The sequence below is a fragment of the Bacillus sp. FJAT-27231 genome (assembly GCF_001183975.1).
Classification (GTDB): domain Bacteria; phylum Bacillota; class Bacilli; order Bacillales; family Domibacillaceae; genus Pseudobacillus; species Pseudobacillus wudalianchiensis.
On record NZ_LFZU01000001.1, the window covers coordinates 1,473,042 to 1,562,121 of the forward strand.

The following is an 89,080-nucleotide window of genomic DNA, read 5'->3' on the forward strand; positions in this document are numbered from 1 at the left end:
AGTAACGGAGGCGCCCAAAGGTTCCCTCAGAATGGTTGGAAATCATTCGCAGAGTGTAAAGGCACAAGGGAGCTTGACTGCGAGACCTACAAGTCGAGCAGGGACGAAAGTCGGGCTTAGTGATCCGGTGGTTCCGCATGGAAGGGCCATCGCTCAACGGATAAAAGCTACCCCGGGGATAACAGGCTTATCTCCCCCAAGAGTCCACATCGACGGGGAGGTTTGGCACCTCGATGTCGGCTCATCGCATCCTGGGGCTGTAGTCGGTCCCAAGGGTTGGGCTGTTCGCCCATTAAAGCGGTACGCGAGCTGGGTTCAGAACGTCGTGAGACAGTTCGGTCCCTATCCGTCGCGGGCGCAGGAAATTTGAGAGGAGCTGTCCTTAGTACGAGAGGACCGGGATGGACGCACCGCTGGTGTACCAGTTGTCTTGCCAAAGGCATCGCTGGGTAGCTATGTGCGGACGGGATAAGTGCTGAAAGCATCTAAGCATGAAGCCCCCCTCAAGATGAGATTTCCCATAGCGCAAGCTAGTAAGATCCCTGAAAGATGATCAGGTAGATAGGTTCGGGGTGGAAGCGTGGCGACACGTGGAGCTGACGAATACTAATCGATCGAGGACTTAACCACGAAAAGCGGAAGGGGCTTGATCAGCACGATAGCAGATTGTAGCTCTCGACAAGGAGTCGTTTTGTAGACTCCGACAGAGAGAGCGAAATCAGCGTACGTGCTAGCCCCTGCAGCTAGATCATAACGAAAAGCGATTAGCACGGTATTGCCGGTTACGAAAACATATTATCCAGTTTTGAAAGAACAAACTCTTTCAGTTTTATACAGTCTGGTGGCGATAGCGAAGAGGTCACACCCGTTCCCATCCCGAACACGGAAGTTAAGCTCTTCAGCGCCGATGGTAGTGAGGGGCTTCCCCTTGTGAGAACGCTGCCAGGCAAGTCCCCTTATCGGGGTTTTTATTTTGCTTACTTTACATAGCCGGCCCCTTGGTCAAGCGGTTAAGACACCGCCCTTTCACGGCGGTAACACGGGTTCGAATCCCGTAGGGGTCACCATTTTATTTTGGAGGATTAGCTCAGCTGGGAGAGCACCTGCCTTACAAGCAGGGGGTCGGCGGTTCGATCCCGTCATCCTCCATTTTTATTTTTTATATAGTAAGCCGGTGTAGCTCAATTGGTAGAGCAACTGACTTGTAATCAGTAGGTTGGGGGTTCAAGTCCTCTTGCCGGCACCACTAAAGAGCCATTAGCTCAGTCGGTAGAGCATCTGACTTTTAATCAGAGGGTCGAAGGTTCGAGTCCTTCATGGCTCACCATTTATATGCGGGTGTGGCGGAATTGGCAGACGCACCAGACTTAGGATCTGGCGCCGCAAGGCGTGGGGGTTCGACTCCCTTCACCCGCATCATTTTTCACATTTATAAAATTAGGCGCCCGTAGCTCAATTGGATAGAGCGTTTGACTACGGATCAAAAGGTTAGGGGTTCGACTCCTCTCGGGCGCGCCATCTAACTGTTTAAACGGGAAGTAGCTCAGCTTGGTAGAGCACTTGGTTTGGGACCAAGGGGTCGCAGGTTCGAATCCTGTCTTCCCGACCATTTATTGCTCTTATAATCATTACATGGGGCCTTAGCTCAGCTGGGAGAGCGCCTGCTTTGCACGCAGGAGGTCAGCGGTTCGATCCCGCTAGGCTCCATTTATAAGCAATAATGGCGGTGTAGCTCAGCTGGCTAGAGCGTGCGGTTCATACCCGCAAGGTCGGGGGTTCGATCCCCTCCGCCGCTATATTGGAGGAATACCCAAGTCTGGCTGAAGGGATCGGTCTTGAAAACCGACAGGCGGGTTAAACCGCGCGGGGGTTCGAATCCCTCTTCCTCCGCCATATTGATTTTTTATATGTATATCGTCGCGGGGTGGAGCAGTCTGGTAGCTCGTCGGGCTCATAACCCGAAGGTCGCAGGTTCAAATCCTGTCCCCGCAATCATGGTCCGGTAGTTCAGTTGGTTAGAATGCCTGCCTGTCACGCAGGAGGTCGCGGGTTCGAGTCCCGTCCGGACCGCCATATTTCTTCCAGTGGGAATCTCCGCTGTTAGCATATAGATCGTTGTGTGGCTCAGTAGCTCAGTCGGTAGAGCAATGGACTGAAAATCCATGTGTCGGCGGTTCGATTCCGTCCTGAGCCACCATTTTTTTATTGTTTTATAGGGGCATAGTTTAACGGTAGAACAGAGGTCTCCAAAACCTCCAGTGTGGGTTCGATTCCTACTGCCCCTGCCAATTTAAATTAAATACTATTATGGCGGTCGTGGCGAAGTGGTTAACGCATCGGATTGTGGCTCCGACACTCGGGGGTTCGATTCCCCTCGATCGCCCCATAAATTATATTACTAATGGGCTATAGCCAAGCGGTAAGGCAACGGACTTTGACTCCGTCACTCGTTGGTTCGAATCCAGCTAGCCCAGCCAATTTCTTTTTTTACTGGCAAATCGGCCAGGTGGTAAGGCAGAAGTCTGTAAAACCTTTATCACTAGTTCAAATCCGGTTGCTCCCTCTATAGATATATGCGGGTGTAGTTTAATGGTAAAACCTCAGCCTTCCAAGCTGATGTCGTGAGTTCGATTCTCATCACCCGCTCCATTTAGTTTATAAATGGGCCTGTAGCTCAGCTGGTTAGAGCGCACGCCTGATAAGCGTGAGGTCGATGGTTCGAGTCCATTCAGGCCCACTTTATTCCGCAGTAGCTCAGTGGTAGAGCAATCGGCTGTTAACCGATCGGTCGCAAGTTCGAATCTTGCCTGCGGAGTTTTTATTTTTTCTAGGGAAGCACTCAAGAGGCTGAAGAGGCGCCCCTGCTAAGGCGCGTAAATGATAAAAAGGCATCTGGTTAGATGCCTTTTTTGCGTATATTAAGGAATGCTCTTGATTTACATAAAATACTATATAGGAATTCACGTAGCTTAATTAATAGTTATTACTCTCACTCTATAAGTTTTTTTACTTACTTCCGCAAGACTCTACATCTTCCTCATACATGCCATTGCCAGATTGCATACATTCTTGACTCTTCCATCTTTTTTTATTTCAATTCCAGTATAATGAATTTTATTTTTGTGAGAATGGTCTGGGGCGTTTTCAAATCTGTCTTTTTTCATTCTTATTAATCCATTCTTTTTTAATTCTTAGTTTACCAATGCGAATAACATTTTATAGAGTGAAGTAACCATATTAAGAAATTTGAATATAACATGTAATATAGTGAGGCAAAATATTAAGAAACTTAAGCACAATGGAGGAAGTGGCATTACGTTTCTGTAAAAACAAGGGGGGTACAATGAGAAAGTTAATTATCTTTGCGTTTATTGGGTTATTTGCACAGCTAATAGATGGAGCATTGGGAATGGCATATGGGGTGACGTCATCGTCATTGCTGCTTGCATTTGGGATTGCTCCGGCAGTTGCATCAGCCTCTGTCCATTTAGCAGAAGTGGTAACAACAGCTGCATCTGGAGCTTCTCACATCAGGTTTGGGAACGTAGATAAGCAAACCGTCAAAAGACTTATCATTCCAGGTTCTATTGGGGCCTTTTTGGGAGCTGCCTTCTTAAGTAATATACCTGGAGACCTTGCGAAGCCTTACATTTCTATCTTTTTATTAGCTCTTGGTGTATATGTTCTAGTTAGATTCTTATTTATGTTTAAAATTGGGGAAGAAAAAGACAATATTGACCTCTCAAGAAGAAAATCTATTCCTTTAGGTTTACTTGCAGGGTTTGCTGATGCAACTGGGGGAGGAGGCTGGGGACCAATTGCCACTCCTGTATTGTTATCACAAAAAGGAGTGAGTGCACGCAAAGTTGTCGGAACGGTTGATACAAGTGAATTTGCTATTGCTGTTTCTGCAACTGTTGGGTTTTTAATCTCACTGGGCTGGGAGGAAGTCAGTTGGCTATGGGTAGGAGCTCTAATGCTAGGAGGATTAATTGCCGCGCCCATTGCAGCCTGGTTAGTACGGAAAGTTCATGCTCGATTAATGGGTGTCTTAGTAGGCGGATTTATCATTTTAGTGAATGTCAGAACTATCGTAACTACATGGATTGATCAAACCGCCATTTACTCATTTATCTATATTGGAATCGCTGTTTTATGGTTAGGGGCGATTATCTTTACCGTAGCTAAGATAAGAAATACAAATACAAAAGCAACCGAGTCTTTCAAACAGATTGATCAGTAATACTATTTAAAAGTTCTATGGCCGTCTTCAATCAGATATTAAAGTCGACTAAACCACTCAACGATTAAGGTTTTGTGACGAAATGTTGACTAAAAAACTCAACATTAGATAAATCTTTTTTTGATTAAATGTTGACTAAAGGAGTCAACATTTAAAGGGGGACTATAAATTGAAGGTTTCGAGTAAAGGAGAATACGCGTTGCGAGCATTACTAGTTCTTGGAGAAAATCATGGAAAAGTAATATCCATCCAAGAGATCTCAGAAAGAACTTTGGTTACGGTTAATTATTTGGAGCAAATCCTATTGAAATTAAAAAAACTGGGTTATTTAGAAAGTAAAAGAGGAACAAATGGAGGATATATTCTAAAAAGGAATACAAGTGAAATAAATATCGGTGAAGTAATACGAGTGTTAGAGGGACCGCTTTCCCCTATGGGATGCGCATCCATTACCAAATATAAAGCTTGCCAATTAGAACCAACTTGTCAACTTAAGCCACTCTGGTCCCTTGTAAGAGATACGATTGCCTATGTGCTTGATCAAACGACTCTCGAAGATTTATTGGAAAATCGACTAACTTTTATAAAAGGGGATGATCTGCTTGGATTCAAAAGAACGAATTGATCAGCAGATACTTGAAAAAATAAAGTCATTATTAGAGAGCTTAGACTATGGAACAGTTCAAATAACGATTCATGATTCACAGGTAACACAAATTGATAAATTAGAAAAATACCGTTTACCATTACAAAAGAGCTCACGAAATACCAGGTAGAAAAAATGAAAATATGCCGATCGGACCACCGAAGGCTCCTGTTAGTTAACTGTTCATAAAAGAACAATAAACTAAAGGGGGCTTTTTATTTTGCAAAAAAGAAGAACAGAGGAGTGGAAAAAGTATGGGACATCCAACGGTTTATCCAACAGAAGCAACTGTTTTTAATCCAGAAAAGGCAAGCAGCGGCTATACGATCTATCAGGTCGCCGGCTTAGGGGCATTATTAATAGATATGAGTTGTGGTTAAATAGTAAAGGGTTAAAGACTCTTTCTACTATTTTTCGTATATATCCCAGATGTTGCGATATACACTCTGAACATGTGGAGTACTGTTCACTACTCGTTAGGAAAGATAAATAAAGGATGTAACAGTGAGTAAGAGCCTTTCTAACTGGAAAGGCTCTTTAATAATACTGCGAAGATGATGAAAGGAGAAAAACATCAATACATTGTTTTTTTGAAACTACTCCCCAAGCGATTGATACTCGGCTGCAAGACCTTTTTGAACGCCTGGTCGTTTCGCAATGCGATGAGCCCATTCCAAGAGATGAGTATATTCATCCATGTTTAAAAATTCATAAGAGCCTTCATACAATTTTCCTAAAGCTAAACGCCCGTACCAAGACCATATCGTAATATCTGCAATAGTATAGGTATCACCAGCGATATAAGAACCCTGAGCTAATATTTTATCCAGTAAGTCTAATTGACGTTTCGTTTCCATAGTAAAACGATCAATTGGATATTTCATAGGCTCTGGCGCATAAGCAAAAAAGTGACCAAACCCTCCACCAACATAAGGACCTGACCCAATTTGCCAGAATAGCCAATTAAGGGTTTTTGTCCGTCCATGAATATCTGTCGGGATCAGTTTATTAAATTTCTCAGCCAAGTAAAGCAGAATCGACCCTGATTCAAAAATTTCCACACGTGGACTTTGACTTTGATCGACTAGGGCTGGGATCTTAGAATTAGGATTGATCTTGACAAAATCTGAACCAAATTGATCGCCGGCTCCAATATTGATTTTATACAAATTATAGTCTGCACCATCGACACCCAACTCTTTTAATTCTTCCAGCATAATCGTCACTTTAATACCGTTCGGCGTTCCCAGTGAATAGAGTTGGAACGGTGCCTCTCCGACTGGTAGTTTTTGTTCGAAACGTTCACCGGCTGTCGGACGATTACCGCCTCTATTCGAATTCTCTTCTTCCCACTGCCATACGTTTGGTAATTCATATTTTGTCATCTCAACACTCCTAACATCTATTATTAACTCCATCATACTACCGGTATAAAAGTATTCCTAATATTTAGCTTATCATCTATTTATAATATGGTTCATCGGTATTAATCCCAAACTAAACTTTTCTCTGAAAGGTAACTGGGTAAACTTCTTCAATAATTTGGCTCGATTGTTGAAGAATATAGCCTTGTTCTAGAAAGGAACTTCTTTCAATGGATCGTTTTCTTGGTTTATGCGACCTATTTTGTAGTTATATTAAATAAACATACTGATTCACATATGTATCATATAAATGTATCCAACTGAAACATATTTTTGACCTAGTAATTACAATATCTCGTAATGTACCGTATATATGTCATAAATAATTGATAAAAAATGAAATGTGGTTGCTAGAGTTTCATTATTCGGTGAGAGTTTGTCAGTAGAAATTAACTAATTAAAAAAACAGTGGGTGTGAAGTGGTATATAAGGAAATATTAGCGGCAGAAAAATGACAATAGGAAATACAACCATTGTGAAACCATCAATACTAAAATAGAACTATTCATCAATGAAAAATTCATTATCTAAAGGAGAAGTATAGGTGGAAATAATTGGTTTTGAAGAAAAATTATGATCTGCAGCGGATAAATTACGTAATAACATGGATGCTGCCGAGTATAAACATGTCGTATTAGGCTTAATCTTTTTAAAATATGTTTCCGATACGTTTCAAGAAAGGTGGAAAGAGTTAATGGAACTCAATCCTGACTTTGCGGAAGATCGTGATGCCTATACAGCAGAGGGTGTATTTTGGGTTCCTGAAAAGGCTCGTTGAGATCATATTGCCCAGCATGCAAAATTGCCAGAGATCGGACAAATTGTTGATACCGCTTTAGATACGATTGAAAAAGAAAACCATACATTAAAAGGGGTTCTCCCAAAGAACTATTCACGTCCTGAATTGGACAAGCGTATTTTAGGAGAGATTATTGACTTATTCTCCAATATTGATGTAGGTGGCAGTGTAGCGAGAGAGAAAGACGTATTAGGGCGTGTGTATGAGTATTTTCTCGATGAATTTGCGGAAAATGAAGGCAAAGGCGGAGGGGAGTTCTATACGCCAAAAAGCGTCGTAACCTTAATGGTGGAAATGGTTCAGCTAGGTTAGATTTTATCAGGCACAGAAAAGAAAAGAACCACTTAAAAGACTATCTTCTGATTTGGTTAAACGATTTTCAATTATAGCTGGTGGTGTAGGTATAACACCAATTCAGGTTGCTGATATTGCAATTTTGGTTCCTCTACAGTTATTAACGATTAGTATAATTGGGGCTTTATCAGGAAGAACTGCTACTAAAGAAACTGCATTTGAATACTTAATTGCAGCAGGGATAGATTTGGGTGTAGGATATGGTTCACGGCAGTTTTTCCGACAAATTGTTAAAATCATTCCTGTTGGAGGATTAGCAATTTCTGGCGCTATTGCATCAACCGGTACATGGACGATTGGAAAATCAGCAGAAGCATATTTTTTTAATAATGAATTTAAATCACCACATTTATTTAAAAAGGCTATGTTTGATAAAGAATAAGGATATCTTCCTCTAACGAAATATTTTTTTAATGAGTGTGATCTCACCAGCACCCTTATGTTGCCACATACACTCTGGACATATTGAAACAGTCACTCGCCTAACGAGAAATGACACGACATTAAAATAAAAGCCTAACCCTCGTTTCTCTATTTTGTAATTAGAGGGTCGAGGGTTAAGTCTTTTTACAATCATTTTTGTATTTAGAACGTTTTATTTCTTACGCTTTACTTCGATTCTATAGCCGTCAGGGTCAGTAACAAAGAAGTAAGAAGGTGTTCCACCTGAAAGTCCTCTCAATTCACCTGTTTTATAAGAAGAAGCTTTACAAATTTTATGCATTTCTTCTAAATCATTTACTGTTACGCCTAAATGACTGAAACCATCTCCTATAACATATGGATCTGCATCATAATTGTAAGTAAGTTCTATTTGTACTGAGGAACCTGGTGAATTCAGATAGATTAAATCAAATTTATCTTCAGGGAATTCTCTGCGACTGGCTACTTCAAAATCAAAAAGCCCAGTATAAAAATCTAAAGTAGCATCAATGTCTCTAACACGTAAACAAATTTCAACGAGCACTTGGTCCATTATATCATCCTCCGTAATTTTATTGATTCTATCTTATCATAGATACTATATAAGTACATTTGATTCGATTGAATAAAGTTAATTGTTATTTAAAATGGTTGTTACTGATTTAAAACAGTATCTTAATTCCGACATACATTATAAGTATCTATCGCATTGTTAGAAAATGATACGACGTTAGGAGCAGTTCATTCATGTAGAATGTGTTGCGCGGCTTGTTTTAAGATTGTAACTAAAATTTAATCCTTTTCACTATTAAAACAAACATTTTCCTTTCCGCTCCACAATTAAAATAAAGATTGTGCATAAAATGTTGATAGAACAGCTTTTCAGGGCTGTTCTATCAACATTTGTGAAAAAAGTGGGAAAAAACGTGTGTTTTTGAAGCAAAAAGAGCAAAAAGCGGGAGAAAAGGAAAGAGTATGTTTTAAATGTACAAAAGTTAAAAAATGAGGCAAGAAAGCTTAAACTTCTTGCCTCTATGCAATATTAGGAGTCACAAACCGATAATGAATTATTGGTGTGCCGTCTGCTTTTACTTCGATTCGATTTCTTCCGGGAAGGTGCTGTCACTTTTTCGATCCCTTGCTTTTTTTATAATTCTTGTCTTTTCAATTTTCGCTATTTATCATTCGGCAAAGAGCAATCCAGTAATTGTTCGGAACTCCTTTTCTACACTCCGACTTGAAACTCTTTAGAAGTCATCACGGGCGTTGCGCAATTCGATAAAGTCCTCCAATGTTTCCACTTGCAGAAAGAGGTTAATTTCTTCCTCCCTGCCGATCGTTGTCGGAAGTGTTGGCTGTCCTTTTGTACGCAATTCCCGGACTTCTTCCAATGCTTTGGAAACCTTTTTATTATTCGGCCGCATGTCGTATGCAAAACGTAAATTAATTTCGGTATACTCATGACCAGGATAAATATTTATATCATCATCTAAGCGCTTAAATTTCCGCAAGGTTTCATATTGAGCTTCGTAATCGCCGGTAAAAACCCGGCCGCATCCTGCTGAAAACAAGGCATCCCCGCAAAAGAGAGCATCTCCCATTAAAAAACTGATATGGCCATGCGTATGACCTCCCGTTTCGAATACTTGAAGAGTTTGGCCCAACAAGTTAAAGGAGTTCCCTTCCTCTACAACATGATTCGCCAAGGCCTCCGTTTCTTTCGGTCCGTAAACCTGACTTTCCGGATGTCTCGCTATAATCTCTTGTACCCCGCCGGTATGATCTTCATGCTTATGCGTTAAAAGAATGGCCACCAAACGAAGTTGCTTTTCTTCGAGGTAATCAAGGACACCTTTTGCTTCTCCCGGATCAACCACAACTGCCTCTATTTCTTCTTGAATGCACCATATGTAATTATCAGAAAAGGCTTTGATTGGATGTATAATCACCTTACGATTCCTCCTCTTTTTATATATCTGATTTGCGGCTTGGAGACTAGTTTTCCTCCTTCCGCGACAAGTTTTAGTTTACCTCACTATCATAACATGGAGATTATTAATATACATGGAGGAGATCAATCTTCTCTGTCTGTAATTCAATCCTTAATCCTGTCAACCGCTTTTAATGAACTATCGGTATTTTGGATTTTTTGTATTATTAAAAAATGCATAGAAAAATCTAAATTCATTAATGAAAAAGTGTTAACGAAGTTATTATTATTATGGTCATCCAACCATTCCTTCCGGCTTAACATCATACATACCTGTAATCAGAATCATGAAGGCTGTTGCAGGACAGATAATTAAAGTATCTATATAAACAGAGAAAGCTTGGACTAATCCTTGTTTGATTGGGTGAGGTACTTCTGCTGCGCCAGCTTCAAAAGTTTCACTGCCTAAACCTGCTCCGTTTGAATACACTCCTCTCTGTACGCCCCATGCAATGGCCGAACCCATCAATCCTCCAAAAGTCGAATTCAAGTTAAAAGCGCTAGTGAGAATAAGAGAAATAACATCGGGAATCTGAGAAAAATTTAAACTGAGAATGATAATACAAAGTGCAATGTAACCAATAGCCATGAATGGCACCATTATTTCAGCCGCTTTACACCACCCAAAATGATAAATGCTAGCAATAGACTGATCGTTGTCCCAGTCACTACAGCCGGTATTTCAAAAGTATTATTCATTGTTAACGCCACCGTATTAGCTTGAACACCTGGCCATAAAAAGCTCATAACAATAAGTGTTAAGACTGCCGATACCACGGCAAGCCACTTTAACTTTAATCCTTTTTCAATGTAATAAGGTGTGCCTCCCCGGTATTGCCCGTCTATTTTTCTTTTATAAACTTGAGTAAGAGTAATTTCAATAAATGAAGTAGCACTTCCTAAAATGGCCGCCACCCACATCCAAAAAACAGCACCCGGTCCTCCAAATGCTATCGCCGTAGCTGCACCTGCTATATTACCGGTGCCCACCCGGCTTCCTAAGGACATGGCTAAGGGTTGAAAGGAAGAAACGCCAGCTTTTGATCCTCCTCCACCAAATGTCAGCTTTATCATATCCTTAATAAATCTCGCCGGAACAAAACGTGTAAGAAGGGAGTAAAGTAACCCTAATCCTAAAAAAGCAAAAACCAATCCAGAATGCCAAACACACCCATTTAGCCATTCTACTAATTCTGCTATAGAACCCTGCCTTTTCTTCTAGGATGTATATACTTTGAGTTTTTGACACTCAGTCAAGTATGTTTCGAAAGAAAATACTTTTAATAGTGTCTTGTCGGCTCTGTCTATGTCTTGCTAACGAAACAGCGAGCGACGGTCATCTGCTAGCACCTGGCTATTTAAAAGATGTTTTACTCATATTTCAGAAGCTAATATTGGTATGATTGGCGGGGACTTATACCGAAGAGCTAAACAATGAGGCGAAACTTTCTTAAAATGGTTTCTTTTTCGTTGACGGAAAATAGGGGATCGCTTTAATAACAAAGCTAGATAATAAAAAAGGGGGTAAAAATTTTTACCCATTTGGTAAAAAAATATCCCTCTTTTTTTGTATACCCTTCTTGAAGAAAGGGAGGGTAAAGGTAATGTGAAGTTGGCACGGAATTTGCTTATAAGTAAAAAAGGTTCATAAATATGAAGAAATAATGGATGAAGAATTTTTTGAAAGCGATTTCTATAAGCAATTGATTTCTCTTTGTTTCATCTAGCTGTGTGAAAACCTTTTTCAAAAATTTAGCAAGCACTATTATCTATAAATCATTTTTTGAAGTTTCTTTAGTTTATTTGGAATGAAGGGGGTGTTTGTTTGACGACTCATGAGATTTATGAAATACAGGCCGAGCTGAAAACTTATTAAAAGTATAAATTACATGAATTAATTAGTTTGGGTTAAAGGCTTTAATGATTTCTATGAAAGAAAAACTTAAAAGAAAATGGGGGATAAAGTGATATGGAGAAAAAGGGTGGTATTTTTTATGGATGGTGGATATTGCTGTCGGGTTTCCTAATTATGACTTTCTTATATGCACCTATTGCAAACCTAGTCTCACTCTTCACGAAGCCTGTTACAGAAGAGCTTGGCTTTGGCAGAGCAGAATTTACGATGTACTACACCGTAATGGCAACAACCGCCATGATTATAGCGCCAATCGCTGGAAGATTAATGAAAAAGTTGGATGTAAGAGTATATATGACGATCTTTACCCTCCTAGGAGCAGGGGCTTACATAGGGTTTTCCTTTGCAACTGAACTCATTCACTTTCTGTTATTTGCAGTGCCAATGGGGATGGCTCTAGCAGGAGCTGGGTTGATACCTGTCTCCGTTCTGATCACCAACTGGTTTCATGCCAAACGCGGATTGAGCTTAGGGATTGCTTTATCCGGAACCGGCTTCGGGAGTATGATCCTCAGTCCTTTAGTTACTTGGATTATCACAGCCCATGGATGGAGAACGGCTTATCTTGTGATCGGGATTTTAATATTGGCGGTCATCGTTCCATTGATTATGTTTGTTATAAAATTAAGCCCGGCTGATAAAGGTCTAATGCCGTTAGGTGAAGAAGAAGCTTCAGATAAGACAACACAGAAAGAATTAGCAGGAGTCACCCAAAAGGAAGCATTCAAATCTGTTTCATTTTGGACACTTTGCGCAGGGATTCTCGTAGGGGGAATTGTTGTCAACAGTATGATTATTAATTTGGTCCCTTATTTAACGGATATCGGCACTCCAGCCCAGCAGGCTGCCCTGCTGCTATCACTAGCCTCCGCGATGGTTATCGTGGCGAAGCTGTTAGTCGGAAGATTATATGACAAGCTAGGGCTAATCAAAACATTAACTTTTATTGTGGCATCAGATATTATCTGCTTTCTGTTCTTAATGAAAGGAAACTTATTAATTCCGGGCATCCTTTTTACCGTATTTTCAGCACTGGGCTCAACAGCTGTTACGGTCACACCGGCCTATCTTACAGCCGCGCTTTTTGGCGAGAAAGAATACAGTTCGAAATACGGAACAGTCTCTTTATTTACTTCATTAGGAGCAGCCTTAGCTCCAATAGTAGCGGGGTTAATTTACAATATTAATCATTCCTATGGGCTGTTGATCAAGATGTTAATTGTGCTGGCGGTTGTGGAATTTGTATTATTTTTCATGGCTATCAGATCAAAGCCACAATTTAATACGAATTCAGACATCACAGAAAAAAATGCTATGTAGCTTTATTGTTCTAAAGAAGAAAAAATATTTTAAAATCATTCTATCTTGCTTTTCAGTCAGGAATTTCAGAAGAGAGAGGACGAATCAATATCATGACTAAGACTTTTACCAATATGGTTGATTTTTTTGAGGAAGCAAAGAAATACGAGGAACAAATCATTCAAGACCGCCGGTATTTACATCAGCATCCGGAGCTGGGATTCGACCTTCCAAACACGCAAAAGCATATTCGCCAGCGATTAGATGAAATGGGAATCGAAAATAAGCCGTGTGGCATCGTGCCGGAAGAAATTACGAAAAAATATGAGAAAGCCGGTTTTGGTGTTCAGGAACATTGTACAGGCGTAGTAGCGACCATCGGAAAAGGGGAGCCGTGTATTCTCCTTCGTGCCGATATGGATGCGCTGCCGCTTGAAGAAGAATATGAATCCGAATATAAATCAAAAAATCCTGGCAAGATGCATGCCTGCGGCCATGATTCACACGTTGCTATGCTGTTAGGCGCTGCCCAATTGTTAAAGGATCATGAAGATCAACTGCAGGGAACCGTTAAATTAATGTTTCAGCCAGGTGAAGAATGGGGCTATGGCTCGAAGTTAATGATCGACGATGGATTACTGCAAAACCCTAAAGTAGACGCAGCATTTGGCATTCACATTATGCCTGACCAAGAAGCGGGCATGCTGTCTGTCCACAAAGGAACACTGACTCAAGCGATGGATACGTATATTATTGAGATTCAAGGCAATGGCGGTCATAGCTCTCAGCCGCATAAAACGATTGATGCCAATATGATTATGAATCAGTTATATACAAGCTTAAACCTGCTTTATACTCGTGAAGTAGATCCGCGGGCAAACGTGACATTTTCTATCGGGGCCATGAGCGGTGGCACGGTGACGAATATTATCCCGGACAAAGCAGTTTTGCAGGGAAATATGCGCAGCTTTGACCAAGAAGCAAGAGATCATATGTGCAAGCGGATTCCGGAAATGATTGATCATATCGTGAAAGCATGGCGCGGAGAATATAATATTGTGGATTTCCATACACCCACGACCCATAACGATGCAGATTTTATTGACGAAATTACGCCCGCATTAGAAGCGGTGATGGGGAAAGAAAATATTAGCGATCTGGGGGCATTGGGCGGATCAGAAGATTTCTCCCATATTTCTCAAGCAGTTCCTTCAGCTTTTGTTGTTTTAGGCACTGGCAAAGAGGGAGAACCGCCTGTTCACAATCCTCGCATGCATCAACAGGAAGACATGTTCAAGTATGGTGCAGCCTTACATGCCAATGTGGCGATGGAATGGCTAAAAGCCCAACATAAATAACTGAATGTAACAGCCAAATAAGAGTTATTTGAGTAAAAAACAGTCGTTGTCACCGCTGCTGATTGGACAGCTTCCTTTTAAGCAATAGAGTTGAAAACAAAGCCACTAACTAAGACGCCTTTCTTTAAAGGAAGGCGTTTTTAGTATGGCAAAGGTTTTTCAGTTAGCCGAGTATTTGTGATTTTACAAAGCTTTCCACTGTTGATACATCTTTTTTAGCGATAAAAGAAAGTCGTTTCTCAAGTTCGAATGCATCTCCAATGGCAATGCCACGCTGTGCTTTTGGTTTAGTCAAAAGCACAGCGTGGCATTTAAAAACTTAATACGGAACCTCTATGGGAATTCAGCTATGTAACAAACTGGGGAGCTATCATGCAAGATATTGCATGATAGCTCCAGAATGTATCTAGTATTTGAAGTTTCTACTTAAATAGCCGTTAATATAGGATTTTCCGGAATCGTTGCATTTAATATTACAATGAAAGCTCTTTTTACACTGTTTGAAGATTATATTTTTTAACTTCCGCTGGAATTGGTGATATATACTCTTCACCATCTCGCTGCTCAATCAATTCCATCTTCGCTTTTTCAAGAATATCAGGGTTATGAAGGACTTCAATTGCTGTGGCTGCCATGACTTTACCAGCATGAAGCATACCCTTATGAGCAATAGAGGTTTTCCCAGTTGAAACCACCTGCCAAGTATGAAGCGGAGTACCTACTGGTTCACACGCTACTAAACATTGTACAGTAGGAACTATCCAGCTGACATCGCCGACATCGGTTGTACCTGCCATGACCCCATTGGATGGGATAAATGGATCGATGACATCCGCTAAATCTTTTCCTGCTAGTTCTTTATTGATCTGTATATCTGCTCGTTTGTCTGCTTCAGGCAGAGTAGCTCTAATCGCTTGCGCAAATTGTCGTTCCTTTTCGTCATATTGAGGAACACCTAGAGCAACAAAGTTATTATGCATTACTTTTTCCAATGTATTGTTTGGCAAAATATTAGAGGCAGCGGAAGCAAAGTCTATTTCTACTTGTGTTCTGGTCATGAGAGCTGCGCCTCTTGCAATATCGCAAACACGTTGATAGATTTCTTCTGTTTGTGATACACGAGGTGCACGAATAAAATATAGCACGTCTGCCTTTTCTTGAACGACATTTGGCGAGAATCCGCCTGAGTTGGTTATAGCGTAATGAATCCTCGCTTCAGGAATAATATGTTCACGTAAATAGTTAACGCCTACATTCATTAGTTCAACGGCATCGAGCGCACTTCTTCCAAGGTGTGGGCTGTCAGCAGCATGAGAACTTTTTCCACTAAATCTAAACGAAACTTCATAGCAGGCAAGAGACCCCATAGACCATACGGCATTTCGGGACCATGGATGCCAGCATACGGAGTAGTCTACATCATCAAATAATCCTTCTCTGACCATAAAGGTTTTTCCGCTGCCAATTTCTTCTCCAGGACATCCGTAGTAACGAACCGTTCCTTCTAGATTGTTTTCTTTTAAATAAGAACGGATGGCAATAGCGGCTGCTAAGGCACCTGTACCTAGTAAGTTATGTCCACAGCCATGGCCGTTGCCGCCTGCTTGGACTGGATTATAGATCGTTTCTCCGCCAACTTGGCTTAAACCAGACAAGGCATCAAATTCACCTAACACAGCAATAATTGGTTTTCCTGTCCCGAAGCTGCCGATAAAGGCCGTTTCGATATTTCCTACACCTTTTTCAACAGTAAACCCTTCTTCTTCTAAAGTTTTGCATAATAGCTCTGCGGATTGAAACTCTTCAAATCCTGTCTCCGCGTAATCCCAAATTTGGTCACTCACAGAGATCAATGTTTGTCTTTTTTCCTCAATAATTTTTGATAAAATATCACGATAATCCAATTTATTCACCCCTTCAGAAATATAAAGAGGGGACACCCCCTCAGCTTAAATCTGGCTTTCTATTAAAATGGACCATAATGAATCGCTTGAGCAATGACTAAGAAGACCAAAACAACCGCAACCTGGATAAGAACATATGGCAACACCCATTTCACCCATTGTGCATAAGGAATGCCCATCATCCCTAAAGCCGCAAGCAATAGGCCACCCGTCGGGATAATTAAATTGGAAACTCCGCCGCCCATGACGGTAGCAAACGCAGTGGTTTGCCTTGTTACACCGACTAGATCAGCCAACGGTGCCATAATAGGCATAACCAAGGAGGCATGTCCGCTTCCGGAAGGAACAAGGAAATGGATGAAGAAATTGACAACTGCTATCCCAATGGCTGTAATGCTAGGGGGCAGGCCGTCTAGCAAACCGGAAGCAATATATAAAATGGTATCTAATAAGCCGCCAGCTGTGAGAACTACAAGAATGGTATTGGCGACGCCGATAATCATGGCGCCCGGTATCATTTCAGAACATCCTTTTAGAAAGGCATCTGTCATTTCATTTCCTGAAAGCTTCCCGATGAGGCCCATAATAATGGCACCTAATAAGAAAACGCCTACAATTTCACTGATATACCATCCAAGATTAATAACCCCATAAATAAGAGCAACAAAGCAGCCTAAAAAGACAAAAAGTGAAATCGCATGTTTTTTACTCAGCTTGTAATTGTGATCAAATTGAAGGCTTTCACTTGGAGTAAACCTTCCATATACGGCAAGTTCGGGGTTTTTTTCAATTTTATTAACGTGCCGCATGATATAGACAACCGATAAAATATAAAACACAACGTAAATTGCAATCCGTAAGCCAATTCCAGAGTACATAGGAAGCTCAGCAACTGTTTGAGCAACACCAATCGTAAAAGGGTTCGTAATTCCTGCAGTAAATCCAGCACCCAACATCCCCAAAAAAACAATCGCAAGGCCTGTTAACGCATCAAAACCTAATGCAATCGTCATCGGCACAATGATGGCAATATAAACCAGTGAATCTTCAGCTGATCCAATAAGAGTTCCAAGCAATGAAAAAATCAGAACCATAACCGGAATAATTAGTTTTTTCTTCGCGCCAAATTTTTGGACAGTAAATTTGATTAACGCATCAATAGCTCCTGTAGCTTGCATAATCCCAAGAGCACCGCCAAATAGTAAAACAAATAAGATAATCGGTCCGGCGTTTACCATACCCTGATGAAAAGCATTAAACATGTCCAGCAATCCTACAGGCGTGTTTTCAACAAATTCAAATTTTGCAGGGTCAATCATGGTTCTGCCATTTTCCTCATAACGTTCGTATTTACCGGCAGGTACGACATATGTTAATAGAGTGAGAACGGCAATGATGAAAAACATCAGAACATAAGCACTTACTCCTCCTTTTTTCTTGTTTTTCATTCCAGTGCTTTCTACTTTCTTTAATTGTTTAGCAGTATTCAATTTAATCCTCCTTAATAATTTCTATTAAAAGCAAGTTCTTTTGAATGTAAATTGACTTCTTAAATATCCTAAATTCAATCATATTTTTGTTTGTAATTTAGCAAATATTTAAATTTGTCAACGCTTTCATTTTATCTTCATTCTTAGTCACTGATATTCCATAATGGAATAATGAGTATTACAATTTTAAATGCTCTGAGTTATAATTCTATTCAAATAATTTGATGAGTCTTTTATAAGCAAGTTTTAAATGATTATTTCACTAGATAGATAGCTTCAACGATAAATAAAAAGGAAAGGCTGTTTTTAATGGAAATTAGGCACCTTCAGACATTTCAAATCGTAGTAGAAGAGCAAAATCTAATACAAGCAGCGATGCGTCTTAATTACTCACAACCTACTGTGACAAAACACCTGCAGCATTTAGAGGAAGAGGTTGGATTGCCTCTTTTTGAAAAAGTAGACAATCGTAAAAAATTAACCAAAACGGGCGAAATTCTTTATGAGCATGCAAAAAATATTTTAAATGAACTGTATACGCTGCAAAAGAAAATTAAGGAAAATAAGGGAGAAAAACAAATTATTCGTGTTTGTGGATTAGACGATTATTGTGACCGGTTTTTCCTGCCACAAATCATACACTTTCAAAAAAAGAATAAAAATGTTTTATTAGAGGTTTATTCCGTCAATAGCAGTGATGATACACTGAAAAAGGTCATCCATAACGAAGCGGATTTTGGCATTATTAGTGGCAGGCCTTTGCCCTCTGATATTTCTTATCACTGTATTGATTATGATGACTTAGTGCTATTTGCTTCACGTGAAGTAGCTAATGATCCTTCTAAAAAAGAAGAATATCTAGCAAAATTTCCAGTTCTATTGGATCATAGAGCCCCCTTTATAAAATTTGAAGTATTAAAAAAGGGAGCCCAGTTTCCAAATGCTATCCACTGTGATAGTGATGAAGGGATTAAGAGTGCTGTTCTTAACCAGCCCTATCTCGGAATTATTGCGACAGGCAGAATTAAAAAAGAGATCGCATCAGAGACTGTCACTATTTTGGAAACATACTCATCAAACGTTCCGATTAAACTCATTGCGCTTACAAAAAACCTAAGTAATCCAGTTTTTCAAGATTTTTATTCTTTGGTAAGTAAGGCATCTGGTTCATGATACGATAATAGGATGGTAAAACTTGTAAATAGAAGCCTGATAACAGCAAAAATGTTTTATGATGTAAAACGATCGAAGGGAAAAGGTCCTTTTATTCGTACATGGCGAGTAACGTTATTTATTTTTTGAAATTCGAAAAGCTTTTATACAAAGAGGCTTAGTAAAGGTAAAGTAAAATGGGTCTGAATTTGCTCTCTGTATACAGAGGTCGCATAATTCAGGCCTATTTTTATTTTCGTAAAAAAGCAACCGCAGTTTTTTACCTCATCCGCCTAAATGTTAAAAATTTTACTTTTTAAAGCATCAAACTACCTTATTAATGACTCATTTTATAGGGGGCTATTTTTATAATGATGATGTAGAAAGAAAAGGCTGCCTTTCACAATAGTTGGCTCAAAAGGATATGACTACTTACCGCCAAGTGATGGGCTATATTACCACGTTAAAAAGCTATGCTCTGTAAAAAATAATTGTGAGAATTCATTAATGAAAGCTTAGGGAAGGTTAGGTAGTGTACCTTTTTAGAGCATAACATCAGGAGGGAAATCATGGAGACGGGTTATAAAGGTACAAATAAAATGATCATAGGCATTGTTTTTGGGGTTATTACGTTTTGGCTCTTTGCTCAAGCAATGGTCAATGTGGTTCCGGCTGTACAGTCAGATTTAGGCATTTCCCTAGGAACGTTAAATATAGCGATTAGTTTAACGGCTTTATTCTCAGGAATGTTTATTGTTGCGGCTGGAGGGTTAGCAGATAAAATAGGGCGTAAAAGGATTGCAAATATTGGTTTTATTTTAAGTATAGTTGGCTCACTTTTCCTCGTTTTAGCTCAAGGGTCTGCCTTGTTAATTATTGGGCGTGTTATTCAAGGACTGTCAGCAGCGTGCATTATGCCCTCAACTATTGCTTTAATGAAAGCTTATTTCGAAGGGAAGGATCGCCAGCGTGCTCTTAGTTTCTGGTCTATCGGTTCATGGGGTGGGTCAGGTATTGCATCTTTTGCCGGTGGTGCAATCGCAACATATATGGGGTGGAGATGGATTTTCATTTTTTCTATCATCTTTGCTCTTCTTGGTATGTTCTTACTGAAGGATACGCCAGAAAGTAAACAAGAATCTACAGGTGCTTTTAAATTTGATTACATCGGATTAGTCATTTTTATTATCACCATGCTAGCTTTGAATATTTTCATTACTTACGGGGCAGATTTAGGGTGGACAAGCCCGCTTACTATTGGCGTCATTATTATTGCTGTCATTGGGTTAATCGGTTTCATCAAAGTAGAAAAAAGTAAAGATATCGTGCTGATTGACTTCGCTGTCTTTAAAAATAAGCCTTATACTGGCGCGACTCTTTCTAACTTCTTGCTAAATGCAATAGCTGGTACTCTCGTTGTAGCAAATACGTATGTACAAGTTGGCCGTGGATTTAATCCATTCCAATCTGGGATGCTATCCCTTGGATATTTAGTGGCAGTACTAGCGATGATTCGAGTTGGTGAGAAGATTTTACAAAGGGTTGGTGCAAAACTGCCAATGGTTTGGGGTGCCGTTATTACAACTATTGGTGTAGCGGTTATGGGATTCACTTTTTTGCCTGGTCTAATTTACACTGTTGTGGTATTCATAGGATTTGCTTTGTTCGGTCTTGGCCTTGGAATTTATGCAACTCCATCAACAGATACTTCTGTATCGAATGCTCCTGCTGATAAAGTTGGTGAAGCAGCTGGAGTTTATAAAATGGCTAGTTCCCTTGGCAGTGCATTTGGTGTCGCGATTTCTGCCACTGTTTACGGTGCCATTGCAGCAAATGGAAGTCTTGAAACAGCAGCGACAGTAGGAATTGGCGTAAACGTTATATTTGGTGTGCTATCCATTCTTTCTATTATATTTATGGTTCCAAAAGATGCCGGCAAAACATCAGATGATCCATCGATAAGAAGACGCTTTCCGATTCCAACCGAAAGTCATTAACTGAAAGGCATAAAAGAAGCGATAAGAGTCGAAGTTTTACCAACTAATTTGGGCATAGAATGGATGATCATTTTCTATGCTTCATAAAAGAAGGAGAGAAAAATAATGAGAAGTGAATTAATGACGATGTTAGAATCACGTAAAGATGAAATAATAGAAATTCGTCGCTATTTACATGAAAATCCCGAGTTATCATTTGAAGAGGAAAAAACAGCTCAATTTATAACCGATTTTTATAAAGGAAAAGATGTTGAAATACAAACGAATGTTGGGAACGGTTATGGCATTATCGTAACCATCAAAGGTGGGAAACCGGGGAAAACAATCGGTCTTCGTGCTGATTTTGATGCCCTTCCTATTACGGAGGAAACGAACGTGCCATTTAAGTCGAAGAATGAAGGGGTTATGCATGCATGTGCTCATGATGGACATACCGCCTACATGTTAGTTTTAGCAGATTGTCTAATTCAATTAAAAGACTCGATTGCAGGAACAATCAAGGTCATTCACCAGCATGCAGAAGAGGTGCCGCCAGGTGGAGCAAAAAGCATTGTGGAGTCAGGCTTAATCGACGACTTAGATGCCATTTATGGCATTCATTTGTTACCTATGGGACCTGCAGGAACAGTAGGCTATCATGCTGGCTATTCATTCAACGGAAGAGCATATATGAAGCTGAAAATTCAAGGAAGAGGTGGACATGGTTCCTCCCCTCATCTAGCGAATGATGCCATTGTTGCTGGTTCTTTCTTTGTTACGGCTGCTCAAACGATTGTTAGCCGCCGATTAAGTCCTTTCGAGGTGGGCGTTATTTCAATCGGATCATTTGATGGTAAAGGTACATTTAACGTTATTAAAGACAGCGTAGAGCTTGAAGGGGATATCCGTTATATGACCATGGAAACAAAAGAAAAGATCGAGAAAGAGATAAAACGGATTGTAAGAGGAATTGAAGAAGAATTTGGTGTAACCTGTGAGCTTACGTATACCCCAGATTATCCGCCTTTATATAACAACCCTGAGCTTACCGCAAAGGTTGCAGAAAGTTTAAGAAGCATGAATGATAAAGATATTAAAGAAGTGAAGGAGTTCCCGGCATTACCGCCATCTGAAGACTTTGCTTATTATGCTGAAAAATTTCCCGCTTGCTTCTTTTATATTGCCTGTTCACCAAAAGGGGTAGAAAAACCTTATTTTAACCATCATCCTAAATTTGATATTGATGAAGATGCACTTCTTGTAGCTGCAAAGGCTGTTGGACAAGTGGTTTGCAGCTACTTTGAAGTAGAGTGAAGAAAACTTCAAAAAATCTTTTTCAGCAGTCCATTTGGTTGAGTGGAGAGGTTTTTAGCTATTAAGCGTAATCAGTTCAAAAAGCGTAAGAAGCCTCTGCTCAACGTCCCGCCTTTTTTGTAGTATTCATTTAAAAAATACAATGAAGGCGGCTCTCAAAGTTATACTGTTTTGGAAGAGAGGGGAGATGGTCTTGATATGGGAAATACTTAATATTATAGGTACTATAGCTTTTGCTGTAAGTGGTGCCATTATTGCGATGGAAGAAGACTATGATCTATTGGGTGTTTGCGTTTTAGGGTTCACCACAGCATTTGGTGGCGGTGCAGTCCGCAACTTATTAATTGGAATTCCCGCCGAAACGATTTGGACTCAAGGTCATTTATTTGAAATTGCTTTTTTTGCAATTCTCATTGTTTTTTTACTGCCGTCTATTGTAATCAAATATTGGAAATTTGAAATAATTTTTGATGCCGTTGGTTTGGCCGCTTTCGCCATTCAAGGTGCGAATTATGCAGTCTCAATTGAAGCGCCATTAATTGTCGCAATTGTTGCAGCTACCATGACAGGAACAGGTGGCGGAATGATCCGAGATGTGTTTGCAGGTCGAAAACCGATGATCTTTCGTTCTGAAATTTATGCCTTATGGGCAGCATTAGCAGGTCTTGTTATCGGTTTAGGTTGGGTACACGGACCATATGCCACATTCATCTTATTAATTGCAATCGTTTTCTTTAGAATTTTATCAGTCCATTTTAAATGGAATTTGCCGCACAACAATCGTATTTAATAATAATCCCAGAATGACCATGCACACCAGGAGTTCTCTTTACTTCCTTATTCTACAAACGGATGCGATTATGGGAGATCCTATCTTTTATGAAACTGAGATGGAAATCACCTAGATAAGAATCTATTATGAGCAAATATCTATTCAAAGCAGCCTAATTTAGCAGCAAGGCAGTTCTCATTACAAATCCCTGTTATTTATGACACGAAGGAAATCTGCTGTTTTCTCCATCTTTTCCGTCCTTTCGCCTCCTTGGTAAAAATATAGTAAAAGCAATTCATCACCATGTTAGGTGATGAATGCTTGGTTGAAACCTTTACACGAGCTCTAATGTGAGCAACTTTGGATTTTCGATTAATGATTTAAACCGGTTTGTAAAGGCAACAGCCGTTCCGCCGTCTGCCACCCGGTGATCAAATGCCAGCGTTACATTCATCATGGAACGGATTACAATCTCATCCTGTTCATTCACAACCGGCATTTTCTTCGTTTTATGAAAGGCCATTAATCCGGTTTCTGGGAAGTTGATAATAGGCGTTGCTCCGATACTGCCCATCGGACCTACATTGCTAATGGTGAAGGTGCTTCCAGTCATTTCTTTTACAGTTAATCTGTTTTCCTGCGCTTTTTTTGTTAATTCTTTCATCTCATCGTGAAGCGTTCGCAATGATTTTTTCTCCACATTTCGCAAAACGGGTACGATTAATCCTTCATCAGAATCAGTTGCCAGTCCCATGTGGACTTCTTTTTCGAGCTTAATCACTTCTTTTTCTTCATCAAGCTTTGCGTTGAAAACAGGGTAGTCTTTTAATGATAGGGCGAGAGCTTTTATAAAAAAAGCGACAGCAGATATATTTACATTTAATGCTTTTAATTCTTTGCGATAGTCGAGCAAGTTGGTCATATCAATTTCTTCAAAATGAGAGACGTGCGGGATGGTATAAAGGGATTTCGCCATTTTAATAGCAATTTGTTTACGGCGCCCTTTAAATGGAATCACATCTGCTTGTTCTGAATCTGATCTTTTTTCGATTGTTGTTTGAGAATCTATAACTAAGTCGGCTGCTGCGGAGGGACCAAGCCCAGTATTGCCTCCATTTTCAATAAAGCGATAGACATCCTCAACGGTAATCCTTCCTCCACGGCCTGTCCCTTTCACTAACTTTAGATCAACTTGATGTTGTCTGGCAATTTTTCTAGTATATGGAGCGGCTTTTACTCTATCGGCAATTCTATTGCGTTTAGGTTTTTCCATTAAGTGTATTTTATCATTTTGAATGATGGTTTCAGCAGCTGGGGCACTTTCTTTCACACTTTCATTATGACTCATTGGATTCGTATTTTCTTTTGCTTCCACTGTCATGACCGTTGTACCAACAGCAATGGTTTTTCCTGTATCAACCAGAATATCTTTCACAATGCCTGTAACTGGAGATGTCAATTCTGCTACCATTTTTTCTGTTTGAACTTCCACTAATGGCTGGTCAAGATCAACTGGATCGCCTTTCTTGACCAAATAAGTAAGAACGTCTCCTTCTGTCATTCCTTCACCGATATCATGTAACTTCACTTCTATCATGTTCTTCCTCCTAAAAATTGATGACATTGTGAATGGCTTTTTGCACTCGAGCCGGAGTCGGCAAATAATGTTTTTCTAAAGCCCAAAACGGAACATGAACGTCTGCTCCTGTTACACGTTCAATTGGGGCTTTCATGTATAAAAAGGATGTATCATTGATAATGGAGATAATATCGTTGCCTAATCCTCCTGTAGCATGTGCTTCGTGAACAATTACACATCTGCCTGTTTTTTGAACGGATTCTGCGATGATGTCTTTGTCAATCGGATACAGGGTGCGCAGGTCAATAACATCGCATGTCACACCATCCTTTTCCGCTTCTTCTGCTGCTTTCACGGCAACCGGCATCATGGCACCCCAGGCAATGATGGTTACATCTTCTCCTTCACGCACTTTTTTGCCTTTGCCGATTTCAATTGTGTATTTTTCTTCAGGAACCTCACCGCGGACAGAGCGGTAGGATCGTAGTGATTCTAGAAACAATACCGGATCCGGGTCTTCGACTGCTGAAATGAGCAAACCTTTTGCATCATAGGGAGTAGAAGGACAAACGACTTTAATTCCTGGCATATGAGTAAACAAGGCTTCGACACTGTCGGAATGAATTTCTGGTGCGTGAACACCCGCTCCATACGGCGCTCGAATGACTAAAGGCACTGTAAATACCCCTTTTGAGCGATAGCGCATGCGTGTCGCATGAGTCATAATTTGCTCGTAAGCCGGGTAGATAAAGCCTAAAAATTGAATTTCTGCAATGGGAAGGAGCCCATTCATAGCCATGCCAATAGAGGTACCTATAATCCCTGCTTCACTCAAAGGGGTATCAAACACACGTTTTTCACCGAATTCCTGTTGAAGGCCATCGGTTGCGCGGAAGACTCCTCCGTTTTTGCCCACGTCCTCTCCAAGAATAATGACCTCGTTCTTCTCCTTAAGCATCGTACGCATCCCGTCATTAATCGCTTGAATGAGTGTCAGTTCTTTTGTTTTTGTCGCAGTCAACATCTTATTCTTCACCTCGCAAGTGTTTCATATATTGTTCCTTTTGTTCTCGAATGGTCCATGTAGGTGTTTCAAAAATATAATCATAGATGTCATTCACATCTGGAGGGGGCATCGTTTCCATTGCCCTAACTGCTGCTTCAATTTCTTCTGTTGCTTCATCATGCACTTTTTGAATCCAAGCATCGTCCCAATAACGGTTTCTTTTCATAAAAGATTCCAGGCGGGTGATAGGATCATTCTCTCGTCGTGTTTCACTTTCTTTTTGATCACGGTACTTAGTAGGGTCATCAGCAGTTGTATGAGCGCCGTACCGCCAAGTTATGGCTTCAATGAGTGTTGGTCCTTCACCGTTGCGTGCTCGTTCAAGTGCTTTCTTTGTCTCAAAGTAAACGGCAAATATATCATTTCCATCCAAGCGAACACCTGGAATTTCATAAGCGATCGATTTTTGAGCAATTGTTTTTGAGTTCATTTGTTTTGAAATGGGAAGGGAAATCGCATAGCCGTTGTTTTGATTAAAGAAAACGACGGGTGCCTGATACACACTGGCAAAGTTTAATCCTTCATGAAAGTCGCCTTCAGATGTAGCGCCATCGCCAAAATAAGCGATCGCTGCCTGCTTGGAGCCTTTGAATTTTGCGGCCATCGCAGCCCCGGTTGCAAGGGGGAGCTGGGTAGCGATCGGAACGGACGGCGGCAATATTTTTTTTCCTTCAGGCGGAAGATTGCCTTCAACTCGGCCGTTCCATGAGGATAAGATGGAGTAGGACTTTCCAAAGGTAATGCTTGCTGCGTGATCACGGTAGGTTGGAAACATCCAATCATCTTCATCAAGCGCTAATGCACTGCCAACTTGAGCAGCTTCCTGACCTTCAAATGGGGGATAAGTCCCTAATCGGCCTTGACGCTGTAAGTTTTTTGCTTTGCGGTCTAATGTTCTCATGCAAACAAGCTGACGATAGAAAGTTCGGACTAAGTCTTCTGTGATCTCACTTTTATAAGCTTCATCTACAAGCTGTCCATCTTTGTTCACTACTTGCAGGACAGGAAATTGAATTTCCATGTCCTTGTTTGCTTTCTTTTCTGACACAAACATTTTCTCCACTCCTCTATAATTTCCTTGAAAAAATAGAATTTTCAAAAATAAGAGCATTTAATGTCTCACATCTTAATACATAAAAATTTATCGCGCAAATACTTACTTTAACGCGCTTTTTCTTTTAGGTATCAGCATTTCACTGCGTTAAAGTGGGGGTTTAACTGCTGATATTGCTGCGACTTTAGACATCTCCTACTTGTCTATTAAGCGGCGAACAAGTAGAACAGACAAGCTTTATAGATCATGCTTTCGGGTATTTCTCTAGTATGGTCCCATAGAATGAACGCGATGGTTTTGTGATAAAATTTAAGCCATGTACTTAGTGTTTGTTTTAACCTTTAGGAAGTTATTGTGATTTCAAAGAAATTTTTACGTGGATAAAACGGATAATGGACTTTTTGAAAAAATAAAGAGGAGCTTTATGAATGGAACCATCGTTATCGCTGATACCGGTTGGACAGCTGCTTTTTAAGCGGTAGATTTGAAAATAAAATAACTAGGACGCCACTCTTTGCAGGAAGGCATTTTTTTAGTAGACGTTAAATTTTCTAGCTAACGGATACTTGTTGTTTTTACAAACTTTTATTGATAAAAGATAAAAAGGAGAATGAAAGCCGATGAAACAATCAATCCATAAAAAAGTGTGCGTGATCACAGGCGGAACTGGCGGAATCGGGTATCATCTTTCATTAGGGTTTCATGAGGCGGGCTATCAAGTGATTGCGTTAGACAAGGAGCAGCATAAACCTTTGACAGAGGAAATCGAGTTTATTAAAACGGATGTCAGCATACCGGAAGAGGTTCAGAGCGCGTTTGAGCAAATCGCTGCCAAATGCGGAACGGTGCATGTACTTATTAATAATGCGGCCATTTCTTCATTCTCTAAACCTATCTCTGACATTTCCATTGAGGAATTTGATGCTGTGATCCGTGTTAATTTACGAGGCAGCTTTATTTGTGCGAAAAAGTTTATACAAGCAAACAGCGGCCAGGCCTATGGGCGAATTATTAATATTGCTTCCACAAGATGGAACCAAAATGAAGCCGACTGGGAAGCATATGGCTCGTCAAAAGGAGGGATCGTTTCCTTAACGAACACATTGGCGGTGTCTCTTAGTGACAGGCCGATCACTGTGAATGCGATAAGCCCCGGCTGGATACAAACTGAAGAGTATGAAAAATTAACGGATACAGATCATGCCCAGCATCCATCCGGCCGTGTCGGCATTCCGCGAGATATTGTTAACGCCTGCTTGTTTTTGGCAGACGAGCAGAATGATTTTATCAATGGTCACAATTTAGTGATCGATGGCGGTATGACAAAGAAAATGATTTATGAAGAGTAGTGTTGGATAAGAAGAGGATGGCAGCCATTATCTTAGGAAGGCATTTAACATAGAAGTGGTTAATGTGCTTTTCTAAGAATGGCTGTGCGTAAATAATAGGTGGCGATCAAATAATGATTAGTAATTTTTATAAATGAGCCAGGTACTGTGTGCTGGTTATGTGATTCAGTACAGACAGATGACTCATTATTTTCGCCGTTTGATTAAAGTTTAGAATAATATGATTATGTAAATTAAAAATGACACCTCGTTATCTTTACTAATCATTTGCTGAAACTTCAATTGAAGTAAAAGAGTCCCATACTATTGGACAGTTCTATTCGTCGATCGTGTCAGGCGAGTCCCTATATAAAGATATTTTCGGAAAAGCAGCGGATATGACCGGCGATTTTGTAACAGGAAAGATCATATTTGATGCATTAAGCAACATGGTTTGTCAGCGTACTATCACAGAACTTCCAAGATTGAATCATGAGTCAATGAACCAATATACAATGCATATTTAAATAACTATTAGATCACTCAGGCATGGATTTACTTAATCCATGCCTTTATTTTATTGGCCATCAAGCTATTGATTGTCTATTTTAACTTCTATTAGTAGTAATTGTCTTACACCTAATTGCTCTTATCAGAAGGAGAAGATAGGTTCTTTAAGACAGCTGGAAAGACGAGAAAAGTTTTCTTCTCTAATAAACTTTGCGCGAAAATACAAATTTTGGCGCATGTTTAAAGTGGACAGTTCTGTCATTAGATGATGATAGAAATAGATTTTATTCTGAGTTGTAGTATAAAGATTAAGTAACATAAGTGCTGTGTTTCCCCTTCGCAACTAATCATTTTTAGTGATTCTATTAGTAACTGTCATTAATTGTTGATTCAATTTTCAGAAAAGTGTTGACAATTTTGTATCTTTTCCATTAAAATCAAAATAATTCCACAAGAATAAAAAAGAATCAACAACAATAAACATAAGTATCAACAAAATTCTTTTACAACACTGATTTAACAAAAATATTAGTATGATCGAGGTTGAATCCATGTCACTATCATTTGAAGAAAGAAAGAAAACCATTTTAGAAATATTGGAAATTGATGAGAAAGTAAAAGTTCGCTCTGTCGAAAAAATCCTTAACGTCTCTGGCGAAACCATTAGAAGAGATCTGGACCGACTGGAAAAGGAAGGGCTGGTGAAAAAAGTATACGGCGGAGCAATTAAAGCCAAAAATTCAATCGAGCCGTCGTTTGATCAAAAAACTACAATAAATACAGCTGAGAAATTAGAGATCTGCCAAATGGCTGCAAGTTTAGTAGAAGATGGGGATGTCATTTTTATTGGTCATGGGACTACAGCTTATGAGCTCGTTCGTTTTTTAAATAACAAAAAAAATGTCACAGTTGTTACTTCTTCTTTACCGGTTCTGATGGTGGCAACAGAACAATTCAATGGAAATATCATTTTTATTGGCGGTGAGTATGAAGGTAATCAAAAGTTTACCAGCGGCCCACTGGCTCAAATGATCCTGGAACAGCTAAGGGCAGATAAAGCGTTTATTGCAGCTGGAGGAGTTTCTCTTAATGATGGAATATCAGATTATGATCTAGCTGGTGCAAGTAACTGCAAAAAAATGATAGAACGGGCAGAAGAGGTTATTATATTAGCTGATTCTTCCAAATTTGGCCGCACCACTTTTGCAAAAATTTGCTCACTTTCGGATGTTTCCACGATTATTACAGACGAGCACTGCCCTAAGCAATGGGGCGATAAGCTATTAAAGCATAATATAGAATTATTGATTGCTAATAATAAAGAGTATGTAACCAATACAAATAGTCAGAGGGAGGGCGAAAAATGAATCTATTTAAAGACAAACATACCGTCTTACAACAATCAATTGATTGGTGGAATCCCGGAAAAACTAAGCAATGGCAAGAAGACGGTGTAGATATTGTAATCGGTAAAAGAGAGGGCTATTATTTCTACGATATGGACGGAAAACAATTGATGAATGCTCACCTTAACGGAGGCACATATAATTTAGGGCATCGCAACCCTGAAATTATTGCTGCCCTAAAAGAGGCAACCGACTATTTTGATATTGGAAACCATCATTTTCCCTCCATGGCTCGCGCACAATTAGCAGAAGACTTAGCTGCCTGTACACCTGAGGGGTTGAAGTATACCATTTTTTCAAGTGGGGGCAGCGAAGCCATCGATGCAGCTTTAAAATGCGCTCGATATGCAACTAAAAGAAAAAAGCTCATTTCCATTAAAAATGGTTACCACGGTCACACCGGGCTGGCAGTTTCTCTCGGCAATGAAAGATACTCAAAACCATTCTTAAGCCAGGGAGACCCGAATGAATTTATTCATGTTCCATTTAATGATTTGGACGCGATGGAAAGAGAGCTGAGAAATGAAGATATTGCCTGTGTTATTATCGAAACTATTCCAGCAACTTACGGCTTCCCTCTTCCTGAACCGAATTACCTTTCATCAGTGAAGAAATTATGCGAAAAATATGGTTCTTTATATATTGCAGATGAGGTTCAAACTGGACTAATGAGAACCGGTAAGATGTGGGGAATTGAGCATTACGGAGTAAATCCGGATATTTTAGTTACCGCTAAAGGGCTGAGTGGAGGTATCTATCCTATTGGAGCGACCATTGTAAATGAACGTGCCGGAAGGTGGATGCACGAAGATGGTCTAGCTCATATCTCAACGTTTGGTGGAGCTGAATTGGGATGTGTAGTTGCAATGAAAGTATTGGAAATTTCGCAACGAAAAGAAGTTATTAAAAACGTGGAATATGTTGCGCGCTATTTGCGTACCGGCTTGGAATCTATTCAAAAACAATTCCCGGATTTCTTTGTCGGAATCCGTCAGTTAGGTGTTGTCATGGGATTGGAATTTAACCATCCGGAAGGTGCAAAATATGTGATGAGTTCTTTATATAAAAATGGTGTGTGGGCGATCTATTCCATGCTTGATACGAGAGTATTGCAATTTAAGCCTGGTCTGCTGTGTAACAAAGAATATTGCGATGAGCTCCTCTTGAGATGTGAAGTAGGCATTAAAGAAGCCATGCAAACAATAAAGCGTTTCTGAATACTGCAATAAAAGCGGGTGGGAGAGGTGAAAACAAATTTCTGCTTTTATCTGATAAAGTAAAGGAGACAATGATATGACTCAGACAAATCCTGAAAGTGTAGAATTTTCTGTACAAAAATTTAACTTTATTGCTCACGATGCCATTAGTAATTTTTCTTTTTTAAATAATGCACTAGTTTCTCTGCTGGATTATTCGGAAAACTATACGTACTTAATTACAGAAGAGAAAACAAATCAAAAACACATATTGCGTGTATGCCGGCCTAATTATCACACGAAAAGTCAAATTGAAAGCGAAATGGTGTGGTTAAAATCACTTCACGAACAATCTCCTATTGAAGTTTCACTGCCAATACCTAATGACCAGGGGGAATATGTCCAGAGTACGTGGGTAGACGGAAATGTTTACTATAGTACTCTATTTACTTTCCTAGAAGGGGAAGCTCCTGATGACAATGATGAAAGCGCTTTAATAAAACATTTTTTTACTATTGGTTACATTACCGCACAGTTCCATAACCAGAGTGTAAAGCAACATCAACTATACGATCAATTTGATCGAATCATTTGGGATTATGATACTATCCTGGGTGATACCCCTAAATGGGGGAAATGGCAGGATGGCCTAGGTCTTACTCCTGAACGAACCCATTTATTTGAAAGGGTATGTGCGACCATTAAAAAACGGCTAGATCGTTTTGGAAAACACAAAGAGAACTTTGGGTTAATTCATTCCGATCTCAGGCTGGCTAATTTAATCATTGAAGGTGAGCAGATCAAAGTGATTGATTTTGATGACTGCGGTTTTGGCTGGTATCTTTATGACTTAGCTACATCCTTAAGCTTCATTGAGCATAAACCATATGTACCTGCCTTAATTAATTCCTGGCTTGAAGGTTACAAAAAAATCAGGCCGCTGTCAGAAGAAGAAGAAAAAGAAATTCCAACATTTATTATGATGAGAAGGCTGCAGCTTATCTCCTGGGTTGGAAGCCGAGATAATGAAACTACACGAACACTAAGCAGCCAATTTACCATTGATACTGATCCTCTAGCGCATGAATATTTGTTAAAGCATGAGTAAAGTAGACTGAATATTCAATAAAATAAACAAGAGGAGGGAAAGTATGGCGAGTGAGAATTTGGAATTGAAAAAATCACTGACACCTCTGCATTTATGGGCGATTGGGGTAGGAATTGTTATTTCCGGCAACTATTTCGGATGGAATTTTGGATTAAGTGAATCAGGATATTTAGGCATGCTGATTGCAACGATCTTAATGGCTGTGATGTACACATGTATGTGTCTTGGTATCTCGGAACTATCCACAGCGCTGCCTTATGCCGGTGGTCCTTATTCATTCGCCAGACGCGCAATGGGCCCCTATATTGGATTTATAACCGGTATAGGCGTCGTATTACAGTATTTTATTGCTGCCCCAGTTATTGCAATCGGGATAGGCGCCTATATTAATTTCCTATTCCCTGCAGTCAGTACTATTGCAGCAGCTGCTTTTATGTACTTGTTTTTTATGGCTATACACATTATTGGGATTAAAGAATATGCCACACTCGAGATGATCTTTGTCTTTGTTGCACTTGGGTTGTTAATCCTTATGTATTTTGTAGGCTTGCCGCAGATCGAAGTAAAAAATTTATTCGGAAGTGGAAATGCCCCGTTAATTCCTGGAGGAATAAAAGGCGTTTGGTCAGCCATTCCATACGCTATGTGGTTATTTTTAGCCATTGAGATGCTGCCTATGTTGTCAGAAGAGTGTAATGATGTCAAAAAGGATATGCCAAAAGGGATCATTTCCGGAATGATTACTCTACTGATTTTATCAATGTTAACAACCACAGTAGCGATTGGCCTTGCTGGGGTTGACGTGATGACGGTAGCGGAAGATCCACTGCCGGCAGCAGTAGGGGCAGCTTTCGGTAATTCTTATTGGCTTTCGCAAGTTTTAGCGTCTGTGGGTCTTGTAGGCTTGATTGCCAGCTTTTCAGGAGTTATTTTAGCCTATTCAAGGCAAATCTTCGCCTTATCAAGAGCCGGTTACCTGCCAGGATTTTTATCCAAACTTCATAAATCAAGAAGAACCCCTTATTTAGCGATTATCCTGCCGGGAATCGTAGGGCTGTTGTTAGTAGTTATGTTTAATCCGAATGATTTAATTTTGATTTCTACATTTGGTGCGCTCGTCTCTTATATCACGATGAACCTATCGGCACTAATATTAAGAAAAAAGGAACCGAACCTTCATCGGCCTTTTAAGACACCATTATATCCAATTACACCAATTGTGTCGCTTATGCTAGCTGTGGTTTCTCTTTTCGCCAGTTTCTTTGCCAATCTAACGTTCTTCTTTGTCTGCATCGCTGTCTTTGCGTTGTCAAGTATCTACTATTATGCATGGGCCAGACACCGGATCAACAAAGATGCACCAGAAGAACAATTTGCACACCAGTCTGTATCGGACTCAGTCCCTAGTGCGCCTGCCTCAAGACATGCCGAGTAAAAGGTAAAGTAAAGAGCCTGACGAGAGGACGTTTTAAGCAATGAAAAAAGATCTTCCTGAGTGCGTAATTTTTGACAAGGATGGGACATTAATTGAATGCGCTTCCATATGGATTCCCTGGGCTGAGGATATTTATCAATATGTCACTGAAAAAATTTCCCAGCCTTTCTTTTCTTATTCAGACTTGTCTCAGTCTTTCGGTATTAGACCTGGAAATGCCCACCTTGATCCTAGAGGACCTTTAGCCATTGGAAGTGTCTTGGAAGGGGAAATTATTCTTTCTTCAAAATTATATGAAGCTGGCCTCTCATGGGACCAAGCTGTTTTATTGGCGGCAGAAGCATCCTCCTTCGCCAATGAGAAACAAAATGAATCATCCGCTCTACAGCCAATAAAGGGTGTGAAAGAGTTCATTACCCTGCTACACCAAAAAGAAATCCCCATGGGGGTTTTGACAGCGGATGATACTGTGAAGGCTGAAAAACATTTAAAAGCTGTAGGATTGGATTCTTATTTTGATTTCATTATTGGAAGTGATCAAGTGGAAAGAGGGAAACCTTTTCCGGATATGGCCTACTTGGTAAGTGAAAAATTTGGCTTTGCTTTGTCCAACAGCCTAATAATCGGTGACACTAATGCTGATATGTGTTTAGGCAAAAATGCTGGAATGAGAGCTTGTATTGGTTTTATTCCAGCTACAGAAGAAAAAAAAGATTATTTAGTGGATGCCGATTTTATAATGGAGCGTTTTGATTTTCGCTTAATTGAATCCTTCTTTAAATAAAGGAGTGAATATAATGGACCGCATTTTGATTGAAAAAATCACAGAAATGGTCTTGTCAAAAATTCAGAACGATACAACCTATTTGCCACTTTCGGATGCTGAATTGACAGATTGGAAAAGATTAGACTTAAACGGTCTCTCCTGTTTACCAACCTGTGAAACAAGCAACGAAGCTAGGCCTTTGACAGAAGAAGAGTTAAGGGATTGGGACACATTGAATGCATTTTTTCAAACTTCCCCTCATCCTCACGCATCGCGACCAGCTGAGAAAAAACAAATTCAATTTCATAAGTATGTCTAATTAGAGTCTTATTTACAGAGGAAAGGAGTGATAGTGGTGATCTTAGATGCAGACTTGCAGTCAATACAGGAAATGAGAATAGCAGTTCAAAAAGCAAAGAAGGCACAGCAACAATTTCTGAGCTATTCTCAGCAGCAAATTGATCATATTGTTCAGAGTGTAGCTGAGGCTGCTTTTTCAAAATCGGCTTATTTAGCGGGATTAGCAGTTGAAGAAACGAAAATGGGCATAAAAGAACATAAAAAAATTAAAAACGAGCTTGGATCAAAAGGAGTCTATGAGTCAATTAAGCATGTAAAAACAGTAGGTGTGATTAATGATGACATTAAGAATAAAGTCATTGAAATAGCTTATCCCTATGGAGTTATTGCAGCCATCACTCCTACTACCAATCCAACGTCTACCGCCATCTACAAAACGCTGATTGCCTTAAAAAGTCAGAACAGTATTGTATTCAGCCCTCATCCAACAGCGGCTGAGTGTACAGTAGAGGCACTGAAAATATGCCAAGAAGCGACGTTGCAGGCAGGGGCGCCGGAGGGGATAATTGGATGGGTTTCACGTCCATCCATGACGGCTACGACAGAATTAATGAAACACCGGGATATCAATCTCATTTTAGCAACAGGAGGAGGGGGACTTGTCCGGGCGGCTTATAGTTCCGGTAAGCCGGCTTATGGAGTCGGTCCAGGGAATGTGCCAGTTTATATAGATCAATCAGCCGATGTTAATAAAGCGGTAAAAATGATTGTAGATAGTAAAAGATTTGATAATAGTACTATCTGCGCCACAGAGCAGGCGATCGTCGTCCATTCAGCTATTAAATCTAGAGTGATGGAAGAGCTGAGCAAAAATAAAGTCTATCTCCTTAACCCTCAGGAAAAAAGCAAGGTTGCTGCAATAATCTCACCTGCACTCGGAAAAATCAACCCGGGGATCGTAGGCAAACCAGCTGTTTATATCGCCAAAATGGCAGGCATTTCAGTACCGAAAGAAACGGTTATTCTTTTAGCAGAAGAAGTAGAAATTGGAAAAGAGTTTCCCTTTTCTCTAGAAAAGTTGTCACCGGTTTTTGGGTTGTATACAGCAGGGGACGAGAGCGACGCTATCACTATTTGTGAAAAGCTTTTAAATATAGGGGGGAGAGGCCATAGTGTTTCAATTCACTCAAAAGACGACCAGCAGGTTAAGCGCTTTGCTGAGAAAATGCCGGTTTCACGTGTGTTGGTGAATACATTGGCTTCAATTGGAGCAGCTGGAGGAACAACGGGATTAACCCCTTCCTTTACCCTTGGCTGCGGGTCTTACGGCGGCAATATAACATCTGATAATATTACGGTCCACCACTTGATAAATATCAAAAGAGTCGCTTATGGAATAAAAGAGGTACCAATTCCTGTCCCAAAAGAGACTCAAGTAGTTATCGAGGATAACGTGCAGGATGATATATATAGTGTGGTAGATCAGATAATCAAGAAAAAAGGGATTCAGGCTGTTAACTCCACGGTTATCGCCAAGTTAGTAAGTGATGTTTTACAAAATTATCAAACTAAATCATTAGGAGGAAATTAAGATGGCTAAAGAAATTAACGGTGCATTAGGAATGATTGAAACACGAGGTCTGGTCCCTTCCATTGAAGCAGCAGATGCTATGGTGAAGGCAGCCAATGTCAATATTGTTGGAAAGGTGCATGTTGGGGGTGGAATTGTCACGGTATTGGTCACAGGAGATGTTGGGGCTGTAAAAGCAGCTACGGAGGCGGGCAGTGAAGCGGCTCAGCGTGTCGGGGAGCTTCTTTCTGTTCATGTGATTCCGAGACCGCATACGGAATTGATCAGCATTCTTCCAAAAGCGTAAAACCAGCAAACTAAACATTGAATTATAGGAGGGGTTTTATGGATATTAAACTCCCGCCAGAAATTATGAACGAGCTCTTGGTTGAATTGGAGAATATGAAGACCCACGATCACTTGGTGCCTATAGGGATCTCTGCTCGTCATTGTCACTTAACGGAAGAGGACTTTAAAATCTTATTTGGAAATAGTGAAGAATTAACAAAGAAAAAAGACCTTTTTCAGCCTGGACAATTTGCTGCCAATGAAACAATCCTAATCAGCGGTCCCAAAGGAAGCATTGAAAAAGTTCGCATTTTGGGCCCATTCCGTTCTAAAACTCAGGTAGAGATTAGTTTGACAGATGCGATAAGGATGGGGGTTCGTCCCCCTATCCGTCAGTCTGGAAATATTAAAGGATCTTCACCTGTTACTCTGGTAGGGCCTAGTGGAAGCATTTTTAAAGAAGAAGGTCTCATTATTGCGCAAGCGCATGTTCATATGTCGCCTAGTGATGCTGCTCTGTTCCGTGTAAAAGATGGGGAACTAGTGAGCGTGGAAGCCGGGCATGGAATTCGGAAAGCCTGCTTTTCTAATGTAATGGTTCGTATAAATGATAAATACCGTCTAGAAATGCATATTGATACCGATGAAGCGAATGCCTGTTCAATTGAAAATGGACATTTTGGTAAAATTGTAAAAAGAAAGGATGAAGGATCATGAATGATCTCTTCATCCAAAAGATTGTAGAAGAGGTGTTAAAACAGGTTCAGAAAGAATCGATTGTCCATTCAAAACCTTCTATTTTGGTTATTCATCCGGGAACAGAAATGTCAAAAGAACAAGTGAAGGAATTGCGAAAATACTGGGAAGTGACAGAGGTCTCTTTAACAACAGAAAAAAATATGAACCTTCCGCCGTCTGTTACCGAGGCGGTTTTTCTAGAGGCAAGCCAAACACTGATGGTCAAAGGCGCATTAGGCATTGCTGATACGGCTGAAAGTGAATGGTTATCAAACTTATTGCTACATGGAGTAAAGACTTATATAGTCCCTGATCAACAGTTATCTTTTCTTTTGCATGATAAGGTGCTGCTCAAGGCTAGAAATAGGGCTTATCAACAGATGTTTTTAACCTATCGTGAAACTCTCTCTTCGTTTGGGGTTTTTTTTAATTCTTTGGAGGAGCTAGTACAGGCTGGAGGGAGAAATGAAAAAAAATCCGGTCAAAGTGAAGATAATATCTTCCATGAAAAGCTAATTTCTCAAAAGGTGATAGAATCATGGAACGGCCGAGAAATAAAAGTACTACCAGGTAGCATTGTCACTCCTTTAGCAAAAGATCTAGCAAAACAAAAAGGAATTAAAATTTTCGCACTGGAGGAGTGACAAATGATTATTGGCAAGGTAGTGGGAAATATATGGGCCACTCGAAAAGAAGAAGGTCTGACTGGTTTTAAGCTATTAACCGTTCAGCCTCTGGATGTTGAAGGAAACACAATTAATGTCAACACTATAGTTGCAGTGGACCGAATCGGTGCCGGGATCGGTGATAAAGTCCTTGTCACAACAGGGGCACCCGCATCATTTATCGATCAAAAAAGGTTGCCTGTTGATGCTCTTATTGTTGGTATTATTGATCAAAATTGAAAGAAGTGATGAAAAATGAGTGAAGCTCTTGGAATGATTGAAACAAGAGGGCTTGCTATTTCTATTGAGGTTGCAGACAGGATGCTAAAGACTTCGAATGTCAGTATCGTAAACCAGGAAACGGTCGACTTAGCTCTTGTTACTATTATTGTTAAAGGGGATGTCAGTTCAGTCCAGTCTGCAGTTGAATTAGGGGAATCTTTGGCAAGAAGCGCCAACGCTTTTGTCTCTTCAAAGGTAATACCCCATCCAGATACGGGGACGTCTTTATTGATTAAAGAAAAAGCAGTAAAGGAATCAGTGGTCCATCGTCAGCAAACTAGCGCTGAAAAACCATTAACGGAAGAAAAGAAGAATACAGAAACCCGAATTAATTCAGTAAAAACAGATAAATAAAGATGGGAAGCACTTAATAAGAAATAGAGAGGAGGAGGCGAAAGAATGGCATTTAAGAGAAAGAAGATAGCAATTGTCGGCGCTGGTTTTACAGGAACAACGATTGCATTTATGTTAGTGCAAAAAGAGCTGGGCGATGTGATTTTAATCGATCAACCTTCTGAGGAAAAACCTGTAAAAGGAAAGTCTCTCGATATATATCAGTCTACTTCTATTCAAAAAGTAGACTCCAGGATTACCGGAACTAGTAATTATGCCAAAATGGCCGGCGCCGATCTTGTTATCGTTACGGCAGGGCTACCCAGGAAGCCAGGAATGGACCGGGATGACTTAATCGAGAAAAATGCAAAAGTAATTGAACAGATATCGAAAAATATCCGCAAGTATGCTCCGGATAGTTATGTATTAATATTAAGCAATCCAGTAGATGCCATGACATATTTATGCTTGAAGAAAACAGGCTTTCCTAAAAACAGAGTAATTGGCCAATCCGGTGTTTTAGACACTGCAAGATTTAATGCCTTTATAGCGGAAGAATTGAACATTTCTATAGAAGATATCTCTAGCTTTGTACTTGGAGGGCACGGAGATAAAATGCTTCCGCTAATCCGGTTTTCTTATGCAGGTGGGATACCACTAGACCGGATTCTGTCGCCTGAAAGATTATCTGTCATCATTGAACGAACCCGTAAAGGCGGAGGTGAAATTGTAGAATTGCTAGGAAAAGGGAGCGCTTATTATGCTCCTGCTGCGGCTGTTGTCCAGATGGCCGGGTCGATAATTAAGGATAAGAAAAAAATTCTTCCTACTGTAGCCTATTTAGAGGGAGAATACGGATATAACGACATTTGTTTAGGTGTCCCATGTGTGTTGGGGGGAAATGGTATTGAGTCGACTATTGAGCTTGCTTTGACAAAAGAGGAAAAAGAAGCGTTTAATCGATCAGCCGATTCAGTAAGAAGTACTATAAAATTCCTCCACAGCTCTCGTTCGGCTTGGAATTTCCAATGATTGGAGAGGTGGACTGTGATAAATAAGAAAGAAAAGACCGTTGTTGTTACTGGCGGTAGCAAGGGGATTGGAAAAGGCATATCAAGGAATTTCGCTTGCCAGGGGATGAAAGTCGCAATAGTAGGAAGAAGTAAAGAAAGTGCTGAAGAATGTGCCGCTGAAATTAGGAGAGAAGGGGGGATCGCGAAAGCTTTTGAAGCTGATGTATCAAATATTGAATCAGTGAACGCCATGGCCAAAAAGGTAAATGATGAATTTGGCGGAATAGATGTTTTGTGTTCCAATGCCGGTATTTTCCCCTCTGTGCCACTTGAAGAAATGACTGGCGATGACTGGGATCGAGTAATGAATATCAATGCAAGGGGAACTTTTTTCTCCGTACAGGGTTGCTTGCCTTATCTTAAAAAAGCAGAGGCTGGCCGGGTCATCCTTACTTCTTCTATAACAGGGCCTTTCACTGGCTACCCCGGTTGGTCGCATTATGCAGCAAGTAAAGCTGCACAGCTAGGGTTTATGCGAACAGCCGCTCTCGAGTTAGCTGCTTATAATATTACAATTAACGCCATTCTTCCAGGGAATATTTTAACTGAAGGCCTTAAGGAGCTTGGGGAGGATTATTTAAAAAAGATGGCGAAATCAGTACCTTTAAAAAGACTGGGAACAGTAGATGATATTGCCCATACCGCCTTTTTCCTTGCTTCTAAAGCCGCTGGCTTTATTACCGGGCAAACCATAGTTGTGGATGGTGGTCAAATTTTACCGGAAGACAGTAGTGCAATCAGTTAACTTAAAAAAGAAATTGGGAACAGGATTAACAAGAAATTAATGAACAAAACTACATCCATTGATAAGAATTCATTCAAATAATTATAAGAAGAACGCGTTAAGAAAGCTATGTTTATCTAGACGTGTTCTTTTTATAATTCTTGATTTTACAACTGTCTCTCCAAATAAACCTTTGCACTACATTCTTATTGGCGCATTTTAAGTAGAAACTGAATAGAAAAAAGAACCCGCTGCTTTAGGGTGAAACTTTTAAATGAAAGGCTCTGTTAAATCTTAAGGTTGATATTTGCATAATAATTAAGGGACCCCCTATTTATATAGGGGGTCCCTCATACTTATTCAACTCCGTTGATTAAGTATGTTTATTAATTGATTTATTTTTTACATTATCTAATTCCTTTAATACATATCCATTTTTTATTCGGATTTACATAAAACTCTACTGTGTTAAACCCCGTTTTTTTAAACAGTTGCTCCATATCTTCCTTTGTTTTATAGGCTTTCATATGATAATTAATTTTGTATACCTCGGCAATAATGAAAAAACAGCCTTCTTGTTTCAATACTCTAAAAACTTCTTTTACACTGTTTTCTAAATCTGACCAAAAGTAATGTGTTTGAAAAGCAGTGATAATATCAAAACTATTTTCTGGAAACGGAATGTCAGTCACACTTGCTTGTTCAATGTGTACTTTACCTGTTTCTACATCTACTTTATTAGCTCTTATAGAATCTTTTACTGCCTGTTCGGAATAATCTATGCCATATAGTTTCCCATATGTATTCATGTTTGACAGTAATTGCAGTGTTTTTCCTCCACCACAACCTACATCCAACATTACAGATTCTTCTCTTACTTTTATCTTCTCCAAAGCCCATTTGTTCATTTCAATATGAGCAGAGTTCATTATCCTTAACATAAATGAACCTAAAATTCCATTAGGATTCTTAGCTTGTTCTATCAACTTATTTAACAAGTTCAACTCCATACCTCCTTTCACTACATCCAATTCTATATATCGTTTACTTAATACGATTGAAAATGATATAAGTTCCGTTTTTTCCATTTCTTGTTCAACTATCCTGCCGTCAGTCAAGTAAGCACTATACATTGAATTTAGACAAGCGTAAGCTCTCATAAGTATCTCTCACTTCAATACAAATGATGTTAAAAAAATTTTTTAATATTGTGTCTTGTACTTTCATTGCTGCGATTATCTATAAACTGGAACCAAGTGAGGTAATTGTCGAGATATTTTGTAGCCACGCCTTTAAATCGGTCAATCCACTGTTTCATTCGTGAATGAAGACCATTGACACTCTGAATATGATACAAGCCCTTAATAACGTATTTTCCATCGTTTGATTTAATACGATAATGTTCTAATCCTTTTTCTTTAGCATACGTTTTATAAGCTCTCCAAGCATCTGTTACAAGTACGTTGTCGGTGATTAATTTAGAACCAATCATTTTATCTACTTTGTCTTTCACGATGCGACCCATACAAGCAATTTTGGAAACAGTTGCTTTTGTGCGGTCCCTTCCAACAAGAACACAAACTTGTTCGTGGCTTATACCTCTATATTTAGATTTTCCACCACGCTTTCGAGGTTTGCGTTCAGTAATACCACGTTTTCCCTTTTCAGAGTACAGGAAATAGGTTTCGTCAATTTCAACGATACCTTCAAAATGTTCAAAATCCATTTGTTTGAGAGCGTTTAGTAACTTGTGTCTCCAATAGAAAAGTGTAACCCAAGTAACCCCAATGATTTTAGCCGATTTTCGTAGGGAATAGGAATAGCCCTTAAACATACATTCAACAAATATAATCCATTCGTCTCCTTGTCGGGTGCGATATAAAACAGTATTAGTCGTATCAGTAAAGGTTTTTCGACAACTTTTGCATCGATAGTGTTGACGACCATTATATTTTCCGAACCGAACAACGTGTTCAGATGTACAATGAGGGCATCTAAATCCTTTTTTGAAACGATTTTCTCTCATTTCGTTGATTAGGCGGCCACTAACAGAGGAAGAAGGCTGAACATAGCGTTTTACCCATTGATATACTTGTTCTTTTTGTGTATGAGGTAATTTATCAATATATTTTAGTAGATTGCTAAACGCTTTGCTCACTATTCTCCCTACCGAACGTTTGTTCTTGTGATGATTATACTAAGGATTCGGAGAAGTATCAAATAACAACATCATACTTTAACGAAGACAAATGAAAAGATCACGTTAGTCGAGGATCAAATATTTTTAGCGATATTGAAGGAGAAGTTGAAAAATCAACCGACTAGCTGGTTCCTAAATACAAAAGAGCCGGCTTTTTAAAGTGGAGAAGTTTGGTGACCCGTAATACTTATGGGAAGAGAGTTATATGTTTAGCAGAAGCAGTGATCCATTTTTATTGATGAAACTTTTTCAATTGTAGAACGTATAAAAACTAAGTTCTTTCATCATGAATATAGTAATCAATGCATCATTATTCTAAAGTACAGGAGGTTTGGTTTGTGAAATTTTCCGGCAAGTTCCTGATTAAGTTAATGCTGTTGAGTTCTTATCTCGTAGGCGGTTCCGCTTTTTTTATTCTTATACTAAGCAAAGGAATTATAACATTAACGAGTCCTCTTTATTTATTAGGCATCTTTTTGTTTGTATACGGATGGGTTTGGTTGGCCCGTACCTACTTGAGTAAACAAAAAGATGGAAACAAACAACTCACTCAACATAAGATTATTCACTAGATGATCTTCTCGCGTTCATTGGTAATGACTAATAGGCGAATATTCAAACTCAGATAACCTTTAATCATCAAAAGGCGATAAATGAACTTCTTAATCAGCAGTGCACTCTATTAGAGGTTTATGTTTAGCTTCTTGAGAAACTTGCTACATCATAAGGTTGAGGAATTTATTAAAAAGTAAATATCACATTAAAGTAGCAAAAATACAAAACAGGCATGGATTAAGCAAATCCATGCTTTTAATTTGTCCATCACTTAGCCGCTGCCGTAGTCAAGTGGACTCACAGAAAGAAGGATATCGTTTATTATCTTCATCAAAGTAGCGCATAATTTATAAGGCAGCGATGAATTGTTAATATGTAGTCTAGTTAATGCAGTACCCTCATATTTCTTAATTAACTGTTAAGGCCCTATTTGTTGTTGATATGCTGACAAAGGAGACGAAAGGAGCATCTGTCTCCTTAATTAAAGGCCTATTCTTTAGGATGACTTGTGGCGGATTTGGCCATTCTATTGTTAACGAAACCTTTACAGAAAATTTTTTATTTTAGAAAGGAGGGAAGCAGATGGAGTCCCTCTGGCTAGAATATGCTTGGACATTGTTAATTTTAATTGGATTAGAAGGACTATTATCCGCTGACAATGCCCTTGTACTCGCTGTTATAGCCAAGCACCTACCAGAAAATCAGAAGAGAAAGGCTATAAATTACGGAATCATCATGGCTTTCGCTTTCCGATTTGCTGCTCTTTTTGCGATTTCTTTTATTGCAAACGTCTGGCAGGTACAGGCTATAGGAGCAGCCTATCTTCTGTACTTAGGCTTAAAGCATATCATTCAAGCCCGGTTCGGGAAACAACATGAGAACATCCATAAGGATGATCAAAAGGAAGCCTCGGGGAAAGGCTTCTGGCCCACAGTAGGAAAGATTGCTTTGGCCGATCTCGCTTTTGCCATTGATTCAATTCTAGCTGCAGTTGCTCTTGCCCTTGGCCTTCCAGATTCACCGCTTGGGGATTTCGGCGGCATGGACGGGGGACAGTTTATTGTTGTTCTTCTTGGAGGTATTGCTGGCCTTATCTTAATTAAGTATGCAGCAGCCTGGTTTGTAAAACTTCTTGGCAAACGTCCAGCCTTGGAAACAACAGCCTATGCCATTGTTGCCTGGGTCGGTGTGAAGCTTGCTGTCATTACACTTGCCCATAATGATATTGGTATCTTAGATCCTCATTTTCCTCATAGTCCCATTTGGACTCTCATCTTCTATGGAGTACTAATCGATATCGCTTTGGTCGGCTGGTTCGCACCAAGTAATAAAAGATAAACCTCAAAGTTATTTGGACAAGATATTTATCAGTCAGGATTTTCCGATAGTCATCTGGGTGATGAGTAAAGGTGAGCTGTTCATACAATAATCGTATATACAAATTGGAATGAAAATAAGCACGGCATGAATCTGTCTAATCTATGCCGTGCTTTCGTCTGTTTCCAAGCAGGCGAGCGGCTTGTTTAGCTTTTTCCTGTTCCGAATTAGAATAAAGTGTTGCTGTTGTAGTAGATGTATGTCCAAGCTGCCTCATGAGAAGGTGGATATCGTTTGTCTCTTCCATCAATTTTGTTGCATAGGGATGACGTAATGTAAGAGGAGCCAGCGCATATCCATTTTTTAAGGATGATAGTGGTAAGAGTGCTCCCTTTATTACTAGATACGCCTACAAGTGATTTTGAGGACGTCTTTAAAGCGATTCTACTTTTTTAATCTCGATAGCTAAACCAACTGTCATAAGGAGTTAAGATAAAACCTTTTCACCTTTTAGTTTCTTGTGGATCTGTTGCAAAATGATCTTGGAGGCAGCCTCTTATATGTTTCTCTATAATTTATCAAACATTTTACTTTAATTGTAAAAAAATAAATTAAATACCTGTAAAACTAGTCTATTTTCTTGTTTCTTCATAAGTTATAATAGATTTCATATTATTAAATTTATAGAGAAAAGAGGAAAGAATTTGAAGGGATTTCGGGTCTTATTAGCTTTATGTTTATCAGTCAGCTTATTTGCTGCGACGCCAGCGTTAGCAGCCGTCAAGCCGATTGAACGTTATGATATCGGGGATGTCGGTCCGGACCATCGGTTTTACGAATCTATTGAACGCTTTATTTATACAGATATTATTGATGGATACGTGGAAACGGAGACATATGAGGAAGATGGCGAGGTATATGAGGATTCATATGTATCAGTTCGTCCGGATGAGAAAGTAACACGGGCGCAGTTCACGAAAATCTTAGTGAATGCCTTGTCTCTGAAAGAGGGAGCAAAGGTCAAAGAATTCTCTGATGTAAAATCAGCTAAGTGGTACTATAACTACGTCCGTATTGCCAGCAGCCAAGGCATTGTAACAGGACGCTCTGACGGAAAATTTTATCCAGATGAAAATATCACACGTGATCAAATGGCAGTTATGATTTACCGGGCGTTTAAAGGAAGCGTAGCTTTTCCGAAATCCATCAAGACTTTCAAGGACGTACCGGCTAAAAGCTTTGCCTATGAAGCAGTTGTGAAACTGGCAGCCAATGGGATTATTCAAGGATATGGCGATACGTTTAAGCCGCAAAACCCTGCCACTCGCGGACAAGCGATTGCGATTCTTGATCGCGCTATGAATCAGGAAGCAGGTGCGCCGGAAGATAAGCAAGCTGTCACACAAGTAGTAGACCGCAACATTCAGGAAGAGATTCGGCTAATGAAGGAAGAAAACATGCCGGCACTGAAGGCACTGTACCATGAAACCACAACGGGCTATTACTTGTCTTATTCATTGGATAGCCTGACACTGGGCGGTGACATGGAGGAACTAGATGGCACGCTCTCGATGGAACCGATCGGCGTTCATTCCCTTAAAGCTGTGGCGGTTCATAAACGTCTAGCAGAAGTGCGTATCGATAATCTGAAATATAAAGTTTCTTTTACATCACCAGACCTGTCATTCTCTGTGAATGTAGACGCTTCTGGAGCAGCTTACTTGAAAAAAGGATCAGACGGTAAATGGAAGATTTATAACATTGTGCTGGATGAAGAGCCAGGAGAAGATTGGCAGTCAGAAATTTCGGCAGCCGCAAAAGAATCATAATTAGATAAAGGTCTGTTTAGTTAAGAGTATGCTCAATGAAAACCCTGTGTTAGGTGACACAGGGTTTTTTCTTATGAAATAAAGAGAGAGCTCCGTTTCTTTTATGGAATTAAGCCGCTCCTCGCCTAGAAGAAATGCACATTTGCTCTTAACAAATTCTCTTCCGAAAAGGCAATTGTCTAGAGGGAATAATATATCTTTTTTAGTTCTTTTATTTTTCCTTTGTGAAGTTTTAGCTTCCTATGCAGCAAAAAAATATACTTCTTTCAATCAAAATTATCACATCCATTAACTGATTTTATTTTAGGCGGCTAAAGAGTGTTTTCTTCTTGATCTGCCATTTTTATAATTAAAACCTGGGGAGCGAGGCACTAAAAAGAGGGATTTTCTCTCGTCTTTGAAAGGTAGCTAGTTAAGTAGGGAGACAGATGTTATGCTGGTTTTCGGATTTGAGGGCACTCTATACATAACAAAGCATAGTGCGTTTTTACTAATGGAAGAATACGACTATTGAAATATTTACCAAAAAGAAACGATGCTATAAAGTATACTATGGATTTCATCAATTGGGAAAGGAGTAAACAAATGAAAACAATTAGAACTATAGTATCCGTATTTGTAGCTTGTTTCGTTGTATTTTGCCTTTTTTCTACTTATAGCGCTGAGGCAGCTACTTACAAAGGATTCAATTTTAAACCTGGAGATATCGTCATTACAAAGAATACAAGTAGTAGAGGTGTTACTGGGCATGCAGGAATTGTAGCAAGTGATGGGAAAAATATCGTTCATTCTCATCCAAGTTACAATAAGGGCAAGCCACATAAAATGAGTATATCCACTTGGTTAACAAAGTACCCCAAAACCAAAGTAGTTAGATCAAATAGCAGCACAATAGCTAATAAAGCTGGAAAATACGCTTATAATAGTTACATAGTCGGAACGTATAAGAATCAGTCATATAAGGTAACATCTAATCCTAAAGATCGGACATATCTTTATTGTTCTGAATTAGTGTGGCAATCCTATTACTACGGAGCCAATTCAACCTTTTATACATTTACAGTAAAACCATACAAAAAAGTTATTCCTGACATTATTGAACCATATGGTTATTTAAACCCGAGCTTACAAAAATTAAACGGCTATAAAACTGTAAAAACTTTCAGCTGGTAATAAAATGAAACCCTCATTGGCAGGATCCGATACATAGGATGTGTTAGTGCAGGCGGTGCGGAATGAAGCTGTGTTATGAGAATGCTTCATCTCCCGGTCTATACAGGGATTTCGAGACGCTCCAATAAAAGTAGAAATTCATTATTGATAAAAATAAATTACCATCCCCTAACTAACGAGCAATGTTAGTAGATGATGTCTATCATGTATTCCTTTATATTGGGATTAGGCAGAAACTATCCGTCTATCCAATGTAAAGGATTTTTTTATGGACTTATGAAAACGTTCAATGTGGATTTAATTAATGAAGTTCTACTGAAAGTCTCTATAATACTTCATAAGTTAGTCTATCAAAAAAAAGGTAAAAGAACACTTTTATCGGATTGTTTTGTGTCTGTTAGGGCTAAAAGGTTTTTTATTTTTTTAAATCCTTTAGTCTGCTAATACACTAAAAATATCCTTTGACAGGCTCATTGGATTTGTATAAACTCTATTTATTACATTATTACTATAATACATTATCGTATTAAAGTTTTAGTAGGATAATAGACTACTAATGGATAGCAGTGACCTAACACAACAATATACTTTATTAAAGGTGGTTTTTGGCATGACACGATTATTTTCTAGATTACTGATGGTGGCAGCGGTATTTTTACTCCTTTCAGCTTGCTCAAATTCAGGATCAGAGACGGCTGGAAAAGAAAACAAAGACGAAAAAATGTTAGTAATAGGTGTGGACGATAAATTTGCCCCTATGGGATTCCGAGATGAACAAAATGAGATTGTTGGTTTTGATATTGACTACGCTAGAGCTGCAGCTGAGAAAATGGGAGAAAAGGTTAAATTTCAACCAATTGACTGGGCAACAAAGGAATCTGAACTAAGCAGTGGCCGGATTGATCTTATCTGGAACGGATATACCATTACAGACGAGCGTAAAAAGAAGGTCTTGTTCACGAAGCCTTATTTAAAAAATGCACAGGTTATTGTCACAAAAGCGGATTCAAAAATAACGAAAATAAATGATTTAGAAGGAAAAGTAGTTGGACTTCAATCGCTTTCCTCTGCTTCTGATGCATTAAATGCCAACCCAATTAAATCTAAAATTAAGTCGGTTACTGAGTTTTCCGATAATGTGATGGCGTTAACGGATTTAAGAAGCGGACGCTTAGATGCTGTAGTAATTGATGAGGTTGTTGCTGACTATTACATGTCGAAAGAAAAAGGTTCTTTTAAGGTACTTGAGGAGTCTCTTGCGCCTGAAGAATATGGAGTCGGTGTTAAAAAAGGAAATGAAGAATTACTAGAGAAGCTTCAAAAAGCGCTCGATGAGATGAATGAAGATGGAACAGCTGCTGAAATTTCTAAAAAATGGTTTGGCGAGAACAAAGTTTTAAAACAATAAGGAATAGTAAGCAAAACAGGATTTCCTTTGGGAACCCTGTTTTGTTTTTGGAGGCTTATTTATGTCTATTGATTACATTCTCTCAATTTTAGGGCCAATGCTAGAGGGGGCACAAATGACAGTCCTCTTGTTTTTGGTCGCCATTGTCATTTCGATTCCATTAGGATTCTTATTAATGCTTGCTGTAAGAAGCAGCATTAAACCACTATCCTGGATGGCTCATACTTATATTTATGTTATGCGTGGAACACCTTTGCTGCTGCAGCTTTTATTTATCTGCTTTGGGTTACCGATGCTTCCGGTAGTAGGTGAATACTTAGTATTTGATCGCTTTGTTGCTGCTTGCATAGGATTTATTTTGAATTATGCCGCTTATTTTGCTGAGATTTTCCGCGGCGGTGTTTTAGCGATTGATAAAGGCCAGTATGAGGCAGCGCAAGTGCTTTCTATGAATAAATGGCAAACAACGACACGTGTTATTCTGCCGCAAATGTTTAGAATTGCACTTCCTGCTGTTGCGAATGAATCGGTGACATTAGTAAAAGATACTGCTCTTCTTTATGCAGTCGCTGTACCAGAATTGTTACACTTTGCCCAAACTGCAGTGAACCGTGACTTTACCATTGTACCCTTCTTGGTCGCTGGGATTATTTATTTAATCATGACACTCTTATTAACGATGTTCTTTAAATGGCTCGAACAGCGGTTCAAATTTGAATAGAAGGAGTGGTGAAAGTGGCTATTATTGAAATAGAGAATCTTAAAAAATCATTTGGGAAACAAGAGGTACTTAAACAGATTACATTTGATGTGAATAAAAATGATGTAGTGGCAGTGATCGGCCCATCGGGTTCTGGGAAAAGTACGATGCTCCGAAGCTTAGTACATTTAGAAAAAATAGATGGCGGAAGTATCCGTGTTGATGGCGAAAACCTAGTACAGGATGGGATCTATTCGAAGCCACAGGAGATTAAGCGAATAACGTCTAAAATGGGGATGGTTTTTCAACACTTCAACCTTTTTCCGCATTTATCTGTTAAAGAAAATTTAGAGCTCGCTCCAAGATTAGTAAAAAAAGAGACATTCAAAGATATTCAAAAACGAAGCACTGAACTCCTAGAAAAAATCGGACTTTCTAATCGAGCAGCTGCTTATCCTGCAAACCTCTCTGGTGGACAAAAACAAAGAGTCGCCATTGCAAGAGCACTAATGATGAACCCTGATATTCTGTTATTTGATGAACCGACATCTGCCTTGGACCCAGAATTAACGGGGGAAGTATTACAAGTCATGAAGGACCTTGCAAAAGATCAAATGACGATGATTGTGGTCACACATGAGATGGGATTTGCTAAGGAGGTAGCAAACAAGGTAATCTTTATGGATGATGGAGAAATTGTCGAAACTGCCCATCCGGATAAGCTATTTGTGAGCCCGCAGTTTGAAAGAACGAAAACATTCCTAAACCGGAGCTTCAAGTAATTAAAAAAGACAGTCAGTTTCCTATACAAAATAGGGAGCTGACTGTCTTTTTTAATATTTGGTAGTACGTTCGAGTCAACGTTATTTTGGTGAAAAGCATTTCGGGAAGTATTGAGTAATGAAGCATACAAAACTTTATATTCTTTTTACATCTATCCTTTCAAAAATTAATATTCGATTGCTATTTTTAATAGGTAATCTATTCAAATTAATGAAAGAATAGGAGAGGTGTAGATTGAGAGGAAAATGGTTACCTGCTTTTGGTGCTCTCGTATTAGGACTCAGTGTTATCACTGGCGGAGTGATGGCTTCTGCGAAAGAAAAACATAAGGATATTTTAAATGTATCACATCGTGGTGCTTCAGGGTATGCTCCAGAGCACACTCTAGTATCCTATGACATGGGAGAAAAAATGCATGGGGACTATATTGAAATTGACTTACAAATGACCAAGGATGGACAATTAATCGCCATGCACGATGAGAAAGTGGATCGGACGACGGATGGGACAGGCTTTGTTAAAGATTACACATTAGCGGAAATCAAGCAATTAGACGCAGGAAGCTGGTTTAACGAAAAATATCCCCAATATGCTAATTCAGATTATGTGGGATTAGAAGTACCGACTCTTGAAGAAATCTTCCGTAAATTTGGGAAAAATAATCAATATTATATTGAAACAAAGTCACCAGACATTTACCCAGGCATGGAAAAAGAACTTTTACGCCTTATTGATAAATATCATATAGATAAAGAGACACTGCTTGTTCAATCTTTCAGCCCGCAAAGCTTGGAAATTATGCATAAACTCGATCCATCTGTTAAGCTAATTCAATTACTATCTTATAAAGCAAATGCAGAAATAACAGATGAAGAAGTGGCAGCCATTAAAGAGTATGCGATTGGAGTAGGTCCTAACCATACATATTTAAACAAAGAATATGTACAAAAGGTCGTTAACAATGGGCTTGAAATCCATCCATATACAGTAAATGATAAAGAAAGAATGAAGTTGTTAATTAACTGGGGCGTTACAGGAATGTTCACAAACTTCCCGAATTTGCTTCATGAAGTTAAAAAGGGAAAATAAGTTCTTTTTATTTAATTGAGAGGAGAGAAGTCATATTCTCTCCTTTATTGTTTGGTTTTCCTTTAAACTTTGTTAAGTATCTTGCTTAAACTAACGGACAGTTTAATGCAATAAAGGATGCAGTTTTATTAAAAAAGGATGGGCATTATGCCGATTAATTCTTTTGATCACTATCCAATGAGTTGAAATCCATCCATAGACAAAGCCAAAAACCTATTTATCAAGTACTCGCAGAGATACTAAAATAAGACATTTTAAATTTTATATAGTAAAGGAATAGTGGGCAGATCAAGGAAAAGGAGGGAGGTTAGTTTAACAAGAGTTGTTTAAAGTCAAAAAGTATAAGGGGATTTTTCCGGTTTCCCCTATACAAGTATTTTTGTAAATTAACTCTCTATTTGATTAACTTGTATCATAATTTTTGTGACATAATGCTCCTTGCGATTCATTACAACTGTATCGTAAATATACTCCTCAAAAACATAATCACCTAAGGTTAAATTTAAGCGATCCATCTCTGAGAAAAGTCGCTTATATGTCTTATGTATGGTGCTCTCATCCCCTCTATGATATCCACTGAGAAACTCACCCTTTACACTTTTAAAGTACGGATATCCTTCCTTGGGATTCGGCTGCTCGATATATAAATAGCTATAATTAGTGAATTCTCCCTTTAATACTTGCTCCCGTTTCGTTATCCCGCCTATCGGATAGCCTGTATCAAGTTGTAATACGTCCAATTCATTAACAAAATCTGAAACGACCTCTACAAATTCCTCATCAGTTATATTTTCAATATTTCTACTTAAATAAAGTGTTGCTTCTGGTAATTGTTCAAGAATAACTTGATGTAAATCAAGATGTAATGCTTCTTCCATTAATGCTATTTTTGTATCGACAATTTTTTCCTTCGTTTCGATCTCCTGGCGTTTTTTCATAATCTCTTCTTTTTTTTGATACATAATGGATAAAAACCTTTCAGGTGATTTATTTTGCATATATTGTTGAATATCGTTAAGCGACATACCAAGGTCCTTTAATAAATCGATAACAAAAAATAGCTCAATCTGGCGAATTGAATAATAACGGTAACCTTTTTCGTTTTTATGCTCCGGAGAGAAAAGCCCAATTTGATCGTAATAAAAGAGTGTTTGTTTGTTTACTTTGCAAAGCTTCGCGAATTCCCCTGTAGTTAAATATTTTACATTTTTTTTATTCATTTTTTACAGCTCCATTCTTGACTATATAGTTACTATATACACTAGGATAGGAATTGTAAAAAACAAAACAAGTTAGTTTGCGATCACGACAATTAGTTTGTTAAGGAGAAGGTAAAAGATGAAGACTTATCAAGTCACCTTAGGATTACTATTAATGAATCTATTTATAGCCTTTTTGGGAATTGGTCTTGTCATTCCAGTCTTGCCTACGCTGATGAATGAATTAGGCATTACGGGAACAACAGTTGGTTATTTAACCGCAACATTTGCCATTGCTCAATTGATTGTTTCACCATTCGCAGGGAAAGCGGTAGATAAATCGGGTAGAAAAATTATGATTGTGATAGGCCTATTTATTTTTGGCATCTCAGAATTTTTGTTTGGGATGGGCAGAGAAATCGAAATTCTATTTATTTCTCGTATTTTGGGCGGAATTAGTGCAGCATTCATTATGCCAGCTGTTACAGCTTTTATTGCTGATATTACAAATCTGGATAATCGCCCAAAGGCGCTAGGGTATATGTCAGCTGCCATTAGCACCGGATTTATTATTGGTCCAGGTATTGGTGGATTCTTAGCGGAATTTGGCACACGTATCCCTTTTTTCTCCGCAGGAGCTCTTGGTGTAATTGCGGCCATACTCTCCATTATTTTATTAGATGAACCGAATCGTAAAGAAGATAATAATGAACAAACCTTAAATAGTAGGACTGGCTTCAAACGTATTATTAACCCAAAATATTTCCTTGCGTTTATTTTAATTTTTATAGCCTCATTTGGTTTAGCAGCTTTTGAATCGTTTTTTAGTCTATTTGTAGACCATAAATTTCAGTTTACACCATCCGATATAGCGATCGTTATTACAGGCGGGGCGATTTTTGGAGCAGTTTCGCAAGTCATCCTGTTTGATAGGATTACACGAATTTGGGGCGAAATTAAACTGATTCGATATAGCTTAATATTATCGGCCCTGCTTGTCTTTTTAATGACTGTTGTTCATTCATATTTCTCTATCCTGCTTGTTACATTTACTGTTTTTGTTGGATTTGATTTATTTCGACCAGCCATTACTTCCTATCTTTCAAATATCGCTGGGAACGAACAAGGCTTCGTTGGTGGAATGAACTCTATGTTTACAAGCTTAGCAAACATTAGTGGACCCATTCTAGGGGGGATATTATTTGATATAAATATTAATTATCCTTACTACTTTGCGACTGTAATACTGTCTCTAGGAATAGTTATTACATTGTTTTGGAAGAAGCAGGCAAAAGACTCTTTAAAAGAAGTGAAGGCTAGCGTAGATAATTAATCGAAGCCGACAGCGATAACAACCCTAAACAGACTCGATTGCGATAATGAATAGTATCATGTTGATCCACAAGTAAAGTAAATTAATTTATCGACAAAAGTCGGGCACTATAGAATCAATCCCCGGCCTCTGCAGATCCCTAATTTTAACAGTTTGTTACGAGCTGTCCAGCAGGTTGTTAGCTGTTTTTGAATGATCCCGAAAAGAATTTCTAAAAGTGAAGCTCAAATGACCGATATGATCATGACAGACAGCGTTCCTTTGATTAGAAAGAATCCTCCTGTATAGTTGCACATGATTTGGAAGCTGGATCTCTCAAAAGAAATAGCCGGACGAGAAAAGGATAAAGTGCTTCCGACAGGACTGTTATCTTGTTGAAAGTAGAAAGAGAAGCGTTCTTTATTCTAGTCCCATCCAACTGGGGAGATCAATAGAGCAAGAGACAGAAAGAGCGTAGATAGGCGAGAAGATAGATCTATCAATTAGCACAAGTGCCCCTGCCCAGTGAATTGGCAGGGGCACTTGTATAGGGATTACTTTTAGTCAAAACACGAAAAATTTGTCTAATCACCGACGGTGTTCGACAGTTTTTTCTAGCCTTTTTTCGCTACAATAGGAGAATAGCGATACAGGGCTTTAGGAAACCAACAGGATGGTATTCGTCCATGCTTGTAAGAAATGTACAAAAGTTTTATCAATACTAAGGCTCTTTTATAAATGAGATTAAAAAAGTAAAAGTCTTGAAAATCCGCTAATTAATGAATAGATAAAAGGAGAGTTAACGATGTGGAGAAAGCTCAAATTTAAATGGTCAAAATTTATAACTAGAAGAGATAAAGAGAAAGACCAGTTACTCGATGAGGAACTCTTAAAAAGGATCGTTCGGTTATCGATTGAATCAAGAAGGCGTCATAGAGGTGAGGCAAATAGGATGGGGTTAAAAGTCATGAAGGGCGGCAAGGATTGAGGTCTTGCTAGTCAAAATAAGCAATTCATAAAGGCTGTGATCAGGCAAGTATCTCACTTGTTCATTGGAAATAGGTGAAGAAAGATCTATTTAGATGATAGACCAATAAATCCTGAGTTTTTTGCTTGAGAGATTGACACTGGTTCTGTTTCTAAATTATACTTTGGATAATTATTTGCAATTTTAAAAAGATTAATGAAGAATAGAGGGTTGTAGACTAGTGTTAAATTGTGCTCAAGTTGATTCTTTGTGCCGGGAATATACTTCATTGGATAAACAAGAGATAGAGAAGATTAAGGAAGTCTCTAGACAACTTCAATTGATTGCCGATTTAACGGGGACCAATGTCTTCATAGATTGCCAGATAAAAGATTCTACCAATGCCATTGTTGTGGCGGAAGCTTCTCCTTCTACCGGCAAAACGCTTTATCACGAGCCGTATGTTGGAACAGTCGTGTATGAGCAATTTGAGCCAAGTGTCTTTCTCTCTCTTCGAACAGGAAAAAGTGTTCTTTTTAATAAAGCAGTAACACAACGGGGTATTTTCGTTAAACAAAGTGTCACCCCCATTAAGAACGATAATGGCCAGGTAATTGGTATGCTTATTAAGGAAGAGCATGAACAAAGAGAGCTAGAAAAGATGAAATCGCTTTCCCCGGCAACCGAAATGTTATGGGAATTATTTTTCTTTACTGATCATGAGCGGCCCGCTCTATCGGATATTATGAAAGAACATTTTATTTTGGTGGATGCCTCCACAAATATTGTCTATGCAAACCCATCGGCTAAAAGCTTCATTGCTGAAGTGTATAACATAGACGGTTGTGAAGGAAAGCCTGCAGAGGAAGCACTGCCTTTTATTAGGCCGGTGATCCATTCTAACAAAGATCTGGTTATTGAAGAAATTCAAGTATCCAAATTTTTTCTGGAAGTCAAAAAGGTGGATATTTATAAGCAGGATCAGGTAACAGGCATGCTGATTCTGATCCGTGATGTCACGGATTTGCGTATGAAGGAAAGAGAGCTTGTTGTTAAATCTGTGGTAATCCGGGAAATTCACCACCGGGTGAAAAATAATTTGCAAGCAGTAGCCAGCTTACTGCGGCTGCAGATCAGAAAAGGTGTATCCGAAGAAAGCCGAGGCTATTTAACGGACAGTTTGAACCGGGTACTGAGCATCGCCTCTGTTTATGAAATTATTTTAGCAAGCGACAATGTGGATAATGATGAGGTGGATATCGTCGGCCTATCTAATAAGATCGCACAAATGCTGATCCAAAACGGCGGATGTGAGCAAACTGCGCTTGAATTGCGGTGCCATGGGGAGCAAATATTGGCTGATTCTAAAAAAGCAGTCTCAATTGCACTCGTGGTCAATGAACTTGTCCAAAATTCAATCAAACATGCATTTAAACATCGTTCCTCCGGGGTAATTGATGTGAGGTTTACGAGACAGGAAAGCAACGTCACTTTATCAGTGAGCGATAATGGGACAGGGATGGGAAAAGAAGTGAAGCGGTCGCTTGGATTAGATATTGTAAAAAACTTAATTGAACATGATTTATCCGGTGAATATTATATCGGATCTTCCTCAACCGGAACCACTGTCATCGTGTCATTTACATTAGAGCAGGAGGGAGTGAAGGAATATGAGGAAGCGGATTTTGCTGGTGGAAGATGAGTCGCTGATCCGTTTAGACATTTCCTCCATTTTACAGGATAATGGATATGAAGTAGTAGGAGAAGCAGGCGACGGGGAGAAAGCAGTGGAGCTTGCCTTTGCGCTTAAGCCAGATTTAATCATTATGGACATTAAAATGCCTAAATTAAATGGGTTGAAAGCAGGGAAAATCATTTCCAGCAAGCTTGATGCCCCTATTATTTTAGTGACGGCTTATAGTCAGAAAGAGTTTGTAGAAAAGTCAAAGCAGGCCAATGTAGTGGGCTATCTTGTTAAACCGGTATCTGAGGCGAATTTGCTGCCAGCTGTCGAAGTGGCACTGAACCAGGCTGCTAAAATGAAATCCATGCAGGAAGCCGTTACAGCGGCGAATGAGCAGGTGGAAAAGCGAAAGCTCGTCGAGAGAGCGAAAGGACTGCTTATAAAGAATCTGGCTGTTTCTGAAGAAGAGGCTTACCAGAGGATGAGAAAATTCAGCATGAAGCATCGGCTATCTATGAATCAGACAGCTGAAAAAGTGATTGCTAAATATAAAGAATCCTAGATAACAAGTGAATAGTAAGTAAGCACAGACGCTTAACGATGGTATAAAGCCACCGGGAGGAGTCTGTTTTTTTATTGCATTTTATACTTAAATTTATGAAAAAAGGAGAGGGTTATATGAGCATGATTGGCAATATTGTTGTGTATATCATTATGACATGTGCAGTCTTAGGAGCTTTTGCGGCGATCCGCAATCCTGAGGAAGGTCTAGGAAGGGAATTTATGAATGGCCTGCATACGGTCGGTCACATCTTTGTCCCGGCAGCGGGGATCATGGCGTCCATTCCATTTTTGTCACAGTTTATTGATTCGGTGATTGGACCGCTTTTTAACTCCGTGGGGGCCGATCCGGCCATTGCAGCTACCGCTATTTTAGCAACAGATATGGGCGGTTACCAATTAGCCAATGTGTTAAAAGAAACATATGAAGGATGGATTATGGCCATGATTGTTGGCTATATGGCCGGTGCGACCATCGTTTTTTCGATTCCTATGGGACTGGCCATGCTGGATAAAAGAGATCACAAATACATGGCACTAGGCGTGATGTCGGGTGTATTAACGATTCCGATTGGTGCATTCATTGCAAGTGTGTTAACCCTTTTATTTAATACGAAAGTGCGTAATGTCATTAATACAACGAGTGACTCAACATATGAGTTTGCTTTATCCTACGGCAAAATTATGGTGAATTTGCTGCCGTTGCTTATTTTTGTGATTGCGATTGCAGCAGGGTTGAAATTCTTCCCGAAATTGATGATTCAAGGCTTTATGATTTTTGGAAAAGTGATGGATGCCGCTATTAAGCTAGTGTTAGTCTTTTCGATTGTGGAGATCTTTACAGGAGCCTTCTCCAGTTTATTTGGCGCATGGGGCTTCGATCCCATTATGGCAGATAAGAAAGACCAGTTCCGGGCTTTAGAAACAGCCGGTTATATTGGCATTATGCTGGCCGGTGCGTTTCCGATGGTTTACTTGCTTCGCAAATATGCAGCAAAACCGTTAGAGGCAGGGGGAAGAAAAATTGGTCTTAGTTCAACAGGGAGTGCCGGTCTTCTTGCCACAATTGCGAATATACTAGCTATGTTCCAGCTTGTTCGTTACATGAGACCAAAAGATAAAGTTATTAACATTTCTTTTGCTGTTTGTGCAGCCTTTTTGTTAGGTGACCATTTATCCTTTACAGCCAATTTTCAGCCTAACTTAATCTTACCTGTCCTCATTGGAAAAATTTCTGCAGGTGTTATTGCCATTGGTCTTGCTTACTGGCTGTCCGTGCCGACGGCTCTTCGGCTTGAAGAGGAAGATCGTGCAAATGGCACCATCCGTCCTGGGGAGTATTTAGAGGAAGAGAACACTACAGCCAAAGAAAATATACAAGCACAAGAAAAAACCGTACAACAGGGGGCGCAAGGATGAGTGAAGAGAAACAGCGATTTATTCAGGAATTCGTTCCTGGCAAACAAATAACGCTTAGTCATTTAATTGCCAATCCGGATCCGGATATGTATACAAAACTTGGCATTCAGGAAGCAGGGGCACTTGGGATCTTGACACTGACTCCAAGTGAGACAGTCATTATTGCGGGAGACCTCGCTACAAAAGCAGCAAGTGTGACGATTGGTTTTCTTGACCGTTTTACCGGAAGTTTGGTTATTGTCGGAAGCGTCTCGGAAGTGGAGATGGCCATGATTGAAATTAATCGTTTTCTTTCTGAGCAACTGGGCTATACCTCTTCGAAAATAACAAAATCATAAGGAGAGGCAGAACATGATGAATCGAGTGATGTTAATTGGTTCCATTGGAGCGGGCAAATCCACCTTAACAAATGCCTTGTTAGGCAAACAGGTAGAAGCAGTCAAGACACAGTCTCTTGTTTATCATGACTGGATTGTGGATACACCGGGGGAATATACAGAAAATCCCTTGTTTTATAAAAATATTATGGCCACAGCTTTAGAAGTCACACACGTTTTTTATATTCAGGATGCCACGGGGGACAAAATGGTGTTTCCCCCGGGATTTAGCGCCGGCATTCCGAAATTGTCGGTCGGTATTGTAACAAAGGCTGATCATCCTAATGCCGATATAGAAAGAACGATTCAAAAGTTAAAGCAAGCTGTAACGGACGGACCCATTGTAGTGACCTCGTCCGTTACTGGCAAAGGAATTCAACTATTGCGGGATCTTGCTGCCTGTAGTTCCTTACAGGAAATGAAAGAGTATGCAGCAGCACGTAAGCAGTATGATTTTATTTTTAGGTGAAAACCTTTACAAAATGATGTTTTTTCGTTATATTTAGATTATTACATTTACAAAAGTATAGAAACAGGCAAAGGCGCCTCTGAGGAATTTGATGATAATCGATTCCCGGAGGCGTCTTTTTGCTTTTTAAGGTGGTGCAGAAGTGTGAAAAGCCTGGCATCCCGTGTGGAAACGTTATTAAGTGCCGGAATCGATATTGGTACGAGCACAACAAAATTGGTCATAAGCCGGTTTTCACTCATGAATTTAGCCGGAGGAACACATGTACCAAGAATTGAAATCATCGATAAAGAAGTTTTATATCGCAGCCCGATTTTTAGAACCCCGTTATTATCCGCCACGACGATTGATATGAATGCGGTCGATGATATCGTAAAAAGCGAATATGAGAAGGCGGGCGTGACATCGAACCAAATCCAAACAGGTGCGGTTATTATTACGGGAGAGACGGCCACGAAGCAAAACGCAGAGGAAATGGTTCATCATTTATCTGAACATGCCGGTGGATTTTTAGTTGCTGCAGCAGGGCCGGATTTAGAAGGGATTATTGCAGCCAAGGGTTCTGGAGCTTACAGTTATTCTAAAAAAACAGGCAAGTCGGTGGCGAATGTCGATATCGGCGGCGGAACAGCAAATATTGCGGTGTACAAAGACGGCAGGCTGGCTGGCACATGTACACTTCATGTAGGCGGTCGGCTCATTGAATTTGAAGATGAACAGATCAAAAGCATTTCTCCTCCCGTGGAAAAGCTTATCCGTCAGGAAGGCTGGACCATGCAGATAGGTGATAGTAAACATCATCCGGACATCGAGAAAATCACACGACGCATGGCCACAGTGATGGCAAATGTTTTATCAAAATCAATGACCAAGGGGGATGAAGTACTTTTATTGGGCCATCCTCCACAATGGAATGGAGACATTGACATCATTGTTTTTTCAGGCGGCGTATCAGAATGTATCTATCAATTAGAAGAGGAAAATGCTTCTCTGGCTGTCTACGATGACATTGGGATAGAACTCGCCTCTTCGTTGAGACGGGAACCGGGTTTGCAGCACTATGAATGGCAAAAGCCAAATGAAACAGTCCGAGCAACGGTTCTCGGAGCCGGCACCCAAACGACAAATATTAGTGGAGCCACGATTCAAGTAGAGAGCAGCCAACTTCCTCAGAAAAACCTGCCCGTCGTAGAGGTTTCGTTTGAATATGAAACCGCCGTAGGGCTGGCTAAATTGCAAAGCAGCGTAGAAGAAGCGATTGCGATTTATGATCCAGGAGGAGAAGGACAAAACTTTGTACTTTATTTGACGGATATCCCCTATCTCAAGTTTAGGGATATCCAGTCGATTGCTAAAAAGCTGATTGCCTGTCGGCAGCTAAAGCCCGATCCTCATCAGCCGTTTATTATTGTTTTACAGAGCGATCATGCGAAAGTTCTCGGGCAGACATTGCAGGCTTTGGAGCCAGAGCAGAGCATACTGTGCATTGATCAAATCGATATCGAGCAAGGGGGCTACATGGACATCGGCCAGGTTCTTCAGTCCGGAGTAGTGCCGGTAGTCATAAAAACCCTCACTTTTCACTCATAAAGCAAGGAGGAAGGCGGAGTTGAATCTTAAAACAACGATGGGCGGAACGACTTTTCAATTTAACGATTTGAAAGATCTTTTCGCAAAAGCAAATGAAGAAAAGTCCGGAGACCGTCTGGCTGGCATCGCCGCCGAAACGGTGCAAGAGCGAATTGCAGCTAAGTCGGTTTTAAGTGACATTACCTTAGCTGACATTCGCAATCACCCGCTCATTGAAGCAGAAAAAGATGAAGTATCTTTCATTATTGAAAAAGATATAAACGAACCTATTTACGAGCAGTTAAAAAATTGGTCCGTTGCTGAATTGCGTGAATACATTTTAGACAATGAGACAGGTGACCGAGACCTAAAGCGTATTAGCCAAGGGTTAACGAGCGAAATGATCGCAGCAGTGGCAAAGCTGATGTCTAATCTTGACCTTGTTCATGCCGCCAGTAAAATCGAAATCTTGTCGACATGCAACATTACGATCGGGCAAAAAGGAACGCTTGCTTCAAGACTTCAACCCAATCATCCAACCGATAATGTAGAAGGGATGATCGCTTCATTGAAAGATGGTTTGTCCTATGGAGTTGGGGATGCGGTTATCGGCATTAATCCGGTCGATGATTCAGTAGAGAGTGTGAAGAGGCTGCTAGAAGCGAGCCACGAATTTATTCAGGAATGGGCGATACCGACTCAAAATTGTGTATTAGCTCATGTAACCACTCAGATGAAAGCCGTTGAAAGAGGAGCGCCGGCTGACATGATTTTTCAAAGCATTGCAGGTACAGAGAAAGCGAATCGTTCCTTTGGCATTTCTGCTCCGTTGCTTCACGAGGCAGCTGAGCTGGCGAAAAAATTTGGCACAAGCAGCGGCCCTGAACGCCTGTATTTCGAAACAGGCCAAGGTTCAGAGTTGTCTGCAGAAGCGCATTACGGAATTGATCAAATGACGCTAGAGGCTAGAAACTATGGATTTGCCAGGCACTACAACCCTTACATTGTGAACACCGTGGTCGGCTTTATTGGCCCTGAGTATTTATACAATAGTAAGCAAGTCATTCGGGCTGGCCTTGAAGACCACTTCATGGGGAAAATGCATGGGTTGCCGATGGGAGTAGATATTTGCTACACGAATCATATTCGGGCGGATCAAAATGATATGGAAGACCTCGGAGTGCTGTTAACGGCTGCTGGAGTGAACTTTATTATTGCTACTCCAATGGGAGATGACTGTATGCTGAACTATCAGTCTATGAGCTACCACGATATCGCTACCCTGCGGCAAACGCTGGGGAAATCTCCTTCTCCAGAATTTGCTGAGTGGCTTGAAAGAATGGGCATTTGGGAAAATGGACGGCTCAGCAAATATGCTGGCGATCCAACACTATTTTCAAGATAGGAGGCTGAAACATGGAAAAAGAACTGATTGCTTCGATTACGAAGCTTGTGATAGAAAAACTTAACCAGGAGCAGCCGCCTAAAGAACCAGAAGTGGCTTTATGGAGCGCGTCCCCAAAGAACCCTGCACACGTTGAGGCAATTGAACAGAATTTGGAACGGATTGAGCTTAAACCAGTTCGACAAGAAGCCATACAGAGAAAAGAACAGAAGACTTATCAATCCAGGAAATGCAGTGATTCTTTGAAACTAGAAAAGAAGGAACAGCAACTGGAGGAGCTTCGTCAAAAAACACCTTCACGAATTGCGGTTGGCCGGGCCGGCAGTCGCCCTAAAACCAATACGTGGCTTCAGTTCCGGTACGATCATGCTGCGGCAGTTGATGCTGTATATGGGGAAGTATCTGCCGATGTACTGGAGAATCTCGGGGTTTTTACTGTCCATACACGTGTGGAGGACAAAGAGGAGTACATCCGCCGCCCTGATCGCGGCCGCCAGCTGTCAGATGAATCAAGAAAAATTATTAAAGATCGGTGCCAAAATTCACCCACCGTCCAAGTGGTCATTTCTAATGGCTTGAGCGCGAAAGCTGTTGAAGCCAATATAGAAGACGTGTATCTATCTTTACAACAGTCGCTGAATAACTTAAAGATCGACATGGGGACTACTTTTTATGTCGATAAAGGCCGCGTGGCATTGATGGATGAGATTGGAGAAATTTTGACGCCGGATGTGGTCATCATGTTAATCGGTGAACGGCCGGGACTTGTCAGCGCTGAGTCACTAAGTGCGTATATGTGCTACAAGCCGAGAAAAGGGGTCATCGAAGCGGACCGGATGGTCGTCTCTAATATCCATAAAGGCGGTATTCCGCCGGTTGAAGCAGGAGCCTATCTTGGGACAATCGTTCAAAAAATTCTAAAATACCAGGCTAGCGGTGTATCGCTCGTTCAAAAAGAAAGCTAGAGAGGTGAATAACAGATGCCCTTACCTCATGTAAAAGCTGACATCCTCGCTATGCGGGTGATTCCAAATGTTGACCAAGGCTTGGCAGAAAAGTTGAAGTTGAAAGGCAGCCATCGCAGTCTCGGAATGTTTACCGTAACAAGTGATGATGTCGGCTACACAGCACTTGATGAAGCGACAAAATATGCGGATGTCGATGTTGTGTATGCCAAATCGTTTTATGCAGGAGCTAATTACTCCTCGGGCCCACTCTCAGGAGAGATGATAGGGATTATTGCGGGAGCAACACCTGAGCAAGTGAGAAGTGGATTGGAAGCCATAGAGACCATTGTTGAATCCGGGGCTTTTTTTGAAGCGTTAAATGAAGAAGGAAGCCATCTTTTATACGCTCACGTGGTTTCAAGGACCGGAAGCTATCTCTCTTCTTTGGCAGGAATCAAGGAAGGGGATTCGCTCGCCTATTTAATTGCTCCGCCTCTCGAAGCGGTTTACGGGCTGGATGCAGCCTTGAAAGCAGCAGACGTGGAGATTTGCCAGCTGTTCGAACCGCCGTCGGAAACCAACTATGGCGGGGGCTTGTTAACGGGAAGTCAATCAGCTTGCCAGGCAGCTGCGGATGCATTTCGTGAAACGATCATCGAATTGATAAAAGACCCGCTTCGTTATTAAGAGATGGAGCAGTATTAGTCTTAAAGGAGTGTGAAAGTATGACTGCAGTAATCGACCGCGATTTGCTTGCTATTCAGGAAATGCGGGAAGCGGTTAGAAAAGCAAAAGAAGCTCAACAGCGCTATCTGTCTTATTCGCAGGAGCAAGTGGACCAGATTGTCAAAGCGGTCGCGGATGCCGCCTATGCAAAATCTTATGAACTGGCTGTTATGGCAGTAGAAGAAACCGGCATGGGCGTAGCAGAGCATAAAAAGATAAAGAATGAAGTAGGATCCAAAGCCGTATATGAATCTATTAAAGATGAAAAGACTGTCGGTATCGTTAGGGAAGACACAGAAAAGAAAATAGTAGAAGTTGCCGCGCCTTTTGGAGTGGTAGCCGCTATTATTCCAACGACTAATCCAACATCCACTGCTTTTTTTAAGACATTAATTGCCTTAAAAACACGCAATGCGATTGTGGTGAGCCCGCATCCTTACGCAGTGAAATGCACCATTGAAGCATTGAAAGTTTGTGAAAAAGCGGCAGTGGAAGCAGGAGCCCCAGAAGGGTTAATTGGATGGCTGTCATATGCTTCTATGGAAGCGACGCAGTCCCTGATGAAGCATCCTGATGTCCATTTAATTTTGGCAACGGGGGGAGGCGGCTTAGTAAAGGCCGCGTACAGCTCCGGAAAACCAGCTTATGGTGTTGGGCCAGGAAACGTGCCTGTATACATCGAAAAAACAGCCAATATACAAAAGGCCGCTTCGATGATTGTAGACAGTAAGTCCTTTGATTATGGCACCATTTGCGCAACAGAGCAGGCCATCATCGTAGATAAAAACATTTTATCCATCACCTTGCAAGAGCTGAAGAAGAACGGAGCTTATTTACTGAGTCAGGAAGAAAAGATTCGTATGGAAAAGGTCATTTCACCTGTACCTGGTAAAGTCAATCCTAAAATCGTTGGCAAAAGCCCAGCTTTTATCGCTAGTCTGGCTGGCATTGATATTGATGACTCGGTTCGTTTATTCGTTGCAGAGGAAACGAAAATCGGCAAAGATGTTCCGTTTTCCTTGGAAAAGCTTTCACCGATTTTTGCCTTATATACTGCAGAGAACAAGGATGAGGCAAAACAGCTATGCAGCCGTTTACTTGATCTTGGCGGCCGGGGGCATAGTTTATCGATCCATACAGAAGATGACAAGGTGGCACGGGAATTTGCTGTTGAGATGCCGGTGTCTAGAATCTTAGTGAATACATTATCTTCTGTCGGAGCGGTTGGTGGTACGACAGGGCTTGCACCATCCATGACACTTGGCTGCGGATCCTTCGGAGGAAATATCACTTCTGACAATATCACAGCCCGTCATTTGCTTAACATTAAACGGATGGCTTACGGCATTAAAGAAGTCAGTATTCCTAGAAAAGGAACATGCCAGACATCATCCGATTTAAAAGTGAACAACACCGATACTGAACAGGTTGTTAAAAGCGTGATTGCTTCGATGGGAAAAAGCGGACAAGTTGATGTAAAGGAAGTAGCTGATCTTGTAAATAAAGTAATTGAACAATACAGCAAATAAAAATTAGGAGGAATGTAAAATGGCAAGAGAAATGACAGCATTAGGAATGATTGAAACAAAAGGATTAGTGGCATCGATTGAAGCAGCGGACGCAATGGTAAAAGCAGCAAGCGTTCACTTAGTTGGCAAAGTACATGTGGGCGGCGGAATTGTAACAGTATTAGTGCGTGGTGATGTTGGAGCAGTAAAAGCAGCGACAGATGCCGGGGCAGCAGCAGCTCAGCGTGTTGGAGAATTAAATTCTGTTCATGTTATCCCGCGTCCGCATAACGAATTAGAGTCCATCCTGCCAAAAGCACCTGAGTTTACAGAGTAAGCAAAGAATCGTAAAAAGAGAGGTGAGCGCTTATGGAACCAGAATGGATTCAATCCATTGTGGAGGAAGTGGTCCGACAGTTAGGCAGGAAAGAGGCGGTGCAAAAGCCCAATCAGGTTCCTCTTGCTGTATCGGCCCGTCATGTTCATCTATCTGAACAGCACTTGGCTATTTTATTTGGACAGTCTTATACATTAAAGAAGAAAAGCGATCTGTCGCAGCCGAATCAATTTGCTGCAGAAGAAACGGTCATTTTATCAGGCCCGAAAGGCACGATTGAGCGCGTCCGCGTGCTCGGGCCTTCCCGTCATTTGACACAGGTAGAGGTGAGTCAGACGGATGCATTCAAATTAGGACTTACCCCACCTATCCGGCAATCCGGTGATATTAAGGGGTCTTCTCCAATAACAATCATCGGTCCCAAAGGCAGTGTTTACTTAAATGAAGGGTTAATTATTGCGCAGGCGCATATTCATATGTCTCCCGATGACGCTAGACGTTTCGGAGTAGAGGATGGCCAGTATGTTCAGGTTAGAGCAGAAACAGAACGTCCAATAACATTTGAAAGAGTTCGGATCCGTGTGTCGCCTTCCTACCGTCTTGAAATGCATATTGATACGGATGAGGCGAATTCCGGATTTATCCGCACTGGACAGACAGGTGAAATCATTTCGGCAGGACAGACACAGTCTACTTATCATCCCCCTGTTTTAATAGAAGAAAAGCAAACGATCATCCCGTTATTTGAAGGAAAGCTTTTATCACAGCATGAAGTGAAACAACTGGATGGACCGGTTATCCGCGTTGGAAAAACAACCATTGTTACACCGCTTGCCAAAGATACAGCGCGTGAATTAGGAAAGAAAATCGAAGTGATCGACGAGTAAGGCGGTGAGGAAATGCAAATGGGAACCGTTATTGGTAATGTGTGGGCAACGAGAAAAGAAGAAGGGCTGACCGGATTAAAGCTGTTATTTGTGCAGCCTATCCGCCCGGATGGAGCACCTGTCCATACGCCTATTATTGCAGCTGACAGAATTGGAGCAGGAATAGGAGATCAGGTCATTATTACAGAAGGCGGGTCGGCAAGGTTTATTATGCCGGATAACCCTCTTCCGATTGATGCCGTCATTATAGGAATTGTCGATTCCACGGAAATTGCACAACAGTAGAAAGAGGTGAAGAAGATGCCAAGGGCCATTGGAATGATTGAAACGCGCGGATTAATCGGCTCGATTGAAGCAGCAGACGCCATGTTAAAAGCAGCGAGCGTGGAACTGGTGAACCAGGAAAAAATTGATGGGGCTCTTGTTACTGTTTTGGTAGAGGGAGATGTCGGGGCTGTCCAAGCGGCGGTTGAAGCAGGAAGAGAGGCAGCTAAGCGTGTCGGAGAGTTAGTTTCTGCTCATGTGATTCCTCGTATTGATGAGGAAACCTATACGATTGTTCAAAAGCCAAAGCAGCTGACTCAAACATCTGTAGCAGAGGAGAAACAAACTGGCAAGACGGCAACGGCTTCTAATCGCTCAAATCGAAAAAAAACGGAGCAAATGCCCAAAGAGGGAGAAGAACAGTAAGTTAGAAAGGAGCAAGCTCAATGGCATTTAAGCGACCGAAGATTGCTGTCATCGGGGCAGGATTTACCGGCGCAACGACGGCTCTACTGCTTGCCCAAAAAGATTTGGGGGATATTGTTCTAGTGGATACACCAGAGCAAAGTAATCCCACGAAAGGAAAAGCACTAGATCTGCTTGAAGCAGGGCCGGTACAAAAATTTAATGCGCGGATTAAAGGGACGGCTGACTATGGAGATATCCAAGGGGCAGATATGGTGATCATTACGGCCGGTATTGCCCGAAAACCGGGAATGAGCCGCGATGATCTTGTTTCAACGAACGCCAAAATTATGCGTTCCATTTCAGAGAAAGTGAAAGACTATGCCCCTGACAGTTTCATTCTAGTATTAAGCAATCCAGTCGATGCGATGACATACGTCTGCTATCAAACAACTAAATTCCCCAAAAACCGGGTTATCGGACAGTCGGGAGTACTCGATACAGCCAGGTTCAACACGTTTGTTGCGGAAGAACTAGGAGTTTCTGTAGAAGATATTTCCGGATTTGTTCTCGGCGGACATGGAGATGATATGGTTCCTCTTGTTCGTTATTCGTACGCAGGCGGAATTCCCTTAGAAAAGATTATTCCGAGTGACCGGCTTGAAGCAATCGTGGAAAGAACGAGAAAAGGCGGAGGCGAAATCGTCAATCTTCTAGGGAATGGAAGCGCCTATTATGCTCCAGCAGCAGCCCTTGTTGAAATGGCGGAAGCCATCATTCGGGATAAAAAAAGAATCCTGCCATCTATTGCTTATCTTGAAGGAGAGTACGGTTATCAGGGCTTATACTTAGGTGTCCCGACCATCCTTGGAGGAGAGGGAATTGAAAGTATTATTGAATTGCCGCTTACTGTGGAAGAGAAGAAAGCGCTTGATAGGTCTGTCGATTCGGTCAGACAAGTGATGGAAATATTACAAAATTAAGTATAGGTTCATGATTCTCCTAAAGAATAAATCTTGATTCGCCAAATGAAAAAGCCACTCTTTCCAGCTGAGAATGCCACCTTGGAAAGGGTGGCTTAAGTTATGTTCTACACGTTTGTATGTAATTTGTTCAGTTTTCAAATTTAAGGAGGACTTGCAGATAATGGAACATTTAACCGATGAAATGCTAATTGATGCATATAAAAAAGCCGTAAAACTTGATAAAACACAAAAGTTGCCAGAAGGTTTTATAAATCTACTAGAAAAAGAAATGTATAAGAGAAATTTACTTTTAAACAATGATGAACACAGCTGCAAAGAGGAGCTAGCTCATTTACAACCAAAAAAACGTCTAGCATCTTCGGGCATAGGTGGTTTTTGGGGTGAAAATATATACACATCCTTAAACAGCCGTTGAATAAAGACCAATTATAGATGGAATTTGAACAGGGAGAGCAAGCAGGTATTCCAATTCCTTAATAATGACTCTTAAATATGGTTAGGTAATTTAAAAAAGACTAATGAAAAGATCTATTTTATAAAAGCTTCAATATCTTTGTCTTTGAGTAATCAGTATAAAATAAAAAGAGAATTGTTTTTATAAACGGCGCAAACATATAATTGTGTAAAAAAGGATGAGTACTATGCCGATTAATTCTTTTGAAAACTATCCAATGAGTTGGAGGCCATCCATAGACAAAACTAAAAAGCCCATTTATCAAGTACTCGCAGAGCAATTAAAACAGGACATTTTAAACGGGGTTTTATTACCAGGCACAAAGCTTCCTTCACAGCGAGAACTGGCCGATTATTTAGATTTAAATTTGAGCACCATTTCAAAAGCATTTAAAGCGTGCGAGTTAAAGGGCTTGTTAAGTGCATCTGTTGGAAGCGGCACATTTGTATCATATGACGCTTTATCGAATGCATATTTACTTGAAGATGCAAAGCCGAAGCATTTAATTGAAATGGGAGCAACACTGCCAGATAATGCTTCATACGAGCCATTGCTGCTTCAACTGAAAGGTATGCTGCAAGAGACAGATTATGAAAAGTGGTTTGGTTATGGCCGGACAGGCGAAAGCCTTTGGCAAAAGGATGCCGCTGTAAAGTTAATACGAAGAGGTGGATTTGAAACAACCGTTGATCACATTTTATTTGCAAATGGGGGGCAAAATGCGATTGCTGCCACACTGGCGAGTCTTTGTAAGCCTGGAGATCGCATTGGTGTTGACCAACATACATACCCTGGATTAAAAACTGTGGCAGCGATGCTTAGTGTGCAAATAGTACCGATAAAATCGGAGAACTATGAGATGAGTCCAACTGCCTTTGAATATGCGTGTAGAAATGAGAATATCAAAGGCATTTACTTGATACCGGACTATCATAATCCAACAGCTTGCTGTATGTCGGTCGAGAATCGAAAAAAGATCGCAGCAGTTGCCAAAAAGTATAATCAGTTCATTATTGAAGATGCGACGTATCATCTCCACTTCGAAAATCCCCTTCCAGCAGTCGCATCATTTGCACCAGAACACGTCATCTATATTGCGAGCTTATCCAAATCAATAGCACCGGGGCTGCGACTAGCCTATGCAGCAGTGCCGAGACGATTGAAGGAGACAATTTCAAAGGCACTTTATAATTTAAATATATCCGTTTCCCCATTATTAGCAGAACTGGCGGCACGTACGATTGTATCGAATCAATTTGAATGCTTAATTGAGGGGCATCGGAAACAAGCCGTTCGCAGAAACCAAGTTGTAAATCAATATTTGGCAGACTACACCTGTTTAGGAGCTGAAACAGGCATCTTTCGGTGGCTGCTATTACCAGGAAAGATTACCGGTGCTGAATTTGAAGCGTTAGCTGCACAGCAGGGAGTCCAAGTGTATGCGGCTGAACGTTTTGTAGTTGGGAATAGCTGCCCAGAGCGGGCGGTAAGGGTTTCTATATGTGCACCCGAAACGCTTGAAGAGCTTGAGCAAGGATTGAATATTCTTAAACGCTTGCTAAATGATCTTACATAAAATTGTTTGCCATACAATTAAAATATTGTATGGCTTATTTGTGCATGGTAAGATGTTTGAAATCTAGTTGGAAGATTATATGAAACAGAATGAGCTTTTTAGAAAGGTGGGTTAAGGGATGTTACGAGACAGCGTAAAAAGGTTAGACGTTCAACCAGCTAGGTTACAAGTTTACATTAGTTCTTCCGAAAAACAAAAACAACTCTATAAGAGAACGTTAATGGTTGTTGTTCTATCCCAAATTTTTGGAGGAGCAGGGCTTGCAGCAGGAATAACAGTGGGGGCACTTCTAGCTCAAGACATGTTAGGTACAGATAGTGTAACGGGAATTCCTGCAGCGTTATTTACTTTAGGATCAGCAGGGGCCGCACTTCTTGTGGGACGGCTTTCTCAAGCGCATGGACGTCGTTCTGGACTTGCGGCAGGTTTCTTGGCTGGAGGGATCGGTGCCATTGGCGTAGTCATTTCAGCGTTAGCAAATAGCATTCTGCTTTTATTTATTTCACTGCTTATCTATGGGGCTGGATCAGCTACAAACTTACAAGCACGCTACGCAGGAACGGACTTAGCAAGCTCAACACAAAGAGCAAGGGCTGTTAGTATGGCCATGGTTTCCACCACATTCGGCGCTGTTGCAGGCCCCAACCTAGTGGATGTAATGGGCAAGTTTGCAATATCTATAGGAATCCCTGCTTTAGCTGGTCCGTTTATATTGGCTGCGGCAGCTTATATACTTGCCGGTTTGGTTCTCTTCATTTTACTTCGCCCTGATCCCTTTATCGTTGCAAAAGCAATAGTAGATGCTCAAACAACAACCAGTAATTTTCATTTAGAGGAAAACTCTAATTCGTCATCGATAAACAAGCGAGGCATTTTTGCAGGAGCTGCAGTCATGGTTCTAACTCAATTTGTAATGACGGCCATTATGACGATGACACCTATTCATATGGGGCATCATGGACATGGTTTGAATGAAGTAGGGCTTGTTATTGGGTTTCACATAGGTGCTATGTTTTTGCCTTCATTAGTGACTGGTTTTCTTGTTGATAAAATTGGCCGTGCCGTGATGGCGATTGCTTCCGCTGTTACGCTGCTTATTTCTGGCTTTTTAGCTGCTATGGGATCTGCTGATTCGATGATAGTACTTATTACAGCACTTGCTTTACTTGGGCTTGGCTGGAATTTTGGTTTAATTAGTGGCACAGCGATCCTTGTAGACGCAACTTCACCATCTACTCGGGCTAAGACGCAGGGTTCTGTAGATGTTTGGATTGCTTTATTAGGAGCATTAGGAGGAGCTTTATCTGGAATGATTGTAGCCCATTTTAGTTATGCAGCCCTTTCAATTGCAGGGGGTGTACTTTCCTTACTGCTTATTCCCATTATTATTTGGGCACGTATCAATAAACAGAATAAGGTCCAATGAAATGACTGAATATTCAAGATGTTAGTGGAGAAGAGGGAGCTATCAAACTTTTTTAAAAGTTGTTAAACGTAAACTATTAAAAATAATAAAAAGGGGTGATTGTAAATGGAAAATAAATTTGCTAAGAGAACTCATTTAGTAAAATCTTCTGAGACACGTGAAATATTGAAAGTAACAGAAAGGCCGGAAGTGATCTCTTTTGCGGGAGGACTGCCGGCGCCAGAGTTGTTTCCTGTGGAAGCTCTTAAAGATGTATGCCATGCCCTATTGAGTGAAGAAGGAGCAGATTCTCTTCAATATAGTACGACTGAAGGATATATTCCTTTAAGAGAAGCTATTTGTCAAAGGATGAAAGCTATCGGAATCCACTCTAATATTCAAAATGTGCTTATTACATCCGGATCTCAGCAAGCTATCGACCTTACCGGAAGACTATTCATCGATGAGGGAGATACAATTATTTGTGAAAGCCCAACCTACCTTGCAGCCATTAATGCATTCAAGTCATACAATGCAAAATTTGTTGAAGTAGCTATGGATAATGATGGAATGGTGATGGAGGAGCTAGAGAAAAAGCTGCAGGAGCATCCTAAGACAAAATTTATCTATACTATTCCAGATTTCCAAAACCCTACTGGCCGTACATTAAAACTCGAAAGACGAAAAAGAATGATTGAGCTTGCTAATCAATATGATGTGCTGATCGTAGAGGATAATCCTTATGGGGCTATAAGATTTGCCGGGGAGGAACTGCCGCCTGTGAAACATTTTGACACAGAGGGCAGAGTCATTTATTTAAGCACTTTCTCTAAGATTTTTACTCCCGGTCTTCGACTTGGGTGGATTTGTGCAGAAGAATCTTTCATTGGTAAATACGTTGCTTTTAAGCAAACTGCTGATTTACATACTGATAGCTTTGCTCAAAGAATGACAGCAAAGTATATGGAACTTTATGATATTGAGGAGCACATTCATAAAATCAGAGCAGTTTACAAAGAAAGATGCACAGCTATGTTATCTTGTATTGAAGAATTTTTCCCGAAAAATGTGTCTTACAGTAAGCCAGAAGGTGGATTATTTATTTGGGTTGAGCTTCCAGAGGGCATTGATTCAACACATATATTTACGGAGTGTTTAAAAAACAATGTTGCTTGTGTTCCTGGTGTACCATTTTTTCCACATGGTACACAAAAAAATACATTACGCTTAAACTACTCAAATATGTCTATAGAGAAAATCATAGAAGGCATGAGGCGTATGGGAGAAGTATTACATCGTGAATTGGAAAAAGAAACAACTCTTTTATGATTCAGAGTTGACAGTCTTGCGGAGGAAGACACCAAAAGAAGCAAAGTCTTATTCCTTAATTTATATGTTTTATATCTCCCCTTAAGTTGATCGCTATATGCAGGGGAGATTAATGAAAGTCTAAATTTAGACGAATACTAAAAAGACTTTTGTGACACAGGGAAAACTCAATTAGAAGAGACCAATATAAAAAGGAATCATCCTTTCACAAATACATTTAGACAGCATATACACGGTCGGAAAGAGGAAGGAATATGGAAAAACCTATTGTCATTGTCGGAGCTGGTTTAAGTGGCCTTCACGCCGCGTCTCTACTTATTGCCCAGGGCATCGAATGCAGGGTTCTAGAAGCTAGAGATAGGATTGGCGGTAGAGTCTTGAGTACCTCTGACTCAAACAGACCCGACCTAGGCACATTTGATCTCGGCCCAACATGGTTTTGGCCACAGTATGAGAGCATGATTACTAACCTTGTTAAAGAACTGAATGTAGAAACTTTCGTCCAGTACACTAAAGGGGCAATGCTTTCAGAACGATCCCAAAACGAAGCACCAGAGCGTTATATACTACCGGAAAATGCCAGCGCAAGGTCAATTCGATTTGCAGGAGGTGTGCAGAATTTTATTGCTGCTATAGCAGGTACGATTCCCTCAGGGATTATCGAGTTAGATACGCGAGTGACGGCCATTCGACAAGATGAAACCGATGTTATCGTGGTTGAAGCAGACCTTGCCGATGGAAAGAGAAGAAAAATTCCGGCAAGTGCTGTTATCCTGGCATTGCCCCCTCGAATGATCGTGCGTCATATTGAATTCACTCCTTCTCTCCCTCCCAATCTGATTACTGACCTTGTAAGCAAACCTACATGGATGGCGGGACAGGCAAAGGCAGTTGTCATTTATGATCGGCCCTTTTGGAGGGAATCAGGACTCTCTGGATTCGTATCAAGCTGGGTTGGACCCTTGCAAGAAATCCATGATGCTTCTCCTGAAATGGGTTCTGGTGCATTATTTGGTTTCTTCGGATTACCAGCAAAGGTACGTCAAGAACTCGGTGAGGATGAAATTTTAAAATTGGTTATTGACCAATTGGCAAGGCTCTTTGGACCTGAGGCTCAAAATGTAAGGGCGATCCTTTATAAGGATTGGGCCAAGGATTCTGAAACGGCGGTCGAGGACGACTTGGAGCCGCTTAAAGACTTTCCGAGTTATGGTCCACCGCCAAAGGCAGGGATTCGGGGAAAGAAAATTATTTTTGCCGGTACTGAGACTAATTCACAATTTGGCGGGCATCTGGAAGGGGCACTTCAGTCAGCTGAAAAGGCAGCTTTTGAAATTATGAATTTAAATAATAAGCCTTTATGAAATTGGGCTTTTCAATACAATAACTTCGGTAAAAGTATGAAGGTATGTGTGCTGGTGAAACAACGTTTAGTGCACCTAGGAAACAGCAAAGCTCGTTCCAACAATCTTGTTGCTATTCAAGGCATTAGTGGACTTGGATACCTAGCTGTCCAGTACACAAACGCCTCATTTTGCATTACGTATAAGCTATTGCATAAAAGAGGAAGGGTACATTGCCCTTCCTCTTTTAAATTTTAATTTCAATGTTAACTAATGTCCATGATCTCACTTGAACAACGATAGATAGCATACGCTTCAAGCTGAAATAAAGTCAATTAGAAATAAAAGAAACGATTGTGAAAAACATTAGGGTTTTGTGTTAGAAGTGTTGAAGAGAGGGAGTCTAAATGAATGTTTAATAGCAGCAGAAACATTTTTAAAGTAAGAGTCGCTATAGGAATTAATTTTTTAAATAATGGACAGGTGGAACAGAGGTGAATTCCCGTGATGAATGATTTTTTCAATGGAACTTTTAGTAAAGTTAGACGTTTATAAACCATCCATCAATTAAAAAACTCCTTTTTCTCCCTTTTTACAAGAATATGTAAAATTAATATGTCTAATATTTTTTCTAAAGTACATAAAAACATATATAAAAATGCAAAAGGGTTTTGCAGTGTAGGAAAACTTTGCATTTTCAAGTGAACCATTACGTATTATTATAGTTTTTATGTTAAATCTTGTTTGAAATTTTAAACGGGATAGATGAATTAGTCGAAAGGAGAAGGAGTTTATAAAGGAAAACAACGAGAGTAAAATATTCCATTTTCCGGTCCCATTATTCTATTAATTTTGTTCATATTGGTTATTATATTTATTTTCTACTTCTTTTTTAAGAAGAGGTTTCTCTTCTTTCTCTACAGACTCGGAAAAATCAATAAAATATTGGCTATGTTACAAGAAACTTTCGCAATGTCATCTTGACTATTCCCTGTTTCACTACTAGGAATGAATGATCCTGATAGCCCAAAATATCAACGTTGCCCGCCTTCACGATAACACTGGAATAGTTTGAAAGCGTTTTTACCTAAAACCAATATTATTCAAAAAATCCAAGCTATTAATCAAGACAGCAAAGAAAGGATTGATACTGTATGCTAGCGCAAGAAAAAAATCACATGCCAGAGCCTTCACAGAAATTAAAAAGGGGCCTAAAAGCTCGTCATTTAACGATGATCTCTATTGGAGGATCTATTGGTACAGGACTGTTCCTTAGCAGTGGTGCAGCCATTCACACAGCTGGACCAGGCGGGGCTTTACTTGCTTATATTTTAGTGGGCGCGATGGTCTATTTTGTGATGACGAGTTTAGGAGAGATGGCCGCTTTTATGCCAACAAGTGGTTCGTTCAGTACGTATGGCACAAAATTCGTAGATCCAGCTTTTGGCTTCGCAATTGGATGGACGTACTGGTTTAACTGGGCGATGACGATTGCAGCTGAATTATCTGCCTCGACGATGATCATGAAATTCTGGTTTCCCGACAGTCCATCATTGTTGTGGAGTGGTTCGTTCTTAGCTCTTATTTTTCTATTAAACTATTTATCTGTTAAAGGATATGGAGAAGGGGAATATTGGCTTTCCTTGATTAAGGTAAGTGCCATTATTATTTTCATTGTAGTTGGCGTACTGATGATTTTTGGTATTATGGGTGGAGAAGAAGTAGGGTTTAAAAACTTTACCATGGGTGAAGCGCCTTTTTCAGGTGGTCTTTTGGGTGTTTTTATTGTTTTTATTGCAGCAGGTTTTTCCTTTCAAGGTACAGAGATTGTCGGTGTAGCAGCTGGTGAAAGCGAAGATCCGGCCAAAAATATTCCAAAAGCCATTAAAAGTGTATTCTGGAGAATTCTTCTCTTTTACGTATTAGCCATTCTTGTTATCGGCCTTATTATTCCTTATACACATCCAAATTTACAAAGTGATAATGTTATGGTCAGTCCATTCACTCTCATCTTTGAAAAAGCTGGAATCGCCTTTGCAGCTTCGCTTATGAATGCAGTTATTTTAACAGCTGTACTGTCAGCGGGTAACTCTAGTTTATATGCGTCAACTCGTATGCTGTATTCAATGGCTAAAGAAGGACAAGCCCCTCGTATTTTTGGTGAACTTAATAAACGAAGTGTACCTGTGGCTGGAATGCTTTTAACATGTGCAGTCGGTACACTTGCCTTTTTGGCTTCTTTCTTTGGTGATGGGGTTGTCTACATTTGGTTAATGAATGCCATTGGTATTACAGGCTTTATATTCTGGCTCGGTATTTCGATCAGTCATTATCGATTCCGTAAAGCCTTTATCGCTCAAGGCTATTCACTGGACAAATTACCGTATAGAGCAAAATGGTATCCAATTGGACCGGTTTTTGCAATCGGGTGTGGTTTAGTTGTGATTATTGCCCAAAACTTTCAAGCTTTTATGAACGATAAAGTGGATTGGGGCAATGTAGTAGCCGCCTATTTAGGTATCCCGCTTTTTCTTTGCTTATGGTTCGGTTATAAATTTATCAAAAAAACAAAGTACGTTAAACTTGAAGAAATTGAGTTTGAATTTGATTACGAGAAAAAACATGATTAAACCGCTCTTTTGAACTTTCAATCGACCTGACAACAATCTATCTATGTTGTCAGGTTTTTTATTTTCTTGGCTTGAGAGGCACGTTGCTTTTTAATGATCCTTTAATATTGTGAATCAATAATTTGGACATAAAAAGTGAAGGCTGCATCAAGTACCACGGCTCTAATTTGGTACTAAGGGAATAAATTTAATCATATTTTTATAAAAGAAAATGATAGAAGGGAGTGTGAGAGTGGTTGAAAAAAGTGAAGGTTCGTTTACGACCCATTGTAAGCAAGATAAATTTGCCTACTGTTTTGAAAACAGCTATACTGCCTGGTGACTCAATGGAGAGATTGTTTATTGCAACACAGGTAGGAGAAATCTTTTACATAGGAAACGGAATGGTAAGGACTTTTTTAGATATTCGCCCACGAATCATAAAGCTGGGTGCTTCTAGTGGAGGGTATGATGAACGGGGATTGCTAGGACTAGCGTTTCATCCTGAATTTTATTATAACGGTCTCTTTTATCTTCATTATTCGGTAGCTGGAACACAAGGACCCGGTGCTCTTTCTGAATCTTTTAAGCCTAATCCGTGTGATCCTAAAACTTTCAACTCAAAGTGGGTAAATAGAGAAGCTCAATATGATCATATTGATACAGTGGAAGAATGGATTTTACAATCGAACGGTCAGCCTCAAAAACGGCGAACATTACTTAACCTCAGAAGGCCATTTCTTAATCATAATGGGGTCAATAGCTTAAACTTCTCGCCTGAAACAAGGAAACTGGTTTTAACAACCGGAGATGGTGGATCAGGCTATGATCCATTTAACTTAAGTCAAGATGATATGGAGATAGCCGGCAAAATAATTGAAATTGATGTAGGTAAGGATCCATTTATCTATAATCCACCCGTAGTTACACGTTTTAATGAACTTCCCGTATCTATTCAGGAAACGCTTACGGTAATGGCCAAAGGGGTTCGCAATATACCGGGCATTTCATATCAAAGATTTTATAATCAGTATATCAAATACTCAGGAAATGTCGGACAGGACTTGGCAGAATCGATTTTTTCATTTGGTTCTTATAAGCCTATACCGGTTACTCAGCTTGTTCAAGCTTCTTTAATGACATCTGAACCTGACCAAGAAGAATGTATAAACTTTGGCTGGCGAGGGTGGGAAGGTGCTTTTCCTACTTCGATGATAAAGAGCTGCTCTGCAAATTCAACTTTGGAAGAGAAAATAATGGCTTATTACGATGAAACAATAAAAACTTCAGCGAGGCGTCTTCAGCCTTTAACCAGTTATTTTCATAAAGATCCCCGGCCTGATAAGTTTGGAGGGACTGCACTGACAGGAGTCCAGCCATATATGGGGAAAGGAATCCCCGATTTAACAGGGAGCGTTGTATTTACCGATCTTGCCCGTCATAAAGAGCCTCAATCTTCTGTCAGAGGGGTGTTAGCCTATACAAAGGTAGGAACAGATTGTAAACCAGCTGATTTTAGCGTGATTGAAACCGATTATAATTTTGGAACTCAATCAGCTTATTATGTTAGTTTGGGAACGAATCTAAATCAAACTAGTCTATATTTAGGGGTTTATGGCTCAATGAAGGTGACTGATTTTAACCAAGGTACTATTTTTGAAATTGTTCCATGATTTATAACTCTAAAATTCGAATTAATATCAGATAAATCTCTTTATTGACTTTAATACAATCTATATATAACAAACGAGAGATTAATCATTCTCGATTGTTCTTCTATCCCAGTTCGTATACTCCTCTTAGGTGAGAAAGTTTTAAAATCCAAAATCTTTTTCCTGAAACAGTAAATGTACAAATATGGGTGAGTGCCATTCCTCTTTTAGCAATCCTACTCATCGCAAGAAGTTAGTAGTGAGAAATTTGACAGTGAGGCTTCCGATACGACCGGTGGCAAGCCGGCACCACGAGTCGGCCGCCGAATATCCAGAATAAATACAGAAACGCGAACAATGATATTTTTGCAATGAATAGAAGGAGGCTTTCCGCAGCGGTGACTCTCCAAATGCCGGGTTGATTTGAAGAGTCAATAAGTTATAACGGTCTTTAATTTTTTAAAAAAGAATAAAGCTATTTCAACCCACAGCCAATTATAAAGGAAAGAAAATAAAAAAATACTTCCTGCTGTAAGGACTGAAAAAGAATTGGATACGGTTGGGCCAAGAACGGGAAAGGAGAAAACATATAGTAGAATCATAATGCCTATCGCTAAGAGAATAGCGCCAACAGAAATAATGATAAATCTCTTCTTAAAAAAAGAAAAAGCTATACCTATACCAATCCCCATCAACCCTGTCGTAAAAGGAAAAACCATTAGTTCACTTGGAAACAGAATGAATAGCAACAAGATCGTAAGAACATAAGACATCACGCCCATCGGAAGGGAAAACATGGCACCAATCAAAATGGGTAAAGTGGCAAATGGGCTGATGAAATACCCGACCCCTGGCAAAACGCCGCCTGCTGCCTGAAGTGCAGCAGCTATACAGACGAGAAAAGCTCCAAAAACAAGCCTCATTGTTTTGGTATGTTTACGAAATTCTAATTGGGCAAATCGAACATCATTAGAAATTGACTTTAAAAAATACATCCGTTCACCTCATTCATAATGGCTTTTAGATACAATATATTAACCATTGATTAGAGACGGAACTATGATTTAAAAATCGACCGGCAGGATGCTGCAGTAATAAATAGATGAAATGATTCCCTGCTAATCTACCTATGTTCTGCTTCTAAATAAAAATACACCCCCTCTATTATTTAGAATGATCTCTTTAAATTGAATATTTCACGAAATTCTTTTTTTATATAAGACATGATATATATTGTTTTTCCACCTTATATTTAGAAGGAAAATGGAGTTGAATTCCTTGATTTTTTCTAACCACAGTAGCACGGATTATTTTATCTGTGCTGCTATTTTTTTGTTTCAGTCCTATTTTGAATAATGGGAGCGTTATCTTAACTCTTTATCTGAAAAAACGAAATATTTCTTACAAAATGATAATAAACTATCTTGAAACGTGGGAAGGAGTGGTTTTGTGAGTTTTAGAAAAGTTGGAAAGTATTTTGACTATATTGTGATTGGGGCCGGTACCGCTGGCGGGGTTATTGCAAAGGAACTAACAGATGATAGAAAAACATCCGTATTAGTTCTAGAAGCAGGAACAAATGAGATGGATGAACTGAGCAATCCTTCAGGAGCCGTTGCACAGGCAAATGCTTCCGATAATAAATATACATTCAATATCCTTTCCAGGCTTGAGAATGCCATCGGCCGACAGTTGCTCCTGTCTGGTGGAAGAGTAATTGGTGGAAGCTCTGAACATAATGCGATGCTGGCCGTGCGTGGAAGCAGACAATTATATGATGAGTGGGCAAGTATCGCAGGATCTCAATGGGGGTACGACAGTCTCCGCTCCTTATTCAAAAAAAATGAAACCTATACTGGTTTGACGCAAGATCCAGACGAAAGAGGAACTAGCGGACCTATCTTTGTCAGGCAGCAAAACATCCCTGAGGGAGGACTTACCACAATCTTGGCAAACGCCACATCACAAGTCTTAGGAGTGCCTATCGTCGAGGATTATAATACGGGTGTTAGGGATTGTACATTTTTTAAATCTCAATTCACCCATGAAAGAGTGGAAGGAGGATTTGTCCGCTCCTCCACGGCCACAGGGTATTTAAATGAGAATATCGTCACTCAAGGCGATGAATTTCAGGCTGATGAGTTCGGAGTAGACAGGAGAAAGCTTTTCATCTTAGCCAAATCAACAGTAAATAAGATTCTATTTAAACGCAAAAAAGGTTCGCTTGTGGCAATGGGAGTAGAGTTCGTCAAAGATGGGGTAACCAAGAGGACTTTTGCCAGAAAAGGAGTTATTGTCTCGGCTGGGAATCTATCTTCGGTTATCCTCCAGAGATCAGGGATAGGAAGGCCAGAGGATTTAGCTGAAGCTGGTTTGCTCACTCGTGTAGAAAGTCCAAATGTAGGCTATAATTTTCAAACTCATTATGCATCCGGAATTGGCATTGAGGTAGAGACATCTCGATTACTCCAAGTAAGGGATGCTGACCCGTCTCAGCCTATTCCGATTGGTGCTTTCAAAAGCGAGGATGGAGAGGGAAGACGCCTTCAATTATTAGGGAACTTGTTCCCTAGGTTTGTTCCTATTCAGGATGTCATCATTAATAATTGGGAGTTTGATCCCCGAAAGCCTAGCAATATCATGAGTATTGGCATTGTGGATCTCAATCCCAGAAGCAAGGGTACAGTCTTGGCGGCACACAGTGATCCTGAGGCCTATCCTTCTGTCGGATTTAATCCACTGGAAAACCAGAATGATTTGGACTTCATGATTAATAATTATATTCGCGTTTTCAATATTGTAAAACAAGCGCGTAAACTAGACCCTGAAGGTATTTATCGGGTCGTGTACCCATCTGAAGATGTCTTCCATATAGAGAATGATATGGAAAAACACAGCCGGCTTGCGGATTTTGTCCGTGCCTCTTATACTGCCCTGAATCATTATGGAGGGCAATGTAGAATGGGCCATACTATTGAAGAAGGCGTTGTCGATGGATTCTTGAATGTTTTTGGAACGCAAAATTTAAAAGTGGCTGACCTTTCCATTGCACCTATTCTGCCTGACGGAAATACAGCGATTCCAGCACAAGTCATTGGATTAAACGCAATAAGATTTCTTAAGGAAAACCCTTCACCTTTTGTCTTGAATGACAGTGATTTTAAAAGTTATAATTTATAATTTTTTGATATTATCCCATACTAAAATCACGGGAGACAAATTTTTTTAATCCCAATAGATACATCCTGTTTCGATAAAAAACCTTTTCACAAAAGTGTACTCTTTTGCACGTTTTAATGATAAATCTTGCTAATGAGTGCAAAAAGATAATGAAGTCCTTTAATAGAGAAATTTTCTTTACTAAAAAATGCGGTGGTCCAAGAGGATCACCGCATTTTTTAGTATTTTAATTGCTCAATTTCAGATAAAACGTTATCTAGTTCGTCTGCTGTATTATTAAGAGTCTGTTCATCTAGTGGTTCAGTCTCCTCACCTGCTTCAATGGTGTGAAGAGGCGTTTCAACTTTTTCATACAAATCAGCATTTTTCCCTTCACTTCATCCTTAAAATTTCTCTGTTAATTTCACCGAGGAATAATGCATGTTCTTTCATGATACTGAGCCAGAATCTGTTTTCTGTTAGAGAGCGTTCAATAAATAGATGTTCAGTAAGGGGTTCGGGTTTTGCAGCAGGCGATTCAGAGACCACTACCATCTGTAAAAATGGATCCATCCTCACAAAGCAGCTAAAATGATTCGTGTATGGAACATCCTATTATAGATTCTCATACTATCTGACTATGTAAATGAAAAGAACATTGAGATATCTCAATGTTCTTTTCTATTAGATCAAACTTTGTTCCTTCAGGATTTAAATACGCAATTTTTTTCATGAAGAAGGTTATTATTCTTTAATTCTTCGATGATTGTCTTGGTAGCATCTTTAACATCTAAAATAGTTGAAGATGCAAGCTGTTCTAATCTCCATATCTCCACCATCACGAGAATCGTGGCCTGTTCAACCTAAATATTCATCAAATCTTTACCGCTATATCCCTTCAAGAGTTATTTCCATTTCGTTTTTTTTGTAACTGTATGAAACAACAAGTTCAAATAGTTCATCATTTGAGATAATGTTTACTTCTTTTCTTCAATTTTATCAGTATTCCGACAGTTTTATGGTATATTATCAAAGTTCTGTCATCTGGACAAACTTTAATTTGTTTGATCACCATAATTAAAGAGAACATCACCGTCATTTTATTGTGAATGATTAAATCATTTTTATATTGAAAATAGAGAAGGAATGTAAAAGGTTTTTGTACTACACCCCTCTGAAAGTTTGTGAGTAAACCGGGCAGGGAAGAGAGAGTGTGAGGTCAAAGTTCAATGATTTGAGGAGGAAGATTCGATGACGAAAGATTTGAAAAAGACTGCAGCAGAACAGGCACCTGGTGAAGACCGCCTAAAATTGGCGGCAACCGCCATGGCTGAAAACAAGAAACTGCATGCGACCGGAAGGGAAGAGAGAGATACGACTCATTTTGTCGATTTAGATTCTGTGAAAAGTATCATCGAGGAGTGGCCCGCCACGTCCAAGATGGCTGCCAAAAATACCATCAAATTTTATGGGCCTCCGAATGAAGCAACACCGAGTTACCTTATTTGGTTTAATAACGGGCCTTGGAAACGGACAATCGCATTCCGTGATGGAGTGCCGCATGATTTCCCAGAACCGCATACCGATGTGCTCGAGCAAGTCATTGATTATCATGTACCAGCTGACAAAGCAGGACTTGTTGCCCAACTGGAAGGCAGCTTGGTGATCGACCGAACAAAAGGCGAAGTGTCTGTCCACTGCGATAATGAAGGCGCCAATACGCTTTCCATCAACATGATGCATGATATTGTGACAGGCAAACGGACACCGGAAGAAGCAAGGGAGTTCATCAAACAAGAAATCGTCGAGTATATGATGAACCGTCCGGCTCCGTATGCAGAGAAATTCCAATTTAAGCTGCCTCAAGGCGAACAGTGGGACCCGGACGTTACCATTGTCAATGATAAGGAACTAATGAAGGCTATCACTGTTAAGCAAGTGGAACTCGGATTGAAGTGAACGTAAGCCCAAATGATGCCTGCCTAGTTGTTAGGTGGGCATTATTTACTTTACATTTGCGCTGATGATTGGATTTTGAATTAGCTTCAATATCCTTTATTGAAGATTTATCATTTAGGATAAGTCTTCTCCTAAGAAGAAGACATGTTAATGAGTTGCAAAAGATATTGTTTTCACCAATATCATAGTAGGAGAAAATTGCAGCATAGTTTGATTAGATGAGAAATAAACGGAGAGTATGATAACGATGGTTAATTTAGGGGATGTTAAGTTTGTAAGGATCCACCTTTATAATCTTTTTCAAAGTGGGATTGTTGTTTTAGTTAAACAGTATGTTTTCTTTATATGCAGTGGTTTTAGGAGGGGCAACTTTGGAAACACTTTATCATGGAATTATTATTTTCCTGACAGGATATTTGTTGATAAGAGTGACTGGAAAAAAAGCTGTTTCTCAAATGGGCTCTTTCGATTTATTATATATTTTTGTCTTGACAAATATTATTAGTTCCCCCGTTGAAGTCGAGAGTGTTGGCAAAGCTTTAACCTATGCTGTAATTATCGCGATTTTATATAAAATTTTCATTCGTTTATCCTTACATAATAAATTAAGGTGGCTCCTGTATGAACGCCCAACAGTGTTGATTCGAAATGGTGATATAGATAGAAAAGGACTGAAAAAGGTACGTATGCCAATGAATGAATTATTGTCGCGTTTAAGAGTAAAAGGGTATGCGGATACGCAGTATATTGCTATGGCAACGATGGAGGAAACAGGAATTATTAGTGTGATTCCTAAGTCGGAATACCGGCCCATCCAGCCTAATGATTTAAATTTAAAGATAAAAAAAGAATACCTTCCTATTCCGTTGATCATGGATGGTCAAATTATTTATCATAATTTAAAATACCTGCAGCTTGAACAAAAGTGGTTAATGAACGAGGTAGAAAAAATGGGTAAAAATGTAGAGGATATTATGTTAGCTACATTTTTAGAAAATGGAACACTCTTTATAGATGATAACGAAATTAAAAGTCATAAAAATGATCCCTACTATTACACGCCCGGAAAAGATGATAAATGAAAATGCTGATGAAGACATTTTTGTCATCAATAGAGAAAATGGAATTTCTCATTGAATGAAATATGGACTGATACACAGGGAGGTATTGAGTCGCCCAGTATTTACAGTGCTTAAACAGATAAGACTGTGAAGCTAGAGTGGATGACGACGGGATCGTAACTGAAGAAAGCGATCTCGATGATAATGAGTTTAAAGGGTGATTTTAAAATGAAAATAACAAGGGTAACTACACTTTTAGAATTGATGCAAGCCATTTCCGAAAATATCCCCCAAACCTTGGAGATAGAAACATCCATTCTTTCCCCTCACTCCATTTCTTTACCTGAGGGCTACAAATTAATAGGAAAAAGTAACAATTCATGTATGGTGAGCTTTAACAATAGTGATGGTTTTGGTATGACACGCAACAATACCATCTCAAACCTAACCATTATGACAAGACAAACTAACCGAGCAATATATACGGTTTATGGCATTCCAGATATGGGGAATATTGTCCTTGAAAACTTGAATATTACAGGGCAGGTTTCAATTATTTCCAGGTCAGGGACAGACAAGATAAATTTGATTGCAGATCATATACATATTACTTCTTGCGATTCAAGACATTACAGTGAGCAGCCGCAAAAGTATGGCGTGAATGTATACCAAGGGGCACTGACCGTATATAATTTTAATCCCAATGAAAACAGTATAATTGAATGCAGGTTAACAAATATCTGCATAGGCTTTAAAAATGCCCCGGTTATTGGCTCGGGTATTTTTGTTAGTGGTTTTGGCAATGAAGGCGGCAGAGTTAATTTGGAAACACTCACTACGGGTGCTGTATATTCAAATGGTCTGCTACCCTATGGCACAGCCGATATCATTACTGCTGCTGTTTTCATTGTTTATGGTGTTGAGGCAAAATCAGTTGAACATCATGGTGAGCTGGTGACTTACGGTGTGAATGATATGGTTTTGGATACATGGGGCAAAGTCGAAAAATGGATTAGCAATTATCCAATCACATCTTATGGCCCGAGCGGTATAGGATTCGTAAACTTTGGGACGGTAAAAGATTTCACGGCACGAGATATTATTACATATGGGTTAGGTGCTAGGGGATTTAACCAATATGACGGTACGGTTGAAAATATTAAGTTTAAATCCATTACAACTCATGGTGACGGCTCAATAGGCATACAAGTCAGCAGACCCATTGGAAATATGACTGTGGAAGAAGATGTAACAACATATGGATCTGTGGGTAATTCATTAGTTAAAGGTGTAATAACAAAGCTTGCGGCAAACGCGATAAGTATTAAATCAGGTGGTGAAGTTGAAAGTTTGACCATTCACGGTGATATTATTACTTACGGTGACAATGTTACGAATTACGCGTTGGAGGGCGGCGGGGTTAAGAAGTTCGACGTTGGCGGAGAAATTATAGTTAATGGGAAAAATTCACAAAAATATAACCATAACTAATGGAGGGATTAGCTTTGCACCGAACTATTGAAGGTATTATTAATTGGCAAGTGGCAGAATTCTATTCTGCCACTTGCCAATTTTGTTAAAAAACCTGGAATAAAACAAATCGAAATTGCCAATTTAATGATCCATTTCACTCCTCTCAAAAAATATGGTTTTTAATAGGAGGGATGAGGGAGTTCTATATGACGGTAGAAATATTACTGTAGTAGATAGAGGACGTTATTGTATATGAGTAACTCTCAATGACATTCAAACTCCTTTCATTTTTTCTAGTTGCAGTGTTACCACCGTTTAGAAATTTAAAGAATTCTTACTTTAAGCTCTAGAAGGAAATAGATATAATAGTTAGCGTTACCCTGAATAGGGAGTTTAACAGAATGAAGGCTCCTATTGCAGAAAAGCAAAAACATTGTGATGCTTAAGAACGAAAAAAGAGAGGTATTTTGAGGGCAATGGTTACAATCATCATATAGGCTTTTCAATAATAAACGAAAGAGATTTAAAAAATGTACGGTGGATTAAATTTGTAAAGTGACAATAAAGTTATTTATTTTCAAAACCCCCCCCCAATACATAAAACCACGATTTAAAAGCAGAACGCGGTTTTATGTATTGGGTAATGGATGCAAAATGATTTGCCGCTCTTACAACGATATAGTCGTTTAAATATAAGAGTGCCTAAACCCATTCTATATTATTGTTCATTTTTTTAAAACTGTCGCAGGCACTCCTGCAACAACCGTATTCTCCGGATATCTTTCGTTACGACTGCTCCTGCCGCGACAACAGAGTTGTAACAATTTTATAGAGTACCAAGCAAAATTATTCAGAGACGAAGGGGGATGGTACTAACATGGAAAACGTATCAAATATAAATAAATTGGAATCTATAAAGTCCTTCCAATCGACAATCAGTAAATCCGAAAAGGCCCTGGCTCAGATGACTCAGAAAGCCGCAAGTACCACCTTATTAAAGAAACGACTCAAAGCTCTTTATATCGGCTTAGCCATTCTAGAAAATGTTTGGAATCAAAGACCCCACCCTTACACTCAGGAAGATTTGGCAGAAGCTCGCGATGTTCTTGTTGGTTTATTCCCATCAATTAAGAACATTTATGCTAAGTCAAAGGCTGGCAGCCCACAAAAAACATTATTAGAAAGAAGAATGAAAGCATTAGAATTAGCTATTCAAGCGATTGACATTAGTTTCGGCTAATGGAGTTAATTAGATGGTCAGATAAACGTGTGGAAACCTCAAAAACGATAACTTAAACAGACAGAAAGGGAGATGTACCATGACCAAACATAAGGTCTATACAATGAGTGTCGCAAGTGTTTATCCCCATTATGTGACAAAGGCGGAGAAAAAAGGACGTACGAAAACAGAAGTCGATGAAATCATCTGTTGGTTGACAGGGTATAGCCAGGAAGAGTTAGAAGCGCAACTGAAAAAACAGACAGACTTTGAGACCTTTTTTGCGGAAGCTCCCGAACTGAATCCTTCACGGGCTTTAATCAAAGGGGTAGTCTGCGGTGTTCGAGTGGAAGACATTGAAGAACCAACTATGCAGGAAATCCGCTATTTGGATAAGCTGATCGATGAGTTAGCAAGAGGAAAAGCGATGGAAAGGATTTTGCGGAAATAATACTTAAAATCCCAATTACCTAAAAATAGCTTTCTTATATTATCGGGCGCTTTAATGAATAAAGAGTACAGAAAGTATTTAACTTGACTGCTGTAAGGGGTATTCTTTTGAGAATAGTTATTTCTCTTCCAAAAAGGCTGTTTCTCACGTTCATTAAGTTTAAAAAATGAACGGTGAGACATTTAAAAAAGTTAACTGTGTAGGCAGCGTGATATCAAGGAAAAGGACGGTTTGCTAATCAATTTTTTTGAAAACTTGTGTGTATAAAAGAATACAAGATTGGCAATCATAGAGACAAGAACATGTAATGAAGGGGGAACTGATGGCTGTAGAAAATAAATTAACGCTAGCTAACTCTATCCATAAAAATCTGTTTGACTTAAATGAGTATCTTGCCTGCCACTGCGGTCCAGTGTTCGTTACAAAAGAAAGTAGATTGAGCGTTCCGATGAGATCAGAGCGTTCTTTTTTAATGGGGTTGGGAAGTTGGAGTTTTGAATATTTGTGTCTTCCTTTATTGGAATGCTTCTTATATTCTGCCACTACTCAGCATCAAAAACTCATTATTAGACCGGAAAAATTAATTGACTTCATATTTAGAAGAATGATATAGTTCTTCTTGCTGTTAAAAATAATGCTGTTGAGAAAAAGATTTTCTTAAAAAGTTATTGACACTATCATTTATAGATGCTATTATAATATAGCTGTCGCTGATAACGACAACGAATTGATCTTTGAAAACTGAACAAAATACATGCCAGTAAGTTAATTCTTATTTTTAAATGAGCTATGCAAACAATCTTTTTGGAGAGTTTGATCCTGGCTCAGGACGAA

Annotated in this window: 76 protein-coding genes, 19 tRNA genes, 1 rRNA gene, 6 pseudogenes and 3 other annotated features; of the genes and pseudogenes, 87 read left to right on the forward strand and 15 right to left on the reverse strand. The window is 39.8% G+C overall.

All coding sequences use genetic code 11. From position 1 onward, the window contains the following. Nucleotides 1-12: 12 nt before the first annotated feature. Nucleotides 13-158, forward strand: a sequence feature (23S ribosomal RNA rRNA prediction is too short). Nucleotides 159-177: 19 nt separating this feature from the next. Further along, nucleotides 178-337: a sequence feature (23S ribosomal RNA rRNA prediction is too short), on the forward strand. A 19-nt stretch (nucleotides 338-356) separates the two neighbouring features. Then, nucleotides 357-618 (forward strand) — a sequence feature (23S ribosomal RNA rRNA prediction is too short). A gap of 219 nt (nucleotides 619-837) precedes the next feature. From rrf to AC623_RS22080, 24 genes are all read left to right on the forward strand, one after another. After that, nucleotides 838-948: ribosomal RNA gene (rrf, locus tag AC623_RS06950) — 5S ribosomal RNA — on the forward strand. Nucleotides 949-992: 44 nt separating this feature from the next. After that, a tRNA-Glu gene (locus AC623_RS06955) sits at nucleotides 993-1,067 on the forward strand. Between the two features lie 9 nt (nucleotides 1,068-1,076). After that, a tRNA-Val gene (locus tag AC623_RS06960) sits at nucleotides 1,077-1,149 on the forward strand. A 21-nt stretch (nucleotides 1,150-1,170) separates the two neighbouring features. Then, nucleotides 1,171-1,246: transfer RNA gene (locus tag AC623_RS06965), tRNA-Thr, on the forward strand. A gap of 5 nt (nucleotides 1,247-1,251) precedes the next feature. Continuing rightward, nucleotides 1,252-1,327 (forward strand) — tRNA-Lys (locus AC623_RS06970). Nucleotides 1,328-1,334: 7 nt separating this feature from the next. Further along, a tRNA-Leu gene (locus AC623_RS06975) sits at nucleotides 1,335-1,416 on the forward strand. A 25-nt stretch (nucleotides 1,417-1,441) separates the two neighbouring features. After that, a tRNA-Arg gene (locus AC623_RS06980) sits at nucleotides 1,442-1,518 on the forward strand. 14 nt (nucleotides 1,519-1,532) lie between these two features. Further along, nucleotides 1,533-1,609, forward strand: a tRNA-Pro gene (locus AC623_RS06985). Nucleotides 1,610-1,634: 25 nt separating this feature from the next. Continuing rightward, nucleotides 1,635-1,707: transfer RNA gene (locus AC623_RS06990), tRNA-Ala, on the forward strand. 15 nt (nucleotides 1,708-1,722) lie between these two features. Next, a tRNA-Met gene (locus AC623_RS06995) sits at nucleotides 1,723-1,796 on the forward strand. Nucleotides 1,797-1,800: 4 nt separating this feature from the next. After that, a tRNA-Ser gene (locus AC623_RS07000) sits at nucleotides 1,801-1,893 on the forward strand. A 25-nt stretch (nucleotides 1,894-1,918) separates the two neighbouring features. After that, nucleotides 1,919-1,992: transfer RNA gene (locus AC623_RS07005), tRNA-Met, on the forward strand. Between the two features lie 4 nt (nucleotides 1,993-1,996). Continuing rightward, nucleotides 1,997-2,073, forward strand: a tRNA-Asp gene (locus AC623_RS07010). A 48-nt stretch (nucleotides 2,074-2,121) separates the two neighbouring features. Beyond that, nucleotides 2,122-2,197: transfer RNA gene (locus tag AC623_RS07015), tRNA-Phe, on the forward strand. A 17-nt stretch (nucleotides 2,198-2,214) separates the two neighbouring features. Then, nucleotides 2,215-2,288: transfer RNA gene (locus tag AC623_RS07020), tRNA-Trp, on the forward strand. A gap of 22 nt (nucleotides 2,289-2,310) precedes the next feature. Further along, nucleotides 2,311-2,386: transfer RNA gene (locus AC623_RS07025), tRNA-His, on the forward strand. Nucleotides 2,387-2,402: 16 nt separating this feature from the next. Continuing rightward, a tRNA-Gln gene (locus tag AC623_RS07030) sits at nucleotides 2,403-2,477 on the forward strand. 98 nt (nucleotides 2,478-2,575) lie between these two features. Further along, nucleotides 2,576-2,649, forward strand: a tRNA-Gly gene (locus AC623_RS07035). Between the two features lie 14 nt (nucleotides 2,650-2,663). Then, nucleotides 2,664-2,737, forward strand: a tRNA-Ile gene (locus AC623_RS07040). A 6-nt stretch (nucleotides 2,738-2,743) separates the two neighbouring features. Next, nucleotides 2,744-2,815: transfer RNA gene (locus AC623_RS07045), tRNA-Asn, on the forward strand. 483 nt (nucleotides 2,816-3,298) lie between these two features. After that, nucleotides 3,299-4,243, forward strand: a complete 945-nt coding sequence (locus AC623_RS07050) for a sulfite exporter TauE/SafE family protein (RefSeq protein ID WP_331456988.1) — start codon at nucleotides 3,299-3,301, stop codon at nucleotides 4,241-4,243. Nucleotides 4,244-4,412: 169 nt separating this feature from the next. Then, entirely contained in the window at nucleotides 4,413-4,868 is a 456-nt protein-coding gene (locus AC623_RS07055) for an RrF2 family transcriptional regulator (protein WP_049661758.1), read from the forward strand. Next, nucleotides 4,837-5,019, forward strand: a complete 183-nt coding sequence (locus tag AC623_RS20935; RefSeq protein ID WP_442853529.1) for a YezD family protein — start codon at nucleotides 4,837-4,839, stop codon at nucleotides 5,017-5,019. The genes AC623_RS07055 and AC623_RS20935 overlap by 32 nt, the downstream gene beginning before the upstream one ends. 124 nt (nucleotides 5,020-5,143) lie before the next feature. Next, nucleotides 5,144-5,269: a hypothetical protein gene (locus tag AC623_RS22080; RefSeq protein WP_269429942.1), complete on the forward strand. Its 126-nt coding sequence runs from the start codon at nucleotides 5,144-5,146 to the stop codon at nucleotides 5,267-5,269. 216 nt (nucleotides 5,270-5,485) lie between these two features. Here AC623_RS22080 and yghU read toward each other — a convergent pair whose 3' ends face one another. Beyond that, a complete protein-coding gene (gene yghU, locus AC623_RS07060) occupies nucleotides 5,486-6,274 on the reverse strand; it encodes a glutathione-dependent disulfide-bond oxidoreductase (protein ID WP_049661760.1) in 789 nt (262 codons plus the stop codon). 583 nt (nucleotides 6,275-6,857) lie between these two features. Here yghU and AC623_RS21365 point away from each other — a divergent pair. Together AC623_RS21365 and AC623_RS07070 are read left to right on the forward strand one after the other, a co-directional pair. Continuing rightward, nucleotides 6,858-7,415, forward strand: a pseudogene (locus AC623_RS21365) (type I restriction-modification system subunit M N-terminal domain-containing protein); the annotation flags it as partial. Nucleotides 7,416-7,476: 61 nt separating this feature from the next. Beyond that, nucleotides 7,477-7,848 carry a hypothetical protein gene (locus AC623_RS07070; RefSeq protein ID WP_049661763.1) on the forward strand — a complete coding sequence of 124 codons (372 nt, stop codon included), beginning with the start codon at nucleotides 7,477-7,479 and terminating at the stop codon, nucleotides 7,846-7,848. Between the two features lie 213 nt (nucleotides 7,849-8,061). Here the strand turns inward: AC623_RS07070 and AC623_RS07075 are convergent, their stop codons facing one another. The 3 genes and pseudogenes from AC623_RS07075 to AC623_RS20945 form a co-directional block, all read right to left on the reverse strand. Then, complete coding sequence (locus tag AC623_RS07075; protein WP_049661765.1) at nucleotides 8,062-8,442, reverse strand: VOC family protein; 381 nt, start codon at nucleotides 8,440-8,442, stop codon at nucleotides 8,062-8,064. 694 nt (nucleotides 8,443-9,136) lie between these two features. Beyond that, nucleotides 9,137-9,838, reverse strand: a complete 702-nt coding sequence (gloB, locus tag AC623_RS07080; RefSeq protein ID WP_049661766.1) for a hydroxyacylglutathione hydrolase — start codon at nucleotides 9,836-9,838, stop codon at nucleotides 9,137-9,139. A gap of 276 nt (nucleotides 9,839-10,114) precedes the next feature. Then, nucleotides 10,115-10,953: pseudogene (locus tag AC623_RS20945) on the reverse strand (alanine/glycine:cation symporter family protein). An 895-nt stretch (nucleotides 10,954-11,848) separates the two neighbouring features. Here AC623_RS20945 and AC623_RS07090 point away from each other — a divergent pair. Both AC623_RS07090 and AC623_RS07095 read left to right on the forward strand, forming a co-directional pair. Beyond that, on the forward strand, nucleotides 11,849-13,114 hold the full coding sequence (locus tag AC623_RS07090) for an MFS transporter (protein ID WP_049661767.1): 1,266 nt from the start codon (nucleotides 11,849-11,851) through the stop codon (nucleotides 13,112-13,114). A gap of 92 nt (nucleotides 13,115-13,206) precedes the next feature. After that, nucleotides 13,207-14,451 (forward strand): M20 metallopeptidase family protein, encoded by a 1,245-nt coding sequence (locus AC623_RS07095; protein WP_197090948.1) that lies wholly within the window; start codon nucleotides 13,207-13,209, stop codon nucleotides 14,449-14,451. Nucleotides 14,452-14,942: 491 nt separating this feature from the next. On the opposite strand, the gene AC623_RS07100 is transcribed toward AC623_RS07095, so the two are convergent. Together AC623_RS07100 and AC623_RS07105 are read right to left on the reverse strand one after the other, a co-directional pair. Then, nucleotides 14,943-16,355, reverse strand: a complete 1,413-nt coding sequence (locus tag AC623_RS07100; protein WP_049661770.1) for a M20 family metallopeptidase — start codon at nucleotides 16,353-16,355, stop codon at nucleotides 14,943-14,945. A gap of 62 nt (nucleotides 16,356-16,417) precedes the next feature. After that, entirely contained in the window at nucleotides 16,418-17,845 is a 1,428-nt protein-coding gene (locus tag AC623_RS07105; RefSeq protein ID WP_231603397.1) for a YfcC family protein, read from the reverse strand. 309 nt (nucleotides 17,846-18,154) lie between these two features. Between AC623_RS07105 and AC623_RS07110 the strand changes: the two genes are divergently transcribed. From AC623_RS07110 to AC623_RS07125, 4 genes are all read left to right on the forward strand, one after another. After that, nucleotides 18,155-19,018 carry a LysR family transcriptional regulator gene (locus AC623_RS07110; RefSeq protein ID WP_049661772.1) on the forward strand — a complete coding sequence of 288 codons (864 nt, stop codon included), beginning with the start codon at nucleotides 18,155-18,157 and terminating at the stop codon, nucleotides 19,016-19,018. 545 nt (nucleotides 19,019-19,563) lie between these two features. Then, nucleotides 19,564-20,994, forward strand: a complete 1,431-nt coding sequence (locus tag AC623_RS07115) for an MFS transporter (protein ID WP_231603597.1) — start codon at nucleotides 19,564-19,566, stop codon at nucleotides 20,992-20,994. Nucleotides 20,995-21,099: 105 nt separating this feature from the next. Continuing rightward, nucleotides 21,100-22,287 carry an amidohydrolase gene (locus AC623_RS07120; RefSeq protein WP_049661776.1) on the forward strand — a complete coding sequence of 396 codons (1,188 nt, stop codon included), beginning with the start codon at nucleotides 21,100-21,102 and terminating at the stop codon, nucleotides 22,285-22,287. 193 nt (nucleotides 22,288-22,480) lie between these two features. After that, entirely contained in the window at nucleotides 22,481-23,077 is a 597-nt protein-coding gene (locus AC623_RS07125) for a trimeric intracellular cation channel family protein (protein WP_049666350.1), read from the forward strand. 316 nt (nucleotides 23,078-23,393) lie between these two features. Here the strand turns inward: AC623_RS07125 and AC623_RS07130 are convergent, their stop codons facing one another. The 3 genes from AC623_RS07130 to pdhA are packed head-to-tail and all read right to left on the reverse strand — an operon-like array spanning nucleotide 23,394 to nucleotide 26,725. Then, the gene (locus AC623_RS07130; protein WP_197090949.1) at nucleotides 23,394-24,656 is read right to left on the reverse strand and encodes a dihydrolipoamide acetyltransferase family protein; all 1,263 of its coding nucleotides are present in this window, start codon (nucleotides 24,654-24,656) and stop codon (nucleotides 23,394-23,396) included. 10 nt (nucleotides 24,657-24,666) lie between these two features. Beyond that, a complete protein-coding gene (locus AC623_RS07135) occupies nucleotides 24,667-25,662 on the reverse strand; it encodes an alpha-ketoacid dehydrogenase subunit beta (protein WP_049661778.1) in 996 nt (331 codons plus the stop codon). A 1-nt stretch (nucleotide 25,663) separates the two neighbouring features. Further along, complete coding sequence (pdhA, locus tag AC623_RS07140) at nucleotides 25,664-26,725, reverse strand: pyruvate dehydrogenase (acetyl-transferring) E1 component subunit alpha (protein ID WP_049666355.1); 1,062 nt, start codon at nucleotides 26,723-26,725, stop codon at nucleotides 25,664-25,666. 653 nt (nucleotides 26,726-27,378) lie between these two features. On the opposite strand from pdhA, the gene AC623_RS07145 reads away from it, so the two are divergent. The 15 genes from AC623_RS07145 (at nucleotide 27,379) to fabG (ending at nucleotide 40,501) form a co-directional block, all read left to right on the forward strand. Next, nucleotides 27,379-28,107: an SDR family NAD(P)-dependent oxidoreductase gene (locus tag AC623_RS07145; RefSeq protein ID WP_049661780.1), complete on the forward strand. Its 729-nt coding sequence runs from the start codon at nucleotides 27,379-27,381 to the stop codon at nucleotides 28,105-28,107. Nucleotides 28,108-29,147: 1,040 nt separating this feature from the next. After that, nucleotides 29,148-29,963, forward strand: a complete 816-nt coding sequence (locus tag AC623_RS07150) for a DeoR/GlpR family DNA-binding transcription regulator (protein ID WP_049661781.1) — start codon at nucleotides 29,148-29,150, stop codon at nucleotides 29,961-29,963. Then, nucleotides 29,960-31,219: a class-III pyridoxal-phosphate-dependent aminotransferase gene (locus AC623_RS07155; protein ID WP_049661783.1), complete on the forward strand. Its 1,260-nt coding sequence runs from the start codon at nucleotides 29,960-29,962 to the stop codon at nucleotides 31,217-31,219. Before AC623_RS07150 ends, AC623_RS07155 begins: the two co-directional genes overlap by 4 nt. A gap of 76 nt (nucleotides 31,220-31,295) precedes the next feature. Then, nucleotides 31,296-32,306 carry a phosphotransferase enzyme family protein gene (locus tag AC623_RS07160; protein WP_049661785.1) on the forward strand — a complete coding sequence of 337 codons (1,011 nt, stop codon included), beginning with the start codon at nucleotides 31,296-31,298 and terminating at the stop codon, nucleotides 32,304-32,306. Nucleotides 32,307-32,349: 43 nt separating this feature from the next. After that, on the forward strand, nucleotides 32,350-33,741 hold the full coding sequence (eat, locus tag AC623_RS07165; RefSeq protein ID WP_049661786.1) for an ethanolamine permease: 1,392 nt from the start codon (nucleotides 32,350-32,352) through the stop codon (nucleotides 33,739-33,741). Nucleotides 33,742-33,781: 40 nt separating this feature from the next. Continuing rightward, the gene (locus AC623_RS07170) at nucleotides 33,782-34,525 is read left to right on the forward strand and encodes an HAD family hydrolase (RefSeq protein WP_049661788.1); all 744 of its coding nucleotides are present in this window, start codon (nucleotides 33,782-33,784) and stop codon (nucleotides 34,523-34,525) included. Nucleotides 34,526-34,538: 13 nt separating this feature from the next. Then, nucleotides 34,539-34,826 (forward strand): hypothetical protein, encoded by a 288-nt coding sequence (locus AC623_RS07175; RefSeq protein ID WP_049661789.1) that lies wholly within the window; start codon nucleotides 34,539-34,541, stop codon nucleotides 34,824-34,826. 36 nt (nucleotides 34,827-34,862) lie between these two features. After that, nucleotides 34,863-36,398, forward strand: coding sequence for an aldehyde dehydrogenase family protein (locus AC623_RS07180; RefSeq protein ID WP_049661791.1), 1,536 nt, complete (start codon nucleotides 34,863-34,865; stop codon nucleotides 36,396-36,398). A 1-nt stretch (nucleotide 36,399) separates the two neighbouring features. Further along, entirely contained in the window at nucleotides 36,400-36,684 is a 285-nt protein-coding gene (locus tag AC623_RS07185; protein ID WP_049661792.1) for a BMC domain-containing protein, read from the forward strand. Between the two features lie 38 nt (nucleotides 36,685-36,722). Continuing rightward, a complete protein-coding gene (pduL, locus tag AC623_RS07190) occupies nucleotides 36,723-37,382 on the forward strand; it encodes a phosphate propanoyltransferase (RefSeq protein ID WP_049661794.1) in 660 nt (219 codons plus the stop codon). Then, a complete protein-coding gene (locus AC623_RS07195; RefSeq protein ID WP_049661796.1) occupies nucleotides 37,379-38,047 on the forward strand; it encodes a hypothetical protein in 669 nt (222 codons plus the stop codon). The genes pduL (AC623_RS07190) and AC623_RS07195 overlap by 4 nt, the downstream gene beginning before the upstream one ends. A 3-nt stretch (nucleotides 38,048-38,050) precedes the next feature. Then, complete coding sequence (locus AC623_RS07200) at nucleotides 38,051-38,308, forward strand: EutN/CcmL family microcompartment protein (protein ID WP_049661797.1); 258 nt, start codon at nucleotides 38,051-38,053, stop codon at nucleotides 38,306-38,308. 15 nt (nucleotides 38,309-38,323) lie between these two features. Next, complete coding sequence (locus AC623_RS07205) at nucleotides 38,324-38,704, forward strand: BMC domain-containing protein (protein ID WP_053104081.1); 381 nt, start codon at nucleotides 38,324-38,326, stop codon at nucleotides 38,702-38,704. A 45-nt stretch (nucleotides 38,705-38,749) separates the two neighbouring features. Further along, nucleotides 38,750-39,715, forward strand: coding sequence for a malate dehydrogenase (gene mdh / locus AC623_RS07210; RefSeq protein WP_049661798.1), 966 nt, complete (start codon nucleotides 38,750-38,752; stop codon nucleotides 39,713-39,715). 15 nt (nucleotides 39,716-39,730) lie between these two features. Next, nucleotides 39,731-40,501: a 3-oxoacyl-ACP reductase FabG gene (gene fabG, locus AC623_RS07215; protein ID WP_049661800.1), complete on the forward strand. Its 771-nt coding sequence runs from the start codon at nucleotides 39,731-39,733 to the stop codon at nucleotides 40,499-40,501. 386 nt (nucleotides 40,502-40,887) lie between these two features. Here fabG and AC623_RS07220 read toward each other — a convergent pair whose 3' ends face one another. Both AC623_RS07220 and AC623_RS07225 read right to left on the reverse strand, forming a co-directional pair. Next, nucleotides 40,888-41,484, reverse strand: a complete 597-nt coding sequence (locus tag AC623_RS07220; RefSeq protein WP_049661802.1) for a class I SAM-dependent methyltransferase — start codon at nucleotides 41,482-41,484, stop codon at nucleotides 40,888-40,890. A 121-nt stretch (nucleotides 41,485-41,605) separates the two neighbouring features. After that, a pseudogene (locus AC623_RS07225) lies at nucleotides 41,606-42,638 on the reverse strand (IS1595 family transposase). Between the two features lie 380 nt (nucleotides 42,639-43,018). On the opposite strand from AC623_RS07225, the gene AC623_RS07230 reads away from it, so the two are divergent. Together AC623_RS07230 and AC623_RS07235 are read left to right on the forward strand one after the other, a co-directional pair. Next, nucleotides 43,019-43,252 (forward strand): hypothetical protein, encoded by a 234-nt coding sequence (locus tag AC623_RS07230; protein ID WP_049661803.1) that lies wholly within the window; start codon nucleotides 43,019-43,021, stop codon nucleotides 43,250-43,252. A gap of 565 nt (nucleotides 43,253-43,817) precedes the next feature. Beyond that, nucleotides 43,818-44,573, forward strand: coding sequence for a TerC family protein (locus AC623_RS07235; RefSeq protein ID WP_049661806.1), 756 nt, complete (start codon nucleotides 43,818-43,820; stop codon nucleotides 44,571-44,573). A 136-nt stretch (nucleotides 44,574-44,709) separates the two neighbouring features. On the opposite strand, the gene AC623_RS20950 is transcribed toward AC623_RS07235, so the two are convergent. Beyond that, nucleotides 44,710-44,949 (reverse strand): tyrosine-type recombinase/integrase, encoded by a 240-nt coding sequence (locus AC623_RS20950; RefSeq protein WP_331457017.1) that lies wholly within the window; start codon nucleotides 44,947-44,949, stop codon nucleotides 44,710-44,712. 307 nt (nucleotides 44,950-45,256) lie between these two features. On the opposite strand from AC623_RS20950, the gene AC623_RS07240 reads away from it, so the two are divergent. The 7 genes and pseudogenes from AC623_RS07240 to AC623_RS22250 form a co-directional block, all read left to right on the forward strand. Beyond that, nucleotides 45,257-46,381: an S-layer homology domain-containing protein gene (locus tag AC623_RS07240; protein WP_049661807.1), complete on the forward strand. Its 1,125-nt coding sequence runs from the start codon at nucleotides 45,257-45,259 to the stop codon at nucleotides 46,379-46,381. 585 nt (nucleotides 46,382-46,966) lie between these two features. Continuing rightward, a complete protein-coding gene (locus tag AC623_RS07245) occupies nucleotides 46,967-47,554 on the forward strand; it encodes a YiiX/YebB-like N1pC/P60 family cysteine hydrolase (RefSeq protein ID WP_197090950.1) in 588 nt (195 codons plus the stop codon). A 610-nt stretch (nucleotides 47,555-48,164) separates the two neighbouring features. Beyond that, nucleotides 48,165-48,962, forward strand: coding sequence for an amino acid ABC transporter substrate-binding protein (locus AC623_RS07250; protein ID WP_049661811.1), 798 nt, complete (start codon nucleotides 48,165-48,167; stop codon nucleotides 48,960-48,962). Between the two features lie 61 nt (nucleotides 48,963-49,023). Next, a complete protein-coding gene (locus AC623_RS07255; protein ID WP_049661812.1) occupies nucleotides 49,024-49,683 on the forward strand; it encodes an amino acid ABC transporter permease in 660 nt (219 codons plus the stop codon). A gap of 14 nt (nucleotides 49,684-49,697) precedes the next feature. Beyond that, a complete protein-coding gene (locus AC623_RS07260; protein WP_049661814.1) occupies nucleotides 49,698-50,444 on the forward strand; it encodes an amino acid ABC transporter ATP-binding protein in 747 nt (248 codons plus the stop codon). A 304-nt stretch (nucleotides 50,445-50,748) separates the two neighbouring features. Continuing rightward, entirely contained in the window at nucleotides 50,749-51,534 is a 786-nt protein-coding gene (locus AC623_RS07265) for a glycerophosphodiester phosphodiesterase (protein ID WP_156187107.1), read from the forward strand. A 147-nt stretch (nucleotides 51,535-51,681) separates the two neighbouring features. Then, nucleotides 51,682-51,767, forward strand: a pseudogene (locus AC623_RS22250) (hypothetical protein); the annotation flags it as partial. Between the two features lie 153 nt (nucleotides 51,768-51,920). Here AC623_RS22250 and AC623_RS07270 read toward each other — a convergent pair. After that, nucleotides 51,921-52,754, reverse strand: a complete 834-nt coding sequence (locus AC623_RS07270; RefSeq protein WP_049661819.1) for a MerR family transcriptional regulator — start codon at nucleotides 52,752-52,754, stop codon at nucleotides 51,921-51,923. 118 nt (nucleotides 52,755-52,872) lie between these two features. On the opposite strand from AC623_RS07270, the gene norA reads away from it, so the two are divergent. The 24 genes and pseudogenes from norA (at nucleotide 52,873) to AC623_RS07390 (ending at nucleotide 78,945) form a co-directional block, all read left to right on the forward strand. Next, nucleotides 52,873-54,066, forward strand: coding sequence for a multidrug efflux MFS transporter NorA (gene norA / locus AC623_RS07275; RefSeq protein ID WP_049661821.1), 1,194 nt, complete (start codon nucleotides 52,873-52,875; stop codon nucleotides 54,064-54,066). Nucleotides 54,067-54,850: 784 nt separating this feature from the next. Then, nucleotides 54,851-55,033, forward strand: coding sequence for a hypothetical protein (locus AC623_RS07280; protein WP_049661822.1), 183 nt, complete (start codon nucleotides 54,851-54,853; stop codon nucleotides 55,031-55,033). A 220-nt stretch (nucleotides 55,034-55,253) separates the two neighbouring features. Further along, nucleotides 55,254-56,714, forward strand: coding sequence for a sensor histidine kinase (locus tag AC623_RS07285; RefSeq protein WP_049661824.1), 1,461 nt, complete (start codon nucleotides 55,254-55,256; stop codon nucleotides 56,712-56,714). Next, the gene (locus AC623_RS07290) at nucleotides 56,683-57,258 is read left to right on the forward strand and encodes an ANTAR domain-containing response regulator (RefSeq protein WP_049661825.1); all 576 of its coding nucleotides are present in this window, start codon (nucleotides 56,683-56,685) and stop codon (nucleotides 57,256-57,258) included. The genes AC623_RS07285 and AC623_RS07290 overlap by 32 nt, the downstream gene beginning before the upstream one ends. Nucleotides 57,259-57,374: 116 nt before the next feature. Beyond that, nucleotides 57,375-58,676: an ethanolamine utilization protein EutH gene (eutH, locus tag AC623_RS07295; protein WP_049661827.1), complete on the forward strand. Its 1,302-nt coding sequence runs from the start codon at nucleotides 57,375-57,377 to the stop codon at nucleotides 58,674-58,676. Beyond that, complete coding sequence (gene eutS, locus AC623_RS07300; protein WP_049661829.1) at nucleotides 58,673-59,014, forward strand: ethanolamine utilization microcompartment protein EutS; 342 nt, start codon at nucleotides 58,673-58,675, stop codon at nucleotides 59,012-59,014. Before eutH ends, eutS begins: the two co-directional genes overlap by 4 nt. A 13-nt stretch (nucleotides 59,015-59,027) precedes the next feature. Then, on the forward strand, nucleotides 59,028-59,522 hold the full coding sequence (locus AC623_RS07305; RefSeq protein ID WP_049661831.1) for a EutP/PduV family microcompartment system protein: 495 nt from the start codon (nucleotides 59,028-59,030) through the stop codon (nucleotides 59,520-59,522). A gap of 144 nt (nucleotides 59,523-59,666) precedes the next feature. Next, nucleotides 59,667-61,112 carry an ethanolamine ammonia-lyase reactivating factor EutA gene (locus AC623_RS07310; RefSeq protein WP_049661833.1) on the forward strand — a complete coding sequence of 482 codons (1,446 nt, stop codon included), beginning with the start codon at nucleotides 59,667-59,669 and terminating at the stop codon, nucleotides 61,110-61,112. A gap of 37 nt (nucleotides 61,113-61,149) precedes the next feature. Further along, nucleotides 61,150-62,496, forward strand: a complete 1,347-nt coding sequence (locus AC623_RS07315; RefSeq protein WP_156187108.1) for an ethanolamine ammonia-lyase subunit EutB — start codon at nucleotides 61,150-61,152, stop codon at nucleotides 62,494-62,496. Nucleotides 62,497-62,507: 11 nt separating this feature from the next. After that, entirely contained in the window at nucleotides 62,508-63,461 is a 954-nt protein-coding gene (gene eutC, locus AC623_RS07320) for an ethanolamine ammonia-lyase subunit EutC (RefSeq protein WP_049661837.1), read from the forward strand. Nucleotides 63,462-63,476: 15 nt separating this feature from the next. Further along, on the forward strand, nucleotides 63,477-64,130 hold the full coding sequence (gene eutL, locus AC623_RS07325) for an ethanolamine utilization microcompartment protein EutL (protein WP_049661839.1): 654 nt from the start codon (nucleotides 63,477-63,479) through the stop codon (nucleotides 64,128-64,130). A gap of 38 nt (nucleotides 64,131-64,168) precedes the next feature. Further along, entirely contained in the window at nucleotides 64,169-65,698 is a 1,530-nt protein-coding gene (locus AC623_RS07330) for an aldehyde dehydrogenase family protein (RefSeq protein WP_049661840.1), read from the forward strand. A gap of 19 nt (nucleotides 65,699-65,717) precedes the next feature. Then, nucleotides 65,718-66,014, forward strand: coding sequence for an ethanolamine utilization microcompartment protein EutM (eutM, locus tag AC623_RS07335; RefSeq protein WP_049661841.1), 297 nt, complete (start codon nucleotides 65,718-65,720; stop codon nucleotides 66,012-66,014). Nucleotides 66,015-66,046: 32 nt separating this feature from the next. Next, a pseudogene (pduL, locus tag AC623_RS07340) lies at nucleotides 66,047-66,676 on the forward strand (phosphate propanoyltransferase); the annotation flags it as partial. A gap of 237 nt (nucleotides 66,677-66,913) precedes the next feature. Then, complete coding sequence (locus AC623_RS07345; RefSeq protein ID WP_049661843.1) at nucleotides 66,914-67,186, forward strand: EutN/CcmL family microcompartment protein; 273 nt, start codon at nucleotides 66,914-66,916, stop codon at nucleotides 67,184-67,186. A 15-nt stretch (nucleotides 67,187-67,201) separates the two neighbouring features. Continuing rightward, the gene (locus tag AC623_RS07350; RefSeq protein WP_049661845.1) at nucleotides 67,202-67,591 is read left to right on the forward strand and encodes a BMC domain-containing protein; all 390 of its coding nucleotides are present in this window, start codon (nucleotides 67,202-67,204) and stop codon (nucleotides 67,589-67,591) included. 20 nt (nucleotides 67,592-67,611) lie between these two features. Next, nucleotides 67,612-68,553 carry a malate dehydrogenase gene (mdh, locus tag AC623_RS07355; RefSeq protein ID WP_049661847.1) on the forward strand — a complete coding sequence of 314 codons (942 nt, stop codon included), beginning with the start codon at nucleotides 67,612-67,614 and terminating at the stop codon, nucleotides 68,551-68,553. 163 nt (nucleotides 68,554-68,716) lie between these two features. Beyond that, nucleotides 68,717-68,971, forward strand: coding sequence for a sporulation histidine kinase inhibitor Sda (locus tag AC623_RS07360; protein ID WP_049661849.1), 255 nt, complete (start codon nucleotides 68,717-68,719; stop codon nucleotides 68,969-68,971). 226 nt (nucleotides 68,972-69,197) lie between these two features. Next, entirely contained in the window at nucleotides 69,198-70,586 is a 1,389-nt protein-coding gene (locus AC623_RS07365) for an aminotransferase-like domain-containing protein (RefSeq protein ID WP_049661851.1), read from the forward strand. Nucleotides 70,587-70,704: 118 nt separating this feature from the next. Further along, nucleotides 70,705-72,012, forward strand: coding sequence for an MFS transporter (locus tag AC623_RS07370; RefSeq protein WP_049661853.1), 1,308 nt, complete (start codon nucleotides 70,705-70,707; stop codon nucleotides 72,010-72,012). Nucleotides 72,013-72,117: 105 nt separating this feature from the next. Next, a complete protein-coding gene (locus tag AC623_RS07375; protein ID WP_049661854.1) occupies nucleotides 72,118-73,320 on the forward strand; it encodes an aminotransferase-like domain-containing protein in 1,203 nt (400 codons plus the stop codon). 254 nt (nucleotides 73,321-73,574) lie between these two features. After that, nucleotides 73,575-74,684: a flavin monoamine oxidase family protein gene (locus AC623_RS07380; protein WP_049661856.1), complete on the forward strand. Its 1,110-nt coding sequence runs from the start codon at nucleotides 73,575-73,577 to the stop codon at nucleotides 74,682-74,684. Nucleotides 74,685-75,817: 1,133 nt separating this feature from the next. After that, nucleotides 75,818-77,293, forward strand: a complete 1,476-nt coding sequence (locus AC623_RS07385) for an amino acid permease (protein WP_049661857.1) — start codon at nucleotides 75,818-75,820, stop codon at nucleotides 77,291-77,293. A gap of 236 nt (nucleotides 77,294-77,529) precedes the next feature. Then, nucleotides 77,530-78,945 (forward strand): PQQ-dependent sugar dehydrogenase, encoded by a 1,416-nt coding sequence (locus AC623_RS07390; protein ID WP_049661859.1) that lies wholly within the window; start codon nucleotides 77,530-77,532, stop codon nucleotides 78,943-78,945. A gap of 410 nt (nucleotides 78,946-79,355) precedes the next feature. Here AC623_RS07390 and AC623_RS07395 read toward each other — a convergent pair whose 3' ends face one another. Further along, nucleotides 79,356-79,919 carry a hypothetical protein gene (locus AC623_RS07395; RefSeq protein ID WP_049661861.1) on the reverse strand — a complete coding sequence of 188 codons (564 nt, stop codon included), beginning with the start codon at nucleotides 79,917-79,919 and terminating at the stop codon, nucleotides 79,356-79,358. 454 nt (nucleotides 79,920-80,373) lie between these two features. Between AC623_RS07395 and AC623_RS07400 the strand changes: the two genes are divergently transcribed. Beyond that, nucleotides 80,374-82,104 carry a GMC family oxidoreductase gene (locus AC623_RS07400; RefSeq protein WP_049661863.1) on the forward strand — a complete coding sequence of 577 codons (1,731 nt, stop codon included), beginning with the start codon at nucleotides 80,374-80,376 and terminating at the stop codon, nucleotides 82,102-82,104. 402 nt (nucleotides 82,105-82,506) lie between these two features. On the opposite strand, the pseudogene AC623_RS22160 reads toward AC623_RS07400, so the two are convergent. After that, nucleotides 82,507-82,656 (reverse strand): annotated as a pseudogene (locus tag AC623_RS22160) (DUF2935 domain-containing protein); the annotation flags it as partial. Nucleotides 82,657-83,334: 678 nt separating this feature from the next. Between AC623_RS22160 and AC623_RS20765 the strand changes: the two are divergent. The 6 genes from AC623_RS20765 (at nucleotide 83,335) to AC623_RS07430 (ending at nucleotide 88,859) form a co-directional block, all read left to right on the forward strand. Next, nucleotides 83,335-84,042: a hypothetical protein gene (locus AC623_RS20765; RefSeq protein WP_053104083.1), complete on the forward strand. Its 708-nt coding sequence runs from the start codon at nucleotides 83,335-83,337 to the stop codon at nucleotides 84,040-84,042. Nucleotides 84,043-84,413: 371 nt separating this feature from the next. After that, the gene (locus AC623_RS07410) at nucleotides 84,414-85,124 is read left to right on the forward strand and encodes a DUF421 domain-containing protein (protein ID WP_049661865.1); all 711 of its coding nucleotides are present in this window, start codon (nucleotides 84,414-84,416) and stop codon (nucleotides 85,122-85,124) included. 177 nt (nucleotides 85,125-85,301) lie between these two features. Next, nucleotides 85,302-86,594, forward strand: coding sequence for a hypothetical protein (locus AC623_RS07415; protein WP_197090951.1), 1,293 nt, complete (start codon nucleotides 85,302-85,304; stop codon nucleotides 86,592-86,594). Nucleotides 86,595-87,453: 859 nt separating this feature from the next. Further along, nucleotides 87,454-87,816 (forward strand): hypothetical protein, encoded by a 363-nt coding sequence (locus tag AC623_RS07420; RefSeq protein WP_049661867.1) that lies wholly within the window; start codon nucleotides 87,454-87,456, stop codon nucleotides 87,814-87,816. 79 nt (nucleotides 87,817-87,895) lie between these two features. Next, on the forward strand, nucleotides 87,896-88,246 hold the full coding sequence (locus AC623_RS07425; protein ID WP_049661869.1) for a DUF2200 domain-containing protein: 351 nt from the start codon (nucleotides 87,896-87,898) through the stop codon (nucleotides 88,244-88,246). Between the two features lie 322 nt (nucleotides 88,247-88,568). Then, on the forward strand, nucleotides 88,569-88,859 hold the full coding sequence (locus AC623_RS07430; protein WP_049661870.1) for a hypothetical protein: 291 nt from the start codon (nucleotides 88,569-88,571) through the stop codon (nucleotides 88,857-88,859). Nucleotides 88,860-89,080 lie beyond the last annotated feature (221 nt).

What these genes read in the sequence shown, in the direction of transcription:
- AC623_RS07315 (WP_156187108.1), top strand. Translation starts at nt 61,150, where the DNA reads ATGGGCGGAACGACTTTTCAATTTAACGATTTGAAAGATCTTTTCGCA.
- AC623_RS07425 (WP_049661869.1), top strand. Translation starts at nt 87,896, where the DNA reads ATGACCAAACATAAGGTCTATACAATGAGTGTCGCAAGTGTTTATCCC.
- AC623_RS07380 (WP_049661856.1), top strand. Translation starts at nt 73,575, where the DNA reads ATGGAAAAACCTATTGTCATTGTCGGAGCTGGTTTAAGTGGCCTTCAC.
- AC623_RS07385 (WP_049661857.1), top strand. Translation starts at nt 75,818, where the DNA reads ATGCTAGCGCAAGAAAAAAATCACATGCCAGAGCCTTCACAGAAATTA.
- AC623_RS07175 (WP_049661789.1), top strand. Translation starts at nt 34,539, where the DNA reads ATGGACCGCATTTTGATTGAAAAAATCACAGAAATGGTCTTGTCAAAA.
- AC623_RS07280 (WP_049661822.1), top strand. Translation starts at nt 54,851, where the DNA reads ATGTGGAGAAAGCTCAAATTTAAATGGTCAAAATTTATAACTAGAAGA.
- AC623_RS07050 (WP_331456988.1), top strand. Translation starts at nt 3,299, where the DNA reads ATGGAGGAAGTGGCATTACGTTTCTGTAAAAACAAGGGGGGTACAATG.
- AC623_RS07290 (WP_049661825.1), top strand. Translation starts at nt 56,683, where the DNA reads ATGAGGAAGCGGATTTTGCTGGTGGAAGATGAGTCGCTGATCCGTTTA.
- pdhA (WP_049666355.1), bottom strand. Translation starts at nt 26,725, where the DNA reads ATGGAAATTCAATTTCCTGTCCTGCAAGTAGTGAACAAAGATGGACAG.
- AC623_RS07250 (WP_049661811.1), top strand. Translation starts at nt 48,165, where the DNA reads ATGACACGATTATTTTCTAGATTACTGATGGTGGCAGCGGTATTTTTA.
- AC623_RS07245 (WP_197090950.1), top strand. Translation starts at nt 46,967, where the DNA reads ATGAAAACAATTAGAACTATAGTATCCGTATTTGTAGCTTGTTTCGTT.
- eat (WP_049661786.1), top strand. Translation starts at nt 32,350, where the DNA reads ATGGCGAGTGAGAATTTGGAATTGAAAAAATCACTGACACCTCTGCAT.
- AC623_RS07195 (WP_049661796.1), top strand. Translation starts at nt 37,379, where the DNA reads ATGAATGATCTCTTCATCCAAAAGATTGTAGAAGAGGTGTTAAAACAG.
- AC623_RS07420 (WP_049661867.1), top strand. Translation starts at nt 87,454, where the DNA reads ATGGAAAACGTATCAAATATAAATAAATTGGAATCTATAAAGTCCTTC.
- mdh (WP_049661847.1), top strand. Translation starts at nt 67,612, where the DNA reads ATGGCATTTAAGCGACCGAAGATTGCTGTCATCGGGGCAGGATTTACC.
- AC623_RS07095 (WP_197090948.1), top strand. Translation starts at nt 13,207, where the DNA reads ATGACTAAGACTTTTACCAATATGGTTGATTTTTTTGAGGAAGCAAAG.
- AC623_RS07305 (WP_049661831.1), top strand. Translation starts at nt 59,028, where the DNA reads ATGATGAATCGAGTGATGTTAATTGGTTCCATTGGAGCGGGCAAATCC.
- AC623_RS07110 (WP_049661772.1), top strand. Translation starts at nt 18,155, where the DNA reads ATGGAAATTAGGCACCTTCAGACATTTCAAATCGTAGTAGAAGAGCAA.
- AC623_RS22080 (WP_269429942.1), top strand. Translation starts at nt 5,144, where the DNA reads ATGGGACATCCAACGGTTTATCCAACAGAAGCAACTGTTTTTAATCCA.
- yghU (WP_049661760.1), bottom strand. Translation starts at nt 6,274, where the DNA reads ATGACAAAATATGAATTACCAAACGTATGGCAGTGGGAAGAAGAGAAT.
- AC623_RS07075 (WP_049661765.1), bottom strand. Translation starts at nt 8,442, where the DNA reads ATGGACCAAGTGCTCGTTGAAATTTGTTTACGTGTTAGAGACATTGAT.
- AC623_RS07135 (WP_049661778.1), bottom strand. Translation starts at nt 25,662, where the DNA reads ATGTTGACTGCGACAAAAACAAAAGAACTGACACTCATTCAAGCGATT.
- mdh (WP_049661798.1), top strand. Translation starts at nt 38,750, where the DNA reads ATGGCATTTAAGAGAAAGAAGATAGCAATTGTCGGCGCTGGTTTTACA.
- AC623_RS07370 (WP_049661853.1), top strand. Translation starts at nt 70,705, where the DNA reads ATGTTACGAGACAGCGTAAAAAGGTTAGACGTTCAACCAGCTAGGTTA.
- AC623_RS20765 (WP_053104083.1), top strand. Translation starts at nt 83,335, where the DNA reads ATGACGAAAGATTTGAAAAAGACTGCAGCAGAACAGGCACCTGGTGAA.
- AC623_RS07200 (WP_049661797.1), top strand. Translation starts at nt 38,051, where the DNA reads ATGATTATTGGCAAGGTAGTGGGAAATATATGGGCCACTCGAAAAGAA.
- AC623_RS07330 (WP_049661840.1), top strand. Translation starts at nt 64,169, where the DNA reads ATGACTGCAGTAATCGACCGCGATTTGCTTGCTATTCAGGAAATGCGG.
- AC623_RS07345 (WP_049661843.1), top strand. Translation starts at nt 66,914, where the DNA reads ATGCAAATGGGAACCGTTATTGGTAATGTGTGGGCAACGAGAAAAGAA.
- eutL (WP_049661839.1), top strand. Translation starts at nt 63,477, where the DNA reads ATGCCCTTACCTCATGTAAAAGCTGACATCCTCGCTATGCGGGTGATT.
- AC623_RS07160 (WP_049661785.1), top strand. Translation starts at nt 31,296, where the DNA reads ATGACTCAGACAAATCCTGAAAGTGTAGAATTTTCTGTACAAAAATTT.
- eutH (WP_049661827.1), top strand. Translation starts at nt 57,375, where the DNA reads ATGAGCATGATTGGCAATATTGTTGTGTATATCATTATGACATGTGCA.
- AC623_RS07205 (WP_053104081.1), top strand. Translation starts at nt 38,324, where the DNA reads ATGAGTGAAGCTCTTGGAATGATTGAAACAAGAGGGCTTGCTATTTCT.
- AC623_RS07365 (WP_049661851.1), top strand. Translation starts at nt 69,198, where the DNA reads ATGCCGATTAATTCTTTTGAAAACTATCCAATGAGTTGGAGGCCATCC.
- AC623_RS07090 (WP_049661767.1), top strand. Translation starts at nt 11,849, where the DNA reads ATGGAGAAAAAGGGTGGTATTTTTTATGGATGGTGGATATTGCTGTCG.
- AC623_RS07375 (WP_049661854.1), top strand. Translation starts at nt 72,118, where the DNA reads ATGGAAAATAAATTTGCTAAGAGAACTCATTTAGTAAAATCTTCTGAG.
- AC623_RS07170 (WP_049661788.1), top strand. Translation starts at nt 33,782, where the DNA reads ATGAAAAAAGATCTTCCTGAGTGCGTAATTTTTGACAAGGATGGGACA.
- AC623_RS07155 (WP_049661783.1), top strand. Translation starts at nt 29,960, where the DNA reads ATGAATCTATTTAAAGACAAACATACCGTCTTACAACAATCAATTGAT.
- AC623_RS07255 (WP_049661812.1), top strand. Translation starts at nt 49,024, where the DNA reads ATGTCTATTGATTACATTCTCTCAATTTTAGGGCCAATGCTAGAGGGG.
- AC623_RS07130 (WP_197090949.1), bottom strand. Translation starts at nt 24,656, where the DNA reads ATGATAGAAGTGAAGTTACATGATATCGGTGAAGGAATGACAGAAGGA.
- AC623_RS07415 (WP_197090951.1), top strand. Translation starts at nt 85,302, where the DNA reads ATGATAATGAGTTTAAAGGGTGATTTTAAAATGAAAATAACAAGGGTA.
- AC623_RS07350 (WP_049661845.1), top strand. Translation starts at nt 67,202, where the DNA reads ATGCCAAGGGCCATTGGAATGATTGAAACGCGCGGATTAATCGGCTCG.
- eutS (WP_049661829.1), top strand. Translation starts at nt 58,673, where the DNA reads ATGAGTGAAGAGAAACAGCGATTTATTCAGGAATTCGTTCCTGGCAAA.
- AC623_RS07150 (WP_049661781.1), top strand. Translation starts at nt 29,148, where the DNA reads ATGTCACTATCATTTGAAGAAAGAAAGAAAACCATTTTAGAAATATTG.
- AC623_RS07360 (WP_049661849.1), top strand. Translation starts at nt 68,717, where the DNA reads ATGGAACATTTAACCGATGAAATGCTAATTGATGCATATAAAAAAGCC.
- AC623_RS07265 (WP_156187107.1), top strand. Translation starts at nt 50,749, where the DNA reads ATGGCTTCTGCGAAAGAAAAACATAAGGATATTTTAAATGTATCACAT.
- eutM (WP_049661841.1), top strand. Translation starts at nt 65,718, where the DNA reads ATGGCAAGAGAAATGACAGCATTAGGAATGATTGAAACAAAAGGATTA.
- AC623_RS20935 (WP_442853529.1), top strand. Translation starts at nt 4,837, where the DNA reads ATGATCTGCTTGGATTCAAAAGAACGAATTGATCAGCAGATACTTGAA.
- norA (WP_049661821.1), top strand. Translation starts at nt 52,873, where the DNA reads ATGAAGACTTATCAAGTCACCTTAGGATTACTATTAATGAATCTATTT.
- AC623_RS07270 (WP_049661819.1), bottom strand. Translation starts at nt 52,754, where the DNA reads ATGAATAAAAAAAATGTAAAATATTTAACTACAGGGGAATTCGCGAAG.
- AC623_RS07185 (WP_049661792.1), top strand. Translation starts at nt 36,400, where the DNA reads ATGGCTAAAGAAATTAACGGTGCATTAGGAATGATTGAAACACGAGGT.
- AC623_RS07430 (WP_049661870.1), top strand. Translation starts at nt 88,569, where the DNA reads ATGGCTGTAGAAAATAAATTAACGCTAGCTAACTCTATCCATAAAAAT.
- eutC (WP_049661837.1), top strand. Translation starts at nt 62,508, where the DNA reads ATGGAAAAAGAACTGATTGCTTCGATTACGAAGCTTGTGATAGAAAAA.
- AC623_RS07395 (WP_049661861.1), bottom strand. Translation starts at nt 79,919, where the DNA reads ATGTATTTTTTAAAGTCAATTTCTAATGATGTTCGATTTGCCCAATTA.
- AC623_RS07120 (WP_049661776.1), top strand. Translation starts at nt 21,100, where the DNA reads ATGAGAAGTGAATTAATGACGATGTTAGAATCACGTAAAGATGAAATA.
- AC623_RS07235 (WP_049661806.1), top strand. Translation starts at nt 43,818, where the DNA reads ATGGAGTCCCTCTGGCTAGAATATGCTTGGACATTGTTAATTTTAATT.
- AC623_RS07145 (WP_049661780.1), top strand. Translation starts at nt 27,379, where the DNA reads ATGAAACAATCAATCCATAAAAAAGTGTGCGTGATCACAGGCGGAACT.
- pduL (WP_049661794.1), top strand. Translation starts at nt 36,723, where the DNA reads ATGGATATTAAACTCCCGCCAGAAATTATGAACGAGCTCTTGGTTGAA.